107 protein-coding genes, 1 other RNA gene, 1 pseudogene and 1 riboswitch (2 of these 110 cut by a window edge) are annotated in these 111,236 nt (G+C 66.2%); of the genes and pseudogenes, 69 read left to right on the forward strand and 40 right to left on the reverse strand.

Going from position 1 to position 111,236, the window contains the following annotated elements; all coding sequences use genetic code 11:
- The 4 genes from PVZ72_RS09670 to PVZ72_RS09685 form a co-directional block, all read right to left on the reverse strand.
- Nucleotides 1–424 carry the 5' end (the start) of a peptide chain release factor 3 gene (locus PVZ72_RS09670; protein ID WP_133861275.1) on the reverse strand. 1,160 nt of this gene lie to the left of the window's left edge, so only the first 424 of its 1,584 coding nucleotides appear in the window; it begins with the start codon at nt 422–424; the stop codon falls past the left edge of the window.
- Nucleotides 425–517: 93 nt separating this feature from the next.
- Nucleotides 518–1,693, reverse strand: a complete 1,176-nt coding sequence (locus tag PVZ72_RS09675) for an acyltransferase family protein (protein WP_273861799.1) — start codon at nt 1,691–1,693, stop codon at nt 518–520.
- A gap of 297 nt (nt 1,694–1,990) precedes the next feature.
- Nucleotides 1,991–3,037, reverse strand: a complete 1,047-nt coding sequence (locus PVZ72_RS09680; protein ID WP_273861800.1) for a glycoside hydrolase family 5 protein — start codon at nt 3,035–3,037, stop codon at nt 1,991–1,993.
- Between the two features lie 300 nt (nt 3,038–3,337).
- Nucleotides 3,338–3,529: a hypothetical protein gene (locus PVZ72_RS09685; protein ID WP_158891359.1), complete on the reverse strand. Its 192-nt coding sequence runs from the start codon at nt 3,527–3,529 to the stop codon at nt 3,338–3,340.
- Nucleotides 3,530–4,250: 721 nt separating this feature from the next.
- Here PVZ72_RS09685 and PVZ72_RS09690 point away from each other — a divergent pair.
- The 4 genes from PVZ72_RS09690 to PVZ72_RS09705 are packed head-to-tail and all read left to right on the forward strand — an operon-like array spanning nt 4,251 to nt 7,701.
- A complete protein-coding gene (locus PVZ72_RS09690) occupies nt 4,251–4,961 on the forward strand; it encodes an ABC transporter permease (protein ID WP_133861272.1) in 711 nt (236 codons plus the stop codon).
- Nucleotides 4,962–4,970: 9 nt separating this feature from the next.
- Complete coding sequence (locus PVZ72_RS09695) at nt 4,971–5,873, forward strand: glycine betaine ABC transporter substrate-binding protein (RefSeq protein WP_273861801.1); 903 nt, start codon at nt 4,971–4,973, stop codon at nt 5,871–5,873.
- A 3-nt stretch (nt 5,874–5,876) separates the two neighbouring features.
- A complete protein-coding gene (locus tag PVZ72_RS09700) occupies nt 5,877–6,536 on the forward strand; it encodes an ABC transporter permease (RefSeq protein WP_273861802.1) in 660 nt (219 codons plus the stop codon).
- Nucleotides 6,537–6,546: 10 nt separating this feature from the next.
- Nucleotides 6,547–7,701, forward strand: a complete 1,155-nt coding sequence (locus PVZ72_RS09705) for an ABC transporter ATP-binding protein (protein ID WP_273861803.1) — start codon at nt 6,547–6,549, stop codon at nt 7,699–7,701.
- 238 nt (nt 7,702–7,939) lie between these two features.
- Here PVZ72_RS09705 and PVZ72_RS09710 read toward each other — a convergent pair whose 3' ends face one another.
- On the reverse strand, nt 7,940–8,413 hold the full coding sequence (locus PVZ72_RS09710; RefSeq protein ID WP_410003744.1) for a L,D-transpeptidase family protein: 474 nt from the start codon (nt 8,411–8,413) through the stop codon (nt 7,940–7,942).
- Between the two features lie 229 nt (nt 8,414–8,642).
- The gene (locus PVZ72_RS09715; RefSeq protein WP_133861267.1) at nt 8,643–9,197 is read right to left on the reverse strand and encodes an NUDIX hydrolase; all 555 of its coding nucleotides are present in this window, start codon (nt 9,195–9,197) and stop codon (nt 8,643–8,645) included.
- A 127-nt stretch (nt 9,198–9,324) separates the two neighbouring features.
- Here PVZ72_RS09715 and PVZ72_RS09720 point away from each other — a divergent pair, with 127 nt between their 5' ends.
- The 3 genes from PVZ72_RS09720 to purT all read left to right on the forward strand — a co-directional run bounded on the left by PVZ72_RS09720 (nt 9,325) and on the right by purT (nt 11,390).
- A complete protein-coding gene (locus PVZ72_RS09720) occupies nt 9,325–9,912 on the forward strand; it encodes a CoA pyrophosphatase (RefSeq protein WP_133861266.1) in 588 nt (195 codons plus the stop codon).
- A gap of 77 nt (nt 9,913–9,989) precedes the next feature.
- Nucleotides 9,990–10,187: a DUF1289 domain-containing protein gene (locus PVZ72_RS09725; protein ID WP_133861265.1), complete on the forward strand. Its 198-nt coding sequence runs from the start codon at nt 9,990–9,992 to the stop codon at nt 10,185–10,187.
- Nucleotides 10,188–10,208: 21 nt separating this feature from the next.
- A complete protein-coding gene (gene purT / locus PVZ72_RS09730) occupies nt 10,209–11,390 on the forward strand; it encodes a formate-dependent phosphoribosylglycinamide formyltransferase (protein WP_133861264.1) in 1,182 nt (393 codons plus the stop codon).
- A gap of 61 nt (nt 11,391–11,451) precedes the next feature.
- On the opposite strand, the gene PVZ72_RS09735 is transcribed toward purT, so the two are convergent.
- Nucleotides 11,452–12,756, reverse strand: a complete 1,305-nt coding sequence (locus tag PVZ72_RS09735) for an MFS transporter (protein WP_133862630.1) — start codon at nt 12,754–12,756, stop codon at nt 11,452–11,454.
- A 188-nt stretch (nt 12,757–12,944) separates the two neighbouring features.
- Entirely contained in the window at nt 12,945–13,745 is an 801-nt protein-coding gene (locus tag PVZ72_RS09740; protein WP_187980225.1) for a cytochrome C assembly family protein, read from the reverse strand.
- A gap of 157 nt (nt 13,746–13,902) precedes the next feature.
- Between PVZ72_RS09740 and PVZ72_RS24200 the strand changes: the two genes are divergently transcribed.
- The 14 genes from PVZ72_RS24200 (at nt 13,903) to PVZ72_RS09805 (ending at nt 26,580) form a co-directional block, all read left to right on the forward strand.
- Nucleotides 13,903–13,989, forward strand: coding sequence for a hypothetical protein (locus PVZ72_RS24200; RefSeq protein ID WP_108582491.1), 87 nt, complete (start codon nt 13,903–13,905; stop codon nt 13,987–13,989).
- 176 nt (nt 13,990–14,165) lie between these two features.
- A complete protein-coding gene (gene ffh / locus PVZ72_RS09745; RefSeq protein ID WP_273861804.1) occupies nt 14,166–15,545 on the forward strand; it encodes a signal recognition particle protein in 1,380 nt (459 codons plus the stop codon).
- A 250-nt stretch (nt 15,546–15,795) separates the two neighbouring features.
- A complete protein-coding gene (rpsP, locus tag PVZ72_RS09750) occupies nt 15,796–16,044 on the forward strand; it encodes a 30S ribosomal protein S16 (RefSeq protein WP_017640797.1) in 249 nt (82 codons plus the stop codon).
- A gap of 5 nt (nt 16,045–16,049) precedes the next feature.
- Nucleotides 16,050–16,586 (forward strand): ribosome maturation factor RimM, encoded by a 537-nt coding sequence (gene rimM / locus PVZ72_RS09755; RefSeq protein ID WP_064307868.1) that lies wholly within the window; start codon nt 16,050–16,052, stop codon nt 16,584–16,586.
- A gap of 3 nt (nt 16,587–16,589) precedes the next feature.
- Complete coding sequence (gene trmD / locus PVZ72_RS09760) at nt 16,590–17,327, forward strand: tRNA (guanosine(37)-N1)-methyltransferase TrmD (RefSeq protein WP_133862626.1); 738 nt, start codon at nt 16,590–16,592, stop codon at nt 17,325–17,327.
- A 42-nt stretch (nt 17,328–17,369) separates the two neighbouring features.
- Entirely contained in the window at nt 17,370–17,720 is a 351-nt protein-coding gene (rplS, locus tag PVZ72_RS09765) for a 50S ribosomal protein L19 (RefSeq protein WP_007160957.1), read from the forward strand.
- 69 nt (nt 17,721–17,789) lie between these two features.
- Entirely contained in the window at nt 17,790–18,203 is a 414-nt protein-coding gene (locus PVZ72_RS09770) for an acyl-CoA thioesterase (protein WP_133862625.1), read from the forward strand.
- The gene (gene xerD / locus PVZ72_RS09775; protein ID WP_133862624.1) at nt 18,200–19,090 is read left to right on the forward strand and encodes a site-specific tyrosine recombinase XerD; all 891 of its coding nucleotides are present in this window, start codon (nt 18,200–18,202) and stop codon (nt 19,088–19,090) included. The genes PVZ72_RS09770 and xerD overlap by 4 nt, the downstream gene beginning before the upstream one ends.
- Nucleotides 19,091–19,152: 62 nt before the next feature.
- Nucleotides 19,153–19,878, forward strand: a complete 726-nt coding sequence (locus tag PVZ72_RS09780) for a thioredoxin fold domain-containing protein (protein ID WP_007160960.1) — start codon at nt 19,153–19,155, stop codon at nt 19,876–19,878.
- 60 nt (nt 19,879–19,938) lie between these two features.
- On the forward strand, nt 19,939–21,243 hold the full coding sequence (locus tag PVZ72_RS09785; protein ID WP_027600220.1) for a homoserine dehydrogenase: 1,305 nt from the start codon (nt 19,939–19,941) through the stop codon (nt 21,241–21,243).
- Nucleotides 21,244–21,289: 46 nt separating this feature from the next.
- Complete coding sequence (thrC, locus tag PVZ72_RS09790) at nt 21,290–22,699, forward strand: threonine synthase (protein WP_187980222.1); 1,410 nt, start codon at nt 21,290–21,292, stop codon at nt 22,697–22,699.
- A gap of 220 nt (nt 22,700–22,919) precedes the next feature.
- Nucleotides 22,920–23,459 (forward strand): YaeQ family protein, encoded by a 540-nt coding sequence (locus PVZ72_RS09795; RefSeq protein ID WP_133862621.1) that lies wholly within the window; start codon nt 22,920–22,922, stop codon nt 23,457–23,459.
- Nucleotides 23,459–25,180, forward strand: coding sequence for a single-stranded-DNA-specific exonuclease RecJ (gene recJ, locus PVZ72_RS09800; RefSeq protein WP_273861805.1), 1,722 nt, complete (start codon nt 23,459–23,461; stop codon nt 25,178–25,180). The genes PVZ72_RS09795 and recJ overlap by 1 nt, the downstream gene beginning before the upstream one ends.
- A gap of 296 nt (nt 25,181–25,476) precedes the next feature.
- Complete coding sequence (locus PVZ72_RS09805) at nt 25,477–26,580, forward strand: NADH:flavin oxidoreductase/NADH oxidase (protein WP_273861806.1); 1,104 nt, start codon at nt 25,477–25,479, stop codon at nt 26,578–26,580.
- A gap of 39 nt (nt 26,581–26,619) precedes the next feature.
- Here the strand turns inward: PVZ72_RS09805 and PVZ72_RS09810 are convergent, their stop codons facing one another.
- The gene (locus tag PVZ72_RS09810) at nt 26,620–27,090 is read right to left on the reverse strand and encodes a nuclear transport factor 2 family protein (protein WP_187980219.1); all 471 of its coding nucleotides are present in this window, start codon (nt 27,088–27,090) and stop codon (nt 26,620–26,622) included.
- A gap of 191 nt (nt 27,091–27,281) precedes the next feature.
- Between PVZ72_RS09810 and PVZ72_RS09815 the strand changes: the two genes are divergently transcribed.
- The gene (locus PVZ72_RS09815; RefSeq protein WP_273861807.1) at nt 27,282–27,986 is read left to right on the forward strand and encodes a tellurite resistance TerB family protein; all 705 of its coding nucleotides are present in this window, start codon (nt 27,282–27,284) and stop codon (nt 27,984–27,986) included.
- Nucleotides 27,987–27,989: 3 nt separating this feature from the next.
- On the opposite strand, the gene PVZ72_RS09820 is transcribed toward PVZ72_RS09815, so the two are convergent.
- Nucleotides 27,990–28,892 carry a LysR family transcriptional regulator gene (locus PVZ72_RS09820; RefSeq protein ID WP_133862616.1) on the reverse strand — a complete coding sequence of 301 codons (903 nt, stop codon included), beginning with the start codon at nt 28,890–28,892 and terminating at the stop codon, nt 27,990–27,992.
- A 146-nt stretch (nt 28,893–29,038) separates the two neighbouring features.
- On the opposite strand from PVZ72_RS09820, the gene PVZ72_RS09825 reads away from it, so the two are divergent.
- From PVZ72_RS09825 to PVZ72_RS09865, 9 genes are all read left to right on the forward strand, one after another.
- Complete coding sequence (locus tag PVZ72_RS09825; protein ID WP_273861808.1) at nt 29,039–30,712, forward strand: GMC family oxidoreductase; 1,674 nt, start codon at nt 29,039–29,041, stop codon at nt 30,710–30,712.
- Between the two features lie 109 nt (nt 30,713–30,821).
- A complete protein-coding gene (locus tag PVZ72_RS09830; protein WP_187980217.1) occupies nt 30,822–32,444 on the forward strand; it encodes an MFS transporter in 1,623 nt (540 codons plus the stop codon).
- Between the two features lie 100 nt (nt 32,445–32,544).
- A protein-coding gene (gene prfB / locus PVZ72_RS09835; RefSeq protein WP_133862613.1) for a peptide chain release factor 2 occupies nt 32,545–33,640 on the forward strand; the annotation gives its coding sequence in 2 pieces (ribosomal slippage) (nt 32,545–32,616 and nt 32,618–33,640; 1,095 coding nt in all).
- A 75-nt stretch (nt 33,641–33,715) separates the two neighbouring features.
- A complete protein-coding gene (lysS, locus tag PVZ72_RS09840; protein WP_273861809.1) occupies nt 33,716–35,218 on the forward strand; it encodes a lysine--tRNA ligase in 1,503 nt (500 codons plus the stop codon).
- A gap of 258 nt (nt 35,219–35,476) precedes the next feature.
- The gene (locus tag PVZ72_RS09845) at nt 35,477–36,484 is read left to right on the forward strand and encodes a transporter (RefSeq protein WP_158891300.1); all 1,008 of its coding nucleotides are present in this window, start codon (nt 35,477–35,479) and stop codon (nt 36,482–36,484) included.
- Nucleotides 36,485–36,711: 227 nt separating this feature from the next.
- Nucleotides 36,712–37,656, forward strand: coding sequence for a curved DNA-binding protein (cbpA, locus tag PVZ72_RS09850; RefSeq protein WP_273861810.1), 945 nt, complete (start codon nt 36,712–36,714; stop codon nt 37,654–37,656).
- Entirely contained in the window at nt 37,656–37,964 is a 309-nt protein-coding gene (locus PVZ72_RS09855) for a chaperone modulator CbpM (protein ID WP_187980214.1), read from the forward strand. Before cbpA ends, PVZ72_RS09855 begins: the two co-directional genes overlap by 1 nt.
- A 381-nt stretch (nt 37,965–38,345) precedes the next feature.
- Complete coding sequence (locus tag PVZ72_RS09860) at nt 38,346–39,089, forward strand: TIGR00266 family protein (RefSeq protein WP_187980213.1); 744 nt, start codon at nt 38,346–38,348, stop codon at nt 39,087–39,089.
- Nucleotides 39,090–39,249: 160 nt separating this feature from the next.
- A complete protein-coding gene (locus tag PVZ72_RS09865) occupies nt 39,250–39,639 on the forward strand; it encodes a tautomerase family protein (RefSeq protein WP_273861811.1) in 390 nt (129 codons plus the stop codon).
- Between the two features lie 96 nt (nt 39,640–39,735).
- Here PVZ72_RS09865 and PVZ72_RS09870 read toward each other — a convergent pair whose 3' ends face one another.
- From PVZ72_RS09870 to PVZ72_RS09885, 4 genes are all read right to left on the reverse strand, one after another.
- Nucleotides 39,736–40,632 carry a metal ABC transporter ATPase gene (locus PVZ72_RS09870; RefSeq protein WP_187980211.1) on the reverse strand — a complete coding sequence of 299 codons (897 nt, stop codon included), beginning with the start codon at nt 40,630–40,632 and terminating at the stop codon, nt 39,736–39,738.
- Nucleotides 40,633–40,730: 98 nt separating this feature from the next.
- Nucleotides 40,731–41,546, reverse strand: a complete 816-nt coding sequence (locus PVZ72_RS09875; protein ID WP_273861812.1) for an aldo/keto reductase — start codon at nt 41,544–41,546, stop codon at nt 40,731–40,733.
- The gene (locus PVZ72_RS09880; protein ID WP_273861813.1) at nt 41,543–42,718 is read right to left on the reverse strand and encodes an FAD-dependent oxidoreductase; all 1,176 of its coding nucleotides are present in this window, start codon (nt 42,716–42,718) and stop codon (nt 41,543–41,545) included. Before PVZ72_RS09880 ends, PVZ72_RS09875 begins: the two co-directional genes overlap by 4 nt.
- A 62-nt stretch (nt 42,719–42,780) precedes the next feature.
- Nucleotides 42,781–43,113 (reverse strand): DMT family transporter, encoded by a 333-nt coding sequence (locus tag PVZ72_RS09885; protein ID WP_059316027.1) that lies wholly within the window; start codon nt 43,111–43,113, stop codon nt 42,781–42,783.
- 84 nt (nt 43,114–43,197) lie between these two features.
- Here PVZ72_RS09885 and PVZ72_RS09890 point away from each other — a divergent pair, with 84 nt between their 5' ends.
- Entirely contained in the window at nt 43,198–44,082 is an 885-nt protein-coding gene (locus tag PVZ72_RS09890; protein ID WP_273861814.1) for a LysR family transcriptional regulator, read from the forward strand.
- Nucleotides 44,083–44,306: 224 nt separating this feature from the next.
- Complete coding sequence (locus PVZ72_RS09895) at nt 44,307–45,593, forward strand: MFS transporter (protein ID WP_273861815.1); 1,287 nt, start codon at nt 44,307–44,309, stop codon at nt 45,591–45,593.
- On the opposite strand, the gene PVZ72_RS09900 is transcribed toward PVZ72_RS09895, so the two are convergent.
- Both PVZ72_RS09900 and PVZ72_RS09905 read right to left on the reverse strand, forming a co-directional pair.
- Nucleotides 45,590–46,954, reverse strand: coding sequence for an MFS transporter (locus PVZ72_RS09900; RefSeq protein ID WP_273861816.1), 1,365 nt, complete (start codon nt 46,952–46,954; stop codon nt 45,590–45,592). The two genes, PVZ72_RS09895 and PVZ72_RS09900, sit on opposite strands and share 4 nt — an antisense overlap.
- 166 nt (nt 46,955–47,120) lie before the next feature.
- Entirely contained in the window at nt 47,121–48,068 is a 948-nt protein-coding gene (locus PVZ72_RS09905; protein WP_273861817.1) for a LysR family transcriptional regulator, read from the reverse strand.
- A gap of 108 nt (nt 48,069–48,176) precedes the next feature.
- Here PVZ72_RS09905 and PVZ72_RS09910 point away from each other — a divergent pair, with 108 nt between their 5' ends.
- The 3 genes from PVZ72_RS09910 (at nt 48,177) to waaA (ending at nt 52,629) form a co-directional block, all read left to right on the forward strand.
- Nucleotides 48,177–49,358 (forward strand): fumarylacetoacetate hydrolase family protein, encoded by a 1,182-nt coding sequence (locus PVZ72_RS09910; protein ID WP_273861818.1) that lies wholly within the window; start codon nt 48,177–48,179, stop codon nt 49,356–49,358.
- Nucleotides 49,359–49,390: 32 nt separating this feature from the next.
- Complete coding sequence (locus PVZ72_RS09915) at nt 49,391–51,175, forward strand: IlvD/Edd family dehydratase (RefSeq protein ID WP_273861819.1); 1,785 nt, start codon at nt 49,391–49,393, stop codon at nt 51,173–51,175.
- A 188-nt stretch (nt 51,176–51,363) separates the two neighbouring features.
- Nucleotides 51,364–52,629 (forward strand): lipid IV(A) 3-deoxy-D-manno-octulosonic acid transferase, encoded by a 1,266-nt coding sequence (gene waaA / locus PVZ72_RS09920; protein WP_273861820.1) that lies wholly within the window; start codon nt 51,364–51,366, stop codon nt 52,627–52,629.
- Here the strand turns inward: waaA and PVZ72_RS09925 are convergent.
- Nucleotides 52,575–54,071, reverse strand: a complete 1,497-nt coding sequence (locus tag PVZ72_RS09925) for a TolC family outer membrane protein (protein ID WP_187980202.1) — start codon at nt 54,069–54,071, stop codon at nt 52,575–52,577. The two genes, waaA and PVZ72_RS09925, sit on opposite strands and share 55 nt — an antisense overlap.
- A gap of 109 nt (nt 54,072–54,180) precedes the next feature.
- Nucleotides 54,181–54,307: riboswitch (TPP riboswitch) on the forward strand.
- A 102-nt stretch (nt 54,308–54,409) separates the two neighbouring features.
- On the opposite strand from PVZ72_RS09925, the gene thiC reads away from it, so the two are divergent.
- Both thiC and cytX read left to right on the forward strand, forming a co-directional pair.
- Nucleotides 54,410–56,287 carry a phosphomethylpyrimidine synthase ThiC gene (gene thiC, locus PVZ72_RS09930; RefSeq protein WP_273861821.1) on the forward strand — a complete coding sequence of 626 codons (1,878 nt, stop codon included), beginning with the start codon at nt 54,410–54,412 and terminating at the stop codon, nt 56,285–56,287.
- A gap of 97 nt (nt 56,288–56,384) precedes the next feature.
- Nucleotides 56,385–57,647, forward strand: coding sequence for a putative hydroxymethylpyrimidine transporter CytX (gene cytX / locus PVZ72_RS09935; RefSeq protein ID WP_187980201.1), 1,263 nt, complete (start codon nt 56,385–56,387; stop codon nt 57,645–57,647).
- Between the two features lie 206 nt (nt 57,648–57,853).
- Here cytX and PVZ72_RS09940 read toward each other — a convergent pair whose 3' ends face one another.
- The gene (locus PVZ72_RS09940) at nt 57,854–58,603 is read right to left on the reverse strand and encodes an RsiV family protein (RefSeq protein ID WP_133862588.1); all 750 of its coding nucleotides are present in this window, start codon (nt 58,601–58,603) and stop codon (nt 57,854–57,856) included.
- Between the two features lie 186 nt (nt 58,604–58,789).
- Between PVZ72_RS09940 and PVZ72_RS09945 the strand changes: the two genes are divergently transcribed.
- The 8 genes from PVZ72_RS09945 to PVZ72_RS09980 all read left to right on the forward strand — a co-directional run bounded on the left by PVZ72_RS09945 (nt 58,790) and on the right by PVZ72_RS09980 (nt 67,276).
- The gene (locus tag PVZ72_RS09945; protein WP_133862587.1) at nt 58,790–59,410 is read left to right on the forward strand and encodes an NUDIX domain-containing protein; all 621 of its coding nucleotides are present in this window, start codon (nt 58,790–58,792) and stop codon (nt 59,408–59,410) included.
- A complete protein-coding gene (locus PVZ72_RS09950) occupies nt 59,401–59,856 on the forward strand; it encodes a DUF1249 domain-containing protein (RefSeq protein WP_132832828.1) in 456 nt (151 codons plus the stop codon). The genes PVZ72_RS09945 and PVZ72_RS09950 overlap by 10 nt, the downstream gene beginning before the upstream one ends.
- A 122-nt stretch (nt 59,857–59,978) precedes the next feature.
- Nucleotides 59,979–60,803 (forward strand): 3',5'-cyclic-AMP phosphodiesterase, encoded by an 825-nt coding sequence (gene cpdA / locus PVZ72_RS09955; RefSeq protein ID WP_178083930.1) that lies wholly within the window; start codon nt 59,979–59,981, stop codon nt 60,801–60,803.
- Nucleotides 60,804–60,896: 93 nt separating this feature from the next.
- Nucleotides 60,897–61,505: a YqiA/YcfP family alpha/beta fold hydrolase gene (locus tag PVZ72_RS09960; RefSeq protein WP_273861822.1), complete on the forward strand. Its 609-nt coding sequence runs from the start codon at nt 60,897–60,899 to the stop codon at nt 61,503–61,505.
- Nucleotides 61,506–61,512: 7 nt separating this feature from the next.
- Nucleotides 61,513–63,411, forward strand: a complete 1,899-nt coding sequence (gene parE, locus PVZ72_RS09965) for a DNA topoisomerase IV subunit B (RefSeq protein ID WP_273861823.1) — start codon at nt 61,513–61,515, stop codon at nt 63,409–63,411.
- 140 nt (nt 63,412–63,551) lie between these two features.
- The gene (gene parC / locus PVZ72_RS09970; RefSeq protein WP_187980195.1) at nt 63,552–65,804 is read left to right on the forward strand and encodes a DNA topoisomerase IV subunit A; all 2,253 of its coding nucleotides are present in this window, start codon (nt 63,552–63,554) and stop codon (nt 65,802–65,804) included.
- A 94-nt stretch (nt 65,805–65,898) separates the two neighbouring features.
- A complete protein-coding gene (locus PVZ72_RS09975) occupies nt 65,899–66,597 on the forward strand; it encodes a PqiC family protein (protein WP_273861824.1) in 699 nt (232 codons plus the stop codon).
- A gap of 88 nt (nt 66,598–66,685) precedes the next feature.
- The gene (locus PVZ72_RS09980; RefSeq protein ID WP_133862581.1) at nt 66,686–67,276 is read left to right on the forward strand and encodes an LON peptidase substrate-binding domain-containing protein; all 591 of its coding nucleotides are present in this window, start codon (nt 66,686–66,688) and stop codon (nt 67,274–67,276) included.
- Nucleotides 67,277–67,583: 307 nt separating this feature from the next.
- Here PVZ72_RS09980 and PVZ72_RS09985 read toward each other — a convergent pair whose 3' ends face one another.
- The gene (locus PVZ72_RS09985; protein WP_187980192.1) at nt 67,584–68,123 is read right to left on the reverse strand and encodes a type 1 glutamine amidotransferase domain-containing protein; all 540 of its coding nucleotides are present in this window, start codon (nt 68,121–68,123) and stop codon (nt 67,584–67,586) included.
- Nucleotides 68,124–68,343: 220 nt separating this feature from the next.
- Here PVZ72_RS09985 and PVZ72_RS09990 point away from each other — a divergent pair, with 220 nt between their 5' ends.
- Genes PVZ72_RS09990 through PVZ72_RS10000 form a run of 3 tightly spaced genes read left to right on the forward strand, consistent with a single transcriptional unit; the run spans nt 68,344 to nt 70,378 of the window.
- On the forward strand, nt 68,344–69,168 hold the full coding sequence (locus PVZ72_RS09990) for an HDOD domain-containing protein (protein WP_405046487.1): 825 nt from the start codon (nt 68,344–68,346) through the stop codon (nt 69,166–69,168).
- A 26-nt stretch (nt 69,169–69,194) separates the two neighbouring features.
- Complete coding sequence (gene mutM / locus PVZ72_RS09995; RefSeq protein WP_273861825.1) at nt 69,195–70,007, forward strand: bifunctional DNA-formamidopyrimidine glycosylase/DNA-(apurinic or apyrimidinic site) lyase; 813 nt, start codon at nt 69,195–69,197, stop codon at nt 70,005–70,007.
- Nucleotides 70,004–70,378: a c-type cytochrome gene (locus PVZ72_RS10000; RefSeq protein WP_273861826.1), complete on the forward strand. Its 375-nt coding sequence runs from the start codon at nt 70,004–70,006 to the stop codon at nt 70,376–70,378. Before mutM ends, PVZ72_RS10000 begins: the two co-directional genes overlap by 4 nt.
- Nucleotides 70,379–70,386: 8 nt before the next feature.
- Here the strand turns inward: PVZ72_RS10000 and PVZ72_RS10005 are convergent, their stop codons facing one another.
- Genes PVZ72_RS10005 through PVZ72_RS10020 form a run of 4 tightly spaced genes read right to left on the reverse strand, consistent with a single transcriptional unit; the run spans nt 70,387 to nt 75,124 of the window.
- Nucleotides 70,387–71,913: a DHA2 family efflux MFS transporter permease subunit gene (locus PVZ72_RS10005; RefSeq protein ID WP_133862577.1), complete on the reverse strand. Its 1,527-nt coding sequence runs from the start codon at nt 71,911–71,913 to the stop codon at nt 70,387–70,389.
- A gap of 54 nt (nt 71,914–71,967) precedes the next feature.
- Nucleotides 71,968–73,179 carry an efflux RND transporter periplasmic adaptor subunit gene (locus PVZ72_RS10010; RefSeq protein WP_133862576.1) on the reverse strand — a complete coding sequence of 404 codons (1,212 nt, stop codon included), beginning with the start codon at nt 73,177–73,179 and terminating at the stop codon, nt 71,968–71,970.
- 16 nt (nt 73,180–73,195) lie between these two features.
- Nucleotides 73,196–74,650 carry an efflux transporter outer membrane subunit gene (locus PVZ72_RS10015; RefSeq protein ID WP_273861827.1) on the reverse strand — a complete coding sequence of 485 codons (1,455 nt, stop codon included), beginning with the start codon at nt 74,648–74,650 and terminating at the stop codon, nt 73,196–73,198.
- 3 nt (nt 74,651–74,653) lie between these two features.
- Nucleotides 74,654–75,124, reverse strand: a complete 471-nt coding sequence (locus PVZ72_RS10020) for a MarR family transcriptional regulator (RefSeq protein ID WP_133862574.1) — start codon at nt 75,122–75,124, stop codon at nt 74,654–74,656.
- Between the two features lie 182 nt (nt 75,125–75,306).
- Between PVZ72_RS10020 and PVZ72_RS10025 the strand changes: the two genes are divergently transcribed.
- A complete protein-coding gene (locus PVZ72_RS10025) occupies nt 75,307–76,245 on the forward strand; it encodes an alpha/beta hydrolase (RefSeq protein WP_273861828.1) in 939 nt (312 codons plus the stop codon).
- Between the two features lie 6 nt (nt 76,246–76,251).
- Here PVZ72_RS10025 and PVZ72_RS10030 read toward each other — a convergent pair whose 3' ends face one another.
- Entirely contained in the window at nt 76,252–76,989 is a 738-nt protein-coding gene (locus PVZ72_RS10030; protein WP_133862572.1) for a DUF2059 domain-containing protein, read from the reverse strand.
- Nucleotides 76,990–77,167: 178 nt separating this feature from the next.
- On the opposite strand from PVZ72_RS10030, the gene PVZ72_RS10035 reads away from it, so the two are divergent.
- Together PVZ72_RS10035 and PVZ72_RS10040 are read left to right on the forward strand one after the other, a co-directional pair.
- Nucleotides 77,168–77,800 carry a 2OG-Fe(II) oxygenase gene (locus tag PVZ72_RS10035; protein WP_273861829.1) on the forward strand — a complete coding sequence of 211 codons (633 nt, stop codon included), beginning with the start codon at nt 77,168–77,170 and terminating at the stop codon, nt 77,798–77,800.
- Nucleotides 77,801–77,831: 31 nt separating this feature from the next.
- Nucleotides 77,832–78,326, forward strand: coding sequence for a DUF523 domain-containing protein (locus tag PVZ72_RS10040; protein ID WP_273861830.1), 495 nt, complete (start codon nt 77,832–77,834; stop codon nt 78,324–78,326).
- On the opposite strand, the gene PVZ72_RS10045 is transcribed toward PVZ72_RS10040, so the two are convergent.
- The 11 genes and pseudogenes from PVZ72_RS10045 to osmE all read right to left on the reverse strand — a co-directional run bounded on the left by PVZ72_RS10045 (nt 78,323) and on the right by osmE (nt 90,173).
- On the reverse strand, nt 78,323–78,523 hold the full coding sequence (locus tag PVZ72_RS10045; protein ID WP_007162082.1) for a hypothetical protein: 201 nt from the start codon (nt 78,521–78,523) through the stop codon (nt 78,323–78,325). The two genes, PVZ72_RS10040 and PVZ72_RS10045, sit on opposite strands and share 4 nt — an antisense overlap.
- Before the next feature lie 121 nt (nt 78,524–78,644).
- Complete coding sequence (locus PVZ72_RS10050) at nt 78,645–80,003, reverse strand: nucleobase:cation symporter-2 family protein (protein WP_273861831.1); 1,359 nt, start codon at nt 80,001–80,003, stop codon at nt 78,645–78,647.
- 110 nt (nt 80,004–80,113) lie between these two features.
- Complete coding sequence (locus PVZ72_RS24205) at nt 80,114–80,818, reverse strand: methyl-accepting chemotaxis protein (RefSeq protein ID WP_411566960.1); 705 nt, start codon at nt 80,816–80,818, stop codon at nt 80,114–80,116.
- Nucleotides 80,819–80,971: 153 nt separating this feature from the next.
- Nucleotides 80,972–82,000 (reverse strand): annotated as a pseudogene (locus PVZ72_RS24210) (HAMP domain-containing protein); the annotation flags it as partial.
- 165 nt (nt 82,001–82,165) lie between these two features.
- Entirely contained in the window at nt 82,166–82,933 is a 768-nt protein-coding gene (locus tag PVZ72_RS10060; protein WP_042137188.1) for an ATP-binding cassette domain-containing protein, read from the reverse strand.
- Nucleotides 82,933–84,015, reverse strand: a complete 1,083-nt coding sequence (locus PVZ72_RS10065) for an ABC transporter permease (protein ID WP_133862568.1) — start codon at nt 84,013–84,015, stop codon at nt 82,933–82,935. The genes PVZ72_RS10060 and PVZ72_RS10065 overlap by 1 nt, the downstream gene beginning before the upstream one ends.
- Nucleotides 84,016–84,121: 106 nt before the next feature.
- Nucleotides 84,122–85,150 (reverse strand): sugar ABC transporter substrate-binding protein, encoded by a 1,029-nt coding sequence (locus PVZ72_RS10070; protein ID WP_007162077.1) that lies wholly within the window; start codon nt 85,148–85,150, stop codon nt 84,122–84,124.
- Nucleotides 85,151–85,213: 63 nt separating this feature from the next.
- Nucleotides 85,214–86,407, reverse strand: coding sequence for a maltoporin (locus PVZ72_RS10075; protein ID WP_133862567.1), 1,194 nt, complete (start codon nt 86,405–86,407; stop codon nt 85,214–85,216).
- 473 nt (nt 86,408–86,880) lie between these two features.
- Nucleotides 86,881–88,716 (reverse strand): dihydroxy-acid dehydratase, encoded by a 1,836-nt coding sequence (ilvD, locus tag PVZ72_RS10080; RefSeq protein WP_133862566.1) that lies wholly within the window; start codon nt 88,714–88,716, stop codon nt 86,881–86,883.
- 404 nt (nt 88,717–89,120) lie between these two features.
- The gene (locus tag PVZ72_RS10085) at nt 89,121–89,642 is read right to left on the reverse strand and encodes a hypothetical protein (RefSeq protein WP_132832850.1); all 522 of its coding nucleotides are present in this window, start codon (nt 89,640–89,642) and stop codon (nt 89,121–89,123) included.
- Between the two features lie 192 nt (nt 89,643–89,834).
- Entirely contained in the window at nt 89,835–90,173 is a 339-nt protein-coding gene (gene osmE / locus PVZ72_RS10090) for an osmotically-inducible lipoprotein OsmE (protein WP_133862565.1), read from the reverse strand.
- A 279-nt stretch (nt 90,174–90,452) separates the two neighbouring features.
- On the opposite strand from osmE, the gene PVZ72_RS10095 reads away from it, so the two are divergent.
- Both PVZ72_RS10095 and PVZ72_RS10100 read left to right on the forward strand, forming a co-directional pair.
- A complete protein-coding gene (locus PVZ72_RS10095) occupies nt 90,453–91,673 on the forward strand; it encodes an N-acetylmuramoyl-L-alanine amidase (RefSeq protein ID WP_133862564.1) in 1,221 nt (406 codons plus the stop codon).
- A complete protein-coding gene (locus tag PVZ72_RS10100) occupies nt 91,670–92,074 on the forward strand; it encodes a hypothetical protein (RefSeq protein ID WP_133862563.1) in 405 nt (134 codons plus the stop codon). The genes PVZ72_RS10095 and PVZ72_RS10100 overlap by 4 nt, the downstream gene beginning before the upstream one ends.
- A gap of 7 nt (nt 92,075–92,081) precedes the next feature.
- Here PVZ72_RS10100 and PVZ72_RS10105 read toward each other — a convergent pair whose 3' ends face one another.
- Nucleotides 92,082–92,735: a sulfite oxidase-like oxidoreductase gene (locus PVZ72_RS10105; RefSeq protein WP_187980183.1), complete on the reverse strand. Its 654-nt coding sequence runs from the start codon at nt 92,733–92,735 to the stop codon at nt 92,082–92,084.
- Nucleotides 92,736–92,883: 148 nt separating this feature from the next.
- Here PVZ72_RS10105 and PVZ72_RS10110 point away from each other — a divergent pair, with 148 nt between their 5' ends.
- A complete protein-coding gene (locus PVZ72_RS10110; RefSeq protein WP_133862561.1) occupies nt 92,884–93,120 on the forward strand; it encodes a DUF2171 domain-containing protein in 237 nt (78 codons plus the stop codon).
- A 62-nt stretch (nt 93,121–93,182) separates the two neighbouring features.
- Here PVZ72_RS10110 and PVZ72_RS10115 read toward each other — a convergent pair whose 3' ends face one another.
- Genes PVZ72_RS10115 through PVZ72_RS10130 form a run of 4 tightly spaced genes read right to left on the reverse strand, consistent with a single transcriptional unit; the run spans nt 93,183 to nt 96,536 of the window.
- Nucleotides 93,183–93,755: a BON domain-containing protein gene (locus tag PVZ72_RS10115; RefSeq protein ID WP_133862560.1), complete on the reverse strand. Its 573-nt coding sequence runs from the start codon at nt 93,753–93,755 to the stop codon at nt 93,183–93,185.
- Nucleotides 93,752–94,345 (reverse strand): phosphoheptose isomerase, encoded by a 594-nt coding sequence (locus PVZ72_RS10120; RefSeq protein WP_007162067.1) that lies wholly within the window; start codon nt 94,343–94,345, stop codon nt 93,752–93,754. The genes PVZ72_RS10115 and PVZ72_RS10120 overlap by 4 nt, the downstream gene beginning before the upstream one ends.
- A 32-nt stretch (nt 94,346–94,377) precedes the next feature.
- Nucleotides 94,378–94,752, reverse strand: coding sequence for a YraN family protein (locus PVZ72_RS10125; RefSeq protein ID WP_183632876.1), 375 nt, complete (start codon nt 94,750–94,752; stop codon nt 94,378–94,380).
- Nucleotides 94,749–96,536 (reverse strand): penicillin-binding protein activator, encoded by a 1,788-nt coding sequence (locus PVZ72_RS10130; RefSeq protein WP_273861833.1) that lies wholly within the window; start codon nt 96,534–96,536, stop codon nt 94,749–94,751. The genes PVZ72_RS10125 and PVZ72_RS10130 overlap by 4 nt, the downstream gene beginning before the upstream one ends.
- Before the next feature lie 123 nt (nt 96,537–96,659).
- Between PVZ72_RS10130 and rsmI the strand changes: the two genes are divergently transcribed.
- The 14 genes from rsmI to PVZ72_RS10200 form a co-directional block, all read left to right on the forward strand.
- The gene (gene rsmI, locus PVZ72_RS10135) at nt 96,660–97,511 is read left to right on the forward strand and encodes a 16S rRNA (cytidine(1402)-2'-O)-methyltransferase (RefSeq protein ID WP_273861834.1); all 852 of its coding nucleotides are present in this window, start codon (nt 96,660–96,662) and stop codon (nt 97,509–97,511) included.
- Between the two features lie 66 nt (nt 97,512–97,577).
- Nucleotides 97,578–97,933, forward strand: an RNA gene (rnpB, locus tag PVZ72_RS10140) — RNase P RNA component class A.
- Between the two features lie 288 nt (nt 97,934–98,221).
- Entirely contained in the window at nt 98,222–98,677 is a 456-nt protein-coding gene (gene mraZ, locus PVZ72_RS10145) for a division/cell wall cluster transcriptional repressor MraZ (protein ID WP_007162063.1), read from the forward strand.
- A 2-nt stretch (nt 98,678–98,679) separates the two neighbouring features.
- A complete protein-coding gene (rsmH, locus tag PVZ72_RS10150; RefSeq protein WP_273861835.1) occupies nt 98,680–99,621 on the forward strand; it encodes a 16S rRNA (cytosine(1402)-N(4))-methyltransferase RsmH in 942 nt (313 codons plus the stop codon).
- On the forward strand, nt 99,618–99,911 hold the full coding sequence (gene ftsL / locus PVZ72_RS10155; RefSeq protein ID WP_059315975.1) for a cell division protein FtsL: 294 nt from the start codon (nt 99,618–99,620) through the stop codon (nt 99,909–99,911). Before rsmH ends, ftsL begins: the two co-directional genes overlap by 4 nt.
- Nucleotides 99,912–99,970: 59 nt before the next feature.
- Nucleotides 99,971–101,656, forward strand: a complete 1,686-nt coding sequence (locus PVZ72_RS10160; protein ID WP_437179444.1) for a peptidoglycan D,D-transpeptidase FtsI family protein — start codon at nt 99,971–99,973, stop codon at nt 101,654–101,656.
- Complete coding sequence (locus tag PVZ72_RS10165; protein WP_187980179.1) at nt 101,653–103,122, forward strand: UDP-N-acetylmuramoyl-L-alanyl-D-glutamate--2,6-diaminopimelate ligase; 1,470 nt, start codon at nt 101,653–101,655, stop codon at nt 103,120–103,122. The genes PVZ72_RS10160 and PVZ72_RS10165 overlap by 4 nt, the downstream gene beginning before the upstream one ends.
- Nucleotides 103,115–104,482 (forward strand): UDP-N-acetylmuramoyl-tripeptide--D-alanyl-D-alanine ligase, encoded by a 1,368-nt coding sequence (locus PVZ72_RS10170; protein WP_273861836.1) that lies wholly within the window; start codon nt 103,115–103,117, stop codon nt 104,480–104,482. Before PVZ72_RS10165 ends, PVZ72_RS10170 begins: the two co-directional genes overlap by 8 nt.
- On the forward strand, nt 104,482–105,564 hold the full coding sequence (gene mraY, locus PVZ72_RS10175; protein ID WP_007162057.1) for a phospho-N-acetylmuramoyl-pentapeptide-transferase: 1,083 nt from the start codon (nt 104,482–104,484) through the stop codon (nt 105,562–105,564). Before PVZ72_RS10170 ends, mraY begins: the two co-directional genes overlap by 1 nt.
- 5 nt (nt 105,565–105,569) lie before the next feature.
- Nucleotides 105,570–106,913, forward strand: a complete 1,344-nt coding sequence (murD, locus tag PVZ72_RS10180; RefSeq protein WP_273861837.1) for a UDP-N-acetylmuramoyl-L-alanine--D-glutamate ligase — start codon at nt 105,570–105,572, stop codon at nt 106,911–106,913.
- A complete protein-coding gene (gene ftsW, locus PVZ72_RS10185; protein WP_133862632.1) occupies nt 106,913–108,112 on the forward strand; it encodes a putative lipid II flippase FtsW in 1,200 nt (399 codons plus the stop codon). The genes murD and ftsW overlap by 1 nt, the downstream gene beginning before the upstream one ends.
- On the forward strand, nt 108,102–109,172 hold the full coding sequence (gene murG / locus PVZ72_RS10190) for an undecaprenyldiphospho-muramoylpentapeptide beta-N-acetylglucosaminyltransferase (protein ID WP_273861838.1): 1,071 nt from the start codon (nt 108,102–108,104) through the stop codon (nt 109,170–109,172). The genes ftsW and murG overlap by 11 nt, the downstream gene beginning before the upstream one ends.
- Before the next feature lie 34 nt (nt 109,173–109,206).
- Nucleotides 109,207–110,622 carry a UDP-N-acetylmuramate--L-alanine ligase gene (gene murC, locus PVZ72_RS10195; RefSeq protein ID WP_273861863.1) on the forward strand — a complete coding sequence of 472 codons (1,416 nt, stop codon included), beginning with the start codon at nt 109,207–109,209 and terminating at the stop codon, nt 110,620–110,622.
- 65 nt (nt 110,623–110,687) lie between these two features.
- On the forward strand, nt 110,688–111,236 hold the 5' portion of the coding sequence (locus PVZ72_RS10200; protein WP_133862549.1) for a cell division protein FtsQ/DivIB. It continues 306 nt past the right edge of the window; the window shows 549 of its 855 coding nt (coding positions 1–549); it begins with the start codon at nt 110,688–110,690; the stop codon falls past the right edge of the window.

Below are 111,236 nucleotides of genomic sequence, written 5' to 3' on the forward strand. Positions count from 1 at the left end.
GCTTGTTGATGAAGCTGACGATGGGGGTGTCGCGCAGGCGGCAGACGTCCATCAGGGCGATGGTGCGGGGTTCGACGCCCTTGCCACCGTCGAGCACCATCAGCGCCGAATCCACCGCGGTCAGGGTGCGGTAGGTGTCTTCGGAGAAGTCTTCGTGGCCGGGGGTGTCGAGCAGGTTGATCATGTGCTCGCGGTAGGGGAACTGCATCACCGAGGTGGTGATGGAAATGCCGCGCTGCTTTTCCATCTCCATCCAGTCGGAAGTCGCATGGCGGTCGGATTTGCGCGACTTCACCGTGCCCGCGACGGCGATGGCCTGGCCCATCAGCAGCAGCTTTTCGGTGATGGTGGTCTTGCCCGCATCGGGGTGGGAAATGATGGCGAAGGTACGGCGCTTGGCGACTTCGGCGGCCTGGGTGGTCATGGATGAACCTGGGCGGGAAGAAAAAAGAGGGGGCGGAGTATAGCAGAGGGCAGCCCCACCGGCTTGAGGTCGGTGGGGCTGCCAGGGCGCTGCTCAGCGCTGCGGCTGGATGTTGCCGTCGCAGCAGGGCGGGGTGCGTTTGCGGCGAACCAGCCGCTTGCCCAGCGCCATGCCCGGGATCTCGATGTATCTGTGGGTCAGGCAGGCGAAGGCGAAGACCACCGCCAGTTCCACCAGCACCACCAGGTTGTCCAGCACGACGCTGCCGGTGGCGATGTAGCGGATCATGAAGGGCAGCGGCGCGTCGTGGGAAGGCGCCACCACCGTGAGGTCCTGGTGCAGCAGTTTGCCCAGCACGATGAAGGCGCTCTTGACCACAAAGATCACCGCGGCGTGGCACAGGTAGATCGAATAGGACAGCACGCCCAGGCGTACGAAGAGCCCCTGGTGCAGCACGCTGGAGACCAGACCGCGTTCGAAGGCGAAGGTGAGGACGGTGACGCAGAACACCAGGGTCGCCAGCACGCCCTTCTTGGGCACCGGCAGATCGGAGGTCATCACCGCGGCACCGGCGATCAGGCAGGCCAGCTCCAGCAGGGTGCCACCGAATTGCCCCTGGTTGTGCTGCTTGATCCAGACGTAGAGGCGATAGGTGCAGGCGCCGGCGAAAAAGCACGACAGGCCGCGGAAGATCTCGGTCTTCAGCGGCAGGAAGGGAAACAGCAGCTGCACGAAGGCCAGCAGGGCGATCGCCAGGAACCACTGGCGCTGATGACCCTGGCCCTTGAGCACCAGCAGACCGAAGATCAGATAGAGGTAGAACTCGATGCTGATGCTCCAGGACGGGTAGTTGAACGAACCGGTGATGGCCTGGCCCAGCCAGGATTGCAGCAGCAGCAGATTGGGCAGGAATTGCTCGGGTGCGGTAGCGCCGCTGAAAGCCGGATCGTTGAAGCCGACCCCCAGTTTTTCCGCCAGCAGGCGACCGCATTCCAGCAGTACATAGAGCCCGAGCATGGCCAGGTGCAGCGGCAGGATCCGCGCCGAGCGACTGATGGCGAAATCGCGATAGTCGTCCAGGGTCCGCAGCCGGTTTTCGTAGGTGTGCATGAGCACGAAGCCGCTGAGCACGAAGAAGAATTCAACGAACAGGTAGGCGTTGGCGATCAGCGGATTTTCCGAGGCGGCCTGAGCGACATAGGTATGGAACAGGACGACGGCGACGGCGAGCAGGCCGCGAAAGCTATCCAAAGCGACAAATCTTTCCATGGGAAATCCCTGAGGGTGCGGCAAGAAAGGCGAACGGATGCAGCGCTGCCGTTAGGGAGAAAGAGCACAGGGGTAGTGCGGAAATACGATAGCTGACATGGCATCCTTTCTCTTGTGCGTCGCAAGCGTCTTAATAGTCGCACTATTACTTGCTGTTACATTTTGATCGCTAAACGCCAGCAAGTTCTTGCCCGACCGTCCGTGGCCAGGCGTTTTGTGATTGCAGTCACCGATTTCCGGACATGTTGTCGCATAACTGCAAGAAGGCGCCGCCTGGTTCGCCTGGCGGCGCTGCGGTCAGCGCGGGCCCAGTGCCTGGCAGTCGGCGGGCTTCACGTACTTCTGCAGCACGCTCCACTGCGGCCGGGGTTTGCCCTTGACCGGCTCGATTGCCAGTGGGTAGTCGCCCCAGTTGGGGCCGGCTGCCCAGTACATGGCCGGGATGCATTCCTGCCGCAGCCGTGCCAGCAACCTGTCCATGGCTGCCAGCCAGCGCGGATCGTTGTCCGGTATGCCGAACTCGCCGATGTGACCGCGCTTGCCGTGCTGCTTGAGCCAGGTGATGAAGGGCTCGACCCGGCGGATGCCGACATCCGGGTCGAAATCGGTCATGTCCTTTTTGAGGTATTTGCCGCCACCGTCGTTGTCGAAATAGACGTGCGCCGAATAGATCAGGTTGTCGGCCGGATCCTTGAGGCCGAGCAGCTTGGCGTTGTAGCGCGGCCAGAGATAGCTGCTGGACCAGCCGTTGCCTTCGATCAGGATCGGTCGCGCCCGATCGACGTCACGCACGGCGTCGATGCCATGCTGCGCCGCCACCGGCCACTGCTCAACCGCATCGTGGGGCTCGTTCATGATGTCGTAGGCGGCCAGGGCAGGGTGCTCGTGCCAGCGCTGGGCGATTCGCTGCAGGACATCGGCATAGGCCGGATAGGGCACCGCCGCGCTGCCGATGATCTGGCCGCGGTATCTCATGTAGTTGTGCAGATCCAGGATCACGCTCATGCGATAGCGCTTGGCATTGTCCAGGGTCTGGTCGATCAGCTTGGCGTAGGCGGGGTCCAGGGGTTGCCCCAGACGCGGCTGCAGGCGCTCCCAGATGACCGGGAAGCGGATCACCCGGATACCCTTGGCCGCCCAGCGCCGGTAATGACCGGCGTCGGGAAAGAAATAGTTGGTGCCCGGTTTGCCCGGCAGTACGTGAGGGGCGAAGCCGGCGCCGGAGAAATTCAGGCCGATCAGATCGGTGGGAAAATCCCGCGGAGTGGCCTGGGTGACCGGTGTGGCTGCCAGGCTGAGCAGGGCGAACAGGGTGGTGATAGCGGATTTCAGGCGTAGCGTCATCGGCAAGGTCCCGGACAGTGACGGAAGACGTTGGGTGATCGGGCGCAGGGGCTCGACTCGCCATCAGGCCTGAAGAGACGCCGGGAAGTTGCAGTGCAACGCTCAGAAGGTGCGCCAGACAACGTTAATGCCAGGCGAAATCAGTGGAAATGCGAGCTGGGTAGGGCTGGCGGGCAGCGCAAGGCTGGACGTTGGGGTGTCTGGCGAGGGGCGGGATGAAAGCCGCTGGAGCGGGTAATGAGCTGCCTGTGACTACTTTCCATCGGTTGATGGCGCAGGCAGATCATTCGAAAGCGGTGTTTAGCGACGCAGGCAGATTCCAGCCCACTGCTCTGCTTCGCGGCGGGCCGAAGCCTCGTCATCGAAGTCGGCGATCAGGCCGCCATGAGCATAGACCACGACCCAATTTTCCACCTTGGGTTGCAGCAGCATTACCGGGGCAGAGGATAGAACAGCAGAGTCCAACGATGCACAAGCCGTCATGTCATTCATAACGTTCCCTTTGAAGTTAGCTCGATGAATAGTCTGTTTTTATGGCGGTACCAGGAATGGCGCTTGGTGCTATCACTGGGCCACCTATTGACCTTGGTATGGCTGAATGTTCCCTCAAAGCGTCAGCCACTCGTCGGCATGATAAAGAGGTGCCAAAACCTCGTCATCGCACTGGCGCACAAAAAGATGTTTCAGTGATGACCGTACGTCAGCCAGGCTGTGTGGCGCTCCACGAAACCGAGGCTGCTCGCGACGCTATCTGCGACCGGGTTCGCGCTGGTGCTGCAAAGCAGCTAACAGTAAGTGTATTAAATTTATCGTCACATATTTGTCAGCGGCTCTAGCCCGCGCCTCTCCCTTTTGATGCGATATGAAAGCCTCTCGCCCGGGCCTTTCACTCTGTCAAGTCATGCAGTTTTCGCGATCGGATTGGCATTGAGCGAGTCTATTGGGTTAGCCTGAAAAGGAGCTGACGAACTATCGACTGCGATGGGCGTCAATCTCTTCGGTCGAGGCAAGGCGCCATGTCGTTCCCCAGGGAGCGACACCCAAGGGCTAGGCAGATCCGAGATCCGCAGTGCCCCGTTGGTCCAGCCGGCATACCCGCCATGCCCTGCTGTGTCTCGACCCTGAACCCGGACAGCCGTCCTGCGCCTCGCTCCTGTCGCGAGGTCCGCACTCGGAAGGCATGCGGCCTGTCCGCCCGTTGAAGGAGCCTGACATGGCGAAGTTCAAGACCCTCCTGCTCGGCACGGCCGTGGGAGTGGTGATTCTGGCGCTGCTGGTGCACTGGATCGGTAGGGATACCCTCGCTACCTATCGCGCGGATCTGCTGTTCTATCTCCAGGCCCATCTCTACCTGGTGGTCGTTTCCATGGTATTGGCGCTGCTGGTGGGACTCCCCGCCGGGGTCCTGCTCAGTCGACCGCGATTCGCCCGCAGCGCCGAGCGCTTCATGCAGGTGTTCAACATCGGCAATACCGTCCCCCCGCTGGCGGTGCTGGCCATTGCCCTGGGCATCGTCGGCATTGGCGACGGACCGGCGATCCTGGCGCTGTTCCTCGCCTCGCTGCTGCCCATCGTGCGCAACACCTACGAGGGGCTGAAGAACGTGCCCGCCTCGCTCAAGGAAGCGGCCACCGGCATCGGCATGACGCCTGCCCAGGTGCTGACCAAGGTGGAGCTACCGAATGCCGTGCCCATCATCATCGGCGGGGTTCGGGTTGCCCTGGCGATCAATGTCGGCACCACGCCGCTGGTATTTCTCATCGGCGCCAACAGCCTGGGCAGCCTGATCTTTCCTGCCATCGCCCTGGAGAACCAGTCACAGCTGCTGCTGGGCGCCGCCGCTACCGCACTGCTGGCGCTGCTGCTGGATGGCCTGGTGCTGCTTGCCAGTCGCCTCTGGCTGGAACGCGGCCTGGCCCGCTAAGGAGACGAGATGAAGAAGTTGCTTATCGCCCTGGGCGCCGCCTGGTTCGGATTGACACTGGCCAGTGGTGCCCAGGCCGATCCGATCCGCATCGGTGCCAAGGTCTTCACCGAGCAGGCCATCCTCGCCGAACTCACCGGGCAGTATCTGTCCAGGCACGGCTACCAGCCGGAGATCGTCGGCGGCCTGGGCAGCACCATCGCTTGGAACGGCGTGAAGAACGCCCAGCTCGACCTCACCTGGGAATACACCGGTACCTCGCTGGTGGCCTACAACCATGTCACCGAACGACTGGACAAGGACGCCTCCTACCAGCGAGTCAAGCAGCTGGACGCCAAGGTCGGTCTGGCGTGGCTGGCGCCCACCCGCTTCAACAACACCTATGCCCTGGCGCTGCCGGAGAAGGTCGCCCGGCAGCATCCCGAACTCAACAGCATCAGTGACCTGGCCGGGCTGCTCGAGGCCGAGGCGGGCAAGCGCCACCTCACCGCGCTGGACATCGAGTTCGCCAACCGCTCCGACGGCCTCGCCGGTCTGGTCAAGGCCTATGGCCTGAGCTACACCCGCGATGACATCCGCCAGATGGACCCGGGCCTGGTCTACACCGCCCTGCGCAACGGCCAGGTCTTCACCGGTCTGGTCTACACCACCGACGGCCGCCTGGACGCCTTCAAGCTCAAGGTGCTGGAAGACGACAAGGGTTACTTCCCCGACTACACCGCCGCGCCGGTGGTGAACGCCCGTTACCTGGAAAGGCATCCGGATCTCGCCACGTTGCTCAAGCCCCTGGCGGAAAGCCTGGACCAGGCCACCATGCGCCAGCTCAACGCCAAGGTGGACATCGAGCGACAGACACCGGCCCAGGTAGCTCGCGACTTCCTTGCCCAGCATCCCCTAGACGGAGGGCAGTGACCCATGGATTTCGTCACCTCCTTCAATCACATCGACTGGTTGCAGGTCCTCGAACTGACCCGCCAGCACATCACCCTGGTAGGCGTCGCCGTGACCCTGGCGATCCTGGTGGGCGTGCCCCTGGGCATCCTCATGACCCGCTACCCTGCGCTGGCCGGACCGCTGCAGGCGGTGGCCACGGTGGTCATGACGCTGCCTTCGATCGCCCTGTTCGGTCTCCTGCTGCCGTTCTACTCCAAGTTCGGCCAGGGCCTCGGTCCGCTGCCGGCGATCACCGCGGTGTTCCTCTATTCGCTGCTGCCGATCCTGAGAAACACCTATTTGGCGCTGACCAGCGTCGAACCGGGGATCCGCGAGGCGGGCGTCGGCATCGGCATGACCTTCTGGCAGCGCCTGCGGATGGTCGAGCTGCCCATCGCCCTGCCGGTGATCCTGGCCGGGGTGCGCACCGCCGTGGTCATGAACATCGGCGTCATGACCATCGCCGCCACCATCGGCGCCGGTGGCCTGGGCGTGCTCATCCTCACCGCCATCAGTCGCAGCGACATGGCCACTCTCATCGTCGGCGCCGTGCTGGTCAGCCTGCTGGCCATCGTCGCCGACCTCGTCCTGCAGTGGCTGCAACGCCGCCTCACCCCGCGCGGCCTGCGCAGCGCCTCTTAAGGAGCCCCAGATGATCGAACTCGACCGCCTGACCAAGACCTTCAAGCAGCACGGCAAGGACGTGACCGCGGTGGACGCCGTGAGCCTCACCGTGGAGGAGGGCCAGATCTGCGTCTTCCTCGGCCCCTCCGGCTGCGGCAAGACCACCACCCTGAAGATGATCAACCGCCTGATCGAACCCACCTCGGGACGGGTACTGATCAATGGCGAGGACACCACCGGCATCGACGAGGTGACCCTCAGGAGACACATCGGCTACGTGATCCAGCAGATCGGTCTGTTTCCCAACATGACCATCGAGGAAAACATCACGGTGGTGCCCAAGCTCTTGGGCTGGGACAAGAAGAGATGCCGCGAGCGCGCCACCGAGCTGATGAGCATGGTACAGCTCGAACCCAAGCAGTACCTGTCGCGCTATCCGCGCGAACTCTCCGGCGGCCAGCAGCAGCGCATCGGGGTGATTCGCGCCCTGGCGGCCGAGGCGCCGCTGCTGCTGATGGACGAACCCTTCGGTGCGGTGGACCCGATCAACCGCGACGCCATCCAGAACGAGTTCTTCCAGATGCAGCGGGCGCTGAACAAGACGGTGATCATGGTTAGCCATGACATCGACGAAGCCATCCGCCTGGGCGACAAGATCGCCGTGTTCCGTGGCGGCCGCCTGGTGCAGTTCGACCATCCGGACACCCTGCTGGCCCATCCCAAGGATGAATTCGTCAGCAACTTCGTCGGCCAGGACAGCACCCTCAAGCGCCTCTTGCTGATCCGTGCCGAGGACGCGGCCGACAATGCGCCGTCGATCCAGGCCGAGACCCTGATCGGCGACGCCGTGGAGTTGATGGAAGAGCACGACCGCCGCCATGTGGTGGTGACGGATGCCGCCAACAAGGGCCTGGGCTATGTGCGTCGGCGTGACCTGCGGGGCCAGAGCGGACCGGTGGCGCCCTTCATTACCCCGTTCAAGGCCACCGCGGCCTTCGACGAGCACCTGCGCATCCTGCTGTCACGCATGTACCAGTTCAACACCTCCTTGCTGCCGGTACTCAGCGCCGACAACGACTTCCTTGGCGAGGTCACCCAGGAATCCATCGCCGACTATCTCAGCAGCGGTCGGTCGCGTGGCAAGACCACCATCGTCTCGCCGGCGGAGCAGGTGGCGGGGTAGGACAGGGGACGCCTATCGGCGCAGAGTCTGTGCAAAGGTTCGCGAGCCAGAGCCGAACAAAGCCTGGGTGGCCCCGCGAAGACACCTGAGGAAGCGATCGGACTCGCGCTCGACCGGGCTCGCGCGCGAGTTTACGAAGGGTAGATGAGCATTGCGACGGGGCTGCCCAGGTCGGACTGGCGACCCAGGGCCTCTTCAACGCGGTTCGGCCGACGCGCAGCAGCCTTTGGATAGACGCTCAGGGGCGGATCTCGATCAGGGTGCCGTCCTTGACCAGGCCCCAGACCTCACGCATGTCCTGGTTGGTCAGCGCGACGCAGCCATTGGTCCAGTTCAGCGAGTTGAAGTACCACTCGGGGTATTCCTCGTCGATGGGCGTACCGTGCAGCATGATCATGCTGCCTGGGGGTACGCCAGCCTGATGCGCGCGGGCCAGATCCTCCCGGTTGGGATAGGAGATGTGCATGGCCAGGTTGAACTTGTCGCTGGTCTTGCGCCAGTCGATCCAGTAGAAGCCTTCCGGCGTACGCTGGTCGCCCTCGCGCAGCTTGGGGCCGCGGGGATTCTTGCCCAGCGAGATGCGATAGGACTTCATCACGGTATCGCCGCTGAGCAGCTGCAGCTGGTTGCGCGACTTGATCACCAGCACCTTGTCGATCAGCGGCGCGGCCGGCTGGCGGATCACAGTGACACTGGTGCTGGCCTGAGCCAGCTGGGGAAGCAACGAACCGCACAGCACATAGCAGAGCGCCAACAACAGGTGCAACGGACGCATGTCGGGAAGATCCTCGGAAGAGCTCAGGGCCTGTTCAAGGTCTCGCGAGCTAGAGACAAACAAGGCGAAAATGGCTGAGGAAGCGGAGTTTACAGATAGTAAATGAGCATTCCGAAGGCATTTTCAACGACGTTGGGCCGACGCGCAGCAGACTTTGAGCAGGCCCTCAGGCAGGCTTGGGTGCGACCACCATGGGCGCCATGCCCTCGTGACGCAACGGATACTCGCCGCGACGGCGATCGGCGAAAAAGCATTCTAGTGTTCGCTTGATGGTCGGAAAAGCCAGAGACGACCAGGGGATGTCGGCTTCGTCCAGAAGGCGCACATCGAGACTTTCCTCGCCGACGGCAAAGCGGCCGTCGACCAGCTCGCCGCGGAACAGCATGTAGATCTGATCGATGTGCGGCAGATCGAAGAGGGTATAGAGCTCCAGGCCCTGCACCTGCGCGCCGGCTTCCTCGAGGGTCTCGCGGGCGGCGGCTTCGGTGGTGGTCTCGCCGTTTTCCATGAAGCCCGCCGGCAGCGTCCAGTAACCCTGGCGCGGCTCGATCGCGCGCTGGCAGAGCAGCACCTTGCCCTCCCAGGTCGCCAGGCAGCCAGCCACCACCCGCGGATTCTGATAATGCACTGCGCCGCACTGGCTGCAGACCAGGCGCATCCGGTTGTCACCCGCGGGAATGCGCGCTTCCAGCAGGCCGCCACAGTGATTGCAATGCTTCATGGTTCATCCTCGTTTTGCTGCAGTGTGCCGGGACGCTCCCGGGCCTCGCAAGCGATGGCAGGACTTGGGATTGCCCGGCGGGCATGCCATGATCCAGGGGATACGATGAGCAAGGGAGAATCTTGGCGTGGATGAGTTGCTCCAGCGCCTGCGTCACTATCAGCCGCGCACCCTGAGCGGCACCGAAAGCTACCAGGAAGCGGCGGTGCTGGTGCCCATCATTCGTGGCGAGCATCCCGAGTTGCTGCTCACCCTGAGGGCCAGCAACCTGTCCACCCACGGTGGCGAGGTGGCCCTGCCGGGCGGGCGGCGTGATCCCGAGGATGCCGACCTGGTGGCCACCGCCCTGCGCGAGGCCGAGGAAGAGGTCGGGCTGCCACCGGGTCTGGTGGAAGTCATCGCGCCCCTGAGTCCGCTGGTGTCGCGCTACGGCCTGGCGGTGACCCCCGTCGTCGCGCTAATTCCGGATCAGCTCGAATACATTCCCAGCGAAGCCGAGATCGCCGCGATCTTCACCGTGCCCCTGCGGTTCTTCTGCGAGGTGCCGCCGGATTACACCTTCCGGGTCGACCACGATGGCCTGCGCTGGCAGGTGCCCAGCTATCAATATGGCGAGCACCGCATTTGGGGGCTGACCGCGGTGATCATCGTCGAACTGGTCAACCTGCTGTACGACGCCGGCATCGTGCTCAAGGCACCGCCCAAGCGGGATTGAGCGGTATCGGCAAGGTAAAGGCACATGCCAAATTTGGTATTAACGGGCACAATGCGCGGCCATTCGAGGGAAGCCGCATGACCACCGCCGATTCACCCGTGCGTTCGCCCTGCGTCCATGTCTGTGCCCTGGACGAACAGGACATCTGCATCGGTTGCCAGCGCAGCGCCGCCGAGATCACCCGCTGGATGTCCATGAGCGAGAGCGAGCGCCGCGAGGTGCTGCTGCGTTGCGGCGAGCGGGCGCGAGCGAGCGGTGCGGCCTTCCTGACCTGATATCAGCCGGAGAGATCTGTCATGCCCCGTATCGGTACCCCCCTGTCCCCCAGCGCCACCCGCGTGCTGCTCTGCGGCTCCGGCGAACTGGGCAAGGAAGTCGTCATCGAACTGCAGCGCCTGGGCGTCGAAGTCATCGCCGTGGATCGCTATGCCGATGCCCCGGCCATGCAGGTCGCCCACCGCAGTCACGTCATCGACATGCTCGACGGTGCCGCCCTGCGCGCGGTGATCGAGCGCGAGCAGCCGCACTTCATCGTGCCGGAAATCGAAGCCATCGCCACCGCTACCCTGGTGGAGCTGGAAGGCGAGGGCTACACCGTGGTGCCTACCGCCCGTGCGGCCCAGCTGACCATGAATCGCGAAGGCATCCGTCGCCTCGCCGCCGAGGAACTGGGCCTGCCCACCTCGCCCTATTACTTCGCCGACACCTACGAAGACTACGCCGCCGCCGCCGAGGCGCTGGGCTATCCCTGCGTGGTCAAGCCGATCATGAGTTCCTCGGGCAAGGGCCAGAGTCTGCTGCGCAGCGCCGACGAGCTGCAGGCCGCCTGGCAGTACGCCCAGGAAGGCGGGCGTGCCGGCAAGGGCCGGGTGATCGTCGAGGGTTTCGTCGACTTCGACTACGAGATCACCCTGCTGACCGTGCGCCACGTCGGCGGCACCTCCTTCTGCGCACCGGTCGGGCATCGCCAGGTCAAGGGCGACTACCACGAGTCCTGGCAGCCCCAGGCCATGAGCGAGCAGGCCCTGGCCGAATCCGAACGGGTCGCTCGCGCCGTCACCGAGGCCCTGGGCGGTCGCGGTCTGTTCGGCGTGGAGCTGTTCGTCAAGGGCGACCAGGTCTGGTTCAGCGAGGTTTCGCCGCGGCCCCACGACACCGGCCTGGTGACTCTGATCTCCCAGGATCTCTCCGAATTCGCCCTGCATGCCCGGGCCATCCTCGGCCTGCCGATTCCCACCATCCGCCAGTTCGGTCCCTCGGCCTCGGCGGTGATCCTGGTGGACGGCGACTCGCGCCAGACCGCCTTCGCCAACCTCGGCGCGGCCCTGGCCGAACCCGACACCGCACTGCGTCTGTTCGGCAAGCCGGAGGTGAAGGGGCAGCGGCGCATGGGCGTGGCCCTGGCCCGCGATGAAAGCATCGAGGCCGCGCGGGCCAAGGCCGTGCGTGCGTCCCAGGCGGTGAAGGTCGAGTTGTAACGTCGTCTGCGCATCACGAAAAAAGGGCCCCGCGGGGCCCTTTTTTATTGGGTAGAAAAATCTACAGCGACTGGTCGCGCGTTTCGCGCATGCACAGCACCGCCACAAGGCTGATGGCCGCCGCCGCCGAGACATAGCCACCCACCCAGCTCAGGCCACCGGCTTCCACCAGTTGCTGCGCGGCATAGGGCGCCAGGGAGGCGCCGAGGATGCCGCCCAGGTTGTAGGCCGCCGAGGCACCGGTGTAGCGCACCCGGGTCGGGAAGATCTCCGGCAGCAGGGCGCCCATGGGGCCGAAGGTCATGCCCATGAGAAACAGCTCCAGGGCCAGGAACAGGCCGACCGCCTGGCTGGAACCATGGGTCAGCAGCGGCTCCATGGCAAAGCCCGACAGCAAGGCGGCGATAGCGCTCACCGCCAGTACCGGCTTGCGGCCGAAGCGATCCGCCAGCCAGGCCGAAAGCGGCGTGGCCAGGGCCATGAACAGCACCGCCACGCAGAGCAGGCCGAGGAATTCCTGGCGGCTGTAGCCGAGGTTCTTCACTCCGTAGCTCAGCGAGAACACCGTGGAGATGTAGAAGAGGGCGTAGCACACCACCATGCTCAGAGCGCCCAGCAGCACCGCCTTGCCGTGCTTGCCAAAGGTCTCGACCATGGGCAGGCGCAACTTCTCGCGACGGGCCATGGCCTCGGCGAACACCGGCGTCTCGTGCAGCGACAACCGCACATAGAGGCCGACCACCACCAGCAGGGCGCTGAGCAGGAAGGGGATGCGCCAGCCCCAGGCGCGGAATTGCTCGTCGTCCAGCAGCAGCGCCAGGGCCAGGAACAGGCCGTTGGCCATGAGGAAGCCGATGGAAGGGCCGAGCTGGGGGAACATGCCAAACCAGGCGCGCTTGCCGGGTGGGGCATTCTCGGTGGCCAGCAGCGCCGCGCCGCCCCATTCGCCACCCAGGCCCAGGCCCTGGCCGAATCTCAGCAGGCACAGCAGGATCGGTGCCCAGACGCCGATGCTGGCATAGCCGGGCAGGAGACCGATCAGGGTGGTGGAGATGCCCATCAGCAGCAGCGAGGCCACCAGCGTGGACTTGCGGCCGATGCGATCGCCGAAATGGCCGAACAGCAGCGAACCCAGGGGGCGCGCCAGGAAGGCGATGCCAAAGGTGATGAAGGCGCTGAGGGTCTGGGCCATGCCCGCGCCCTGGGGAAAGAATACCGGGCCGATCACCAGGGCCGCGGCCGTGGCATAGACATAGAAGTCGTAGAACTCGATGGCGGTGCCAATGAAGCTGGCGGTGGCCACGCGGGTGGGGGAATTGCGCGGCACGGAGGTGGGCGCGTCGAAGGCGGCAGCGGTCGTGGACATGCAGGGTTACCGGGCAGTCGTTCTTGTAGGAGGCGTCTGCCGGAGCGGCCCGATGGGGCAGCGGCTGTCCGAGGATGGGGACGGGCGGGACGACCTGTTATGACGTGCCGGGCGCGAAGCGGCTGTTGGCCGGGTCGCGCCGAACGTGGTTCGGTCGCCTGATTATGCAGGTAGTGGAACGACGACTGTCAACGATGCAGGATGAATTCCCGCACCAGCTTGCTACCGAAGTAGGCCAGCATCAGCAGGATGAAGCCCAGCAGCGTCCAGCGGATCGCCGTATGGCCGCGCCAGCCCAGGCGATGGCGACCCCACAGCAGGATGCCGAACACCACCCAGGCGATGCAGGAGAGCACCGTCTTGTGGATCAGGTGCTGGGCGAACATATCCTCGACAAAGAACCAGCCGGAGATCAGCGCCAGTGACAGCACTACCCAGCCAGCCCAGAGAAAGCCGAACAGCAGGCTTTCCATGGTCTGTAGCGGCGGAAAGCTGCGGATCAGTCCCGAGGGGTGCTTGTTCTTGAGTTGATGGTTCTGCAACAGCACCAGGCAGGACTGCAGCACCGCCAGGGTGAAGAGACCATAGGCGATGATCGACAGCAGTACGTGCACGACGATCCTGGGCGATACGTCCAGCGGGGTCACGGTGCCCGGCGGCACGAATTCGGCCAGCAGCGCGGTGACGGCGCCGAGGGGATAGACCAGCACCAGCAAGGGTTGCAGCGGCATGCGCAGGCAACCGATCAGCATCAGGGCGATAGCGGTCGCCGAGATCAGACTCGAGGCGTCGAAGAAGTCCAGGCTCAGGGTCGGCTCGAGGATCAGCTGCAGGTAGACCGCCAGGGCGTGGGGCAGCAGGGCCAGGATGCCGGCACCCAGGACCAGGGGCTTGTTCGATGGCTGTTTGCGCAGCAGGCAACTGCCCTGGTAGAGGGTCGCGAGCAGATAGAGGGCGGCGGCCAGGAGGGTGGGCAGCAGGGCGTGCATGGTCCGGTTTCAGCAGAGCGGAAAGCAGGCGAGTGTGGCACAGACAGGGCGGTACAGAAAGTCTGAGCCGCGCCCTGGCGCCGGCTGGCCAGACTGGGCGAACCCTTGCCGCCACCGGGTGGTCCCAAGAGGTACATATCTAGAAGAGGTCGCGACCATGCTTAAATTTCTCGGCGGTACCATGGGCATCATCTTTCTGATCGGCCTGGTGGTGGTCATCGGCATCTTCTCGCTGATTTTCTGATCCCGTCCCCTCGGGCACCGGCCTGGGCGCCGGTGCCTTTCCCTCCCTTCTCAGCTGCCCGCCGAATCGGGCACTGCTGACGGATTCATGCGGTACCGGCCCCAGCGGCTATCCCTGGTCAGGCGCTCTTTCGTTATACTTGTCGGTCAGCCGCCGTTTCTGCCCTGGATGTCCGCATGTTCGAGAATCTCACAGACCGCCTGTCCCAAAGCCTGCGCCACATTACTGGCAAGGCCAAGCTCACCGAAGACAACATCAAGGACACCCTGCGCGAGGTGCGCATGGCGCTGCTCGAGGCGGATGTCGCCCTGCCGGTGGTCAAGGAGTTCGTCAACCGGGTCAAGGAGCGGGCGGTCGGCACCGAGGTGTCCAAGAGCCTGACGCCGGGACAGGCCTTCGTGAAGATCGTGCGCGCCGAACTCGAAGCCATCATGGGTGCGGCGAACGAGGATCTGGCGCTCAACGTCGCGCCGCCGGCGGTCATCCTCATGGCCGGCCTGCAGGGCGCGGGCAAGACCACCACCGCGGGCAAGCTGGCGCGCTTCCTCAAGGAGCGCAAGAAGAAGACCGTCATGGTCGTCTCCGCCGACGTCTACCGCCCGGCCGCCATCAAGCAGCTGGAGACCCTGGCCGGGGAGGTCGGGGTCACCTTCTTCCCCTCCGACATCAGCCAGAAGCCGGTGGAGATCGCCCAGGCCGCCATCCGTGAGGCCAGGCTCAAGTTCATTGACGTGGTCATCGTCGACACCGCCGGTCGCCTGCACATCGATAGCGAGATGATGGCGGAGATCCAGCAGGTCCATGTCGCCACCAGGCCGGCCGAGACCCTGTTCGTGGTCGACGCCATGACCGGTCAGGACGCCGCCAACACCGCCAAGGCCTTCAACGACGCCCTGCCGCTGACCGGCGTGATCCTGACCAAGGTCGATGGCGATGCCCGGGGCGGTGCCGCCCTGTCGGTCCGCCACATCACCGGCAAACCGATCAAATTCATCGGCATGGGCGAGAAGAGCGAAGCCCTCGACCCCTTCCACCCGGATCGCGTCGCCTCGCGCATCCTCGGCATGGGCGACGTCCTCTCGCTGATCGAGCAGGCCGAGCAGACCCTGGATCGCGAGAAGGCCGACAAACTGGCCAAGAAGCTCAAGAAGGGCAAGGGCTTCGATCTCGAAGACTTCCGCGACCAGTTGCGCCAGATGAAGAACATGGGCGGCCTGGGTTCGCTGATGGACAAGCTGCCGACCATGATGGGCGGCATGAACATCCAGCAGATGGGCAATGCCCAGGGCGCCGCGGAAAAGCATTTCAAGCAGATGGAAGCCATCATCGACTCCATGACCCCGGCCGAGCGCCGTGATCCGGAGCTGATCAGCGGCTCGCGCAAGAAGCGTATCGCCCTGGGTTCCGGTACCCAGGTGCAGGACGTCGGCCGCCTCATCAAGCAGCACAAGCAGATGCAGAAGATGATGAAGAAGGTCACCGCCAAGGGTGGCATGGCCAAGATGATGCGCGGCATGGGCAGCATGCTCCCCGGCGGCGGCATGCCCAAGATGTGATTTCCTGGTGCCGCCCGTCGCCAGATGGTCGGCACCGGCAAGGGCTCTGTGAAGGGCGTCGGCACCAGTGCTGATGCACCTTCGCGAGCGACGAGGCTCCGCTGCTGGAGTCTCCAGGCTGCCGCAATGCCGAGGGCACCGTTTAAAGCCATTGGCAAACCGGGTGACAGCCCTTAGAATATGCGGCCTTTCGGGCCATGTGGCCCAGTGTGCCCACAGCTACAAGCACCGACTACAGGAACGAAGTTCAATGGTAACCATCCGTCTAGCCCGTGGCGGCTCCAAGAAGCGCCCCTTCTACCACCTGACCGTGACCAACAGCCGCAATGCGCGTGATGGTCGTTTCGTCGAGCGCATCGGTTTCTTCAACCCGGTGGCCAGCGGCGCCGAAATCCGTCTGTCGGTGGATCAAGAGCGTGCCAGCTACTGGCTGTCGCAGGGCGCCCAGCCGTCCGAGCGCGTCGCTCAGCTGCTCAAGAGCGCTCAGGCTACCGCCTGAAGATCATGAGTACGCCGACCTCCGCCCCCGACCTGGTGGTCCTGGGCAAGATAGTTTCGGTCTTCGGCGTACGCGGTGAGCTCAAGATCTACTCCTTTACCGATCCGCTCGACAATCTGCTGGACTATCGGACCTGGACGCTCAGGCGCGAAGGCGAGACCCGGCAGGTCAAGGTGCTCGGCGGTCGGTTGCACGGCAAGGTCCTGACGGTACGTCTGCAGGGCCTGGACGATCGTGAAGAGGCCCGCCTGATGGCCGGTTTCGAGATCTGCGTGCCGCGCAGCGAATTGCCCCAGCTGGGCGCCGGTGACTACTACTGGCATCAGTTGGAAGGTCTCAAGGTGATCAATCGCGAAGGCCAGTGGCTGGGTGTGGTGGATCATCTGCTGGAGACCGGGGCCAACGACGTCATGGTGGTCATGCCCTGTGCTGGCAGCCTCGACGATCGTGAGCGTCTGTTGCCCTATCTGCCCGACCAGTACGTGCTGGCGGTGGATCTGGCCAAGGGCGAGATGCAGGTCGACTGGGACGCGGATTTCTGATCCATGCGTATCGATGTCATCAGCATCTTTCCCGAGATGTTCGAAGCCGTGAGCGCCTATGGCGTGAGCGGTCGCGCGATGAAGCAGGGGCTCCTGGAGCTGACCTGCTACAACCCGCGCAGCTATACCGAGGATCGCCACCAGACCGTGGACGACCGGCCCTTTGGCGGCGGTCCCGGCATGGTCATGAAGATCCAGCCGCTGGAGCGCGCCCTGGCCGATGCCCGGGGTGATTCGGCGGCGAAGGTGATCTACCTGTCCCCCCAGGGTCGCAAGCTCGACCAGGCGGCGGTACGGGAACTGGCGCAGGAGGAGCATCTGATCCTCATCGCCGGGCGTTACGAAGGCATCGACGAGCGTTTCATCGAGACGCACGTGGATGAAGAATGGTCGATTGGCGACTATGTGCTGTCCGGCGGTGAATTGCCGGCCATGGTGCTGATCGATGGGGTTACGCGACTGCTGCCCGGAGCCTTGGGGCATGTGGATTCCGCCGAGCAGGACTCGTTTACCGACGGCCTGCTCGATTGCCCGCACTACACCCGACCCGAGGTGTACGAGGGCCGTCGCGTACCCGACGTGTTGCTCAGTGGTAACCACGAGCATATCCGGCGCTGGCGCCTGCAGCAGTCCCTGGGACGTACTGCGGAGCGACGCGCCGATCTTCTGGATGGCCGCTCGCTTTCTGGGGAAGAGCAGAACCTGCTGGCGGAATATCTCCGTCAGCGGAACGATAGTTAGGTATCGATGGCGGGCCGCGGCCTGTCTTAGGAGCAGAGTGACATGACCAACAAAATCATTGCCCAGATCGAAGCTGAGCAGATGAACAAAGAAATCCCGGCGTTCGCCCCCGGCGACACCGTGATTGTCCAGGTTAAGGTGAAGGAAGGCGACCGTCAGCGTCTGCAGGCCTTCGAAGGCGTGGTGATCGGCAAGCGTAACCGCGGCTTGAACAGCGCCTTCACCGTACGCAAGATCTCCAACGGCGTTGGCGTCGAGCGTACCTTCCAGACCTACAGCCCGCTGGTCGACAGCCTGAGCGTCAAGCGTCGCGGTGACGTGCGCAAGGCCAAGCTGTACTACCTGCGCGAACTGTCCGGCAAGGCTGCCCGCATCAAGGAAAAGCTTTCCTGATCGCGGCGTGACCAGAAAAAAGCAGCTTCGGCTGCTTTTTTCGTTTCTGAGGTTCGAGGTATTACAGATATGAGCACCCGCGAAGCGGAAATCCAGCGGCGCACGGCGCTGTCGGAAACCCGGGTGGCCAAGGCGGTCTTCCCGCCCACCACCAATCATCACGACACCCTGTTCGGCGGCACCGCCCTGGCCTGGATGGACGAGGTGTCCTTCATTACCGCGACGCGCTTCTGCCGCAAGCCGCTGGTCACGGTCTCCACCGACCGGATCGATTTCAACCACCCCATTCCCGCCGGCTCCATCGTCGAGCTGATCGGCCGGGTGGTGAAGGTTGGCAACACCAGCATCAAGGTGCAGGTGGAGGTGTTCGTCGAAGGCATGCTGGCAGAAGGGCGCGAACGCGCCATCAACGGCGCCTTCAGCTTTGTCGCCGTCGATGACGAGGGCAAGCCGACGCCGGTGCTGCCCGGCTTCGCCGCGTGAGCGCCGAACGGCTGATCGAGGAATTCCTCGATGCCCTGTGGCTGGAAAAGGGGCTGTCGCCCCATACCCGCAGCGCCTATTGCACCGATCTGCTGGCCTTCGCCCGGTGGCTGGAGGGCAGGGGCCTGACCCTGGAGACGGTCGGCCGTGACGCCGTGCTCGATCATCTCGGCTGGCGCCTGAGCGAGGGTTACCAGGCGCGTTCCACCGCGCGCTTTCTCTCCGGCCTGCGCAGCTTCTACAAGTACGGCGTGCGCGAAGGGCGGATCGCCGAGGACCCGACGCTGCTGGTCAGCATGCCGCAGCTGGGCGCGCCGCTGCCCAAAAGTCTGTCCGAGGCGGATGTGGAGGCGCTGCTGGCGGCGCCGGATACCGACGACAGCCTCGGTCTACGCGATCGCACCATGCTCGAGGTGCTCTATGCCACCGGCCTGCGGGTGACCGAACTGATCAGCCTGACCCTGGACGAGATCAATCTGCGCGAGGGTTCGCTGCGGGTCTTCGGCAAGGGCAGCAAGGAGCGGCTGATTCCCCTGGGCGAAGAGGCCATCGCCTGGCTGGAAAGCTATCTGAAGACCGCACGTCCGCTGCTGCTGGGCGGCCAGCCCGGCGACATCCTCTTTCCCAGCCAGCGGGGCACGCCCATGACCCGGCAGACCTTCTGGCACCGCATCAAGCTGCATGCCCAGGTGGCCGGCATCCGCACCTCGCTGTCGCCACACACCCTGAGGCACGCCTTCGCCACCCATCTGCTCAACCACGGCGCGGATCTGCGCACGGTGCAGATGCTGCTCGGCCATACCAGCCTGTCCACCACCCAGATCTACACCCACGTCGCCCGCGTGCGGCTGCAGCAACTGCACGCCCAGCACCATCCGCGCGGCTAGGGCCCACCGCCGTAGCCGGCAGGTCTGTGGTAGGCTTGCCGGCGTCTCAACAGGAGTCAAACATGCGTATTTCCCAACTGTTGCTCGCCGCTTGCCTGGGGCTTGGCGTGCAACTGGCTCAGGCCGAACCTGAGCAGGCCATTCGCCAGAGCCTGACCGCGCTGCAACCCAATCTCGCCATCGAGTCCATCGCCAAGAGTCCGCTGGAAGGCCTCTACCAGGTCCAGCTCAAGGGCGGCCGCGTGCTCTATGCCAGCGGCGATGGCCAGTTCGTCATGCAGGGCTATCTCTATCAGGTCAAGGACGGCAAGGCCTCCAACCTGACCGAGAAGGCCGAGAACGTCGCCGTGGCGCGGCAGATCAATGGCCTCGATCGCAACCAGATGATCGTCTATCCCGCCCAAGGCGAGACCAAGGCGCACATCACCGTCTTCACCGACACCACCTGCCCCTATTGCCAGAAGCTGCACGCCGAGGTGCCCGAGCTGAACAAGCGCGGCATCGAGGTACGCTACCTGGCCTTCCCGCGCCAGGGCATGGGCTCGCCGGGTTCCAAGCAGCTGGAGGCGGTGTGGTGCGCCAAGGACAAGCCGGCGGCGCTGAACCAGATGTTCACCGGCCGTGAGGTCAAGTCCGAGAGCTGCCAGAATCCGGTCGCCCAGCAATTCGCGCTGGGGCAGAACATGGGCATCCAGGGCACGCCGGCGATCATTCTCGCCGATGGCCAGATGATCCCGGGCTACCAGCCGGCCGACCAGCTGGCGGAAGCGGCAATCGGCGCCCGCTAGGCGCTGCGAAAGATTTCAACGGCGCTGCGGAGCGGCGCCACCTGATAGGGGGATAAGGGTGTGAAGCCGGTCAAAGTAGGCATCTGTGGTCTGGGTACCGTGGGCAGCGGGACCTTCAACGTACTCAAGCGCAACGCCGAGGAAATCGCCCGGCGCGCCGGGCGGGGTATCGAGGTGGCGCAGATCGCCCAGCGCCGACCCAATCCCCAGTGCGATACCGGTAGCACGCCGATCACCGCCGATGTCCTGGCGGTGGCCGACAATCCCGAGATCGACGTGGTGGTGGAGCTGATCGGTGGCTACACCCTGGCCCGCGAGCTGGTGCTGCGCGCCATCGCCAACGGCAAGCACGTGGTCACCGCCAACAAGGCGCTGATCGCCGTGCACGGCAACGAGATCTTCGCCAAGGCACGCGAGCAGGGCGTGATCGTCGCCTTCGAGGCCTCGGTGGCCGGCGGCATCCCGGTGATCAAGGCGCTGCGCGAAGGCCTGGCCGCCAACCGTATCAACTGGGTGGCCGGCATCATCAACGGCACCGGCAACTTCATCCTCTCCGAGATGCGCGAGAAGGGTCGCACCTTTCCCGATGTCCTGGCCGAAGCCCAGGCGCTGGGCTATGCCGAGGCCGATCCGACCTTTGACGTCGAAGGCATCGATGCCGCCCACAAGCTGACCATCCTGGCCTCCATCGCCTTCGGCATCCCGCTGCAATTCGACAAGGCCTACACCGAGGGCATCACCCGCCTGACCACCGCCGATGTCGGCTATGCCGAGGCGCTGGGCTATCGCATCAAGCACCTGGGCGTGGCGCGCAGCACCGACCAGGGCATCGAGCTGCGGGTACACCCGACGCTGATCCCGGCCGATCGCCTGATCGCCAACGTCAATGGCGTGATGAACGCGGTGATGGTCAATGGCGACGCCGTCGGTTCGACGCTGTTCTACGGCGCCGGTGCCGGGCAGGAGCCGACCGCCTCGGCGGTGGTGGCCGACCTGGTGGACGTGGTTCGCGCGATGACCTCGGATCCCGAGAATCGCGTGCCGCACCTGGCCTTCCAGCCCGATGCACTGTCCGACCATCCGGTGCTGTCGATCGAGGCCTGCGAGAGCGCCTACTATCTGCGCATCCAGGCCAAGGATCACCCGGGCGTGCTGGCCCAGGTGGCGAGCATCCTCTCGGCGCGCGGCATCAACATCGAGTCCATCATGCAGAAGGAAGCCGAGGAACATGACGGCCTGGTGCCCATGATCCTGTTGACCCATCGCGTGACCGAGCGCCACATGGTCGAGGCCATCACCGCCCTGGAAGCCCTGGACGACGTCGTCGGCGATGTCGTCCGCATCCGCGTCGAGCACCTGAACTGAGCAGCCTGGCGGCGCCCGGCGCCGCCGTCTTTCCCGAGGTCGAGTCATGCGTTACATCAGTACCCGCGGCCAGGCGCCCGCGCTGAATTTCGAAGAAGTGCTGCTGGCGGGTCTCGCCAGCGATGGCGGTCTCTACGTTCCGGAGAACCTGCCGCGCTTTTCCCTGGAGGAGATCGCCTCCTGGGCCGGTCTGCCCTATCACGAGCTGGCCTTCCGGGTGATGAAGCCCTTCGTCGCCGGCTCCATCGCCGATGCCGAATTCAAGGCCATCCTGGAAGAGACCTACGCCGGTTTCGCCCATGGCTCGATTGCGCCGCTGCGCCAGCTGGATGCCAACGAATGGGTACTGGAGCTGTTCCACGGCCCGACCCTGGCCTTCAAGGACTTCGCCCTGCAACTGCTGGGGCGGCTGCTCGACCATGTGCTGGCCAAGCGCGGCGAGCGCGTGGTGATCATGGGCGCCACCTCCGGCGACACCGGCTCGGCGGCCATCGAAGGCTGCAAGCGCTGCGAGAACGTCGACATCTTCATCCTCCATCCGCACCAGCGGGTGTCGGAAGTGCAGCGCCGGCAGATGACCACGCTGCTGGGCGAAAACATCCACAACATCGCCATCGAAGGCAACTTCGACGACTGCCAGGAGATGGTCAAGGCCAGCTTCGCCGACCAGGGCTTCCTCAAGGGCACCCCGCTGGTGGCGGTCAACTCGATCAACTGGGCGCGGATCATGGCCCAGATCGTCTACTACTTCCATGCGGCCCTGCAGCTGGGCGCCCCGGCGCGCTCCATCGCCTTCTCGGTGCCCACCGGCAACTTCGGCGACATCTTCGCCGGGTACCTGGCGCGCAACATGGGGCTGCCGGTGAGCCAGCTGGTGGTGGCCACCAACCGCAACGACATCCTGCACCGCTTCATGTCCGGCAATCGCTACGACAAGCAGCAGCTGGAAGCCACGCTGTCGCCGTCCATGGACATCATGGTCTCGTCCAACTTCGAGCGCCTGCTGTTCGACCTGCACGGTCGCGATGGCCTGGCCCTGGCCGAGCTGATGGCGAACTTCCGCAGCAGCGGCACCCTGACGGTGGCGGACGATCGCTGGACCGAAGCGCGCAAGCTGTTCGACTCCCTCGCCGTGAGCGATGAAGAGACCTGCGCCACCATCGCCGAGGTGTATGCCACCACCGGCGAGGTGCTGGATCCGCACACCGCCATCGGCGTGCGCGCCGCTCGCGAATGCCGGCGTAGCCTGGCCACCCCGATGGTGGTGCTGGGTACCGCCCACCCGGTGAAATTCCCCGAGGCGGTGGAAAAGGCCGGCATCGGCGCTACCCTCAGCCTACCGACCCACCTGGCCGATCTGCTGCAGCGTGAAGAGCGTTGCACCGTGCTGCCCAACGACCTCGCCGCCGTCCAGGCCTTCGTCAGCCGCCACGGCAAGCGTGGTCAGCCGCTGTAGGGCGGTAGCACACCCGTGTTGGGCTTCGCGGCGCTCAACCCAACCTACGCGGGCCTGTAGGTTGGGTTGAGACGGCTCCATCGTCGAAGCCCAACGAGGCGGACCCGAACCTTCTAGCGTTGGGCTTCGCTGCTCTCAGCCCAACCTACGGATCCGCGGTCCCAAGGTCCCCTGCCTTTTTTCCGGTACAATGCCCGGCTTTCCCTGCCGGTGACCCGCCATGGCTCTGCAAGCCACGCCCTACAAAGTCGAACTCAACCTCACCGATCTGGATCGCGGGGTCTACGAGAATCTGCGTCTGACCGTGGCGCGGCATCCCTCCGAGACCGAGGAGCGCATGGCGGTGCGGTTGCTGGCTTACGTGCTCTGGTACAACGAGCAGCTCGCCTTCGGCCGCGGCCTGTCCGACGTCGACGAGCCGGCGCTGTGGGAAAAGAGTCTCGATGGCCGGGTGCTGCACTGGATCGAAGTCGGCCAACCCGATGCCGACCGCCTGACTTGGTGCAGCCGTCGCACCGAGCGGACCAGCCTGCTGGCCTACGGCAACCTGCGTGTCTGGCAGACCAAGGTGGTGGACGCGGTCAGGACGCTGAAGAATCTGCATATCGCCGCGGTCCCCGCCGAGCCCCTGGCCGAGCTGGCCCGCGATCTGCCGCGCAGCATTTCCTGGCAGGTGATGATCAGCGAAGGCACCCTGTTCGTCACCGACGACCGCGGTCAGCACGAATTGCAGCTGGAATGGCTGCTGGGCGAACGTTGATGCGCCTGGAGCCCCGTCCGCTGCCGGCGGTGTTGCCTGATCTGGGCGATCTGCCGCCGCTGCTTACCCGGCTCTATGCCGCGCGCGGCGTGACCCTGCCGGAAGAACTGGACAAGGGGCTGGCGCGGCTGGTGCCCTATCACCAGCTCAAGGGCATCGAGGCGGCGGTGGAGCTGCTGGCACGTGCCCTGGAAGAGCGTCGGCGCATCCTCATCGTCGGCGACTTCGATGCCGATGGCGCCACCGCCAGTGCCGTGGGCGTGCTGGCCCTGCGTCGCCTGGGCGCGGCCTGGGTCGACTACCTGGTGCCCAATCGCTTCGAATACGGCTACGGCCTGACACCCGAGATCGTCGCCGTGGCCCTGCAGCGTGAACCCGAGGTGCTGCTCACCGTCGACAACGGCATCTCCAGCCTGGACGGCGTGGCTGCGGCCAAGGCGGCCGGGCTGCAGGTGGTCATCACCGACCACCACCTGCCGGGCGCCGAATTGCCCGCCGCCGATGCCATCGTCAATCCGAATCAGCCGGCCTGCGCCTTTCCCAGCAAATGCATCGCCGGGGTCGGAGTGATCTTCTATGTGATGCTGGCCCTGCGCAGTCGCCTGCGCGAGAACGGCTGGTTCTCCCGTCAGGGCCTGGCCGAGCCCAATCTGGCCGAGTTGCTGGATCTGGTCGCCCTCGGCAGCGTCGCCGACGTCGTGCCGCTGGACGCCAACAACCGCATCCTGGTGCACCAGGGGCTGATGCGGATCCGCGCCGGTCGGGCACGACCGGGGCTCAAGGCGCTGCTGGAAGTGGCCGGGCGCCAGCCGGGCAAGGTGGCCTCCAGCGACCTCGGTTTCATTCTCGGTCCGCGGCTCAATGCGGCGGGGCGCCTGGACGACATGTCCATCGGCATCGAATTGCTGCTCTGCGAAGACCCGCAGCTGGCGCAGGAATATGCCCAGCAGCTGGACGACTTCAACAAGGATCGCAAGAGCATCGAGCAGGGCATGCAGCGCGAGGCGCTCAAGCAGCTCAAGGAGTTGCCGGAAGACAATCTGCCCTTCGGTCTCTGCCTGTTCGACCCCGAGTGGCACCAGGGCGTGATCGGCATCCTCGCCTCGCGCCTCAAGGAAAAATATCACCGCCCGGCGCTGGCCTTCGCCGACGACGGCAGTGGCAACGGCATGCTCAAGGGCTCGGCGCGCTCGGTACCCGGGCTGCATATCCGCGATGCCCTGGATGCCGTGGCGACCCGTCATCCGGGGCTCATCACCAAGTTCGGCGGTCACGCCATGGCCGCCGGCCTCAGCCTGCCCCAGGCGCACTACGAGACCTTTGCCGCCGCCTTCGATGCCGAGGTGCGGCGTCACCTGCAGGCCGAGGATCTCAGCGGTCGCCTGCAGACCGATGGCTGCCTGGCCCCGACCGAATTCCAGCTCGGCCTGGCCCAGGCCCTGCGCCAGGCCGGTCCCTGGGGGCAGCAGTTTCCCGAGCCGCTGTTCCACGGCACCTTCGAGATCCTCTCCCAGCGTCTGCTCAAGGAGCGGCACCTCAAGCTGACCCTGCGCAGCGAGCAGGGCGGCCCGGAGCTGGATGGCATCGCCTTCAACATCGACCGCGACACCTGGCCCGATCCCAACATTCGCTGGGCCGAGCTGGCCTATCGGCTGGACGCGAACGAATTCCGTGGCAACGAGAACGTACAGTTGCTGGTGGTGCACCTGGCACCGCGTTAGGGCTCGTTTGAAAAGTGCCTGCGCTTGGCGATGCGTTAAAAATCAGCTGTTTCGCCAGCCCGATCGGAATGCTCATTTACCCCTCGTAAACTCGAGCGCGAGTCCGATCCGCTTCCCCGCTGATTTGATTCGCTGGCGCTCACCCTCCGGGCCAGCCGTTGGCTGTTACTCCCGTTGGTCGTTGCGCCTTGCCTGACCTTCGCTCGGCGACTTTTCAGACGAGTCCTGTCGGATCGGCGATCTATTCTGGTTGGTAGCACTCCAATACCGTGCATCCCGACTAGACGAGGTCCGCCATGAGTCTCCTGTTCCAACCCCTGACCCTGCGTCAGCTGACCCTGCCCAATCGCGTGGTGGTCTCCCCGATGTGCCAGTACTCCAGCGAAGACGGCTTCGCCAACGACTGGCACCTGGTCCATCTCGGCAGTCGCGCCACCGGTGGCGCTGGTCTGGTGATCTTCGAGGCCACCGCGGTTACCGCCGATGGGCGCATCACGCCCCAGGACCTGGGGCTGTGGAAGGACGAGCAGATCGAGCCCTTGCGGCGGATCACCCAGTTCATCGAGGGCCAGGGCAGTGTCGCCGGCATCCAGCTGGCCCATGCCGGCCGCAAGGCCAGCACCTGGCAACCCTGGCTCGGCAAGCACGGCAGCGTGCCCATCGCCGAAGGCGGCTGGGTGCCGGTGGCGCCCTCGGCCATCGCCTTCGATCCCCAGCACACCCGGCCCACGGCGGTAGATCGCGACGATATCGCCAGCATCCGTCGGGCTTTCGTGGAAACCGCCGAGCGGGCCCTGGCGGCCGGCTTCAAGGTGGCCGAGATCCATGCCGCCCACGGCTACCTGCTGCACCAGTTCCTCTCGCCGCTCTCCAACCGTCGAGAGGACGACTACGGCGGCAATTTCGAAAATCGCATTCGCTTGCTGCTGGAAGTGACCGCCGATGTGCGGGCGGTCTGGCCGGAAGAGTTGCCGCTGTTCGTGCGGGTCTCGGCCACCGACTGGGTGGAAGACGGCTGGGACGTCGACGAGACGGTGGAGCTGGCGCGGCGACTGAAGACCCTGGGCGTCGACCTGATCGACGTCTCTTCCGGCGGTACCGCGGCCCAGGCCGACATTCCCACCGGGCCCGGCTACCAGACCCAGTTCGCCGAGCGGGTGCGCAAGGAGGCCGGGATTCCCAGTGGCGCGGTGGGCATGATCACCGACGCTGCCCAGGCCGAGCACGTGCTGCGCACCGGTCAGGCCGACCTGGTGCTGCTGGCCCGCGAACTGCTGCGCGATCCCTACTGGCCGCTGAATGCCGCCGAGGCCCTGCGCGAAAAGGTCTCCTGGCCGCCGCAGTACGTGCGCGCCGCGCACCGGGATACGCCGCTGCGCAAGCCGTTCGGGGAAGAATAGGGCGCGGGACGGAGCCATCCGCGCGGATGGCTCCCCGGTTCAGGACTTGGCCGGGCGCAGCATCGCCTCCAGGGCGTCGCTGTCGTAGTAGTCGCCCAGGTACCAGATGCGGCCGTCGCGGATCTTCATGATGCTGGCGCCGCGGATCTTGACCGGTTGCTTGCCGGTGGCGGTGACGCGGTTGCCGGTCAGTTCCCATTCGAAGGCAATGCTGCGTGGGCCGATGACCGGCTTGTGCACCATCTTCACCTGCAGATCCGGGACGGCCTTGAGGGTGACCTTGACGATCCGGTCGCGGGCCTGGGTGCGGCTGGTCTCGGTGGTGGCGGCGCCACTGTCGAAATACTGCACCTTGGGATCGAGCAGGGCGCTGGCGGCCTCGGCATCGTGATCGTTCCAGGCATCGAGGTAGCGATTGGCGATGAGGCGTGCGTCCTCGGCGGCGGCCTGAACCTGGCCGGCGGTGAGGGCGAGCGAAAGCGCGAACAGCACAGCCAGACGCGAGCGCATGGGGTGTCTCCGGCAACTGCAGGGGGAAGGCGCAAGAGTAGCGCCGTGGGCGGTCCGCGGTCAGCAATATTTTGTATCGACCGGCTGGTCGCGACGGCGACCCCGGCAACATCCGGTAAGCAGGTGGCGGGAGCCAGACGGCGTGGCCAGTGGTCCTAAAGGGCTGAATCCTGACTCTGTGGAGGTCATCCATGAACACCCGCGGTTTGCTTGATCAATTGCTCAAGGCGGGCCAGCAGGCGCTGGCCAAGAAGACCGGTCACTCGGCCCCCCGACCCGGCACGGCGTCCACCGGCAAGGATTCCCTGGGCGGTCTGCTCTCCGGGCTGGGCAACAGCGGCCTCGCGGCCGGGGCCCTGACCGCGCTGCTGGGCAGCAAGCGTGGGCGCGCCATGGGTGGCAAGGCGGTCGGCTATGGCGGTCTGGCGGCCCTCGGCATGGTGGCCTACAAGGCCTATCAGTCCTGGCAGGCCAATCAGGCCAATCAGGCCCAGGGGACGGCGGCCGTCGAGCCGCGTACCGTGGATCGGGTACCCGAGCACGAAGCCGAGGCCCATGGCCGGGCGGTGCTGATCGCCCTGATCGCGGCCGCCAAGGCCGATGGTCATGTCGATGACCAGGAGCGCCAGGCGATCGAGGCCGAGATGGCCAAGCTGGACAACGATCCCGAGTTGCGCAGCTGGCTGCAGCGCGAACTGGAGCAGCCGCTGGATCCGGCCAAGGTCGCCGCCGCCGCGGAAACGCCCGAGATGGCCGCCGAGATGTACCTGGCCAGCCTGATGCTGATCGACGATCAGCAATACATGGAAAAGGCCTACCTGGACGAGCTGGCGCGCCAGCTGCGCCTGGAACCCGGCTTGCGCGCCGAGCTGGAACGCGAGGCCGCGGCGGTCTGACGGCTAGGCGAGCGGGCGTTCCTCGCCCAGCAGGACGCTCCGCTCCGCCGCACAGAGCTGCAGCAGGAAATCCCAGACCACGCGCAGACGCGCTGAGCGGTGCAGCTCCCGGTGGGTCGAGATCCAGTACTCGCGGGTGAAGGACCGCTCCGGGAGCACGCCTTCCAAGGGGGTGTTCTGGCCCACCAGGTAACAGGGCAACACCGCGATGCCGATGCCGGCGCAGGCCGCTTCGCGCTGGGCGATGACGCTGGTGCTGCGAAAGACGATGCGCGGCTCGGGGCAGAGGCCCTGGATGAATTGCAGTTCGCGGGTGTACAGCAGGTCATCGACGTAGCCGATGAAGGTCTGCTCGCCGAGGTCGGCCTGGGCGTCCAGCGCGGGTGCCCGATCCAGGTAGGCGCGACTGGCATAGAACCTCAGGCGATAGGGCGTCAGCCGCCGGCCGATCAGGCCTTCGGCGGTGGGTCTTTCCAGGGTGATGGCGATGTCCGCCTCGCGGTTGGTGACGCTGACGAAGCGTGGCACCGACACCAGCTCCACTTCCAGCCCGGGATAGTCGCGCAGCAGCGCCCCCAGGCGCTGGGCGAGAAAGCCGGTGCCCAGGCCCTCGGTCACTCCGACCCGCACCTGGCCCAGCGGATTGAGGCGCTGGGTTACCGCCTCCTGGGCCAGCAGCGCGGCTTCTTCCATCGCCTGGGCATGCGCGAGCAGCGCCTGACCGGCCGGGGTGAGCTGATAGCCGCTGGCCTGTTGCACCAGCAGCTGGCTGCCCAGGGCGCGCTCCAGGGCCTCCAGGTGGCGGGCGACGGTCGCATGACTGACGCCCAGACTGCGAGCGGCGGTGAGCAGGCGCCCATGGCGCTGGACCTCCAGAAAAACCCGCAGATCGTTCCAGTCGAACATCCCTTTTCCTCGTCTAGGCCTGTCTGCCGGGCCGCTTGCTGGTCATTGTTCAGAAATGCACAGCCGTTGCCCGTTTTCTGCGACTGTTGTTCGCGGATGACGACACTAGGATAGGGACCACAACAACAAAAAAGCGAGGGAACGTCATGCCCGGTCCTGCTGCGGAATATGACTTCATCATCGTCGGCGCCGGTCCGGCCGGCTGCCTGCTGGCCAATCGGCTGTCCGCCGATCCCAGTCATCGTGTGCTGCTGCTGGAAGCCGGCGGCCGTGACAACCATCCCTGGATCCACATCCCCGTCGGCTATCTGTTCTGCATCGGCAATCCACGCACCGACTGGTGCTTCAAGACCGAGGTGGAAGCGGGTCTGGGTGGCCGCGCGCTCAACTATCCTCGCGGGCGAGTGCTGGGCGGCTGCTCCTCCATCAACGGCATGATCTACATGCGCGGCCAGGCCCGCGACTATGACGGCTGGGCCGCCGCCGGCAATCCCGGCTGGGGCTGGCAGGACGTGCTGCCGCTGTTCAAGCGCATGGAAGATCATTGCGATGGCGCCTCGGCCTTTCATGGTGCCGGGGGCGAATGGCGGGTCGAGCGGCAGCGTCTGCACTGGACGCTGCTCGACGCCTTTCGCAGTGCCGCGGGCGAAACCGGTATCGCGCCGGTGGAAGACTTCAACACCGGCGACAACGAAGGCTGCGGCTACTTCCAGGTCAATCAGCGCAATGGCGTGCGTTGGAATGCCTCCAAGGCCTTTCTCAAACCCATCCGTCAGCGCGCCAACCTGCAGGTGCTGACGGGTGTGCAGGTGGAGCGGGTGCTGCTGGAGGAGGGCAGGGCACGGGCGGTGCTGGCGCGGTTGCCGGGCCAGGCCGAACCCCTTCGCCTGGTGGCGCGGCGGGAGATCGTGCTCTGCGCCGGCGCCATCGGCTCGCCGACCCTGTTGCAGCGCTCCGGCATCGGTCCGCGCGGTCTGCTCGAAGGCCTGGGTATCGGTGTCCGGCACCGGCTGGAAGGGGTGGGCGGCAATCTGCAGGATCACCTGCAACTGCGGCTGATCTATCGGGTGCACGGCGTGCCGACCCTCAATGCCCTGGCCGGCAGTCTCTGGGGCAAGCTGGGCATGGGCCTGGAATACCTCTGGAAGCGCAGTGGCCCCCTGGCCATGGCGCCGAGTCAGCTGGGCGCCTTCGCCCGCTCCGACCCGGCGCAACCCTCGGCCAATCTGCAATACCACGTACAGCCGCTGTCGCTGGAGCGCTTCGGTGAGCCGCTACACGGCTTTCCCGCCTTTACCGCCTCGGTGTGCAACCTGCGCCCGGCCAGTCGTGGCCAGGTGAGCATCCGCAGCGCCGACCCGCTGGCCGCGCCGCTGATCCAGCCGCGCTATCTCAGCGCGCCGGAGGATCTCAGGGTGGCCGCCGATGCCATCCGCCTGACCCGGCGCCTCGTCGCCGCCCCGGCCCTGGCCGCCTATCGGCCCGAGGAATATCTGCCGGGACCGGCCTACCAGAGCGAAGCGGAGTTGCAGCAGGCCGCAGGGGCCATAGGCACCACCATCTTCCATCCGTCCGGCACCTGCCGCATGGGTCAGGACGCCGACGCCGTGGTCGATGCGCGCCTGCGGGTACATGGCATCCCGGGGCTGCGGGTGGCCGACGCCTCCATCATGCCGACCCTGGTCTCGGGCAACAGCTGCTCGCCGACCCTGATGATCGCCGAGCAGGCGGCCACCTTCATGCTGGCCGAGGCCCGCGAACAGGGCCGCCACGAGTTGCCCGCCGCGATCGCCAGGGCCAGCGCGGTCTCCGCTGCCTAGATGCGTCCATCCGGTTTCACCGACGGCGGGGCCTCCCGCCGTTTCCACCGTAGTAGCTGTCGCCCATAACAACAATCAGCCCGGCGATCCCGGGTCAGGAGAACGTGCGATGTCCGACTATGCCCAACCCCGGGTACAACCCAGCGCAGCCAGCAGTCGCCGCGAAGAGCGCAAGGTGATCTTCGCCTCGTCCCTGGGGACCGTCTTCGAGTGGTATGACTTCTTTCTCTATGGCGCCCTGGCGGCGGTGATTAGCAAGCAGTTCTTTGCCGGCGTCAACGACACCACCGCCTTCATCTTCGCCCTCCTGGCCTTTGCCGCCGGCTTCGTGGTGCGACCCTTCGGCGCCCTGCTGTTCGGACGCCTGGGCGACCTGGTCGGCCGCAAGTACACCTTTCTCGCCACCATCATCCTCATGGGCATCGCCACCTTTGGCGTCGGTCTGTTGCCCACTTACGCCAGCATCGGCGTGGCCGCGCCCATCATCCTGGTGGTGCTGCGCCTGCTGCAGGGCCTGGCTCTGGGTGGGGAATACGGCGGTGCCGCCACCTACATCGCCGAGCATGCGCCACCCGGCAAGCGCGGCGCCCACACCAGCTGGCTGCAATCCACCGCGACCCTGGGGCTGTTGCTGTCGCTGGTGGTGATCCTGGTCTGCCGCTACCTGACCGGCGACCAGTTCGAGGTCTGGGGCTGGCGCCTGCCGTTCCTGCTGTCGATCTTCCTGCTGGCCATCTCCACCTGGATCCGCATGTCCATGCACGAGTCGCCGGCCTTCCTGCGCATGAAGGCCGAGGGCAAGCAGAGCAAGGCACCGATCCGCGATTCCTTCACCAACTGGAGCAATCTCAAGGTGGTGCTGATCGCGCTGTTCAGCATCAACGGCGGCCAGGCGGTGACCTTCTACCTGTCGCAGTTCTACGTGATGTTCTTTCTCACCCAGACCCTCAAGCTCGACCCGGTGCTGGCCAACAACCTGCTGATCATCAGCGTGATCCTGGGCGCCCCCTTCTTCGTCATCGCCGGCTGGCTGTCGGACAAGGTCGGGCGCAAGCCGATCCTGATGCTGGGGCTGCTGCTGGCCACGGTGCTCTACTTCCCGCTGTTCAAGGCCCTGACCCACTACGCCAATCCGCAGATCTACCAGGCCAGCCAGCAGGCGCCCATCGTGGTGACCGCCGACCCGGCCACCTGCACCTTCCAGTTCGACCCGGTGGGCAAGGCGCGCTTCGACAGTCCCTGCGATAGGGTCAAGACGCTGCTGGCCAAGAGCGGGCTGCCCTACCGCAGCGTGGCGGCGGCACCGGGGGACGCGGTGCAGGTCAACGTCGGTGACAAGGTCATCGTCGGCTTCGACGAACCGGCCCTGCGCGCGGCGGTACAGGCCGCCGGCTATCCGGCCAAGGCCGATGCGGCCCAGGTCAACAAGCCCATGGTGGTGGCGGTGATCTTCGCCCTGATCCTGATCGCCACCCTCTGCTACGGACCCCTGGCGGCGCTGATGGTGGAGCTGTTCCCCACGCGCATCCGCTACACCTCCATGTCGCTGCCGTACCACATCGGCAACGGCTGGTTCGGCGGCTTCCTGCCGACGGTGTCCTTTGCCCTGGTGGTCTATACCGGCGACATCTTCTACGGCCTCTGGTACCCGGTGCTGGTGACCGGTGTCAGCCTGGTGGTGGGGCTGCTGTGCCTGCCGGAAACCCGCCACCGCGATCTCGACGCCGATTGAGCTCCCGCCGGCGGCGAATCCCTGTCGCACTCTGAGTTTCGCCGCCGATTGGGTTATACTCGCGAGCTTTTCCACAGCTTTTCTCGCGAGTGTTTCCCCCATGGAAATCAACCCGATCGTCACCAGCATCAAGGACCTCTCCAGCCGCACCGAGACCATTCGGGGGTATCTTTGACTACGATCTGAAGAAGGATCGTCTGGTCGAAGTCGAGCGCGAGCTCGAAGACCCCGCTGTCTGGAACAAGCCCGAGTACGCCCAGAATCTTGGCCGCGAGCGCGCCCTGCTGGCCCAGGTGGTCGGTACCCTGGACGAGCTGAACGGCGGCCTGGCCGATGCCACCGACCTGCTGGAAATGGCTGCCGAAGAGGAAGACCAGGGCGCCGTCGATGACGTGGCGGCCGAGGTGGAGCGCCTGCGCGGCATCCTCGAGAAGCTGGAATTCCGCCGCATGTTCAGCGGCGAGATGGACCCGAACAACTGCTACCTGGACATCCAGGCCGGCTCCGGCGGCACCGAGGCCCAGGATTGGGCCAACATGCTGCTGCGCATGTACCTGCGCTGGGCCGACCAGCACGGCTTCAGCGCCGAGATCGTCGAATTGTCCGAAGGCGAGGTCGCCGGCATCAAGGGCGCCACCGTGCACATCAAGGGCGAATACGCCTTCGGCTGGCTGCGCACCGAGATCGGCGTGCACCGCCTGGTGCGCAAGAGTCCCTTCGACTCGGGCAACCGTCGCCACACCTCCTTTACCGCGGTGTTCGTCTCGCCCGAAATCGATGACAACATCGACATCGAGATCAACCCCTCGGATCTGCGCGTCGACACCTACCGCTCCTCGGGCGCCGGCGGTCAGCACGTGAACACCACCGACTCAGCGGTGCGGATCACCCACGTGCCCACCAACACCGTGGTGGCCTGCCAGAACGAACGCTCCCAGCACGCCAACAAGGACACCGCCATGAAGATGCTGCGGGCCAAGTTGTACGAGCTGGAGATGCAGAAGCGCAACGCCGCGTCCCAGGCCCTGGAGGATTCCAAGTCCGATATCGGCTGGGGCCACCAGATCCGTTCCTATGTGCTCGACGCCTCGCGGATCAAGGATCTGCGCACCGGCGTGGAACGCAGCGACTGCGACAAGGTGCTCGACGGCGATCTGGACGAATACCTCGAAGCCAGCCTCAAGCAGGGCGTTTAATCCATCATTTCCTGTAGGNGCTCTATCGCGGCTATGAGCCGCTCCTACGGTCAGCACCCCAGGTAAACAGCAGACATGAGCGAACAACCCCTAGATCCCCAAGCCCAGGAACAGGAAGACAACAAGCTGATCGCCCAGCGCAAGGAAAAGCTTTCCGAGCTGCGCGACCAGCAGGCCATTCCCTTCCCCAACGACTTCCGCCGCGACAGCCTGGCCGGTGACCTGCAGCAGCAGTACGTCGACAAGACCAAGGAAGAGCTGGAAGCCGCAGGCATCAAGGTCAAGGTGGCCGGGCGCATCATGCTCAACCGCGGCGCCTTCATGGTGCTGCAGGACACCAGCGGGCGCATCCAGGTCTACGTCGACCGCAAGACCCTGCCGGCGGCAACCCTGGAAGCGGTCAAGAGCTGGGACCTGGGCGACATCATCGCCACCGAAGGCACCCTGGCCCGTTCCGGCAAGGGCGATCTCTACGTCAACATGAGCGACGTGCGCCTGCTGACCAAGTCGCTGCGCCCGCTGCCCGACAAGCACCATGGCCTGACCGACACCGAGCTGCGCTATCGCCAGCGCTATGTCGATCTGATCGTCAACGAGGAGGTCCGCCAGACCTTCCGCGTACGCTCCCAGGTCATCGCCCACATCCGCCGCTTCCTCATGGAGCGGGGTTTCCTCGAAGTCGAAACCCCCATGCTGCAGACCATTCCCGGCGGCGCGGCGGCCAAGCCCTTCGAGACCCACCACAACGCCCTGGACCTGGCCATGTTCCTGCGCATCGCGCCGGAGCTGTACCTCAAGCGCCTGGTGGTCGGTGGCTTCGAGAAGGTCTTCGAGATCAACCGCAACTTCCGCAACGAAGGCGTCTCCACCCGGCACAACCCCGAGTTCACCATGCTCGAGTTCTACCAGGCCTACGCCGACTACCACGACAACATGGACCTCACCGAGGAACTGTTCCGCGAACTGGCCATGGCCGTGCTCGGCAGCACCGACGTGCCCTATGGCGACAAGGTCTTCCACTTCGGCGAGCCCTTCGTGCGCCTGTCGGTGTACGACTCCATCCTCAAGTACAACCCGGACATTACCGCGGCAGACCTGCAGGACGTCGAGAAGGCCCGCGCCATCGCCAAGAAGGCCGGCGCCAAGGTGCTGGGTCACGAAGGCCTGGGCAAGCTGCAGGTGATGATTTTCGAGGAACTGGTGGAGAGCAAGCTGGAGCAGCCGCACTTCATCACCGAGTATCCCTTCGAGGTCTCGCCGCTGGCGCGTCGCAACGACGACAACCCCAGCGTCACCGACCGCTTCGAGCTGTTCATCGGCGGCCGCGAGATCGCCAATGCCTACTCGGAGCTCAACGACGCCGAAGACCAGGCCGAGCGCTTCATGCTGCAGGTCCAGGAAAAGGACGCCGGTGACGACGAGGCCATGCACTACGACGCCGACTTCATCAACGCCCTGGAATACGGCATGCCGCCCACCGCCGGCGAAGGCATCGGCATCGACCGCCTGGTGATGCTGCTGACCAACTCGCCGTCGATCCGCGACGTCATCCTCTTCCCGCACATGCGTCCGCAATAAGGGTGGCGCCCCGTTCGGGGCGTCACTCCGGCTGCCGCCGACCGGGGCTCTGTCATCAAAGGTTCATCCGGACCTGCTAAGAGGCTGTTCAGAGTCTAGCGAGCTAGAGCCAAACAAGGCGAAAAGGGCTGAGGAAGCGGAATTTACGAAGGGTAAATGAGCATTCCGAGGGCGTTTTCAACGCTGTTTGGCCGACGCGCAGCAGACTTTGAACAGGCTCTTAAAGAGCCCTGATGTCGCGTCCCTTTGCAGGTAGCCATGACCAATACGTTGATCCCCTTGCATCCGGCCGCTGAACGGCTGGGGCTGCTCTACGCCTACCATTTCACCTCGGGCCAGCCGGGCCGGGCCCTGACCATGGCGCCGGAAGATCCCTGGGAGGCGGAAGAGGGCGGTTTTCGCTGGCTGCACTTCAACCTGGCCCACGCCGCCGCCGAGCGCTGGATGCGCGAGCACCTGGGGTTGCCCGAGGAGTTCTTCGAATCCCTGCACGCCGGTTCCCATTCGACCCGGCTGGAACCGGCCGACGACACCCTGCTCGGGGTGGTGAACGACGTGACCCTCGCCTACGGCCAGGTCTCGGTGGACGTCGCCACCCTCTGGGCCTGCGCCCGCCCGGGACTGCTGGTGACCGCCCGCGCCCAGCCACTGCGCTCGGTGGATCGCCTGCGCCATGCGGTGCGTCGCGGCGAGGGCTTCGGCTCCACCCTGGAGCTGCTGGTGCACCTTCTGCGCGATCAGGCCGATGTGCTCACCGGCATCATCCGCGACACCACGGTCAAGGTGGATGCCATCGAGGATCGCCTGCTGTCCCAGCGGCTCTCCGCCAGTCGCGCCGAACTGGGCGGCCTGAGACGCGCCCTGGTGCGGCTACAACGGCTGCTGGCCCTGGAGCCGGGCTCCTTGCTGCGACTGCTCAACCGTCCGCCGGCCTGGCTGCGGCGCGACGACATCCAGACCCTGCGCGAGGCGACCGAGGAATTCGACCGGGTGCTGGACGACCTCGCCGCCCTGGTGGAGCGGCTCAAGCTGCTGCAGGAAGAGATCGCCGCCGCCTCCGCCGAGCAGACCAATCGCACCCTGTTCACCCTGACCCTGGTCACGGTGCTGGCCCTGCCGATCAACATCATCGCCGGCTTCTTCGGCATGAACGTCGGCGGCATCCCGCTCTCCGACTCGCCCCACGGTTTCTGGATCCTGGTGGCGCTGGTGGCGACCTTCACGGTGCTGGCCGGCAGCCTGGCCTTTCGCAAGCGCGGTGACTGACCGGCTGCGTGCAACCCCCGGGCGTGCGTCGCGGTCTTTAGTGCGGTGCTTCAGAAGTTGACTGCACAATTTTGGCGGCGCTTTTTGCTCCTGGACGTCGTTGCCACTCCTCGCCATAGCCCTGCTATGACTCGTCGCGGCGCCTAGCCCAAGAGGAAAAATCACTTGCCAACTCTTGCGCGAACCGCTGTAGCACCACACTAGGCAGCCTCCCACTGGAGACCACGATGGACTTCAAGGACTACTACGAGGTGCTCGGCGTCGCTCCCGACGTCGACGACAAGACCCTCAAGACCGCCTATCGCAAGCTGGCGCGCAAGTACCACCCCGATGTGAGCAAGGAGGCCGAGGCCGAGGCCCGCTTCAAGGAGGTGGCCGAGGCCTATGATGTCCTGCGCGATCCGCACAAGCGGGCGGAATACGACCAGATACGCCTCTACCAGCAGCAGGGCGAGCGCTTCCAGGTGCCGCCGGACTGGCAGCCGGGCTCCGGTGCCGACTACAGCGATCCCCATGCCGGTTTCGGCGAGGACTATTCCGACTTCTTCGAGTCCCTGTTCGGCGCCGCCGGGCGTTCCCCGCACGGCGGCTTCGCCCGCCGGGGCCGTGACATCGAACTGGAGCTGCCGCTGTTTCTCGAAGAGAGCCAGGCCGGTAGCACCAAGCCGCTGAGTTTCAGCCTGCCGCAGCGGGATGAACTGGGTCGCCGCGTGGGCGAGAGCACCAAGACGCTCAACGTCAAGATTCCCACCGGCAGCGGCGATGGTGAACGCATCCGCCTGAAAGGTCAGGGCGAGCCGGGGCTCGGCGGTGCCGAGGCGGGAGACCTCTATCTGGTCATCCGCCTGGTGCCCCACCCGCTGTTCGACGTGGATGGCCAGGATCTGGTGGTCAGCGTACCGCTCGCCCCCTGGGAAGCCGCGTTGGGCGCCAGGGTGCAGGTGCCGACGCTGGATGGGCAGATCATGCTCAGTATCCCGCCCGGCAGCCAGAATGGTGCGCGGTTGCGGGTGCGCGGCAAGGGCCTGGCCGGCAAGGCCGGGCAGGGCGATCTGCATGCCCTGCTCAAAGTGGTGATGCCGCCTCGAGGCGACGAAGAAACCCAGGCGCTGTGGCGCCAACTGGCCGAGCGGGCGGCCTTCGATCCCCGCCGCGACTGGAGGAGAGTCTGATGAGCAGTCTGATCGTCCTGCAGGAATTCTGCGTGCTCTGCGAGGTAAGCGAGCCGGTGGTGGTGGAGATCGTCGAGCACGGCATCCTGGCGCCACAGCGGGGCAAGCGCCCGTCCGAGTGGCACTTCGATACCGGCGCGCTGCACCGCGCCCGTCGCGCCGTGCGCCTGCGCCACGAACTGGACCTGGACTGGTCCGCGACGGCCCTGGCCCTGCACCTGCTGGACGAGGTGGAAGAGCTGCGCCGCGAGAACCGGCGCCTGCGGCGGCGCCTGGAGCGCTTCGCCGGCGAGCTGCGGGACATCTGACCGGCCGCGTAGGCTGGTTGAGGCGGCTGCATCGTCGACGCCCAGCGGTCTCTGGTTGAACCTGGCCATGTTGGGCTTCGCTGCGCTCAGCCCAGCCTGCACGAATGCCCCCTCTCCCTCTGGGAGAGGGCTGGGGTGAGGGAAGCTGGCGCACGAAGTTCGGTTCCAGCCGCGGCCAGCTTGGTCCTGCCCGTAGGAGCGGCCCATGGCCGCGATCTCCTGGAGGTTCAACCCCAGGGTGAAGACCAGGCCAGCATCCCAAGTGAACCTTCTACCCCATTTGTCACGTTACCCAAGCCACCGCTGGTACCGGGCCTAGCACGCCAACCCCTGCCATCGCTGCTAGGCTGGGAACCTCCAACAGCGGTACAGGAAACCCTCATGCCCAGCCATATCCTCGACCACCGCATTCTCGGCGAATCCCTGCAGGCGGTGGAGATCGGTCTCGATCCCGGCGAGACGGTGATCGCCGAGGCCGGTGCCATGACCTACATGGAGGCCGACATCGACTTCACCGCGCGCATGGGCGACGGCTCCGCTGGCTTGCTCGGCAAGCTCTGGGGCGCCGGCAAGCGCATGCTCGGCGGCGAGTCGCTGTTCATGACCCATTTCACCAACGAAGGGCGCGAGAAGCGCCACGTCGCCTTCGCCGCGCCCTATCCGGGACAGGTGATTCCGCTGGACCTCGCCGCCTTGGGCGGCACCCTGTTCTGCCAACGCGATTCCTTTCTCTGCGCCGCCAGGGGCACCCGCATCGGCGTGGCCTTCACCAGGCGTCTGGGCGCCGGCTTCTTCGGTGGCGAGGGCTTCATCCTGCAGCGGCTGGAGGGGGATGGCATGGCCTTCGTGCATGCTGGCGGCACGGTGATCCGCAAGGACCTCAGGGGCGAGACCCTGCGCCTGGACACCGGTTGCCTGGTGGGTTTCACCAGCGGCATCGACTACAACATCAAGCTGGCGGGTGGCCTGCGCAGCATGCTGTTCGGTGGCGAAGGCCTGGTGCTGGCGACCCTGAGCGGCCACGGCACCGTGTGGATCCAGACCTTGCCCTTTTCCCGGCTAGCCGGCCGGGTCCAGGCCGCGGCCGGCGGCGTCACCGGTGAACGCCGCGCCGGGGGTGATTAGTTTCTGCAGGGAAAATGGCAGCTTTCGGTAACTCCGCGACGAAGGTCCAGAGCACCCGCCCGGCGGTGATGCGCGATTGCCTATCGCAATGAACAAATCGACGAAATGTGCCTCGAAAGCCTTGGCCTAGAGCCTGCCGATTCCATTGCCGAGGTGTTACATGCCGCTTCTTCGTATCGATGTCCTGGAAGGTCATAACGACGACTATCTGCAAAACCTGCTCGATGGGGTTCACCACGCCGTGGTGGAGGCCTTCGACGTCCCTGTGCGGGATCGCTACCAGGTTCTGACCGAACACAAGCCTGGCCGATTCATCATGCAGGACACCGGATTGGACATTCCGAGAACCCACAGACAGACCTTGATCAGTATTACGAGTCGGCTTCGAGACCAGGCGGCCAAGACCCGCTTTTACGCAAAGGTCTGTCATGAACTGCACGCACGGTGTGGCATCGAGGCAAACGACGTGATGGTTTCGATCGTGGTGAATGGCGATGAGGATTGGAGCTTTGGTCAGGGCAGGGCCCAATTCCTGACAGGCGAGCTATAAGCCGGATTCGAACAGGCCACTCCCGTGGCTGCGACGGGAATGGCCGGTCTTGCCTGGCATTTCCAGGTAGAGGCGAAACGGCTAGCCCCCGCTCACCTAGGCCCGCTGCAGGGCGCTCTGGGGCGCCATGCGCTCCAGCCAGTCGCGCCAGCGCACCCGGCTGTCGTGGACCAGCCAGCCGTCCTGGCGGGCGAAGCTTTCCGACAGCCAGAGGCCGCGGGTCGACACCGGCAGGCGCTGGCCGGCGGACAGGGTGTAGAGCTCGCCGGTGGGCTTGCCGTCGTCTAGGGCGACCAGATAGAGGTCCGGGCGCTGGCGCGCCAGGCGCGCCAGCAACTGGCCGTTCTCGATCTTCTCGTCGACGTGGAACAGACTCGGCGCCTTGCATTCCTTGGGCAGTTCCAGCAGCAGGTCATAGACCAGTTGCAGCGAGGCGGTGGGGGTGTGCACATAGGCGCGGGGACGCTCCAGCAGCGCCAGGCTGCCGCAGCGCACCGGCCGCGCCGCGCCCGAGCGCGGGGTCAGGCGAAAGGCCACGTCCTCGCGGTAGGGCAGGGCCGGGGCATAGGGCGTCGGCAGCCAGGTGTCGGCGAAGCGTCCGGCCAGCCAGCCGCGCGGCGTCTCGATCAGGCACTCCTCGGCCACCTCCTGCACGGCGGTGAGCAGCGGCAGGGCCAGTTCGTGGGTCGGGATGTAACCGGAGATCAGCTTGAGCACCACGTCGCCCCGGTCGGGCCGGCGCTGGCGCACCAGCAGCCAGTGGTCCTGGCCCTGCCAGTTCAGCGTCAGGCGCACCGAGACGCCCAGGTTGGCGAGCTTCGCACTGAAGTGCTGGGCATCCTCGATCTCGATCGGCTTGCGCCGCTCCAGCATCTCGCTGAAATTCAGCGGTTGGCCGAGCGCCTGGTAGGTGAGGCCGTCATGATTGGCCTCGACCGAAAGGGGCAGGGTCTTGAACGCCTTGGGATTGTGGCGGGCGATGAGCTGGGGCATGGCCGACTCCTGTTGTAGTGTGCCGCGGACGCGCCGTCCCGGGCGACCGGGCAGGACGTCCAGCGGACGAAGGCAAGGGTTCAGCGAAACGCTCTGGATCAGGGCCGAGCGGTGATCACTTCGGCCAGGGTACGGACATTATGTGACAGGTGCAGGGGATCGATAGTGCCGACTATCGCACCGTTCACCCCGGGCTCGCCGAATACCCGGGCGAAGCTCGCGCGCACCGGATCCTGGCCGGTACCGAGCACCGCGTGGCCGCTGGCCAGGGCCTTCTTGATCAGGATGCCCTTGCCCTGGGCGGCGGCGGCTCGGATCACCGGGATCTCGGCGTCTTCGTTGAGGTTGAAGGTGACCATGGCGCAATCGCCGGTCTCCAGCGCCTTGAGACCGCCCGCGACGGTCTTGCCGGAAAAGCCGAAGGCGCGGATCAGGCCTTCGCGCTTGAGCTCGGCCAGGGTCTCGTAGCAGCCGCTGTCCTGGAGGATGGCCAGGTCGTTGCCATCGGAATGCACCAGCACCAGGTCCAGCCAGTCGGTCTCCAGCCGGCGCAGGCTGCGTTCCACCGAGCGGCGGGTATGGGCCGCGCTGAAGTCGAAGCTGGACAGGCCATCGGTGAATTCCTCGCCGACCTTGCTGGCGATCACCCAGTGCTGGCGCTGGCCACGCAGCAGTGGACCCAGGCGTTCTTCGCTGCGGCCGTAGGCGGGCGCGGTGTCCAGCAGGTTGATGCCCAGCTCGCGGGCCAGGCTGAGCAGATCGGCGGCGCTGCGGTCGTCGGGGATGGTGAAACCGTTGGGGTACTTCACGCCCTGGTCGCGGCCGAACTTGACCGTGCCCAGGCCCAGTGGGGAAATCTCGAGACCGGTGCTGCCCAGCGGACGCTGCAGACCATGCAGGGTGCGCAGGCTCATGGCAGCAGCTCCTCCCAGAAGGGCGCGGCCACCGGCGGTTGCGGATGGGCGGGCAGGGCGGGGTGCTGTCCTGGCGCGATGCCGTCGCGGTCGAGATTGGCCAGGACCCGGTCGGCCAGGTCCGGCGACAGCGCCAGCTTGGTCGGCCAGCCCACCAGCAGGCGCCCTTCCTCGGCGAGAAAGGCGTTGTCCGGACGCACCAGTCCGGATTGCGCCGGCTCGGCGCGATCCACGCGCAGGGTTGCCCAGCGGGCGCCGTCGAAGTCGATCCAGGGCAGCAGGCGCTGCAATTCCTCGCGCGCCGTGGCGATCTGCGCCGCTGGCTCACGGGTCACGCCCTCGGCCTCGGCCAGGTCGCCGCCCAGGTACCACAGCCACTGGCCGTCGGCGGTGGGGTGGCTGGTGATGGTCACCCGCGGCTTGGGGCCGCCACCCAGGCAGTGCGCATAGAGGGGTTTGAGCATGGGACCCTTGACCACCACCATGTGCAGCGGGCGGCGCTGCATGGCCGGCTGTTCGAGGTGGAGCGCCTGGAGCAGATCGGCCATGCCGGCGCCGGCGGTGAGCACGATGCGGCGGGCGCGGATGGCCTGGCCGTCCACCACCAGACCAGTCAGCTCGCCGTCCTCGCGCAGGGGCTGGAGGTCATGCCCGGCCAGCAGGCTGTCGCCGGCCAGTTCGGCCAGGCGTGCGACCAGGCTGGGTACGTCCAGCACCAGCTCGGCCAGGCGGTAGACCTTGCCCTTGAAGGCGCGGTCACGCAGGGCCGGTGGCAGTTCGTCGCCCTTGACCGCATCCACCCGGCCGCGCACCGCCTTGCTGGCGAAGAAGCTGGTGAGGTTGCCGGCCAGGCTGCCCGGCGACCAGAGGTAGTGGGCCTCGGAGAGCAGGCGTACACCGGAAAGATCCAGCTCGCCGCTGCCGGCCAGGCTTTCGCGCCAGCGCCGCGGCATGTCGGCGATGGCCTCGGAAGCCCCGGTGAGCATCCCGGTCAGGGCATATTTGGTGCCGCCATGGATGATGCCCTGGGACTTGCCGCTCTGGCCGCCGCCCAGGGCGCCGGTCTCCACCAGCACGGTGGCGTAGCCGGCGCGTCTGAGACGGGCGTTGAGCCAGAGGCCGGCGACGCCGCCGCCGACGATGAGGATATCGGTGGACCAGGGTTGGGACATGAACGGCCTGCTCGGATAATCGGCAAAGGAGTGATTTTACACGCTCCTCGCCGCCGCTGGTCTCAATGCCCGGTGCTGCCGGAAAACAGCTGGATCACCACCACCCCGGCGACGATCAGCCCCATGCCCAGCATGGCCGGCAGGTCCAGCTTCTGATCGTAGAGCACCGCCGCGGCGATGCTGACCAGCACGATGCCCAGCCCGGCCCAGATGGCGTAGGCGACGCCCACGGGAATGCTGCGCACCACCAGGGTCAGCATCCAGAAGGCCAGGCCGTAGCCAGTAATGACCAGAAACAGTGGCAGTGGCTTGCTGAAGCCACTGATGGCCTTCATAGAGGTGGTGGCGACGACCTCGGCAGCGATGGCAATGGCCAGGTAGATGTATCCGCTCATGATGATTCCTCCTGTCGAAGGCCCCCATTGTGCCTTTCCGGACGATAGGTGAAAGTTGATACCTATCTGTCAGGGAGATGGGTCGTGCAGTGGAATCTGGAGCAACTGGAGATCTTCGTCGGCATCGCCGAGGGTGCGAGTTTCTCGGCCATGGCGCGGCGTCTGGGGCGGGCGCAATCGGCGGTGAGCGCCGCCATCGCCCTGCTGGAGACTGACCTGGGCGTCGTGCTGTTCACGCGCAGCAACGGTCGCACGCCAGTCATCACTGCGGCCGGGCTGGCGCTGCTGGAGGAGGCGCGTGAGGTGCTCCGCCAGTGCCAGCGCCTGGACAGCCGCGCCCAGGCGCTCTGTGCCGGTCAGGAACCGCTGTTGCGCCTGGCACTGGACGAGGCCATGCCCTACCAGCCGGTGCTCGATGCCCTGGACGCCCTGGCGGCGGCCTTCCCGCATCTGGAAGTCCAGCTCACCAGCGGCGCCCAGGGCGATGTGGCGCGCAAGCTGCTGACTGATCAGGCCGACCTCGGCCTGCTGTTTCGCCATGAGCACATGCCCGAGGCCCTGGAGCGCCAGGCGCTGGGCGATGTCGCCCAGGTCACCGCCTGTGGCGCCCAGCATCCCCTGGCCAGCCAGCGTGGGGTAGGGCGACGCGAACTGGCCCGCCATCGCCAGCTGCTGATCGCGCCACTGGAGCATCCCTATCCCGGCGGCGAGCAGATCGCCCCCCAGGTCTGGCGCGCCGACAGCTTCTACCTGCTCGCCGAATTGCTGATGCGCGGCCTGGGCTGGGGGTGGCTGCCGCGGCACGTGGCGCGCTATCCCTCCTACCAGGGCCTGCTGGCCGAGCTGGATTGCGACTGGGTGCCGCCGGCCCTGGTGGTGGAGCTGGCCTGGCGCCGCAACGCCGCACCGGGGCCGGCCGCGCGCTGGCTGGCGCAGCGACTGGCGGAAGAATTGCGGGCGATTGGTTGAGCGTGGCGTGTTGGGCTTCGCTTTCGCTCAACCCAACCTACCCGGATCGCCCGTAGGTTGGTGCTGAGCGCAGCGAAGCCCAACAAGACGGACCTTCAGCACTCGCCCACGACCCATGCCAACGAAAGTCCCATTCTGGCCAGATCCGTGGGGCAGCTTGACCAGCGCCAGGTCGCCAGGACTGCAATACTCGACTCATCCCTTCCCCGCCCGTGACGATCGCCATGACCCCACTTCACGCCCTCGGCCAGCGCTATGTCTTCGTCGTCCTGGCACTGATCTTTCTCGCCCTGCTGGTCTCGGCCGGGGTGAGGTCCACCCCGGGCGTACTGCTCTTGCCGTTGCAGGAGACCTTTGGCTGGAGTCGCGAGACGGTCTCGCTTTCCGCCGCCATCGGCATCTTTCTCTATGGCCTGGTCGGGCCCTTCGCCGCCGCCCTGATGCAGACCCTGGGCATCCGCCGGACCCTGCTCGGCGGCCTGACCCTGATCAGCCTGGCCACCGCCCTGAGCACCCTGATGCGCGAACCCTGGCACCTGGTGGCCACCTGGGGCGTGCTCAGCGGCCTGGGTACCGGTTGCGTGGCCATGGTGCTGGGGGCCGCCATCGTCAATCGCTGGTTCGTCGCCCGCCGGGGCCTGATGATGGGCCTGCTGGCGGCCAGCACCGCCACCGGCAACCTGGTGTTCCTGCCGTTGCTGGCCCATCTCGCCAGTCAGGAAGGCTGGCAGACCGTGGTGCTGACCGTGGCGATGGCCAGCGCCGCCCTGATCCCGCTGGTGGCCTGGCTGCTGCCGGAGCGTCCGGCGGACGTCGGCCTGCGGCCCCATGGCGCCCCAACGGACTACCAGGCGCCAGCGGCCTCCGCACCGGGCAACCTGTTTCGCGTGACCCTCGGCACCCTGGCCATGGCCAGCCGGCGGCGCGATTTCTGGCTGCTGTTCCTGACCTTCTTCGTCTGCGGCTTCACCACCAATGGCCTGATCGGCACCCACTTCATCGCCATGGGCCACGATCATGGGCTGTCCCAGGTGCAGGCCGCCGGCATCCTCGCGCTGATGGGCATCTTCGACCTGGTGGGCACCACCGCCTCCGGTTGGCTGACCGACAGATACGATCCGCGCCGGCTGCTGTTCGTCTACTACAGCCTGCGCGGCCTCTCGCTGATCTACCTGCCGTTCTCCGGCTTCGCCCCCGAGCAACTGTTGCTGTTCGGCATCTTCTACGGGCTGGACTGGATCGCCACCGTGCCGCCCACGGTCAAGCTGACCAACCAGAGCTTTGGTGAAAGGAGCGCGCCGGTGGTGTTCGGCTGGGTATTCTGCGGGCACATGCTCGGCGCCGCCTGCGCGGCCTTTCTCGCCGGGGCCCTGCGCGAGCACTTCGGCTCCTACCAGGAGGCCCTGGTGCTGGCCGGCCTGACCGGTCTGCTGGCGGCGCTGATGGCGCTGTGGATCGGCCGGCCGAGCGCCGCAGGTGCCGGGCGCTCGGCCGTGCCCGAGGCGGGCTAGGCGGGCTTGAGGTCCAGCGGCACGGCGGTCGGCGTGCGCTGCAGCATCGAGGCCGGGATCGCCAGGATCAGCAGGCCGCTGACGAACAGGCAGGCGCCGAGCACATAGGTGCCGTTGTTGATGTCGCCGGTGAGGGTTTCCATGGTCGCGGTGATCATCGAGCCGGTGAAGCCGGAGAGGTTGCCGATGGCGTTGATCATGCCGATACCCGCCGCCGCGGCGACGCCGGAAAGCAGGGTGCCGGGCAGCGACCAGAAGATCGGCATCAGCGCCAGCAGGCCCGAGGCGGCCACGGTGAGGAAGAAGATCGACAGCACGATGTTGTGGATGAACCAGGCGCTCAGTACCAGGCCCAGGGCGCCGACGAAGGCCGGCACCGCCGCATGCATCCGCTGCTCGCCGGTGCGTGCCGAGTGGCGGGCGTTGAGCAGCATGACCACCAGGGCGACGCTGTAGGGGATGGCGGTGAGCAGGCCGATCTGCAGGCTGCCGCTGACCCCGGCGTTCTTGATGATCGAGGGCATCCAGAAGGCCAGGCCATAGAAGCCGGTGTTGAAGGTCAGCAGGATGAACACCAGCAGCCAGACCCGCGGATTGAAGAACACCTCGCTGAGGCGCGACGCCTTGCCGGCGTTCTGCTGCTCCAGGTTGCGCTTGAGCAGGGCCTTTTCCCGGGCGTCCAGCCAGGGCGCCTGGTCGATGTTGTCGCTCAGGCAGCAGAACACCACCACCGCCATGATGATCGAGGGCACCCCTTCCACCAGCAGCATCCACTGCCAGCCGGCCAGGCCGTGCCAGTTGTGCAGGCTGCTCATCAGCCAGCCGGAAAGCACGCCGCCAAAGCTCAGACTGAAGGGCAGGGCGATGAGAAAGCCCGACATCACCCGACTCTGCCGGCGGGTCGGAAACCAGTAGTTGAGATAGAGGATCACCCCGGGAAAGAAGCCCGCCTCGCAGACGCCCAGCAGGAAGCGCAGCACATAGAAGAGGGTGCTCGACTGCAGACCGAAGAAGTGCGCCAGCGGCTGGGTGAAGGCCACCGCCATGGAGATGATCGCCCAGGTCAGCATGATGCGGGCGATCCAGAAGCGCGCGCCGTAGCGATGCAGCAGCAGGTTGCTGGGGACCTCGAAGAGGAAGTAGCCCCAGAAGAACATGCTGGCGCCGAGGGCATAGACGGTGTTGCTGAAGCCCAGGTCATCGAGCATGTCCAGCTTGGCGAAGCCGACGTTGACCCGGTCGAGGTAGGCGGCGATGTAGCACAGCAGCAGGATCGGCAGGATACGCAGCACCACCTTGCGGTAGGTGCGTTCTTCGAAGGCGTCGCCAGCGGCGCCCTGGGGAGCGGTGGTCTCGAACATGGGAATGACCTTCGGGGCCTTGGGGCCCGTTGTTGTTATTGAGGAGGTCGAAGGCGGCCGGGGATGCGGGGTGGCCGTCTGAATCGCCTGGCCACTCTAGGAGCGGGAGCGATTCTTTCCCAATGGCATTTGCAGATCATTCGATAACGGCGCGTTATCGAGCTGTCTAGGCTGCGGACTCCTCGCGACCGGCATGGCTCAGCAGGATGGCGGCGAATTCCCGGGCCGCCTCGCCGAGGGGTTCGCCCTTGCGGGTGAGGATGCCGTAGTCCTGCGCCGGCAGGTGCAGCGGCAGCTCCAGGGCACTGAGTGCGCCGCTGGCGAGATAGGGCTCGACCATGGCCTCCGGCAGCATGCCGATCATGGGGCCGGCGCGCAGCACCTGGAGAAAGGTCTGCATGGAGATGGTATCGATGGTGTTGCTCGGCACCGGCAGGCCGGCGGCGGCGAAGGCCCGCTCCATGCGCCCGCGGATGGGCGTGCCCTTGGGATAGAGGATCCAGGGCCAGGCCAGCACCTGATCGAGGCCCACGGGCCCGCTGCCCACCAGCGGGTGATCGGCGTTGACCACGAAGCGGAAGGGCTCCGGCGCCAGAGGCTGGAAGTCGAAGCGCTGGGCCTGGGCATCGTCGGTGAAGCGCGCCACCGCCAGGTGCAGCAGCTTGTCGTCGAGCATCTCCATCAGGTGATCGCTGGTCTGCTCCACCACCTCGATGGCCAGCAGCGGCCAGCGCTGCTTGATCGCGACGATGGCTTGCGGCAGCGCCACCGCCGTGGCGGCGAAGATGCCGCCGACCTTGAGCTGGCCGTGGCCGCCGCGTCTCAGGCTGTCGATCTGCTCGGCGAAGTCGCGGGCATCGTTGAGCGCCACCCGGGCATAGCGCAGCACGTGCTCGCCCAGCGCCGTGGGCGGCATGCTGCGCGGCTGGCGCTCGAACAGGGCGAAGCCCAGCAGGTGCTCGAGCTCCTTGAGCATCTTGCTGATGGCCGGCTGGCTGAGGTTCATCTGCTGCGCCGCCAGGTGCATGTTGCGGGTGCGCCCCAGGGTGTCGATCAGCAGCAGGTGGCGAAACTTGAGCCAGTGGCTGATCTGGCTGAAAGACGGCTCGGACACGCATGCCTCCCAGGCGATAAGTGCAGGTTATCGAATGATGAAATAAGCCCATTTGAGTTTATCAGTCCGGCTGCCTAGCGTGGACCCATCAGCCCTGGAGTCCTGCCCATGCCCCTTCGTCTCTCGCCTGCCAACACCCTTCCCACCGATGGCCTGGCCGGCACCCTGGTCGGTCGTGCCTGGGTGCCCGGTCCGCTGGCCGGTCCCTCGCCCGTGGTGCTGCGCGAGGACGGCGTCTTCGATGTCTCGGCACGCTTCGCCACCCTGAGCGCCCTGTTCGAGGAAGAGACGCCGCTGCAGGCCCTGCGCGATACCCCCGGGCGCTACCTCGGCAGCCTGGAGGAACTGCTGGCCAACAGCGGCGAACAGGCCGATCCGGGCCGCCTGCACCTGCTGCCGCCGGCCGATCTGCAGGTGATCAAGGCCGCCGGGGTGACCTTTGCCGCCAGCATGCTGGAACGGGTGATCGAAGAGCAGGCCGGCGGCGATGCCGGGCGCGCCGTGGCCATCCGCGAGCAGGTGCAGGCGGTGATCGGCGCGGACCTGCAGGGCCTGGAGCCGGGCAGTCCGCGCGCCCAGGCGCTCAAGGCGCTGCTGATCGAGAAGGGCATGTGGTCGCAGTACCTGGAGGTGGGCATTGGCCCGGACGCCGAGATCTTCACCAAGGCGCCGGTGCTGGCCGCGGTCGGCAGCGGCAGCGCCATCGGCATCCACCCCGTGTCCCAGTGGAACAATCCCGAACCCGAGGTGGTGCTGGTGGCGGACAGCCGCGGCCGCCTGCATGGCGCGACCCTGGGCAATGACGTCAACCTGCGCGACATCGAGGGCCGCAGCGCCCTGCTGCTGAGCAAGGCCAAGGACAACAACGCCTCCTGCGCCCTGGGGCCCTTCATCCGCCTGTTCGACGAGACCTTCGATCTCGACCAGGTCCGCCAGTGCGTGGTGACCCTGGAAGTCCAGGGCGAAGACGGCTTTCACCTCAATGGCAGCAGCTCCATGGCGCAGATCAGCCGTGATCCCACCGATCTCGCCGCCCAGACCCTCAATGCCAATCACCAGTATCCCGACGGCTTCGTGCTGTTTCTCGGCACCCTGTTCGCCCCGACCCAGGACCGTGACGCCCCGGGCGGCGGCTTCACCCACAAGGTGGGTGACGTGGTGAGCATTGCCAGCCCGCTGCTGGGAACCCTGCACAATAGGGTGACCACCAGCGACCAGGCCCCGGCCTGGCGCTTCGGCCTCGGTGCCCTGATGCACAACCTGGCCGCTCGCGGCCTGCTGGGCCGCTAAGCGCTCTTTCCTAATAACAACCAGAGACCATCATGACTTCCGCCAAACGCCCGCTGCGCAGCCAGCAATGGTTCGATGATCCTGCCCACGCCGACATGACCGCGCTCTATGTCGAGCGCTACATGAACTACGGCCTGACCCGCGACGAACTCCAGTCCGGTCGCCCCATCATCGGCATCGCCCAGACTGGCAGCGACCTCACGCCCTGCAATCGTCATCACCTGGAGCTGGCCCAGCGGGTCAAGGCCGGTATCCGCGACGCGGGCGGCATCCCCATGGAGTTCCCGGTGCACCCCATCGCCGAGCAGAGTCGCCGCCCCACCGCGGCCCTGGATCGCAACCTGGCCTATCTCGGCCTGGTGGAGATCCTCCACGGCTTTCCCCTGGACGGCGTGGTGCTCACCACCGGCTGCGACAAGACCACCCCGGCCTGCCTGATGGCCGCGGCCACCACCGACCTGCCGGCCATCGTGCTGTCCGGTGGGCCCATGCTGGACGGGCATTTCAAGGGCGAGCTGATCGGCTCCGGCACGGTGCTCTGGCACGCGCGCAACCTGCTGGCGACCGGCGAGATCGACTACGAGGGCTTCATGGCCCTGACCACCGCCGCCTCGCCCTCGGTGGGCCACTGCAACACCATGGGCACGGCCCTGTCGATGAATGCCCTGGCCGAGACCCTGGGCATGTCGCTGCCCGGCTGTGCCAGCATCCCCGCGCCCTATCGCGAGCGCGGCCAGATGGCCTATGCCACCGGCAAGCGCATCTGCCAGCTGGTGCTGGACGACGTCCGCCCCTCGCAGATCATGACCCGCGAGGCCTTCGAGAACGCCATCGTGGTGGCTTCGGCCCTGGGTGCTTCCAGCAACTGCCCGCCGCACCTGATCGCCATCGCCCGCCACATGGGCGTGGAACTGTCGCTGGACGACTGGCAGCGCCTGGGCGAGGACATCCCGCTGCTGGCCAACTGCATGCCGGCCGGCAAGTACCTGGGCGAGGGCTTCCACCGCGCCGGCGGGGTGCCGGCGGTGCTCCACGAACTGCTCAAGGCGGGACGCCTGCACGGCGACTGTATGACGGTATCCGGGCGCACCATCGGTGCCATCGCCGAAGGTGCGGCCAGCACAGATCCCGCCGTGATCCAGCCCTACGAAGCGCCGCTCAAGCACCGCGCCGGCTTCATCGTGCTCAGCGGCAATTTCTTCGACAGTGCCATCATGAAGATGTCGGTGGTGGGCGAGGCCTTTCGCCAGACCTATCTGGCGGAACCGGGCAAGGAAAACAGCTTCGAGGCGCGAGCCATCGTCTTCGAGGGTCCGGAGGACTATCACGCGCGCATCGACGACCCGGCCCTGGACATCGACGAGCGCTGCATCCTGGTGATCCGCGGCGCCGGGCCGGTGGGTTATCCGGGCAGCGCCGAGGTGGTCAACATGGCCCCGCCGGCGGCGCTGATCAAGAAGGGCATCGACTCCCTGCCGTGCCTGGGCGACGGTCGTCAGAGCGGTACCTCGGCCAGTCCATCGATCCTCAACATGTCGCCGGAAGCGGCGGTGGGCGGTGGCCTGGCACTGCTCAAGACCAACGACCGTTTGCGTGTGGACCTCAATGCCCGCAGCGTCGATGTGCTGCTGGATGATGCCGAACTGGAACGCCGTCGCGCTGAATGGACGCCCAACCTGCCGCCGGCCCAGACCCCCTGGCAGGAGCTCTATCGGCAACTGGTGGGCCAGCTTTCCACCGGCGGCTGCCTGGAACCGGCCACCCTGCACCTCAAGGTGATCGCCCGCGAAGGCGGGGTGCCGCGGCATTCGCACTAAGGCTTGTCTGAAAAGTCGGCGAGCGAAGGTCAGGCAAGGCAAAAGTCCGTGAGGGAGCGGAGTTTACGAGTGGTAAATGAGCATCCCGAACGGATTTTTAACGCCGCCTGACCGAGTGCAGGCACTTTTCAGACAAAGCCTTGGAACGGGCTCGCACTGGCGGCCTTGCTTCATTAAGCTCTGCCGCCATGAACCGTACCCTCTATAGCCTGATCTTCACCCTGGCCTTGCCCTTCATCCTGCTGCGCCTGCTCTGGCGCGGGCGCAAGGCTCCCGCCTATCGGCAACGCATCGGCGAGCGCCTGGCGCTGGGCTTGCCAGGGATGCCGCCCGGCGGCATCTGGGTGCATGCGGTGTCGGTGGGGGAGAGCATTGCCGCCGCGCCGGTGATCCGTGCGCTGCGCCAGCGCCATCCGCAGCTGCCGATCACCGTGACCTGCATGACGCCCACCGGCTCGGAGCGCATTCGCGCCCTGTTCGGCAGCGACGTCCACCACTGCTATCTGCCCTACGACCTGCCGGGGCTGGCCGGGCGTTTCCTCGACCGGCTGCGGCCCAGCCTGGGGGTGGTGATGGAAACCGAACTCTGGCCCAACCTCATCCACCAGGCGGCGCGCCGTGACATTCCCATCGCCCTGGCCAATGGCCGGCTGTCCGAGCGCTCCGCCCGGGGCTACGGAAAACTGGGCGGGGTGACCGCGCCGATGCTGGCGGAGCTGGCCTGGCTGGCGGTGCAGACGCCGGTGGAAGCCGAGCGCTTCCGCGCCCTCGGTGCCCGTGCCGAGCGGGTCACGGTGACCGGCTCCATCAAGTTCGACCTGCGCATCGACCCCGAGCTGCCGGCGCGCGCGGCTGCGCTGCGCCAGGGCTGGGGCAGTCGCCCGGTGTGGATCGCCGCCAGCACCCATGCCGGTGAAGACGAGATCCTGCTCCAGGCCCAGCGCCAACTGCTGGCCACCCGTCCCGATGCCCTGCTGATCCTGGTGCCGCGTCATCCCGAACGCTTTCCCGAGGTGCTGGGCGAGGTGCGGGGTGAAGGCTTCAGCGTGATCCAGCGCTCGACGGGGGAGGCGGTGCAACCGCAGACCCAGGTCCTGCTGGGCGACACCATGGGCGAGCTGCTGTTTCTCTACGCCCTGGCCGACGTCGCCTTCGTCGGTGGCAGCCTGATCGAGCGCGGCGGGCACAACCCGCTCGAGCCGGCCGCTCTCGGCGTGCCGGTGCTCAGCGGACCGCACGTATTCAACTTCCTCGACATCGTCGCCCAGTTGCGCGACGCCGGCGCTTTGGAAACAGTAGCGGAAGCCTCGGCCATCGCTGCCGCCGTGGCCCGGCTCTGGGCTGAACCGGCGGAAGCCGCGCGGCGCCGGCAGGCGGGCCTGGCGGTATTGGCCGCCAATCAGGGCGCGCTGGAGCGCCTGCTCTCCGGGCTCGACGGACTGCTCAAGCCCTGAGCGGAACGTGCCGGCAGGACGTCGGCGCGGGTCTTGGCCAGGTCCGGCGGCAGGAAGTCGCGATCCGGGTCGTAGTGGGGATCGAGATAGCCCGACAGCGCCAGCAGGTCGTTGGGCGCCAGGGTGCCGGCCGCCTGCTTGAGTCTCAGAGTGTCCAGGATGTAGTTGTAGCGGGCGTCGTTGTACTGGCGCACGGCGTTGTACAGCAGCCGCTGGGCGTCGAGCACGTCGACGATGGTACGGCTGCCCACCTGGTAGGCGATCTCGGTGGCTCTCAGGGCGCGCTGGCTGGAGGCGATGGACAGCCGTCGGGCGCGCACCTGCTCGATGTCGGTGTTGATCGCCCGATGGGCGTTGCGGGTGTTCTGCACCACCTGGCGGCGCAGGCTTTCCTGCTGCTGCTCACTGCGGTCCAGCTGCTGGTAGGCCTGACGCGCCTGGGAGCTGGTGGCGCCGCCGCTGTACAGCGGCACCTCGACCTGGATACCGATGCTGCGGCTGTTGACCGGGCTGCCGAACAGGGACAGCTGCTCGGCGTTGGGCAGATTCACCGCATCGTTGTCGCTGTGGCTGTAGCGCGCCACCGCATCCACCGTCGGCAGGTGCCCGGCGCGACGCTGGCGCAGGGTTTCCTGGGCCGCATTGACGCCCTGGCCGGCAGCCAGCAATTGCAGATTCTGGCGCATGGCGGTGTCCACCCACTGGCGGGCATCGTTGGGTTGTGGCGGCAGGATCGGCAGGTCGTGGCGGATGCCGGCGATGCTGCCATAATCGCGATCGGTCAGCCGGGTCAGGGCCTGGAAGGCGTCGGCCACCTGCTGCTCGCTCTGGGAGCGGTTGGCCTGGGCATTGTCGAAGCTGGCCTGGGCCTGGAGCACGTCGGTGTCGTCGGTCAGGCCGACCTTGTAGCGCTCGCGGGACTGGTCCAGCTGACGGTACAGCGCCTTTTCCTCGGCACGGGCGGTGGCCAGGGCGTCCTGGGCGCGCAGGGCGCTGAAATAGCCCTCGGCGGTCTGCAGGATGAGCTGCTGCTGGGCGGCGGAAAACTGCAGCTCGGCCTGCTCGGTGGCGGCCTTGGCCGCCTTGAGCTGGAACCAGCGATCGGCGCGGAACAGTGGCTGGCTGAGGGTCGCCTGGATCAGCTGGCTGCTGCGATCGCTGCTGTAGCGGCCACCCTGGACGCCCAGCGCCGGATTGTCCTTGAGCTGCAGGCTGGTATGGGTGTCGTTGAACTGGGCACCGAGCCCGATCTGCGGCAGCAGGCCGGCGCGCGCCTGGGGCACCGCCTCGCGCTGGGCGCCAAGCCCGGCGCGTTCGGCGGCGAGGTCGGCATTGTTGTCCAGCGCTTCGCGGTAGACGTCGAGCAGGCCATTGCCGGCGACCTGGGCCTGGGCCAGCCCGGCCGTGCTGCAGAGCGCCGCGAGCAGCAGGAATCTTCGCATTCTTGGAGCCTTCCTTGAGGGACCGCGCCAGTGTAGTGGCTTCGTCCGAATCCGCCATAGGAGAGGAAATAGCGGTCGAAGTTTCTGCCGCTCTGGGTTTACACTGGCCACGTTCTTGTCGGGGTGCGCTACGAGGCGCTGAGATCGGGTAGTCCCGGATCCCGTTGAACCTGATCAGGCTAGGCGCGCCGCATGGCGGTGCGTCAACCTGCGTAGGGAACAAGAGGGCGTCCGCCGTCTCCATCCGTGGTCGCCATCCGTCCGGGCTTGCCTCTTCCTGCGTGCCCACCCTTCGTCCAGGTTCTTCCCTCGGCAACGCGCCCACCAGGAGAGCCTCGATGAACAAGCAGAACAACGTCACCGACTTCACCCGCGTCGACCGTCAGTCCACCCAGCCGTTGCCCAATTCGCGCAAGGTCTATCTGACCGGTTCGCGTCCCGACATTCACGTGCCGGTGCGGGAAATCTCCCTCGCCGATACTCCCACCGCGTTCGGCGGTGAAAAGAACGCCCCGGTGTGCGTCTACGACACCTCCGGTCCCTATACCGACCCGGCCGCCCGTATCGACCTGCGCAAGGGCTTGCCGGACGTGCGTTCGCGCTGGATCGAAGAGCGCGGCGACACCGAGCTGCTGGCCGGGCTGTCTTCCGAGTTCGGCCAGGCGCGCCTCGCCGATCCGAGCCTGGCCGCCCTGAGATTCGACCTGGCGCGCCAGCCGCGCCGGGCCAAGGCGGGGCGCAACGTTTCCCAGATGCACTATGCCCGCCAGGGCATCGTCACCCCGGAGATGGAATACATCGCCATCCGCGAGAACATGAAGCTGCAGGAAGCCCGCGCCGCCGGCCTGCTCGGCAATCAGCACCGCGGCCAGAGTTTCGGCGCCAGCATTCCCCAGGAGATCACCCCCGAGTTCGTCCGCGACGAGGTGGCCCGCGGCCGCGCCATCATCCCGGCCAACATCAACCACCTGGAGCTGGAGCCGATGATCATCGGCCGCAACTTCCTGGTGAAGATCAACGGCAACATCGGCAACAGCGCCCTGGGCTCTTCCATCGAGGAAGAGGTCGAGAAGCTGACCTGGGGCATCCGCTGGGGCGCCGACACCGTGATGGACCTGTCCACCGGCAAGCACATCCACGAGACCCGCGAGTGGATCATCCGCAATTCGCCGGTCCCCATCGGCACCGTGCCCATCTACCAAGCCCTGGAAAAGGTCGATGGTGTCGCCGAAGAACTGACCTGGGAGCTGTTCCGCGACACGCTCATCGAGCAGGCGGAGCAGGGCGTGGACTACTTCACCATCCATGCCGGGGTGCGTCTGCACTACGTGCCCCTGACCGCCAAGCGCGTCACCGGCATCGTCTCCCGCGGCGGCTCCATCATGGCCAAGTGGTGCCTGGCGCATCACAAGGAAAACTTCCTCTATACCCACTTCGAAGACATCTGCGAGATCATGCAGGCCTACGACGTGAGCTTTTCCCTGGGTGACGGCCTGCGCCCGGGCTCCATCGCCGATGCCAACGACGCCGCCCAGTTCGGCGAGCTGGAAACCCTCGGCGAGCTGACCAAGATCGCCTGGAAGCATGACGTCCAGACCATGATCGAAGGTCCGGGCCATGTGCCCATGCAACTGATCAAGGAAAACATGGACAAGCAGCTGGAGTGCTGCGACGAGGCGCCGTTCTACACCCTCGGTCCGCTGACCACCGATATCGCCCCCGGCTACGACCACATCACCAGCGGCATCGGCGCCGCCATGATCGGCTGGTTCGGCTGCGCCATGCTCTGCTACGTGACGCCCAAGGAGCACCTCGGCCTGCCCAACAAGGACGACGTCAAGACCGGCATCATCACCTACAAGATCGCCGCCCATGCCGCCGACCTGGCCAAGGGGCACCCTGGCGCCCAGATCCGCGACAACGCCCTGTCCAAGGCGCGCTTCGAATTCCGCTGGGAAGACCAGTTCAACCTGGGCCTGGACCCGGACACGGCGCGCGCCTTCCACGACGAGACCCTGCCCAAGGACTCGGCCAAGGTGGCGCACTTCTGCTCCATGTGCGGGCCCAAGTTCTGCTCCATGAAGATCACCCAGGAAGTCCGCGACTACGCCAAGGAAAACGGCCTGACCGACGAGCAGAAGGCCATCGAGGCCGGCTTCCAGGAACAGGCGGCGCGCTTCAAGGACGAAGGCGGGGTGATCTACAAGCAGGTCTGACGACCGTAGGTTGGCGCTGAGCGCAGCGAAGCCCAACAATGCCCGGCGTCACCCCACGACGTCGGGCGTCCTCAACCCCTTGCTCACGAGACCCATCATGGCCCAGGCCCCCGGCCTCTATACCCCCACCATCCCCGTTCCGGCGGACCGCCGCATCCTTGGCGGGCGCGATCTCTTCACCCTCTGGTTCTCCCTGGGCATCGGTCTCATGGTGGCCCAGGCCGGCGCGTTGCTGGCACCCGGCCTCGGCCTGGCCGATGGCCTGCTGGTGCTGGTGCTCGGCACCGGGGTCGGGGTGCTGCTGCTGGCGGCCGCCGGCCTGGTGGGCAGCGATACCGGCCTGGCCGGCATGAGCGCCCTGGGCCAGAGCCTCGGCCAGCGCGGCGCGCTGTTGCCGGCGGTGCTTAACATCACCCAGCTGATCGGCTGGGGCGCCTTCGAACTGGTGGTGATGCGCGAGGCTGCCAGTGTGCTGCTGGGCAGCTGGGGCCTGCAGAGCTGGGCCTCGCCGGTGCTCTGGACCCTGGTCTTCGGCGCCCTGGCCACGGCCCTGGCGGTGGCCGGTCCGCTGACCTTCGTGCGCCGTTTCCTCAGCCGCTGGGGCATCTGGCTGCTGCTCGGGGCCTGCACCTGGCTGACCCTGGACCTCTTCCTGCGCGCCGACTTGGCCGCGCTCTGGCAGCGTTCGGGCGACGGCTCCCTGACCCAGGCCCTGGGCTTCGACCTGGTGGTGGCCATGCCGCTGTCGTGGCTACCGGTGATCGCCGACTACACCCGCTTCGCCCGCACCGGGCGTAGCGCCGGGCGCGGCGTCATGCTGGGCTATTTCTGTGGCAACCTCTGGCTGATGGGCCTGGGCTTCGCCTACACCCTGGCTTTCGCCAGCGGCGGTGAAGCCGACGCCCTGCTGCGCGCCCTGGCCGTGGCCGGCCTGGGCCTGCCGCTGCTGCTGATCCTGCTGGACGAATCGGAAAACGCCTTTGCCGCCTATCACTCGGCGGCGGTGGCGACGGGTTTCCTGGCCCAGGTGAAGATCTGGCAGCTGACCCTGGCTATCGGCATCCTCTGCACCCTGCTGGCGCTGCTGGTGCCCCTGGCCCAGTACGAACACTTCCTGCTGCTGATCGGCTCGGTGTTCGCCCCGCTGTTCGGCGTGGTGCTGGTGGATCACTTCCTGCTGCGCCGCCGCAAGGCTCCGCAGCGGGTACGGGCGTTGCGCCTGGAATCCCTGATCGCCTGGGCCCTGGGCGTGGCCGTCTACCACCTGCTGCCGACCCTGCTCCCCGCCTGGGGCGCGACCCTGCCAGCCATCGTGGTGGCTGGCGCCGCGCAGGCGCTGCTCGGATTGAAGCGGGTTTAGGGGCCGGCCTGTTGGGCTTCGCTGCGCTCAACCCAACCTACGCCTAACTGCCCCCTCTCCCGCGTGCGGGGGAGGGTTGGGGTGGGGGTATCGCGGCCATGGATCCGGTGATGCGGCCGCTCCTACAGAAGATTGAGTCCGCTGTAGGAGCGGCCCATGGCCGCGATCAAACCCGCTTGCAGCAGATGATTTCGGTTGACCAGGTCCTACGGCTGCCGCGCCTTGCCCCGCCCCGGGAAATACTCGCCCTTGAGGATGCCATTGAGCTTGGGATAAGGGATCTTCAGCTCCGGATGGCCCATGGCGTAGGGGGCGATGCTGCCGATGTCGTACTTAAGCGTCAGGGCGCCGAAGTCCAGGGCCACGTTGTTGGTCTTGAGGAAGGGCCACTGCTGGCGGAAGTCGGCATCGCCGACGTTGTTGCTGACCATCCAGGCCTCGCGCGACAGCTGCGCCAGCCGCCAGAACTCGGCTTCCTGCCCCGGCACCAGCATGTCGCCCAGGGTGATCTGCCGGTCGAGATGGCGATCCCAGGTGACGAAGTCACGGCCGGCCAGACCATGGGCACCGCCATTGGCCAGGTAGCTGGAGAACTCGATGATCACCAGGCCGTCATGCTGTTCACGCACCTTGGCCTGCAGATAGCTGCTCCAGCGTGGCTGCGCCTTGGCGAGGAAGTCCCGCTCGTAGCTCTCCAGCGAAGCCGGGATGGGCGCACCCGGCTCGGCGCGGGCCAGGCCCAGCAGGTGCCGCTGCACCAGGGCGTCCAGCGCCGGGTCGCCGAATTCCACGTAGTCGATGTTGATCAGCGGGCAGTCTTCGCCCTGGCAACCGGCCGGGCGGTGCTCCCAGGCCTGATGGCGAGGCGTGAGGGGTTTGTCGAGGTTGGGGCCGAAGACGCTTTGGCAACCACCGAGCAGCAGGCCGGCGAGCAGGAGGAGTGGGCGGATACGCATGGGATTCCTTGTCATGGAAACAGAGAATGACGGCTTTCGAACCCGTCTGGCTCGATAAGTTTGCCAGGGGCGGCCGGAGGTTTCCCGGCTTGTTGTCCCTTTCGCGACTTGGCGCGCCAGGGGCTGCACGAGCGCGGGGGGCACGCTAGGATGAGCTGATCACCTTCATTCAGCGCTGGAGCGCCCATGACCGAAGCCAACGAATCCCAGGCGCCCGCCGTTGAAATCCTGAGCCGCGAGATCTGCTTCCAGGGCTTCTACCGCATGGCCCGCTTCCGGCTGCGCCACCGCCAGTTCTCCGGTGCCCTGGGGCCGGAACTGGAACGCGAGGTCTTCGTGCGTCCCGATGCGGTCTGCGTGCTGCCCTACGACGCCGCGCGCGACGAGGTGGTGCTTATCGAGCAGTTTCGCGTCGGCGTCATGGAAAAGACCGCTCATCCCTGGCTGCTTGAGCCGGTGGCGGGCTTGGTGGACAAGCAGGGCGAGGCCGTCGAGGCGGTCGCTCATCGGGAAGCCGAGGAAGAAGCCGGGCTGACCTTGCAATCGCTCTGGCCCATCTCCACCTACTTCCCCTCGCCTGGCGGCAGCGACGAACAGGTCTATCTCTACCTGGGTCGCTGCAGCACCGCGGATGCCGGTGGCGTCCATGGCCTGGAAGAGGAGGGCGAGGACATTCGCGTCCATGTCTGGTCGCTGGACGAGGCACTGGCCGGGGTTCGCGACGGTCGAATCAATAACGCAGCGGCTATCATCGCCCTGCAATGGTTGGCGCTCAATCGCGCCGAGGTACGGGGGTTATGGGGCTGAAACTGCGAGATCGCTATCGAGTTGACCTGCCGGGCCTGCAGGCCACGTGCGAGGCCAACTACGTGCGGCTGATGCGGCTTCTGCCCAAGATGCGCGAAGCCGTGGTGTCGCGCCGCGTCATGTTGTCGCAAGGCGAGCGCCCACTGGGCGTGCTCGCCCTGGAAGTCACCGAGGCCTGTCCCTATACGACGGTCTTGCGGGTGCGTCAGGAACTGGGACTGCCCTGGTTGCCGGTGCCCGAACTGGAAGTGCGCGTCTATCACGATGCGCGGATGGCGGAAGTGGTGTCGGCCGGGGCCTCCCGGCACCTGCTTGGACGCTATCCCTATCCCAATCAGGCCATGTATCAGCCTGACGAAAAGAGTCAGCTCAATCTGTTTCTCGGTGAGTGGCTGAGTCACTGCCTGGCCTGTGGCCACGAAGCTGAACCTATCCTGCAGCGATGAGCACTGGGGCGCAACGCTGACAGCCGTAGCTTCCCTCGCGCGGTGCAAGCTGCGAAAATGTGAAGCATGCACGCAAGTTCCCGGGAACTTTTCTGCACCCTGCCTGCGCTCGTTGTCCCCTTATGCCCCAGGAGGCTTTGGTGAGTTTGCCGGATAGTGTCAACGCTCCCCTCGTCGTCCAATTGACCGATAGTCATCTGTTCGCGCGCGCCAACGGTCGGTTGTTGGGTATCGATACGGCAGCCAGCCTGCAACAGGTGGTGGCCCAGGTGGTCCGGGAGCAGCCACGCATCGATCTGCTGCTGGCCAGCGGTGATCTCTCCCAGGACGGCTCCGTGGCGTCCTATCAACGCTTCTGCGAGCTGACCGAACCCCTGGCTGCGCCCATGCGCTGGCTGGCTGGCAATCATGACGAGAACGTGCCCATGGCCAAGGCCTGTGGCAATCGCGATTTCCTGGAAACCGTCACCGACCTGGGCGCCTGGCGCTTGATTCTGCTCGACAGCACCGTGCGCGGCTGCGTCTTCGGCGAGCTGGAGCAGGCGCAGCTGGTGACCCTAGACGAGGCCCTGAGTGCCGCGCCCGAGCGTCCGGCACTGATCTGCCTGCACCATCATCCGGTACCCGTGGGGTGTGGCTGGATGGAGCCCCTGGGCCTGCACCGGGCGGACGAGCTGTTTGCCGTGCTGGATCGCCATCCCCAGGTCAAGGTGGTGCTCTGGGGGCACATCCACCAGGAGTTCGATCAGCTGCGCAACGGCGTGCGCCTGCTGGCCTCGCCGTCCACCGGACTGCAATTCGAGCCGGGCAGCCAGGACTTCAAGGCAGGCGATCAGGCCCCGGGCTATCGCTGGTTGCGCCTGTTGCCCGACGGCAATCTGGAGACCGGTGTCTCGCGTCTGCAACAGCATGCCTTCACCGTGGATCACAGCGCCGCGGGCTACTAGGGTCGCCCGGGCTGACGCCGGTCGGCTGTCTTGGTCGCGAGGGTCGAAACGGGTTACTCTTTGCCTGTTTATTTATCCAGTAGGAGCGGCCCGATGCCGTCGATCCTCTATATCCATGGTTTCAACAGCTCACCCGCGTCCCTGAAGGCGTGGCAACTCACTGCCTGCATGACCCGCCTCGGCCTGGCGGACCGCCTGCGCGCGCCGGCGCTGCCCAATGATGCCGACGCTGCCTTCGCTTTGCTGGAGCGCGAACTGGCCGAGCTGGGCGCCCCCTTGCTGGTCGGCAGCTCCCTGGGCGGCTACTATGCCACCGTCCTGGCCGAGCGCCATGGGCTCAAGGCCGTACTGATCAATCCGGCGGTCCGGCCCTGGCGCTTCATGGAGCACTACCTGGGCCCCCAGCGCAATCACCATACCGGCGAGAGCTGGACCCTCACCGAGGCCCACGTCGAGGCCATGCGTGCGCTGGAAGTCGCGGCGCCGGCGGATCCCGAGCGTTTCCACGTCTGGCTGCAGACCGGCGACGAGACCCTCGACTACCGCGACGCCGAACGTTACTACGGCGGCTGTACCCTGCGCATCGAGCAGGGTGGCGACCACGGCTTCCAGGGCTTCCATCGCCAGCTGCCGCTGCTGCTGGAGCTGGCCGGCTTCGACCCGGCGCTCTGGCGCGAGCTGGATTTCAACACCTTCGAATAGAGACCCCATGGCCACGCAGAACGCCTATAACGCCGACGCCATCGAAGTCCTCTCCGGACTCGATCCGGTGCGCAAGCGCCCTGGCATGTACACCGACACCTCGCGGCCCAACCACCTGGCCCAGGAAGTCATCGACAACAGCGTGGACGAGGCCCTGGCCGGTCATGCGCGCCAGGTGCAGGTGATCCTGCACGCCGACAACTCCCTCGAAGTCATCGATGACGGCCGCGGCATGCCGGTGGACATCCATCCGGAAGAGGGCGTCTCCGGCGTCGAGCTGATCCTTACCAAGCTGCACGCCGGTGGCAAGTTCTCCAACAAGAACTACCAGTTCTCCGGCGGTCTGCACGGCGTGGGCATCTCGGTAGTGAACGCCCTGTCGACCCGGGTCGAGGTACGCGTCAAGCGCGAGGGCAACGAATACGGCATGGCCTTCGCCGATGGCTTCAAGGCCAGCGAACTGGCCGTGGTCGGCAGCGTTGGCAAGCGCAATACCGGCACCAGCGTGCACTTCTGGCCGGACCCCAAGTACTTCGATGCGCCCAAGTTTTCCATCAGCCGCCTGAAGCACGTGCTCAAGGCCAAGGCGGTGCTCTGCCCGGGCCTGGCGGTGAGCTTCCTCGACGAAGCCAGTGGCGAGCGCAGCGAATGGCATTACGAAGACGGGCTGAGATCCTATCTGATCGACACCGTGGGCGACGCCCTGCGGCTGCCCGAGGCACCCTTCCACGGCACCCTGGCCTCGGCCCGGGAAGCGGTGGACTGGGCGCTGTTCTGGCTGCCCGAAGGCGGCGAGTCGGTGCAGGAAAGTTACGTCAATTTGATTCCCACCGCCCAGGGCGGCACCCATGTGAACGGCCTGCGCCAGGGCCTGCTGGACGCCATCCGCGAATTCTGCGAATTCCGCAACCTCCTGCCGCGCGGCCTCAAGCTGGCCCCGGAAGACGTCTGGGAGCGCATCGCCTTTGTCCTCTCGATGAAGATGCAGGAGCCGCAATTCTCCGGCCAGACCAAGGAGCGCCTGTCCTCCCGCGAGGCCGCGGCCTTCGTTTCCGGGGTGGTCAAGGACGCCTTCAGCCTCTGGCTCAACGCCCATCCGGAGCTGGGTCAGCAGATCGCCGAACTGGCGATCAACAATGCCGGCCGCCGCCTCAAGGCGGGCAAGAAGGTCGAGCGCAAGAAGATCACCCAGGGCCCGGCGCTGCCCGGCAAGCTGGCCGATTGCGCCGGTCAGGATCCGATGCGTTCCGAGCTGTTCCTGGTGGAGGGCGACTCTGCGGGCGGCAGCGCCAAGCAGGCGCGCAGCAAGGAATTCCAGGCCATCATGCCGCTGCGCGGCAAGATCCTGAATACCTGGGAAGTGGACGGCAGCGAGGTGCTGGGCAGCCAGGAGGTGCACGACATCGCCGTGGCCATCGGTATCGACCCGGGCAGCGCCGACCTGAGCGGCCTCAGATACGGCAAGATCTGCATCCTCGCCGACGCCGATTCCGACGGCCTGCACATCGCCACCTTGCTGTGCGCGCTGTTCGTGCAGCACTTCCGGCCGCTGGTGGATGCCGGCCACGTCTATGTGGCCATGCCGCCGCTGTACCGCATCGACCTCGGCAAGGAGGTGCACTATGCGCTCGATCCCGCCGAGCGGGATGGCATCCTCGATCGCCTGGCGGCGGAGAAGAAGCGCGGCAAGCCCCAGGTGACCCGCTTCAAGGGCCTGGGCGAAATGAATCCGCTGCAACTGCGCGAGACCACCATGGACCCCAATACCCGGCGCCTGGTGCAGCTGACCCTCGACGACGTGCCCGCCACCCTCGAGATGATGGACATGCTGCTGGCCAAGAAGAGATCCGGCGACCGCAAGAGCTGGCTGGAATCCAAGGGCGATCGCGCGGAAGTGCTGCTCTAAATATGTTGGCTGCGCTTATTGCGGCCATGGCGGTTCGCCGCAGCGACCGCTCCTACAGGTGTATCGAGCGCCTGTAGGAGCGGTCCATGACCGCGATGGACCGGGCCCCCCGATCAAAGACGTAACACCAAAGGACCCCCATGAGTGCACCCCTCGACCTGAGCCTGGATGGCGTCGAACGCCGATCGATGGCCGACTTCACCGAGAAGGCGTATCTGGATTACTCCATGTACGTCATCATGGATCGCGCCCTGCCGCACATCGGCGACGGCCTCAAGCCGGTCCAGCGCCGCATCATCTACGCCATGAGCGAACTGGGCCTGGATGCCGACGCCAAGCACAAGAAATCCGCCCGTACCGTGGGTGACGTGCTTGGTAAGTACCACCCCCATGGCGACTCGGCCTGCTACGAAGCCATGGTGCTCATGGCGCAGCCGTTCTCCTATCGCTATCCGCTGGTGGATGGCCAGGGCAACTGGGGTGCGCCGGACGATCCCAAGTCCTTCGCCGCCATGCGCTACACCGAGGCGCGGCTGTCGCGCTATTCCGAGGTGCTGCTCAACGAACTGGGGCAGGGCACCGTGGACTGGGTGCCCAACTTCGACGGCACCCTGAACGAGCCGGCGGTGCTGCCGGCGCGGCTGCCCAACCTGCTGCTCAATGGCACCACCGGCATCGCCGTGGGCATGGCCACCGACATCCCGCCGCACAACCTGCGCGAGGTGGCGGCCGCCTGCATACGCCTGCTGGACGATCCCATCGCCGGGATTCCCGAACTGCTCGAACACGTGCCGGGCCCGGACTTCCCCACCGAAGCCGAGATCATCACGCCCCGCGCCGATCTGCGCAAAATCTACGAGACTGGTCGCGGTTCGGTGCGCATGCGCGCCGTCTACCGCCGCGAAGACGGCGACGTGGTCATCACCGCGCTGCCGCACCAGGTCTCAGGTTCCAAGGTGCTGGAGCAGATCGCCGCCCAGATGCAGGCCAAGAAGCTGCCCATGGTGGCCGACCTGCGCGACGAGTCGGACCACGAGAATCCGACCCGCATCGTCATCGTGCCGCGCTCCAACCGCATCGATGCCGACGAACTGATGCAGCACCTGTTCGCCACCACCGATCTGGAGTCCAGCTACCGGGTCAACCTCAACGTCATCGGCCTGGACGGCAAGCCCCAGGTCAAGGACCTCCGGCAGATCCTCCAGGAGTGGCTGATCTACCGCATCGGCACAGTGCGCCGTCGCCTGCAGTTCCGTCTGGACAAGGTCGAGCGCCGCCTGCACCTGCTGGATGGCCTGCTGGTCGCCTTCCTCAACCTGGATGAAGTCATCCACATCATCCGCACCGAAGAGCATCCGAGGCAGGCGCTGATGGCCCGCTTCGAACTCTCCGAGGACCAGGCCGACTACATCCTCGAGACCCGCCTGCGCCAGCTGGCGCGCCTGGAAGAGATGAAGATCCGCGGCGAGCAGGCCGAACTGCTCAAGGAGCAGAAGCGCCTGCAGACCCTGCTGGGCAGTGACAAGAAGCTGCGCAACCTGGTCCGTGACGAACTGATCAAGGATGCCGAGACCTATGGCGACGCCCGCCGCTCGCCCATCGTCGCCCGGGCCGAGGCCAAGGCGCTGTCCGAAACCGAGCTCATGCCGACCGAGCCGGTGACCGTGGTGCTTTCCGAGAAGGGCTGGGTGCGTCAGGCCAAGGGCCATGACGTCGATCCTACCGGGCTGTCCTACAAGGCCGGCGACGGCTTCAAGGCAGCGGCCCAGGGCCGCTCCAATCAGTTCGCCGTCTTCATCGATTCCAGCGGCCGCAGCTATTCCGTCGCCGCCCATTCACTGCCGTCGGCGCGTGGCCAGGGCGAACCCCTGACCGGACGCCTGACGCCGCCGCCGGGCGCCAGCTTCGAGTGTCTGCTGCTGCCGGACGACAGCAGCCTCTATGTCCTGGCCTCGGACGCCGGCTACGGCTTCGTGGTCAGGGGCGAGGACCTGCAGGCCAAGAACAAGGCCGGCAAGGCGCTGATCAGTCTGCCCAATGGGGCCAAGGTGCTGCCGCCCAAGCCGGTCGCCTCCCTGGAAGACACCTCCCTCGCGGTGGTCACCAACGAGGGACGGCTGCTGGTGTTCGCCATCACCGAGCTGCCGCAGCTGGCCAAGGGCAAGGGCAACAAGCTGATCTCCATTCCCGGCGAACGGGTCGCCAAGCGCGAGGAATACGTGGTCGATCTGGCCGTGGTGCCGGCCGGCGCTTCCCTCACGCTGCAGGCCGGCAAACGCCCCTATACCCTCAAGGGCAGCGACCTGGAGCACTATCGTGCCGAGCGCGGCCGGCGGGGCAACAAGCTGCCACGGGGCTTCCAGCGGGTGGACTCGCTGCAGGTGGAAACTTGAGCCGCCCGCGGTCAGCCGCTAGCATAGCCCGGATTTTCTCGACCAGGACTCGCCGGGCCTCGCTGCCCGTCGAGAGAGAGCCTCGATGAAACGGATGTGTCTTGTCAGGCTGGCGCTCGTTGGCCTGCTGGCCGGCCTGGGTGGCTGTGCCAGCCTCGGCCCCAGCCACTACTACCAGCTCGATGGCGGCAATGCGCGTGCGCCGGCGAGCAGTGAGCGCGGCCTTGCGGTGTGGATCGAAAGCCTGCAACTGGCCGACTACCTGCAGCGCGACGTGCTGCTGGAGCGCCAGCCCGACGGCAGTCTCAAGACCACCCGCGACCACTGGGCCGGACCGCTGGACGCCAACGTGCGTCAATTGCTGCAGCGCCAACTCGCCGCCCGCCTTAATAGCGGTCGGGTGGTGGTGGGGGAGCAACCCGCAGGCTTCGATCCGCAGTACCGGGTGGAGCTGGTGGTGACCCGGCTCGATGCCGGTGACCAGGCGCCTGCCACCCTCGATGCCAGCTGGCAGTTGCGCGACGGCCAGGGCCGGCTGCTGGATACCGAGGTGATCCACCTGCAGACCCGGCACGCGGGCGATCGCGCGGCCCAGGTGCGGGCCCAGGGCGAATTGCTGCAACAACTGTCGGTGCGGCTGGCCACCGATCTCACCAAGGTCGCCCAGCGCGGCCGCCGCGAGACCGAGATGGCGCGCAAGGAGCCGAAGAAACTTGTCGAAGAGGCCCAGGCTCGGCCGACGCTGCCGGCCGTGGTGCCCATCCGCACCGGCGCCGAGGTCTATCGCTTCTGACCCGACCAGGCCCCGCGCGTCGCCGCGCGGGAGCCTTCGGCGGCGCTCGATGCTCTATCCAGCAGGACCCTCAAGCCCCGGAGGTTTCATGACGCTGCCCCTGTTTCCGCTCAATACCACCCTGTTCCCCGGCTGCCGCCTTGATCTGCAGCTGTTCGAAGCCCGCTATCTGGACATGCTCGGTCGCTGCCTCAAGCAGGGCAGCAGCTTTGGCGTGGTGACCATCCTCGAAGGCCGCGAGACCGGTGGCGCGCCGAATCGCCTGGGTGCCTACGGTTGCGAGGCGCTGATCCGCGACTGGCAGCAGCAGAGCAACGGCCTGCTGGGTATCCGCATCGAAGGCGGACGGCGCTTTCGCCTGCTGAGCCAGGAAGAGCAACCCGATCACCTGGTGGTGGGTGAGGTGGAGTGGCTCCCGGAAACCGATCCCCAGCCGCTACGCGATGGCGACGCCGACCTGATGGCGCTGCTGGCGGCCCTGGCCCAGCATCCGATGGTGGCCAGCCTGGACATGGGCGGCGAGGTTGTCGACCGCCAGGCCCTGGGCTGCCAGCTGGCCTATCTGCTGCCGTTCGAGGCGCACCTCAAGCTGGATTGGCTGGGCATGAGCGATCAGGGCCAGCGCCTGGCCGACATCGAGCGCCATCTGGTGGATCTGCAAGGTGATTTCCAGGCCTGAAGCCTGTTCATAATCGGCTGCGTGTCGGCCAGACGGCATTGCAAGCACCCTGGAAGGCCGACCCCGTCGTCTACCCTGTGTAAACACCAAGCGCGGGTCCGATCCGCTGCCTCAGGCGTTTTTGCGGGGCCGCCCGAGCCTTGTTTGGCTCTAGCTCGCAAGATTCTGAAAAGGCTCCAGCCAAACGCCGGGCAAAAGAAAGCCCGCCGGGCAGGGCGGGCTAAAAGTGCTTTGGGGGCACTCGATAAGACTCTGGCACTTTGCCATAAGTTCAGTCTTATGAGATCAAAGTGCCAGTCTTGATGACTCAGCCTGCCAGCAGCTTGATGAACTCGCGATTGAAGGCCGGAATGTCGTCTGGCTTGCGGCTGCTCACCAGTTGACCGTCGACGATGACTTCCTGGTCCTGCCAGGTGGCGCCAGCGTTCCTGAGGTCGTCGGTCAGCGAGGGCCAACTGGTCAGGGTCTTGCCCTGCACGAGGCCGGCGGAGATCAGCAGCCAGGCACCGTGGCAGATGACGGCGACCGGCTTGCCGGCGTCGGCGATCTGCTTGGTCAGCTGCTGGGCCTGCTCGTCGATGCGGATGGTGTCGGCGTTGACCACGCCGCCGGGCAGCAGCACGGCGTCATAGTCGCCGGCATTGGCTGCGGCGAAGGTGAGGTCCACCGGAAAGCTGTCGGCCGGCTCGGTGCCGTCCCAGCCGCGCACCTCACCGTTCTCGGCGGAGATGATGTGGGTCTGGGCGCCCGCCTGTTCCAGGGCCTGCTTGGGGCCGGTGAGTTCGGCCTGCTCGAAGCCGTCGGTGACCAGGATGGCGATTTTCTTGCCGTTCAGGGATGTAGCCATGGTTGCGGATACCTCGATTGGAATTCGGTCGGGCTAGCCTTTTGCCAGCGCTCCTAAATCCGTCTCGCTTTACCCCTCTGAAGTTCCTTCGTCGCGCCCGATGGCATAGCTGAGCGGTGCGGAGTAGATTTGCGACATCCATCGCAGAGTAGTCCCCATGTCCCAAGCGTCCCCTCAGCTGTCCGAGGAGCAGATCCGTCAGGCTCTGCAAGGCATCAGCATTCCGCCGCAGCCGCAGATCATGGTGGATCTGCAACTCGAACAACTCATGCCCAGCCCCGATCTCAAGGTCATCTCCCGCCTGATCGGCCAGGACCCGGGGCTCTCGGGCGCCCTGCTCAAGCTGGTGAACTCGCCGTACTTCGGTCTCAGCAATCGCATCACCTCGATCCAGCGGGCGGTCAATCTGCTGGGCAGCCAGTCGGTCATCAACCTGATCAACGCCCAGTCGATCAAGGGCGAGCTCACCGACGAGACCATCGTCATCCTCAACCGCTTCTGGGACACCGCCCAGGACGTCGCCGAGACCTGCCTGAGCCTGGCCAAGAAGACCGGCTATCCGACCCCGGACGAGGCCTATGCCCTGGGTCTGTTCCACAACTGCGGCATCCCGCTGATGCTCAAGCGCTTCCCCAACTACATGGCGGTGCTGGAAGAGGCCTATGCCAGCGTCAACGAGCAGGTGCGGGTGGTGGACGTGGAGAACCGCATCTTCAGCACCAATCACGCCGTGGTGGGCTATTTCATCTCCCGCTCCTGGCGCCTGCCGGAACACGTCGGCCAGGCCATCGCCAATCACCACAACGCCCAGTCGGTCTTCGACGAGGACTCGTCCACCGATATCCAGATCAAGAATCTGCTGGCGCTGCTGAAGATGGCCGAGCACATCTGCCGCTGCTATCGCGCCCTGGGTGGCCAGGACGAGGATCACGAGTGGCAGGCCATCGCGCCGCGGGTGCTGGATCACGTCGGCCTGTCCGAATACGACTTCGAGTCGCTCAAGGAAACCATCCTTGAAATGGGCAGCGGTCGGATCAATTACTAAGGCGTCCGCAATCCTTCTGGATCCTCATGCCCGAACTACCTGAAGTCGAAACCACTCGCCGGGGCATCGAGCCCCATGTCGTCGGTCAGCGCGTGCGCCGGGTCATCGTCCGCGATGGCCGGCTGCGCTGGCCGGTACCCGAGGACCTGGATGTGCGCCTCTCCGGGCAGCGCATCGAGGCCGTCGAGCGACGGGCCAAGTACCTGCTGATCCGCGCCGAGAGCGGCACCCTGATCGGTCACCTGGGCATGTCCGGCAGCCTGCGCCTGGTGCCCGCCGACCAGCCGCCGGTCAAGCACGAGCACGTCGACATCGAGCTGGAATCCGGGCTGTCGTTGCGCTACACCGATCCGCGCCGCTTCGGTGCGCTGCTCTGGACCCAGGATCCCCATGCCCATGTGCTGCTGAGCAAGCTGGGGCCCGAACCGCTGACCGAGGCCTTCGACGGCGGTCGGCTGTTCGAGCTGTCGCGCGGGCGCAGCATGGCGGTCAAACCCTTCATCATGGACAACGCCGTGGTGGTGGGGGTGGGCAACATCTACGCCGCCGAGGCGCTGTTCGCCGCCGGCATCGATCCCCGCCGGGCCGCTGGCAGCGTTTCCCGGGCGCGCTACGAGCGCCTGGCCGTCGAGATCAAGAAGGTCCTGGCGCGCTCCATCGAAAGCGGCGGCACCACCCTGCGCGACTTCATCGGTGGTGATGGGGCGCCGGGCTATTTCAAGCAGGAGCTGTTCGTCTACGGGCGCAAGGGCGAATTCTGCAAGGTCTGCGGGACTGGCCTGCAGGAGATCCGCCTGGGCCAGCGCGCCAGCGTCTATTGCCGGAAGTGCCAGCGATGAAGGGCCTGGCTGGGCTGGCCGTGCTGGCATTGCTCGGCGGTGAACTGGCCTGGGCCGATGCCGACAATGGCCGCAATCTCTTCCTGCGCCGCTGCCACAACTGCCATTCGGTGGGACCGGGCGCCCAGTCCGGTTTCGGCCCCCAGCTCAACGACCTCTTCGGTCGCCAGGCCGGGAGCCTGGCCGGCTATAACTATTCCGACGCCATGCGCCAGGCCGGCTTCGCCTGGGATCGCGAGGCCCTGGCGGCCTTTCTGCGCGATCCCGAGCGGAAGGTGCCGGGCACCAAGATGAGATTCTGGGGCATCGGCGACGCCGAGGACCTGCGCGACATCGCCGACTACCTGGAGACCCAGCCCGGCACTCCCTGAATGCCGGGCTAGTGGTCGCCGCCACCGGCCCCCGGCTTGGCCGCGAAGGGCGGCTTGGCCAGCCAGATGATCAGGAACAGGCCCATGAAGATCCAGCCGAGCAGGGTGAAGTAGTCCACCGTGGAGAGCATGTAGGCCTGGCTCTCCACCACCTTGTCCAGCTGCGCATAGGCCTGCTGCGACGGCCCGCCGAGGGCGTCCAGGTAATGCTGGGTGGCCGGGCTGTAGACGGTGACGTCCTCGGTCAGCTGGGCATGGTGATGGATGGCGCGGCGCTGCCACAGCCAGGTGGTCAGGGAGGAGGCGAAGCTGCCGCCCAGCACCCGCAGGAAGGTCGCCAGACCGCCACCATCCGCCAGCTCCGACGGCTTGAGGCTGGACAGCAGGATGCTGGTGGTCGGCATGAAGAACAGCGCCACACCCAGGCCCATGAAGGTCTGTACCTCGGCGATGTGGCGATAGTCCACCTCGTTGTTGAAGGTGGCGCGCATGAAGCAGGACGCCCCTATCACCAGGAAGGAGCCGCCGGCCAGCAGGCGCAGGTCGGTCTTGTGCGCGAACTTGCCCACCAGCGGCGAGAGGATCACCGGCAGGATGCCGATGGGCGCCGCGGCCAGACCCGCCCACACCGGGGTGTAGCCGAGCTGGGTCTGCAGCCACTGGGGCAGCAGCAGGTTGATGCCGAAGAAGCCCGAATAGCCCAGCACCAGCGCCAGGGTGCCGAAGCTGAAGTTGCGATAGCGGAACAGCCGCAGGTTGACGATGGGATGCTTGTCGGTCAGCTCCCAGATCACCAGGGCGGTGAGGGCCACGGCGGAAAAGGCCGCGCCCAGGCAGATCAGGTTGGATTCGAACCAGTCCAGGTCGTTGCCCTTGTCCAGCACCACCTGCAATACGCCCACACCCAGCACCAGGAGGATCAGCCCGACATAGTCGATGGGCTGGTGCACCAGCTTTTCCGGCTTCTTGCCCAGCTGGCTCCAGACCACCAGGGTGGCGAAGATGCCGATGGGAATGTTGATGAAGAAGATCCACGGCCAGCTGTAGTTGTCGGTGATCCAGCCGCCGGCGATGGGGCCGATGATGGGCGCCACCACCGTCACCATGGCCAATAGTGCCAGGGCCATGCCGCGCTTGGCCGCCGGAAAGATCGCCAGCAGCAGGGTCTGGGCCATGGGATAGAGCGGGCCGGCGACGAAGCCCTGCATGGCGCGGAAGATCACCAGTTCCGGCATGGAGGTGGCGATGCCGCAGAGAAAGGAGGTGATGACGAAGAGCACCACGGCGGCCATGAACAGCTTGACCTCGCCGAAGCGCCGCGCCATCCAGCCGGTCAGCGGCAGGGCGATGGCGTTGCTCACGGCAAAGGCGGTGATGACCCAGGTGCCTTGTTCCGAACTCACCCCGAGGTTGCCGGAAATGGTGGTCAGGGCGACGTTGGCGATGGTGGTGTCGAGCACCTGCATGAAGGTGGCCAGGGACAGGCCCACCGTGGCGAGCACCAGGCTCGCCGGGCGAAAGGCGTTATCGCTCATGACGGATTACCAGAAGGGATGGACGGGGAGGCTCGCAGGGAGCCTCCTTGGCTGTCAGCGCTTGGCGACGCCCGCGGCACGCGCCGCCGGACCGTTGTTGTGGACGATCTGCTGGATCAGCTGGTCGGCATCGGCCAGCTGATGGTCGTAGACGTCGGTGCTGTAGCGCGGCTGCTGCGGTGTGGTGGTGGGCAGGCGGGCGCCGTCCTGGTCGTGCAGGTCGACGTCGACCACGGTCGACAGGCCGATGCGCAGCGGATGCTTGTCCAGGTTGTCGCCTTCCAGGCGGATCCGCACGGGCAGGCGCTGGACGATCTTGATCCAGTTGCCGGTGGCGTTCTGCGCCGGCAGCAGCGAGAAGGCGCTGCCGGTACCCACGCCCAGGCTTTCCACCACGCCGCGATAGCGTACGTCGTCGCCATAGAGGTCGGAATGGATTTCCACCGGCTGGCCGATACGCATCTCGGCGAGCTGGGTTTCCTTGAAGTTGGCGTCGATCCAGATCTGGTCCAGAGGCACCACGGCCATCAGCGCCGCGCCGGGCTGCACGCGACTGCCGACCTGCACCGAGCGCTTGGCGACATAGCCGCTGACCGGCGCCACCAGGGTGCTGCGGGCATGGTTCAGATAGGCCTGGCGCAGCTGGGCAGCGGCGGCCTTGACGTCCGGGTGCGAGGCGATCTCGGTGTCGTCCACCAGTGCCTGGTTGGTGTCCAGTTGCTGCTGGGCGGAGGTCAGGGAGCTCTGCGCCGCGACCAGGGTGTCCCGGGCATGGGCCAGTTCTTCCTTGGAGATTGCGCCGCCCTTGGCCAGTTGCTGGCGGCGGGCGTAGTCGGCGCGGGCCCGTTCGACCTCGACGCGCCGGGCGGCCACCTGGGCCTTGTAGCTGTCGACGTTGCTGTACAGACCGCGCACCTGGCGCACGGTCTTGGCCAGGTTGGCCTCGGCGCTCTGCTGGGACACGGCGGTGTCGCTGGGATCGAATTCCACCAGCGGCTGGCCCTGGCGGACGAAGTCGCCATCGTCCACGGCGATGCGGGTCACGGTGCCGACGACCTGGGGCGTGATCTGCACCAGGTTGCCGTTGACGTAGGCGTCGTCGGTGCTGGCATGGAAGCGGCCATAGAACAGGTGGTAGCAGTAGACGCCCACGCCGGCCAGGATCACCACCAGCAGCAGGAGCAGCAGGAGGACTTTGCGTTTGCCGGAGCGCTGCGGTTTCTGCTCCTGGGCATTGTCATTGGGGGTTGCGGCGGAATCGGCCATGGTCGGGCTCTCGGTATCAGTGTGTGGCCGCGGCGGCGGGCGCCGGCGGCAGTTTGGACGGTTGGAAGCCGCCACCCAGGGCCTGCATCAGCAGCACGCCGCTGTCGACGCGATCGGCCTGGAGGCTGGCCAGCTGGCGCTCGGCCTGCAGCAGCTGCTGCTCGACGGTCAGGGCGTCGAGGTAGTTGCCGATGCCGGCGCCATAGCGCTGCATGGCGATGTCGAAGGAGCTCTTGGCGATGTCGCGGGCCCGTTGCTGCTGGACGATCTGCTGATCCAGCGAACGCTGGCGGGTGATGGCGTCGGCGATGTCGCCCAACGCCTGCACCAGGGTCTGGTTGTACTGGGCTACGGCCAGGTCGTAGTCGGCGTCCCGGCTGGCGAGATCGGAACGACGGCGACCGCCGTCGAAGATCGGCAGCGACAACGCCGGACCCACGTTGAAGAAGCGCGCCGGACCGCCGAACAGGGCATCGCCGAGGATGGCCTTGCTGCCGGCCGCCACCGTGAGGTTGAGGTTGGGATAGAAGTTGGTCTTGCTGGCGACGATGTCCTTGCTCGCGGCCTCCACCCGCCAGCGGGCGGCGATCAGGTCCGGGCGGCGACCGGCCAATTCGGCGGGCAGCTGGCCGGGCAGGTTTACCGCGGCGGGAGCAATCAGCTTCGGTCTTGGAATCTCGGCGCCACGGTCTGGCCCCTTGCCCAGCAGCACGGCGAGGCGGATCTGGGCCGTACGCACCTGCTGCTCGGCGGCGGTGTGGGCCGCGGCCGAGCTGGCTTCCAGGCTCTGGGTCTGCTGCAGCTGGTAGTCGCTGTCGAGACCGGCGTTGACCCGGCGCTGGGCCAGGTCGAGCATGCCGCGCGTACGCTCCAGGTCCTGCTGGGCCACGTCCATGTTGGCGTAGGCCAGGCCAAGTTGGTTGTAGGCGCGGCTGACGTTGGCCGCCAGGGTCAGGCGCGCGGCCTGGCGATCCACCTCGCCGGCGCGAGCACGGCCGAGAGCGGCTTCCCAGGCGGCGCGCTGGCCACCCCAGAGGTCGAAGCTGTAGCTGCCGCTCACATCGAACTGGCGCAGCGTGCTGTAGCGTTCGCCCTGGCCGACGGGATCGTCCGGCCGTGCGAGGCGCGAGCGGGTGATGCCGCCATTGGCGTCGATCTGCGGATAGCGGTCGGCATCGGCAGCGAGTACCGCAGCATCGGCCTGGCGGCTGCGCGCATCGGCTTCCTGCAGCGAGGGGCTGTCACGCAAGGCCTCGCGGATCAGGTTATCGAGTTGCGGATCGCCCAGCCGGGTCCACCAGTCGGCGCTCGGCCACTGGGCGGGGGAGAGGCGATCGTTGGCAAAGGTGGCTTCGCCCTTGAGCGTCGCCGGATCCACAGCGCGCCCCTGGGTATGCAACCCCTCGGACGACACGCAGCCGGCCAGCAGCAGGGCGGCGCAGAGGGCGGTCAATGGCAGGCGAAAGGTCATGGGTCAGAGGTCTCCAGAGGTCTCCGGCAACAGGCCGGAGGGGCTGAGCAGGCGGCGGAGCAGGCGTTCAAGGTCGTCCAGCTCCTGGCGATCCAGGCACTGGGTGAGGTCGTTGAGGGCGTCGACGCCGATTTGCATGAGTTCACTGCTCAGGGCCTTGCCCTGTTCGGTCAGTTCCAGGCGCACCTGGCGGCGGTCGCTCAGACTGCGCACGCGGCGCAGCAGCTCCTTGGCTTCCAGACGATCGAGCATGCGGGTCATGGCGCCGCTGTCCAGCGACAGGCAGCGGCTGAGTTCAGCCGGGGTGTCGGTCAGGTCGCGGGCGAGCAGCAGCAGCACCTTGAACTGGGCAGCAGTGATGTCGTAGGGCACCAGGTGACTGTCCAGCAGGCGATCCTTGTACTGATTCGCCAGGTGGATCAGATGGCCTACGGAATAGCGCAGGGGAAAGTTGCTACGGTCGAAATGTGACATTGCAGTATCTGCCCAGGCAATGAAGCGGATCCAGAATACTGCCTAGGCAGTGAAATATTCAGACACCTTTGCGCAGGGAAGAGTTGCGCATTTTGAAACAATTGGAAAAGTCCTTTGGCGAACCCTTGTCCTGTGGCGGCCCAGGCGCCGATCATGGGGGCCACTTCGCCGTGAACCGAGCCATGACGCCTCCCTTCGATCTAGACCGCCTCCGCCAGGCCCTGGTGCCCTTGCATCGCGACCTGCCGGCGGATCTCGACCACCAGGCCTATCGCCGCCATTACCGCCTGGCAGACAGCCTCGCGCGACCGGAGGTGACGGTGGCCCTGGGCGCACTTACCGCCGGCGGCTACCAGCTCGCCGTGCAAGGCTGGTGGCCGCGCGAGCCGCGGGGCAGCCTGCTGCTGCTGCACGGCTACTACGACCATATGGGCCTCTATGGTCACGTGGTGGACTGGGCCCTGTCACGGCAGTGGGCGGTGCTGGCCTGCGACCTGCCCGGGCATGGCCTGTCGAGCGGGGCCCGCGCCAGCATCAACGACTTCGCCGAATACCAGACCGCCCTGACGGCCCTGGTCGCCGAAGCCCGCCGCCTGGACCTGCCACGGCCCTGGCACCTGCTCGGCCAGAGCACTGGCGGCGCCATTCTGCTGGACTATCTGCTGCGCGGTGAGCCCGCCCCCGAACTGGGCGAGACGATCCTGCTGGCGCCCCTGGTCAGGCCCCACGCCTGGCGCCAGGGCCTGTGGACCTATCGCCTGGTGAAGCCCTTCGCGCGTGCCCTGCCGCGGCGCTTCTCGGTGAATTCCGGGGATCCGGCCTTTCTCGACTTCCTACAGCAGGACAGTCTGCAGCCACGCGAGTTGCCGGCGCAGTGGGTTGGCGCCCTGGCGCGCTGGATTCCGCAACTGGAGAGGGCGCCGGCTAGTAACCGTAGCTTGCTGGTGATCCAGGGCGAGCAGGATTTCACCGTCGACTGGCGGCACAACCTGGGAGTGCTGGAGGCCAAGTTCGCTCGGCCCGAGGTGCTGCGCCTGCCAGAGGCGCGGCACCATCTGGTCAACGAGACCGAAGCCCTGCGCCAGCGCTATTTCCGCTGGCTGGACGACCGTCTCGCCTGAGCCGTCTTACTGACCGCCGCCACCCAGGCCGGCGCGCAGGGCCGCCACGGCGGCACGGTAGTAGGCGCTGCCATTGGGCGAGCTGGCAAAGTCGGCGAACTGGCCGAGTTCGCTGTCGTTCAGGGGGCGATAGACATAGAGCAGGGTGTTTTCCAGGTCACCGGCATTCATCTGCTGGATGAATCGCTGGCGCTGCTGCTCGATCATGCCGCCGGATTGCTGCTGGCCCAGCAGGCCCGGCAGCATCGAACTCAGGCTGTCGGCGGCGAGGCCCGCCAGGGCCACGCTGACCTCGGCCCCGGCTTCGCGCACGGGCAGGGCAGTGGCCAGGCGCTTGGCCTGGGCACGCCGGGCCGGGCTGGCCTGCATCTGGGGTACGCCATTGGCGTTCTTGGCCAGTTGATCGCTGCGCGTGGCGGCGATTTCCGCGGCGACCACCTTGCGTCCCACCGGCGACTGGAAGAACTGCAGGGCGGGGCCGTCGGCCGGCAGGCTCTGGCGCAAGGCGGCCAGGGCGCGCTGATCGATGGCCGCGGCGGTGTAGCGCTTGTTGCTGTTGTCCACCAGGCTCTGGTAGAGCGCCGGCGGCAGGCTGTTCTGGTAGCGCTGCTGGGCAGCCTGCAGGGCGTCACGGAAGTGTCCGCGCTGCTCGGGCCAACCTGCGGCCTGATAGAGACTGACCGTATCGTCGGCCAGGGCGGGCAGGCTGATGGCGAAAAGCAGGGAAGCGAACAAAACGCGCATGGACACCTCGGGCAGCGGCGCAGAGCCGGAAAGTCCGCCATTGTCGGCAACCCCAGGCTGGCTGTCGAGGCGCTCATCCCGGGCATTCGTCGCCTGGTCAAGGCAGGCGCGCAGCCGTGGCCGACTTCTCTTACACTCGGCATCCCGCCGGCCTGGCCCGGTTCTGACGGTTTCCGCGATGGCTCTGCACCCCGAGCATCCCCTGCTGCAACGTATCGTCGACGATCTCGCCGAGCACGGCTGGTCGCGGCAGAGCATCTTCCTGCCCCTGGACCTCACTGCCGAGCTGGCCGCCGAGTGCCGGTTGCGCCACGCCCGCGGTGAGCTGGAGCGCGCCGGCATCGGTCGTGGCGAAAGCCCGCTGATCCGCGAAGGGGTACGAGGCGACCATATCGCCTGGCTGGAGCCGGACGATGCCCATCCCGGCGTGCAGCGTTATTTGCAACTCATGGACACCCTGCGCGAGGCCTTCAACCGCTCCCTGTTCCTGGGGCTGGAAGACTACGAGAGCCACTTCGCCCTCTATCCGCCCGGCGCCTTCTATGCACGGCACCTGGATCGCTTCCGCGACGATGACCGCCGCATGGTCTCCCTGGTGCTCTATCTCAACGATGCCTGGTTGCCGGAGCAGGGCGGCGAGCTGCGGCTCTATCTGGACGAGCTGCGCCAGCAGGATGTCCTGCCCCTGGGCGGCAGCCTGGTGTGCTTTCTCTCCGGCCAGTTGCCCCACGAGGTGCTGCCGGCCACCCGCGAGCGGCTGTCGCTGACCGGCTGGTTCCGCCGGCGTGGCGACAATCCGCTGCAGGCCTAGGGCGTAGACTGGCGGCGGACCGGGAGGCTGCATGGAAAAGATACTGGTGAGTCGCTGCCTGCTGGGGCATCGGGTGCGCTATGACGGCGGTGCCCACGGCCCCTTCGACCTGCTGGCGGTCTGGCAGGCCCAGGGCCGCATCGTGCCGCTCTGTCCGGAAGTGGCCGGTGGCCTGCCGACGCCCCGTCCGCCGGCGGAAATTCCCGGCGGCCAGGGTGGCGCAGTGCTGGACGGTCGGCTGCCGGTGGTGACCGATAGCGGAGAGGACGTGACCCGGGCCTTCGTCGCCGGGGCCGCGGCCGCGCTCGAACTGATCGCGCGCCATGGCATCCGCCTGGCGGTGCTCAAGGCGCGCAGTCCGTCCTGCGGCAATGTGGAAAACTACGACGGCAGCTTCAGCGGCACCCGGGTGGCGGGCGAGGGCGTCACGGCGGCGGCGCTGAAGCGCGCGGGCGTCGCCGTCTTCAACGATACCGAACTGCAAGAGGCGCAGCGCCTGCTCGCGGCGCTGGAAGGCAACGCCTAGAGGGTCTCCGGCTGGCGGCCCAGCAGGCTCTGGAAATGCGCCTTCTGCACGAAGCAGCCCTTGGGAAAGCGCCAGCCGACCAGTTCGCCCGGCTGCTTTTCGAGGTTCTGGGCAAAGACGGTGGCGCCCATGGCACGCGCCAGGACGGCATATTCGCGCAGCGGGACCTTAACGACAGGAACATCCGGGCTGATCATGGGCGCTCTGCTGGGTGGGTCGCCCACGGTCGAAACGACGACCGTGGCGAGTCCACAGGTGACTTGCCCAGGCTATCGGCACCCCCGCGTGGAACTTCAGTCCGCGGATGAAAAAGGGCGTCTAGCCGGCGGTCTTGGGCGTTTCCGGCAGGAACCAGTTCATCAGCAGGGCGCACAGGCCGCCGGTGGCGACGCCGGATTCCAGCACCGCTCTCAGGCCGGCCGGCATATGGGCGAGAAATTCCGGTACCTGGGAAATGCCCAGGCCCAGCGCCAGGGACACGGCGATGATCAGCAGTGCGCGTCGGTCCAGCTCGACACTGGCGAGGATGTTGATCCCCGAGGCGGCGACCGCGCCGAACATCACCATGGCCGCGCCGCCGAGCACCGGCTCGGGCACTGCCTGGATCACCCCGGCCACCGCCGGGAACAGCCCCAGCAGGACCAGGATGGCGGCGATCCACAGGCCGACATGGCGACTGGCGATGCCGGTCAGCTGGATCACCCCGTTGTTCTGGGCGAACACCGAACTGGGAAAGGTGTTGAACAGCCCGGCCAGCAGCGAGTTGGCGCCGTTGACCAGCACCCCGCCCTTGATCCGCTGCATCCACAGCGGACCTTCCACCGGTTCGCGAGAGACCTTGCTGGTGGCGGTGATGTCGCCGATGGCCTCTAGCGAGGTCACCAGGTAGATCACCAGCAGGGGCACGAACAGCGACCAGGAAAAGCCCAGGCCGAAGTGCAGCGGCAGGGGGATCTGCACCCAGGCGGCCTCGTGCATGCCGGTGAAATTCAGCCGGCCCAGCCAGGCCGCGAGGGTGTAGCCCAGCAGCAGGGCGACGACGATGGCGCTGCTGCGCAGACCGCGCAATGGAAGGCGATTGAGTACCACGATGGTGGCCAGTACGGTGCCCGACAGCAGCAGGTTCTCGCCATTGGCGAAGGTGCCATTGCCCAGCGCCGCGAAGCCGCCGCCCATGCTGATCAGGCCGACCTTGATCAGCGTCAGGCCAATCATCAGCACCACGATGCCGGTCACCAGCGGGGTGATGAGGCGCTTGACGAAGGGCAGCACCCGCGACACCCCCATCTCGACGAAGGAACCGGCCATGACCACGCCGAAGATGGCCGCCATCACGGCTTCCACCGGGGTGCCATTCTTGACCATCAGGGCGCCACCGGCGATCAGCGGACCGACGAAGTTGAAGCTGGTGCCCTGGACGATCAGCAAGCCGGCGCCGAAGGGCCCGAAGCGGCGACACTGGACGAAGGTGGCGATGCCGGAGATCACCAGCGACATGGACACGATCAGGTTGGTGTCGCGCGGCGAGACGCCCAGGGCCTGGCAGATCAGCAGACCGGGGGTGACGATGGGCACGATGATCGCCAGCAGGTGCTGGATGGCCGCGAGCAGGGCGATCAGCGGGCGCGGTCGGTCCTGGGGACCATAGAGCAGTTCGGAGCGGGAAGGCTGGGACATGGCGGAGTCGTCGCGGAAAAAGCGCCGATCTTACCGGATGCCCGCCCCGTGGCGCAGGGTCTTCGGCCAGGACGCAGCCGCCGGCCCGAGGGGCGGCTGCGCCTGAGGGGTTACAGGATGAAGCGGGCCACGTCGCGATTGAGATCGGCGGCGTGATGCTGCAGGGAGCGCGACTGGCGTTCCGAATCCTCGGCGCCGCTGGCCAGGGTGTCGCCGAGGCCCTTGATGGTGATGACGTTGCGGGTGATCTCCTCGGTGACCGAGGTCTGCTCCTCGGCTGCCGTGGCGATCTGCAGGGACATCTCGGAGATGACGCCGGCACTCTGGGCGATTTCTTCCAGGGCGCTGGAGGCGCGTTCCACGTCGGCGACGCTGCGCTCGGCGATGGCCATGCTGCTGTCCATGCGCTGCACCGCCTGGCGGGTCATCTGCTGCAGGGTGCCGATGGTCTCGTTGATCTCCCGGGTCGAGGCCTGGGTTCGCTGCGACAGCGTCCGCACCTCGTCGGCGACCACCGCAAAGCCCCGGCCGTGCTCACCGGCGCGGGCTGCTTCGATGGCCGCGTTGAGCGCCAGCAGGTTGGTCTGCTCGGCGATGCTCTGGATGCTGTCCAGCACCTTGGCGATGGCCTGGGAGTGATGGTCCAGTTCGCCAATGACCCGGGTGGCGTCGTCCACTTCCCGCGCCAGGCTGTTGATGGATTCCTTGCTGGTCTGCACCAGGGTCAGGCCCTGGGCGGTGCTGTCGGAGGACTGGCGGATGGCCTCGGCGGTCTGCTCGGCATTGCGGGCGATCTCCTGGGTGGCGGACGCCATTTCCGTAACGGCCGTGGCCACCAGGGTGATCTCCTGCTGCAGGCGACCCAGCTCCTGGGTGGCCGCGGCGCTGCGCTGCAGGACCTTCTGCGATTCGGCGTCGACGCTCTGGGCATGCTGGCGCACGCCACCGATCAGGCCGTGCAGGCTGGCCACGAACTGGTTGAAGTGGCCGGCCAGACCGCCGACCTCATCGGTGCTCTGCACGGCGATGCGGCGGGTCAGATCGCCCTGGCCCTCGGCGATCACCTGCAGGCCGCTCGAGACCACGCCCAGGGGCCGGAGCAGATAGCTGCACAGCAGGTTGATGAGCAGCAGCGAGCCACCCAGCACCACGGTCAGGATGGCGAGACTGATCCACAGCTGGCGTTGCAGCGGCGCCATGAGCACGCCGCTGTCGACGATCATCACCAGAGTCTCGCCATTGTGATTCATGGGCGCGGCATAGAGGCGCTGGCCGGCGGCGGTTTCGACATGGCGCTCGCCGGGCGACTGGGCCAGGCGCTGGAGGGTGTCCGCGTCGAGCTGGGGAAAGAGCTCGGTGATCGGCTTGGCCAGCAGGGCGGGGTCCTCGTGGCCCAGGACGATATTCTGGCCGTTGACCAGCACGGCGCTGCCGGCGCCTGGTAGTTGCACGCGCTTGAGCTGGTCGAGGATGTCGCTGATGCTGACGTCCGCGCCAAGGATCGCCGTGGTCTTGCCCGCCGACTGCAGCGCCCAGCCCAGCGACAGCACGTTCTGCTTGGTCGCCGCCGCCACGGTGGGAATGGAAAAGAACACCTTGCCGGGATTCTGCTGCGCCTGCTGGTACCACAGCCACTTGCGCGGATCGTTGTTGTCCGGCGGCAGCTGGACGCCATTGGCATTGACCTGGCTGCCATCAGGCCGGGCATAGAAGACGTTGTCGAAGCCGCCGGAGTTCTTGACCTGATTGAGCCCGGCCGGGAGGTTCGCCTCCTGGGTGTCGGCGGCCAGGGCGCCCAGCGCCGCGGCCTTGCCGTCCAGCCACTGGCGCACCCCGCCGTTGAAGACGAAGCTGACCGTCTTCAGCTGCTCGACCGTGGAGGCTTCCAGCGCCGTGCGGGTATTGAAGAAGTTGATGGCGGTCAGACCCACCCCCACGACCAGGACGGCCGCGGTGGCAGACAGCGAGAGTTTCTGTTTCAACGACAAGGCAGGCACGGCGAGGCAACTCCGACAGTTATTTGTCAGACTTTATCGGTGCCTGCCGGAGATAACTTGAGCGGCCAGTCAGGTTTTTCCTGTCGGGCCGGATCATGGGCGATCAGGCAGGCCCCGGGTCTCCCGCTCAGCCGTGGGCTGGGAAACCCTGGGCCTGGCCTGTGCCTAGGCGGCCACCGTCTGGGCGCCGGTCATCAGCGCCACGGCGTCGGCCATGGAGTGCTGGCGCGGATCGATCACCGTCAGCCGGCGACCCAGGCGATGGATGTGGATGCGATCGGCGATCTCGAACACATGGGGCATGTTGTGGGAGATCAGCACGATGGCGATGCCGCGGGCGCGCACATCGAGGATCAGCTCCAGCACCTTGCGCGACTCCTTCACCCCCAGCGCCGCGGTGGGTTCGTCGAGGATGATCACCTTGGAGCCGAAGGCCGCCGCCCGGGCCACGGCCACACCCTGGCGCTGGCCACCGGACAGGGTTTCCACCGCCTGGTTGATGTTCTGGATGGTCATCAAGCCCAGTTCGGAGAGCTTTTCCCGGGCGATGCGCTCCATTTCCTTGCGGTCCAGGGTGCGGCAGAGGGTGCCCAGCAGTCCCGGCTTGCGCAATTCGCGACCGAGGAAGAGGTTGTCGGCGATGGACAGCGCCGGCGACAGTGCCAGATTCTGGTAGACCGTCTCGATGCCGGCCCGCCGCGCCGCGATGGGCGAGGCGAACTGCACGGGCTGGCCCTCGAAGCGGATCTCGCCCTCATCGGGCCGCAGGGCACCGGAGATGGCCTTGATCAGCGAGGACTTGCCGGCGCCGTTGTCGCCGATCACGGCGAGGATCTCGCCGGGCAGCAGGTCGAAGTCGGCATGGTCGAGGGCGGTGACGCGGCCGTAGCGCTTCACCAGGCCACGGGCCATGAGCAGGGGTTCGGTAGTCATCAGCTGGCCGCCTTTCTGATCCATTGGTCGATAGCCACGGCCGCAATGATGAGCGTGCCGATCAGCAGATAGGTCCATTGCACATCGGTGCCCAGCAGCCGCAGGCCGAGGGCGAAGACGCCGACGATCAGGGCGCCGAACAGCATGCCGAGGATGGAGCCGCGGCCGCCGAACAGCGAGATGCCGCCGATCACCACGGCGGTGATGGACTCGATGTTGGCGAATTGGCCAGCGGTGGGCGAGACCGAGCCGATGCGGCCGATCAGCACCCAGCCGGCGAAGGCGCAGATGAGCCCCGACAGCCCGTACACGGTGATCAGCATGCGGCGGACGTTGACCCCGGCCAGCGCCGCGGCCTCGGGATCGTCGCCCACGGCATAGAGGTGCCGACCCCAGGCGGTGTGGTTGAGCACGTACCAGAGCAGGGCGACCAGCACCACCAGGGCGATCACGCCATAGGTGAAGACCGCGCCCCCCAGGCGAAAATTGTCGCCGAACACCTGCAGCAGCGGCGCGGTCGCGCCAATTTCCTGGGCGCGGATGGTCTCGTTGCGCGAATAGAGGAAGTTGGCCGCGAGCACGATCTGCCACATGCCCAGGGTGACGATGAAGGGCGGCAGCTTGATGCGGGCGATCAGCCAGCCGTTGGCCATGCCGCACAGGGTGCCCACCGCCAGGCCGCACAGGATCGACAGCTCCACCGGCAGGCCGTAGCGGAAGGTGAACTGGCCCATGACCACCGAGGACAGCACCATGATGGCGCCCACCGAGAGGTCGATGCCGGCGGTGATCACTACCAGGGTCTGGGCCGCGCCGACGATGCCGGTGATGGCGACCTGCTGCAGGATCAGGGTGAGGGCGAAGGCGGAAAAGAATTTGCCGCCCAGCAGGGCACCGAAGATGGACAGCGACAGCAGCAGCACCAGCAACGAGACCGCCGAGGGGCGCGAATGCAGGAAGTGACGGAATTTGACCAGCGGGCTGCGCTCGTCACGGGCGAAGGAGGCGACCTCCGTGGCACTGTGCTTGAGCACCTGTTCGAAGGGCTGGCCGGACGGAGAGGGCGAGGTCGGATCGCTCATGGCAATCTCCTGAGAGCGGGAAAGCGGCCGAGAGTCGATCGCCCGCGCCGGCGCGGCAGGCGCTCAGGCGGGGCGATTGATCTGCTCTAGCCTGGACGAGAGGTCATCAGCCCCAGCATTTCTGCAGGGCGGTCTTGCTGTCGATGGACTGGATGCCGGGGACCGGCTTGTCCGTCACCAGCTTCACGCCGGTGTCGACGAAGCTCTTGCCTTCGGTGGGCGTCGGCTTCTTGCCGGTGTCGGCAAAGGTCTTGATCGCCTCGATGCCCAGTGCCGCCATCTGCAGCGGGTACTGCTGGGAGGTGGCGCCGATGACGCCGTCGGCGACGTTGTGCACGCCCGGGCAGCCGCCGTCGATGGAGACGATCAGCACGTCCTTCTCGCGACCCACGGCCTTGAGCGCCTCGTAGGCACCCGCGGCGGCCGGTTCGTTGATGGTGTGCACCACGTTGATGGTCGGGTCCTTCTGCAGCAGATTCTCCATCGCTGCGCGACCGCCTTCTTCGTTGCCGTTGGTCACGTCGTGGCCGACGATGCGCGGATCGGTCTCGTCGCCGATACGGCTCTGGTCCTTGGGATCGATGCCGAAGCCGAGCATGAAGCCCTGGTCGCGCAGGACGTCCACCGAGGGCTGGGAGGCGTTCAGGTCGAGAAAGGCCACCCGGGCGTCCTTGGCCTTGTCACCCAGGGTTTCCCGCGCCCACTGGCCGATCAGCTTGCCAGCCAGCAGGTTGTCCGTGGCGAAGGTCATGTCGGCGGCGCTCACCGGGTCCAGCGGGGTGTCCAGGGCGATCACCAGCAGGCCGGCTTCGCGCGCCTTCTGCAGGTTGGGCACGATGCCCTTGGTGTCCGAGGCGGTGATGAGGATGCCCTTGGCGCCGTCGGCGATGCAGGTCTCGATGGCGGCCACCTGGCTTTCGCTGTCGCCGTCGATCTTGCCGGCGTAGGCCTTGAGCGTCACCCCCAGCTCCTTGGCCTTGGCGGTGGCGCCTTCCTTCATCTTGACGAAGAAGGGATTGGTATCGGTCTTGGTGATGAGACAGGCGGAAACGGGGGCTGCCTGGGCGGTGCCGCTGGCGAGGGCGGCAGCCAACAGGCAACCGGCGAAGGACGCGAGGGAGACGGTTCTTTTCATTGTTGTGCGCTCAGGTTCGGAGACAGGAACGCGACCGGCAGAACGCCGGTCGCGGTGGAGCTGTTACCACCACTGCTCGACTTGGAAGCCGATGTTGGAGCCGTGCAGATCGTTGCCGAAGTTGCCGGTGCTCGACAGCGTGGAGCCGGCGTCGAAATCATCGGCTGCCTGCTGGGCTGCCCGGTTCCAGGCGGCGTAGGTGTAGAACAGACGGAATTCGGGACGGGTCTTGAATTCCGGACCCTTGGGCGACCAGGTCGGTGCCAGGGTCAGCTTGGTCAGCTTGCGGGTGCCGCCGGGAGCCTGCACCTGGTCATGACCCAGCTCGGTGGAGAACTTGAACTGGTCGCTGATGCCGTACACCAGACGGCCACCCAGCGAGGTCCAGCGCAGGTCGTTGCCATTGGGACGTTCGTCCTTCTGGTAGACCGCGGCGACCTGGCCACCCCAGTAGCGGCTGATCTGCCAGTCGAAGAAGTCCACCACGCGGTAGGAGACGTCCGAACTGCTCAGGGTCGGATCGCCGGTGCTGCCCAGAGCGGTGCCTGGGCCCTGGCCGCGCTGCACGGCAAAGGTGTTCACGCCACCCCAGCCCATGAAGTTGGCCTGCTTGTGCTGCAGCGTCACCGCGATGCCGCTGTTGGCATTGGGCTGGTTGGTGGGCTTGTCCAGGTAGCTGACGCCGATTTCCAGCGAGCCGTTCGGATTGGTGTTGAAGCCGGCGACGTTGAAGTCGAAGCGGTTCTGGAAGTCCTTCTGGTTCTGGTTGTCCTTGCGCGAGAAGGCCACGCTGTATTTCAGGCCGCCGATGTTGACGTCCTCGATACCGCCGCCGGTGGCGCTCTGGTTCCAGTAGAAGAAGTCGGAGATGTGGATGTCGTTCCGCTTGTAGTAGCGGCGACCGGCCCAGACGTTACCGCCGTTGAGGGCAGCGACATTGTTCCAGTAGGCATAGGCCTGGGGCAGGCGAATCTGGCCGTTGTCACCATTGAAGGTCGGCGTGCGATCGTACTGGTTGTAGAGGCTGGCCATGCCGAAGACGCCCACGGCGGAGCCGTCGTCCAGGGTCAGGAAGTCCTGCTTGGCGGCAAATTCACCGTACTGTTCGCATTCGTTACCCAGACGATACTTGGACTGGGCGCCCTGCAGCTTGAAGCAGCGCATCGAATTGGAACCGGAGGAGTCTCCCAGGCCGGCGCGGAAATAACCGGTGGTTTCGAAGGCGTGTGCTGCGGGGATCAGGAGCAGGGTGCTCATCAAGGACGCGACCGAAACCCTGGCCAAGGGGATAGCCTTTTTCTTATTCATTTATGTTCCCTGTTTATTGTTGTTGTGTAACTCAGTGCCTGGCCAGCACCTGATCCGCCGTGCTCGAGCGGAAGATCGGTATAGGTGTGACCATTGGAAACCAACCTGACTACAAACTTATCGCTGAATCAATTCAGCGGCAGACGGAGGGTAGCCTTTGATCACTCAACGGCCTAGCGGGTCGATTACAGCGAGGTGTGAGCTGAATCACAGGCTGTGCTTCTGCAAAAATAGCAAGCCAAGCAACTGTGGAACCCCTCTGGAATGGGGTCATGGCGAGCGCTGCTCCAGGTGAAGGAGCGGTAGGCGAAGCGCAGAGGAAAGGACGCGAGCGGAAGGGCGAAATAGAGCGGAGAAAGCCGGCGGGAAGGTGGGGCGGAGCGTCCGAGGGACGGCGGATGCCGTCCCTCGGAACCTGCGAATCAGCCCAGCAGGGCCTTGTCGCGCACGCCGCCCTTGTCGGCACTGGTGGCCAGCAGGGCGTAGGCCTTGAGCGCGGTGGTCACGCGGCGGGCACGGGGTTGTGCCGGCTTCCAGCCCAGCTTGTCCTGCTCGATGCGGCGGTGGGACAGCTCTTCGTCACTCACCAGCAGGTTGATGCTGCGCTGGGGAATGTCGATCAGCACCTTGTCGCCATCCCGCACCAGGCCGATGGCACCGCCCGCCGCGGCTTCCGGCGAGGCATGGCCGATGGACAGGCCCGAGGTGCCGCCGGAGAAGCGACCGTCGGTGAGCAGGGCGCACTGCTTGCCCAGGCCCTTGGACTTCAGGTAGCTGGTGGGGTAGAGCATCTCCTGCATGCCCGGGCCGCCCTTGGGCCCTTCGTAGCGGATGATGACGATGTCGCCGGCCTTGACCTCGTCGGCGAGGATGCCGCGCACCGCCGCGTCCTGGCTTTCGAAGACCTTGGCATTGCCCTCGAACACATGGATGGATTCATCCACGCCGGCGGTCTTCACCACGCAGCCGTCCAGGGCGATGTTGCCGTAGAGCACGGCCAGACCGCCTTCCTGGGAATAGGCATGCGCGACACTGCGGATGCAGCCCTCGGCGCGGTCGTCGTCCAGGGTGTCATAGCGAGTCGCCTGGCTGAAGGCTTCCTGGGTCGGGATGCCGGCGGGACCGGCACGGAAGAAGGTCTTCACCGCCTCGTCCTGGGTCAGGGTGATGTCCCACCGCTCGATGGCTTCGCCCAGGGTCCGGCTGTGCACGGTGGGCAGATCGGCATGCAGGAGACCGCCGCGGGCCAGTTCGCCGAGGATGCTGAAGATGCCCCCGGCGCGGTGCACGTCTTCCATGTGGTACTTCTGGATGTTCGGCGCCACCTTGCACAGCTGCGGCACCTTGCGCGACAGGGCATCGATGTCGCGCAGATCGAAGTCCACCTCCGCCTCCTGGGCGGCGGCCAGCAGGTGCAGGATGGTGTTGGTCGAGCCGCCCATGGCGATGTCCAGGGTCATGGCGTTCTCGAAGGCCGCATGGCAGGCAATGTTGCGCGGCAGCGCCGACTCGTCGTTTTCCTGGTAGTAGCGACGGCACAGCTCGACGATGGTGCGGCCGGCCTGCAGGAACAGCTCCTTGCGGTCGGCGTGGGTGGCCAGGGTCGAGCCGTTGCCGGGCAGGGCCAGGCCGAGGGCCTCGACCAGGCAGTTCATGGAGTTGGCGGTGAACATGCCCGAGCAGCTGCCACAGGTGGGGCAGGCGCTGCGTTCGTATTCGGCGACCTTCTCGTCGCTGGCCGAGCTGTCGGCGGCGATGACCATGGCGTCCACCAGGTCCAGGCCATGGCTGGCCAGCTTGGTCTTGCCGGCTTCCATGGGGCCACCGGAGACGAACACCACCGGGATGTTCAGGCGCAGGGCGGCCATCAGCATGCCGGGGGTGATCTTGTCGCAGTTGGAAATGCACACCAGGGCATCGGCGCAGTGGGCATTGACCATGTATTCCACGGCGTCGGCGATGATCTCGCGACTCGGCAGCGAATAGAGCATGCCGTCGTGGCCCATGGCGATGCCGTCGTCCACGGCGATGGTGTTGAATTCCTTGGCCACGCCGCCAGCCTTCTCGATCTCCCGGGCGACCAGCTGGCCGAGGTCCTTGAGATGGACATGGCCCGGCACGAACTGGGTAAAGGAGTTGGCGATGGCGATGATGGGCTTCTTGAAGTCTTCGTCCTTCATCCCGGTGGCGCGCCAGAGCGCCCGGGCGCCGGCCATGTTGCGGCCCTGGGTGGAGGTTTTCGAGCGATAGTCAGGCATGAAGCGTCTCTCCGAGGCGGCTTTCTAGATCACGGTTCTGGTCATCGTGAGCGCAGACGAGGCACGGTGCAAACGCGGAGTGACGGTTGCCGGGCCGGAGGGCGGCCACGCCATGCGGGATCTCCACAGGGGCTGCCAGGGCTCACGAACCCGCCGGAGGATGCTGGCGGAGGGGAATTCGGATCATACACCCGGGCGCCAGCACTGCACAGCAGGCCGGCGTCCAAGGGGTAGGACTTGCCTGAAAGTCGCCGAGCGATGGTCAGGCAAGGCAAAAATCCGTGAGGAAGCGGATCGGACTCGCGCTCGATTTCACGAAGGGTAAATGAGCATTCCGATCGGACTGGCGACCCAGCGGATTTTTAACGCCGCATGACCGAGCGCAGGCACTTTTCAGGCAATGCCTAGGGCGCTTCCTGTTCGCCGTCGGGGGCGTCTTCCAGATATTCGTCCATGGGCTCCTGGCCGGCCAGGGTCTTGAGACTCAGGTCCACGGCTTCGGGCAGGGTGATGTCGACGCGCTGCTTGTCGCTGCCTTCCAGCGAGGACTCGTAGCTCAGCGCATGGCGCAGGTGGCCGTTCTCGAGGATGGCGCCGACACTGGCCAGCTGGGCGGCAGCTGGAGCCAGGCGCTCGAGGGCGGCCTTGGGCCAGGTGGCCTCGACGGTCGCGTTGCAGGTATAGAAGCCTGCTTCGCCGCTGTCCGAGGGTTCTTCCTGGGTCTTGATGTCGACCAGCGACACCTGGCCGGCTTCCAGCGCAGGCTGGCCGGCGGCGATGTCGTCCGCATAGATCTCGTTGATGGTCTGGGCGTATTGCTGACGGACCAGCTCGGCGGTCTTGGCCGCATCGCAACTGTAGTCATAGCCACCGCAGCCAGTCAGGGAAAGCACCGCAGCTGTGAGTATGAGGTGACGTCTGGACATGCCTGAATTCCTTGGAACGATGGGTAGAACCTGGCGGCGCTGGCCGCGCCTGCGTCGATCCACAGTGCAGGAGGTTGGCGCAGCGATCGGGAATGGCGAGGGCCCATGGTGCTGCCGCTCGCCCATCCTGTCCATCAGACGCCGCCAGCGTCCTTCAGGACACCCGGCCTGGCCGGCCGGTCAGCTCCCGGCTCAGGCGCGATCGGCGCTTTCGCAGGTCTCGAAGTCCTTGCTGTCGACGCGGTTCATGCTATCGAAGCCGATCGAATAGACCTGCTCCTTGCCATCCTTGTTGAGCACATAGTTGTTGCAGGTGCCGGGACGGAATTTGCGGGTATAGGTGCTCGACGGGGTGCCACCGAGGCGCAGCACGTCAGCCTTGCTCATGCCCTTGTCCACCTGCTTCACCAGCGGTTGCTCGCGAAATTCGACACGGCCCACGGTGTAGTCGGCGGTGTTCTTCACCGAGGAGCAGCCCGCCAGCACGGTGCCAGCCAGCAGCGCGGTCGCGACAGCAATCTTCTTGTTCATGGTGTGATTCCTTCAAAGGCGGAAGTGCCTGACACTTCGACGATGGCGGCGCCGATAAATTCGCTCTCCGTCGCACTTCTCGCGGTTTGTCACTTTGACGGACCGGCTGCTGGCCTCGGCAAGTGACTGTATCTAAAGCTGATTCTGCAAACGAACGCTATGCCCCCGTTTTCTAAGGATTATTTTGTCCGAATGGCAGTTGACAGAGACCAGGCGGCAAGCGATCTTTAGCGTTATGTTGTAACTTCCCAGCCGTTTCTCGTTTCTCGCGAGGACCTCATGAATCGCCGTCGTCTGCTCAATCTGATCCTGGCTGGCATGACCTTGCCCGTCGGGTTGCCGGCGTTTGCCGCCCGGCAGCAACTCAAGGGTGCCCGGGCCTGGCAGGATGCCGAGAAGCTCCGCCTGGTCTTCGATCTCACCGGACCGGTGCGCTACAAGACCTTCACCCTGGTCGCGCCGGATCGCATCATTCTCGATCTCGCCGATACCCAGGCCCCCGCGGTGCTCAATCACCTCGCCCTGCAGGGATCGCCGGTGCGCGCCGTGCGCAGCGCTCACTATGGCGCCCAGGACACCCGGGTGGTGCTGGAGCTGGCCCATCCGGTAGAGGTGGAAAGCTTCATCCTTGGTCCGGGCGAAGGCGCGGCCAATCGTCTGGTGCTCGATCTCAAGCGCGCCGGAGCGCCGGTGGTGGCTGCCCGCAAGCCGGCCGACGCCGAGCCGCCACTGGAGGTCAAGCGCGGCAAGGGCCTGGCCACGGGTCGCGACATCATGGTGGTGGTCGATGCCGGTCACGGCGGCAAGGACCCGGGTGCGCTGAGCGCCCGGGGCGATCGGGAAAAGGACATCGCCCTGATCGTGGCGCAGAATCTGGCACGCCGCATCAACCTGCAGAAGGGCTTCAAGGCCAAGCTGGTGCGCAACGACGACTTCTTCGTGCCGCTGCGCAAGCGCGTCGAGGTCGCCCGCAGCTACAACGCCGACATGTTCGTCTCGGTGCATGCCGATGCCGCGCCGCGGCGTACCGCCTACGGCGCCTCGGTCTATGCCCTGTCCGAGGGTGGCGCGACTTCCACCACAGCGCGCTTCCTGGCCGACAGCGAGAACAACGTCGACCTGATCGGCGCCAACGAGATTCTCAAGGGACGCGATCCCATGCTCGCCGGCGTGCTGCTGGACATGTCGATGAACGCCACCATCTCGTCGAGCCTGGACCTGGGCCACAAGGTGCTGGGGCAATTGTCGAGCATCACCAACCTGCACCAGAAACGAGTGGAGCAGGCGGGCTTCGCTGTGCTCAAATCGCCGGATATCCCCTCGATCCTGGTCGAGACGGGCTTCATTTCCAATGATCGCGACTGCCGACGCCTGCTCGACAGTCGTCACCAGAAGCAGCTGGCCGATTCGATCTTTGCCGGTCTGCATGGCTATTTCCAGGAGCGCCCCCCGCTGGGCACCTACCTGGCCAGCCTCAAGAACACCCAAGGAGTGACATGAGTTTGCAAGACAAGGCGCGTCGTTACTGGCGCGTGGTGGTGCTGGTGATAGGTGCGCTCTGTATCGTGGCCGGACTGATCGGCTACGGTCAGGGCGGGCGCGACAAGCAGGGCAGTGCCCAAGAAGGCTTCGTCAACAAGGTCTGGCAGATCAAGACCAGCAACAGCATCGAGCCGGGGATGCTCTACGTCTTCCTCAGCGACGGCACCCTGGTGATGGCGTCGCCGAGCAGCCAGCCCTCCCTGGGCCGCTGGACGCGCACCGAGAAGGGCCTGAACATGATCGAGGAAGGCATCACCTATCCCACGGAAATCCTCAGCCTCAGCCGCGACGAATTCCGTATCCGCAGCCTCAATCCCGGCGATCCGGTAGAGCTGCAGCTGGCCCCGGCGGCGCACTGAGGCGCCTTCAGGCGTCCTCGGAATAGCGCTGCTCCTGCCAGGGATCGCCGCGGTCGTGATAGCCGCGCATTTCCCAGAAGCCAGGCGTGTCGCCGACCCGGAAGTCGATGCGCCTGAGCCACTTGGCGCTTTTCCACAGATAGAGATGCGGGATCAGGGCCCGTACCGGCCCCCCGTGCTCGGCCGTCAGCGGCTGGCCTTCCCAGCTGTGCACCAGCATGGCGCCCGGCGCGGCGAAATCGGCCAGCGGCAGATTGGTGATGTAACCGTCATGGCTGTGCAGGAGCACATGGGTCGCCTCGTCCCGCGGCTGCACCTCGTCGAGCAATTCTGCTATCGGCAGACCGATCCAGCGATTGTCATAGCGTGACCAGGTGGTGACGCAATGCATGTCGCTGACCGTCTCGGTAGTCGCCCGCGCGGCGAAGGTCTCCCAGTTCCAGCGCAGCGTCTTGCGGACCGCGCCGGTCACCGCCAGTTGCCAACGCTCCCGGCTGACCTCCGGGCGGATGCCCAGATCCAGGACCGGCCAGTTGCTGACGCGGTGCTGGCCAGGTGGCAGACGCTCGCTTTCCGCACGCGCACCCTGGCCGGTGAGGAAACGTCCCTCCTGGGCCCAGCGCTCCTTGGAACGGGTCAGCTTGCTCGGCTCGTCGCTCATCGATGGATCCTCTTCACAGGTCGCGGGCTTCTGACCGTCATGATGGCCTTTCGTCGGCATGGGCCGAACCCAGACGACGTCTTGCGCCTCCTATCCTGCAGGCACTCAGAGAGGCGCCTCCTTTTTCTTAACCTGCCGGAGAACCACCATGGTAGATGCAACCCAGATCAAAGAGCATGCGGAAGTTGTCGGTTCGGACGGCCAGCACGTGGGCACCGTCGACCATATGGAAGGCGCCGATCGCATCAAGCTGACCAAGCGCGATCAGGATGCCGATGGCAAGCATCACTACATTCCGCTGAGCTGGGTCCAGTCGGTGGATGGCAGTCAGGTACGCCTGTCCAAGACCCGTGACGAGGCCGAAAGCGAGTGGCAGGCTGCCTGAGGCACGCCGCCCAATAAAAAGCCCCGTTGATGCGGGGCTTTTTATTGGGCGGCGAATAGGGATCAGTTGATGTATTCGAACAGCTTGACGATGCGCTGCACGCCCGAGACGCTCTGGATCAGTTGCACGGCATGGGCGCCTTCCTGCTGGGTCACCAGGCCCAGCAGATAGACGATGCCGTTCTCCGTGACCACCTTGATGCGCGAACCGGGGATGTCTTCATCGGCGAACATCTGGGTCTTGATGCGGGTGGTCAGCCAGGAGTCGTTGCTGCGTGCCAGCAGCGAGGAGTTGCCGGTCACCTGCAGTTCGTTGTGCACCGTCTTGACCCGCTGCACGCTGCGCACGGCCTGTTCGGCCTGGGCCTTGAGATCGGCGCGCGGCGTCTGGCCGGCGATCAGCACCACGCCGTTGTAGCTCACCACCACGATGTGCGAACTGGCCAGATCGGGGTTGGCCTTGGAGATGTTGACCGAGGCCTTGGTCTCGATCAGGGCGTCGTCCACGGTACTGCCCAGGGTGCGGGTGCCGCGGTTGTCGTCGATGGGCTTGTCGCGGCTGGCGGTGACCACGTTGCTGCAGCCGGCGACCGCAAAGGACAGCGCCAGGATGGCGAGCAGGGGAGCCTTCTTCATTCTTCGCTTCCAAACAGTTGCTGATCGATCTGGTCGCACAGGCAGTGGATCACCAGCAGGTGCACTTCCTGGATGCGGGCGGTGACCTTGGCAGGCACGCGAATCTCGACGTCTTCGGGCAGCAGCAGGGAGGCCATGCCGCCGCCGTCGCGGCCGGTAAGGGCAACGACGGTCATCTCGCGGTCGTGGGCAGCCTGGATCGCCTGGATCACGTTGGCCGAATTGCCGCTGGTGGAGATGGCCAGGAGGATGTCGCCCGGCTGACCCAAGGCGCGGATCTGCTTGGAGAACACCTCGTTGTAGCTGTAGTCGTTGGCGATGGAGGTCAGCGTCGAGGTGTCGGTGGTCAAGGCCAGGGCCGGCAGGCTGGGCCGCTCGCGCTCGAAGCGATTCAGCAGCTCCGAAGAGAAGTGCTGGGCGTCGCCGGCGGAGCCGCCATTGCCGCAGGTGAGGATCTTGCCTTCGTTGAGCAGAGCCGCAACCATGACCTGGCTGGCCAGATCGATATGCGGAATCAGGACTTCCATGGCCTGACGCTTGGTTTCGATGCTGTCCCGGAAGAGTTTCTGGATGCGGGCGTGGGTGTCCATCGCGATATCTTTGACCTGTGCTGTGGAGGGCCTCAGGCGTCGAAGGCCTGTTTGATCCATTCGAGTGCCTGAGGGGACGCGTCGGCCCCGGGGCCGATCGCGATCACGTCGAAACGACAGGGCCGCTTGGCCCAGCGCGCTTCGGATTGCAGAAAGAGGGCGGCGCTGTTGACCAGTCGCTGCCGCTTGCGGGCATCTATGCTTTCCGCGGCGCCGCCCCAGGCGGTGTGCCTGCGGGCGCGTACCTCGACGAATACTACTGTATCGCCGTCGAGCATGACCAGATCGAGCTCGCCACCCTGCCAGCGCCAGTTGCGGGCGATCAGCCGCAGGCCGCGCGTCTGCAGGAACTGCAGGGCGCGATCCTCGGCTTGCCTGCCGCGCTGGAGATGCGGCGCCTGCTTCACGGGGTGCTGAGCGAAGCCGGCACGCTGGTGGTGGGCAGCGGTGCATTGTTGGCCGGCAGCGGCTGGGCCACGCCGTTGCGGAATTCCGCCCAGGGCAGGTGACGCACCACGCGCTGGTCGGGCGCCACGCTCAGATTGCCGGACAGGCCCGGCAGTTCGGAGTTGGGCAGGGCCTTGAGCTGCTGCAGGTGCAGCGCCAGCAGGTAGGCATCGGCGCCCATGGCATAGAGCCGACCGATGCTGGTGCCGGCCTGCGGCCATTGGGCGGTGATCTTGGCGCGCAGCGGATTGCTCGGGTCGAGCAGCCAGGGGGTTTCGCAGAACAGGATGCCGTTGAGATCCTGGTTCACGCCGGGTTCGTTGACGCCACTGTTGAGGTTGGAGGTGGCATATACCGGAAGATCACGGGCGTTCTGGTAGACCAGGATTGGCTTGATCTGGCGGGCCTGGGCCGGGGTCGAGGCGAGGAAGATGAAGTCCATGCCCTGGCGCATCTGCAACAGGCTGGTGATGCGATTGGCGATCTCGACCGGTTGGCCGATGCGCTCGGCGGCCACCAGGCGACCGCCCAACTGCTGCCACTCGTTCTGGAAGGCGGCCAGCACGCGGGTACCCCAGTCACCCTGGGGCACCATGGCGCCGGCACTGCGCTTGCCGTCGGCCCAGGCCCGGCGCGCGGCTTCGCGGGCCTCGTCCTCGGCGGCCAGGCCGAACTGGAAGAGTTGCGGCGGCTGGGCGCCCTGGCTGTCGCCATAGTTCAGCGCCAGGGTATTGATCGGCAGTTGCGGGCGATCGCCCAGCTGCTTGACGAAGTTCTTCTCCAGCGGGCCGACCACCAGCTGGATGCCGGCGGCCTGGGCCTGGCGGTAGAAGGCGTCCAGCGAACCCATCTGGGTGCTGTCGTAGACGGTCACCGCCGGGGCGCTCTGGCCGGCGGCCAGGGCTTCGTAGCGGGCGGCCATGAAGCCGTCCTGCAACGCGCGCGAGACGCCGGCGAGCTGGCCCTGCAGGGGCAGCAGCAGGGCGACGCGATTGAGCGGTTCCCGCGCCAGGGTCTTCAGGCGCTCCAGGTCATCGGGCAGATTGCGCGCGGCGGGATGGCCGGGGTTCTGCTTCTGCCATTCCTCGATGGCGGCGAGCTGCTGATCCAGCGCCAGGTTACCGCGGGTGATGGCGGCCAGCGCCAGCCAGCCATTGAGGTCGGCGTCCTTCACGCTCTGGCGCAACTGCGCGTCCGGCAGGCTGGTCACCAGCTGCCAGATCTGCTCGCGGTTGTCATGGGCGGCATCGCCGTCCAGCAGCGGACCTAGGAAGATGCGTTCCTGGGCGGCGGCGAGCGGCTGGCCGTTGGCGGCCTGGGCCGCGGCCTTGGTCAGGCCGCTGCGGATCTGCTGCTGGGCCGGCAGTTCGCCCAGTTGGGCGAAGCTCGGGTGGTCGAAACGCTTGAGCGCCTGGGCCGGCTGCTTGTCGAGCAGGTCGAGCTGGGCCAGCAGCGTCTGGGCGAACATCTGCTGTGCCGGCTTGAGGCCTTCGATATTGATGGAGCCGAGGATCTGCCGCGCTTCGCGGGAATTCTGCTGGGCATAGGCCTTGTCGGCGGCGGTCAGGCGCAGCAGATTGGCCTGCTCGGACTGACTGGAGCCAGCCTGATTCAGCAGCTGCTCGATGCTCGCCTGGCTGGACTGGGGCAGGTCGCCGAGGGCGTTGTTGACGGGCGAGCTGCTGCAGGCGGCGAGCAGGGCGAAGGCGGTGGCGCAGAGCAGCGGACGCAGGCGGAACTTCATGCTGTGGTTCCTGAGCAAAAGTCTGGAAAGGGGGCGATTGTCTCACAGCACCCAAGCGTTGCGAACGCCGAGGGCGAGAGCGGCGTACACTGTTGGGCTATTTCCAGTCCGTCAGGTTTCATCATGATTTCGCCGGGTACTCTTTATGTGGTTGCCACGCCCATCGGCAACCTGGACGACATCACCGCCCGCGCGCTCAAGGTCCTGCGCGAAGTGGCCCTGATCGCCGCCGAAGACACCCGTCATTCGGCGCGGCTGCTGCGCCATTTCGGCATCGAGACGCCACTCGCGGCCTGTCACGACCACAACGAACGCGATGCCGGCGGCCGCTTCATCGCTCGGCTGCTGGCAGGGGAAGACGTCGCCCTGATCTCCGATGCGGGCACGCCGCTGATTTCCGATCCGGGCTTTCACCTGGTACGGGCGGCGCGCGCCCAAGGTCTCCGGGTCTCGCCGATTCCCGGCGCCTGCGCCCTGGTCGCGGCGCTGTCGGCGGCCGGTCTGCCCTCGGATCGCTTCAGCTTCGAAGGCTTCCTGCCGGCCAAGGCGGTAGGCCGGCAGGGACGCCTGGCGGCACTGCGCGAAGACCCGCGCACGCTCATCTTCTACGAGGCGCCCCACCGGCTCGAGGATTGCGTGGCCGACATGGTGGGCACCTTCGGGCCTGAGCGGCACATCGTCCTCGGGCGCGAATTGACCAAGACCTTCGAGACCCTGCGCGGCCTGCCCGCCGGCGAGCTGTTGGCCTGGATTCGCGCGGATCTGGATCAGCAGCGCGGCGAGTGCGTGCTGCTGGTGGGTGGCTGGGCGGCGCCGGAGGACGCGGAGGTCGATGCCGAGACCCTGCGCATCCTCGATCTGCTGCTGGCCGAGCTGCCGATCAAGCGCGCCGCTGCCCTGGCCGCCCAGATCACCGGCGCGCGCAAGAACCAGCTCTATCAGCTGGCCCTGGAGCGCAAGGGCGAGCCGGGCTGAGTCAGGGTGAATTAGTGGGCATCTTTCCTTGTTATCCGCCCCCAGTCTCTATACCCTTGCGCCGCGAGAGCCGACCGGGCAGTCGCTGTCGTGATCCGCAAGGGTTGCGAGGGAGGAAAGTCCGGGCTCCATAGGGCGAGGTGCCAGGTAACGCCTGGGAGGCGTGAGCCTACGGAAAGTGCCACAGAAAATAACCGCCTAAGCGCGCAAGCGCCGGTAAGGGTGAAAAGGTGCGGTAAGAGCGCACCGCACGGCTGGCAACAGTTCGTGGCTAGGTAAACCCCACCTGGAGCAAGACCAAATAGGAATCCATAGGCGTGGCCCGCGCTGGATTCGGGTAGGTCGCTAGAGGCAATCAGCGATGGTTGTCCCAGAGGAATGACTGTCCTCGACAGAACCCGGCTTACAGGTCGGCTCTCGCACCCCTCCCTCCTGGGCCTCTGCGCCCGGGGTCTGAGACCTCTTCTTAAGACATCACTTTAATCAATTGAGCCAATCAATTGACTTCATTTCCGTTTGTCGGAAATCGATGTCGTTCGTCCTGGTCGTGAACTCGTGCAATTTGCTCGAAATCCCCGTCCCACGCGGCCTGGCTACCCCCTCGCTTACCTTGACTGAAAGCGGCCCTCCTCAATATAGTGGCGGCCGGTGGTACGAAGTGGGGCGAAGTGGGATTTAATGGCAAGGACAGCCTATTAGAGGACGCGAAATTGTTCCGGGGAGCGAACGCCATCAGTCTCGACGCCAAGGGGCGCGCCGCGATGCCGAGCCGGTATCGTGACGAGCTGCTGGAGCGTTGTGCCGGCCAGCTCATCGTGACGATCGATGCCGTCGACCCCTGCCTTTGCGTCTATCCACTCCCGGAATGGGAAATCATCGAAAGCAAGCTGCGGCAGTTGCCCTCGCTGCGTGAGGAGACTCGCCGCCTGCAGCGCTTGCTGATCGGCAATGCGGTGGATCTGGAACTCGACGGCAGTGGCCGTTTCCTGGTTCCGCCGCGCCTGCGTGAATACGCCAAGCTGGACCGGCGCGTGATGCTGGTCGGTCAGCTCAACAAGTTCCAGTTATGGGATGAGGACGCCTGGAGTGCCGTGTGCGACGCGGATCTCCTGGCGATTAAGGAACCCGGCGGTATGCCGGATGAAATGCGCGATTTGATCCTGTGACCATGAACCCAGTCTTCCACCACGTCTCCGTTCTCCTGGACGAGGCCGTACAGGCATTGGCCATCCAGCCTGCCGGCCGTTATCTGGACGGCACCTTCGGTCGCGGCGGACACAGCCGGGCCGTGCTGCGCCTGCTGGGTGGAGAAGGGCGGCTGCTGGGCTTCGACAAGGATCCCCAGGCGATCGCCGCCGGCCAGGCCCTGGCCGCGGAAGATCCCCGCTTCGAGATCGTCCAGCGCAGTTTCGCCGAACTGGGCGATGAACTCGTCAGCCGTGGCTGGTCCGGCCAGGTCGATGGCGTGCTGCTGGATCTGGGCGTGTCCTCGCCCCAGCTCGACGATCCCGAGCGCGGTTTCAGCTTCATGCAGGACGGCCCCCTGGACATGCGCATGGATCCGAGTCGGGGGCAGAGTGCCGCCGCCTGGATCGCCACGGCGCCCGAGGCCGACATCGCCCAGGTATTCAAGGAATTCGGCGAAGAGCGTTTTGCCAAGCGCATGGCGCGCGCCGTGGTGCAGCGCCGTGAAGTCCAGCCCTTCGAACGTACCGGCGACCTGGCCAAGGTGCTTACCGAGGCCAATCCGGCCTGGGAAAAGGGCAAGCATCCTGCTACCCGTGCCTTCCAGGGGCTGCGTATCTACATCAATCGCGAACTGAGCGATCTGGAGCAGGGCCTGCAGGCGGCCTACGAGCAACTGGCCGTGGGTGGCCGGCTGGTAGTGATCAGCTTCCACTCGCTGGAAGACCGCATCGTCAAACAATTCATGCGCCGATTGGCCAAGGGCGAGGCCGACCAGCTGCCGCGCGACCTGCCGATCCGCGCCACGGTCCTCGAGCCCTCGCTGCGCCTGCTGGGCAAGCCGGCCTATGCCAGCGAAGCCGAACTGGCCGCCAATCCCCGCGCCCGCAGCGCCGTGATGCGCGTTGCCGAGAAGCTGAAATGAGCCGGCTCTTCGTCAAGAAACTGCCCTTGGGCAGCAGCGTCATGCTGGTGCTGTTCGTCGGTGTACTGCTGTCGGCGGTAGCCGTGGCCTATAGCGCCCACTGGAATCGCCAGCTGCTCAACACCCTCTATGGCGAGATGGCCATCCGCGACAAGGCCCAGGCCGAATACGGTCGGCTGCTGCTGGAGCAGAGCACCTGGACCGCCCACAGTCGCGTCGAGGCCCTGGCCAGCGGCCAATTGCAGATGCGCATTCCCGATCCGACCGAAATCCGGATGGTCAATCCGTGAAAGGCCTGATCGCGCGCCTGCCATGGCGCTTCAGCCTCATTATCGGGCTGTTGCTGGTCATGGTCGGCACCATCATCTGGCGCATCGTCGATCTGCACGTGATCGACCGGGCCTTTCTGAAGGGGCAGGGCGATGCGCGCAGCGTGCGCACCATCCCCATTCCCGCACACCGTGGCCTGATCACCGATCGCAACGGCGAGCCCCTGGCCGTGAGCACGCCGGTCACCACCCTGTGGATCAATCCCAAGGAACTGCTGGGCGCCGAGGATCGCTGGGCGACCCTGGCCGATGCCGTCGGCCAGCCACGTGCGGAATTGGCCAAGCGCATCGAGCAGAACGCCAGCAAGGAATTCCTCTACCTGGCCCGTGGCCTGACGCCCGAGCAGGGCGAGGCGGTGATGAGCCAGGTCAAGGCGCACAAGATTCCCGGTGTCTACGACATCGAGGAATTTCGGCGTTTCTATCCGGCGGGTGAGGTGGCGGCCCATGTGGTCGGCTTCACCGATATCGACGATCACGGCCGCGAAGGCATCGAACTGGCCTTCAACGAGTGGCTGTCCGGCGTGCCGGGTCGTCGCCAGGTGGTCAAGGATCGCCGCGGTCGGCTGATCCGCGATGTCCAGGTCGCCAAGAACGCCAAGCCGGGCAATACCCTGGCGCTGTCCATCGACCTGCGGCTGCAGTATCTCGCCGCGCGCGAACTGCGCAATGCCCTGACCCAGTTCGAAGCCGAGGCCGGCAGCCTGACCATCGTCGACGTCAAGACCGGCGAGGTCCTGGCGATGGTCAACATGCCCACCTACAACCCCAACAATCGCCGCAGTCTCGAACCGGCCGCCATGCGCAACCGGGCGATGATCGACGTCATGGAGCCCGGCTCGGTGATGAAGCCGATCTCCATGACCGCGGCGCTCGCCAGCGGTCGCTGGAAGCCCACCGACAAGGTCAACGTCTATCCCGGTTCGCTGCAGATCGGTCGCTACACCATCAAGGACGTCTCCCACAGCGACGGCGCCCTGGACCTGACCGGCATCCTCATCAAGTCCAGCAACGTCGGCATGAGCAAGATCGCCTTCGACGTCGGTGGCGAGAACATCTACAACGCCATGCGCGCCGTGGGCCTCGGCCAGGACACCGGTCTGGGCTTTCCCGGCGAGCGGGTCGGCAATTTGCCCAACCATCGCACCTGGCGTCCGGCCGAGACCGCGACCCTGTCCTATGGCTATGGCCTGGCGGTAACCGCCGTGCAACTAGCCCATGCCTATTCGGTGCTGGCCAACGACGGTCGCTCGGTGCCGCTGTCCATGGTGCGCCTGGACAAGGCCCCGGCCAGCGATCAGGCGGTGGAAGAACGCGTTGCCAAGACCCTGCAGGGCATGCTGCAGCAGGTCGTGGAAGCTCCGGGCGGGGCCTTCCGCGCTCAGGTACCGGGCTACCACGTCGCTGGCAAGAGCGGTACCGCGCGCAAGACCAGCACCGGCACCCGTGGCTATGCCGAGAATTCCTATCGCTCGCTGTTCGCCGGCTTCGGTCCGACCAGCAATCCGCGCCTGGCCGCGGTGGTGGTGATCGATCGTCCGAGCAAGGGCGGCTACTACGGTGGCGTGGTCTCGGCACCGGTGTTCAGCCGCGTGATGTCCGGCGCCCTGCGCCTGATGAACATCCAGCCGGATAACCTCCAGCCGCTGCCGGTGCAGCAGGCCCAGGCCGGCAAGCCGCTGCTGGTCGGGGAGCGTGATCGATGAGCCGCCTGCTGACCGACCTCCTGCCTGAAGCTGCCACTGCCGTCGACATCGGCGGTCTGGCACTGGACAGCCGCGAGGTCCGCCCGGGCTCGCTGTTCCTGGCCATTCCCGGTCTGCACAGCGACGGCCGTGCCCATATCGCCAGCGCTGCCGAACGCGGCGCCGCGGCCATCGCCTATGAGGCGAAGGACGCTCCCGCACTGCCGGCCCTGGACATTCCCCTGGTTGCCGTCGAGGGCCTGGCCGCGCGGCTGTCCGCCATCGCCGGTCGTTTCCATGGCGAGCCGAGCCGGCGCCTGGCGCTGGTCGGCATCACCGGTACCAATGGCAAGACCAGTGTCAGCCAGTTGATCGCCCAGGCCTGCGACCTGCTCGGTCAGCGTTGCGGCATCGTCGGCACCCTGGGTAGCGGCTTTCATGGCGCCCTCGCCGAAGGCCGTCACACCACCCCGGATGCCCTCAAGCTCCAGGCGACCCTGGCCGAACTGGCCGAGGACGGCGCCACTACCGTCGCCATGGAAGTCTCTTCCCATGGCCTGGCCCAGGGTCGGGTGGCGGCGCTGGCCTTCAAGGTCGCGGTCTTCACCAACCTGTCTCGCGATCACCTCGATTATCACGGGACCATGGCCGCCTATGGCGAAGCCAAGGCCCAACTGTTCGCCTGGCCGGGGCTCGGTACCCGCGTCCTCAATCTGGACGATGCCTTTGGCCGCGAGCTGGCGGCTCGCCCCAGTCCGGCCGCGACCCTGACCTACAGCCTGAGCGATCCGGCCGCCAGCCTCCATTGCCAGGCCATCCAGTTCGACGACCACGGCGTGCGCGCCCGGCTGGTCACCGCCCAGGGTACCGGTGAGCTGCGCAGCCAGCTGATCGGACGCTTCAACCTGAGCAACCTGCTGGCCGCCATCGGTGCCCTGCTGGGGCTCGGTCATGCGCTGGCCGACATCCTCGCCATCCTCCCGCAGCTGCAGGGCCCGGCCGGACGCATGCAGCGCCTGGGCGGCGCCGGGCGACCGCTGGTGGTGGTGGACTACGCCCACACCCCCGATGCCCTGGACAAGGTGCTCACCGCCCTGCGGCCCCATGTCGGTGCCCTGGGTCGCCTGGTCTGCGTGTTCGGCTGTGGTGGCGATCGCGATCGCGGCAAGCGGCCGGAGATGGCCGCGGTGGCTGAGCGCCTGGCCGATCAGGTGGTGGTGACCGACGACAACCCCCGTACCGAGGATCCGGCCGCCATCGTTGCCGACATCCGCGCCGGCTTCGCGCATCCCGAGCAGGTGAGCTTCGCCGGCCGGCGTGAAGCGGCCATCGCCCAGGCCGTGGCCGCGGCGACCGCCCAAGACATCGTGGTGCTGGCCGGCAAGGGCCATGAGCCCTACCAGGAAATCGCCGGTGTCCGTCATCCCTTTTCCGATCTCGACCAGGCCGAGCGGGCCCTGACCGCCTGGGAGCGACAGCATGCTTAGAACCTTCACCCTCACCGAAGTGGCCGAGGCCCTGACCGGCAACCTGCTGGGCGCCGATGCCCTGTTCGACGGCGTCGGCACCGACAGCCGCAAGGCCGTGGCCGGACAGCTCTTTGTCGCCCTGAGCGGGCCGCGTTTCGATGGTCATGCCTATCTGGCCGACGTGGCCGCCCAGGGCGCTACCGCAGCCCTGGTGGAGCGGGCCGTGCCCGAGGTCCAGCTGCCCCAGCTGGTGGTCGCCGATACCCGCCTGGCGCTGGGTCGCCTCGGCGCCTTCAATCGTGATCTGTTCCAGGGCAAGCTCGCTGCCGTGACCGGCTCCAGTGGCAAGACCACGGTCAAGGAGCTGCTCGCCGCCATCCTGCGTCAGCAGGGCGCCACCCTGGCCACCCAGGGTAATCTGAACAACGACCTCGGCGCGCCCCTGACCCTGCTGCAACTGGCCGCCGAGCACGCCTATGGCGTCATCGAGCTGGGCGCTTCCCACGTCGGTGACATCGCCTATACCGTGAGCCTGACACGCCCGGATGTCGTTATCATTACCAACGCCGGCCAGGCCCATGTGGGCGAATTCGGCGGTGTCGATCGTATCGTCGAGGCCAAGGGCGAGATCATCGAAGGCGTGGGCGAGGCGGGCACCGTGGTGCTCAACCGCGACGACGCCGCCTTCGAGACCTGGCAGCGCCGCGCTGCCGGTCGCAGCGTCGTCGCCTTCGGCCTGGACGCCCGCGCCGATGTCCGCGCCAGCGAGGTGACCCTGGATGCCCAGGGCCGCCCGAGCTTCCTCTTGCACACTGCCCAGGGCCAGGCGCCGGTCACCCTGCAGCTGCTGGGTGCCCACAACGTCGGCAATGCCCTGGCCGCCGCGGCCGCCGCGCTCAGCCTGGGGCTGGAGCTAGCCACCATCGCCCGTGGTCTCGCCGCCGCGGCACCGGTCCAGGGCCGCACCCTGACCCGCACCAGCCAGCGCGGCGCCCAGGTCATCGACGACAGCTACAACGCCAACCCCGCGTCGGTTAAGGCCGGGATCGACCTGCTGGCTGCCCTGCCGGGCCGTCGGGTGGCGGTCCTGGCCGACATCGCCGAGCTGGGCGAGTGGACCGAACAGGGCCATCGCGAGGTGGGCGAGCACGCCCGCGGCAAGGTGGATGCCTTCTACAGCGTCGGTCCCTCGATGGCCCATGCGGCCCGCGCCTATGGCGCCGAGGCCCGGCATTTCGCCGATCGCGAACAACTGATCGAGGCCCTGGCGGACGAGGACCGGGCCGGAACCACCCTGCTGATCAAGGGATCCCGCAGCGCCGCGATGGACAAGGTCGTCGCCGCGCTCTGCGCTATCAACACCGAGGAGAAACACTGATGCTGCTGCTGTTGGCGGAGTTCCTGCAACAGTTCTACAAGGGCTTCGCCGTCTTCCAATACCTCAGCCTGCGCGGCATTCTGGGCGTTCTGACCGCCCTGTTGCTGTCGTTGTGGCTCGGCCCCTGGATGATCCGCACCCTGCAGATCCGCCAGATCGGCCAGGCCGTGCGCAACGATGGCCCCCAGTCGCACCTGTCCAAATCCGGCACCCCCACCATGGGCGGCGCCCTGATCCTGACCACCATCGGCATCAGCACCCTGCTGTGGGCCGATCTGCACAACCGTTACGTCTGGACCGTGCTGGCGGTGACCTTCCTGTTCGGCGCCATCGGCTGGGTCGACGACTATCGCAAGGTGATCGAGAAGAATTCCCGCGGTCTGCCCAGTCGCTGGAAGTACTTCTGGCAATCGGTATTCGGCCTGGGGGCGGCGATCTTCCTCTATGTCACGGCCAAGGCGCCGATCGAAACCACGCTGATCCTGCCCCTGCTGAAGAACATCGAGATCCCGCTGGGGATTTTCTTCGTTGTGCTGACCTACTTCGTTATCGTCGGCTCCAGCAACGCGGTCAACCTCACCGATGGCCTCGACGGCCTGGCGATCATGCCCACCGTGATGGTCGGCGGCGCCCTGGGCATCTTCTGCTACCTGTCGGGCAACGTGAAATTCGCCGACTACCTGCTGATTCCCTATGTGGAAGGCTCCGGCGAACTGATCGTCTTCTGCGGCGCCCTGATCGGGGCGGGCCTGGGCTTTCTCTGGTTCAACACCTATCCGGCCATGGTGTTCATGGGTGACGTCGGCGCCCTGGCGCTGGGCGCCGCCCTGGGCACCATCGCCGTGATCGTCCGCCAGGAAGTGGTGCTGTTCATCATGGGTGGCGTCTTCGTCATGGAGACCCTCTCGGTGGTCATCCAGGTTGCCTCCTTCAAGCTGACCGGCAAGCGCGTCTTCCGCATGGCGCCGATCCACCACCATTTCGAATTGAAGGGCTGGCCCGAACCGCGGGTCATCGTGCGCTTCTGGATCATCACCGTGATCCTGGTGCTGTTCGGTCTCGCCACCCTGAAACTGAGGTAATCGCAGTGCTCATCGCTTCCGACCAGTTCCGTATCGTCGTCGGCCTCGGCAAGAGTGGCATGTCGCTGGTGCGCTTTCTCGCGCGCCGGGGCGTGCCCTTCGCCGTGGCCGACACGCGGGAACAGCCGCCGGAACTGGAGGCCCTGAGAACCCAGTATCCTCAGGTCGAGGTGCGCTGCGGCGAGCTGGATGTCGACTTCCTCGCCCGCGCGGCCGAGCTCTATGTGAGTCCCGGCCTGGCCCTGGAAACGCCGGCGCTGCAGGAAGCCGCCGCCCGCGGCGTGCGGCTGTCCGGCGATATCGAGCTGTTCGCGCGCCAGGCCCGGGCACCCATCGTCGCCATCACCGGTTCCAACGCCAAGAGCACCGTCACCACCCTGGTGGGTGACATGGCGCTGCGCGCCGGCAAGCGGGTGGCCGTGGGGGGCAACCTCGGTACCCCGGCGCTGGACCTGCTGGCCGATGACGTCGAACTCTATGTGCTGGAGCTATCGAGCTTCCAACTGGAGACCTGTGAGCGACTCAATGCCGAGGTGGCCACGGTGCTCAACCTCAGCGAAGACCACATGGATCGCTACACCGGCATGCCGGCCTATCACCAGGCCAAGCACCGCATCTTCCGTGGCGCCCGCCAGGTGGTGGTCAATCGCGACGATGCCCTGTCGCGGCCGCTGATCGGCGATGACGTGCCGCGCCTGACCTTCGGCCTGGGACGGCCCGATTTCCGTGCCTTCGGCATTCGCGAGGAGGAGGGCCGTCGCTATCTGGCGCTGGCCTTCGACAACCTGCTGGATGTCGAGGAACTCAAGATCCGCGGTACCCACAACCACAGCAATGCCCTGGCCGCACTGGCCCTGGGCCAGGCCGCCGGTCTGCCGCTGGCACCCATGCTGGAGGCCCTGCGCGCCTTCCCGGGTCTGGAGCATCGCTGCCAGTGGGTCGGCGAGGTCGCGGGCGTCAGCTACTACAATGATTCCAAGGCGACCAACGTCGGCGCTGCCCTGGCTGCGGTCGAAGGCCTGGGTGATGACATCGCCGGCCAGTTGGTGCTGATCGCTGGTGGCGACGGCAAGGGCGCCGATTTCAGTGCCCTGCGCGAACCCATCGCGCGTCACTGTCGCGCCGTGGTGCTGCTGGGGCGCGATGCGGCACGGATCGCCGAGATCCTGCCGGCCACCGTGCAACAGGTGCATGTCACCACCCTAGAAGAAGCCGTGGCCGAGAGTCGCGGGCTGGCCCAGCCAGGCGACGCCGTGCTGCTGTCGCCGGCCTGCGCCAGTCTCGACATGTTCCGCAATTTCGAAGAACGCGGACGGCTGTTCGCCCAGGCCGTGGGAGCTCTGGCATGATCCTCAGCCTGCTGCGCCCCTATCCCTCGCCGCTGGCCAGCCGCCACGGCATCGACCTGGACTTCCCGCTGCTGGCGGGTTGCCTGCTGCTGCTCGGCCTCGGTCTGGTGATGGTGACCTCGGCTTCCTCCGAAGTGGCCGCCGCCCAGTCGGGCAATCCGCTGTACTTCATGTACCGCCACCTGGTCTACCTGGCGATCGGCTTCGTCTCCTGCGGCGTGGTGATGCTGATCCCCATGGCCACCTGGCAGCGCTTCGGCTTTCCGTTGCTGATCATCGCCTTCCTCCTGCTGGTGGCGGTACTGGTGCCTGGCATCGGCCGCGAGGTGAACGGCTCCCTGCGCTGGATCGGCTTCGGCATCTTCAACGTGCAGCCCTCGGAGATCGCCAAGGTCTTCGTGGTGCTCTATCTGGCTGGTTACCTGGTTCGTCGTCAGCATGAGGTGCGCCACACCTGGGCCGGCTTCTTCAAGCCCTTCATCGTGCTCCTGCCGATGGCCATGCTGCTGCTGCGCGAACCCGACTTCGGTGCCACCGTAGTGATGATGGGCGCCGCCGGTGCCATGCTGTTCCTTGGCGGCGTCGGTCTGTTCCGCTTCCTGATGATGGTCGCCCTGGCCGTGCTGGCGGTGTTCGTGCTGGTGCAGACCCAGTCCTACCGGATGCAGCGCCTGATCACTTTCACCGATCCCTGGGCTGACCAGTTCGGCTCCGGCTATCAGCTGACCCAGGCGCTGATCGCCTTCGGTCGTGGCGGCTGGACCGGTCTCGGCCTCGGCAACAGCATCCAAAAGCAGTTCTATCTGCCCGAAGCCCATACCGACTTCCTCTTCGCCGTGCTGGCCGAAGAACTCGGCCTGATCGGGGCCATGGCCACCGTCGGCCTGTTCCTCTTCGTCTGCGTGCGCGGGCTGTTCATCGGTCACTGGGCCGAGCAGTCCAAGCAGTTCTTTTCGGCCTATGTGGCCTACGGCCTGTCGATGCTCTGGATCGGCCAGTTCCTGATCAACATCGGCGTGAACGTCGGCCTGCTGCCGACCAAGGGCCTGACCCTGCCGTTCCTCAGCTACGGCGGCAGCTCCCTGGTGATCTGCTGCGTGAGCATGGGCCTGCTGCTGCGCATCGAGTGGGAGAGACGCACCCTGGTGGATACCGAGGATGTGGAATTCACCGAAGAGGATTTCGCCGATGTCCGCTAACGTCCTCATCATGGCCGGCGGTACCGGCGGGCACGTCTTTCCGGCCCTGGCCTGCGCCCGTGAATTCGAAGCCCGCGGCTATACCGTGCACTGGCTGGGTACCCCGCGCGGCATCGAGAACGACGTGGTGCCCAAAGCCGGCATCACCCTGCACCACATCCCGGTCACCGGCCTGAGAGGCAAGGGCGTGCGCTCCCTGGTGAAGGCGCCGCTGCAACTCAGCGGGGCGCTCATGCAGGCCATGGGGCTCATGCGCCGGCTCAAGCCGGTCTGCGTGCTGGGGCTGGGTGGCTTCGTCACCGGTCCTGGTGGCCTGGCCGCCAGGCTGTGCAACATCCCGCTGGTGATCCACGAACAGAATGCCCATGCCGGCACCGCCAACCGTCTGCTGGTGCCCATGGCCGCACGGGTCTGCGAAGGCTTCGCCGACACCTTCCCGGCGTCCGCCAAGCGTCTGTCCACCGGCAATCCGGTACGCGCCGAGCTCTTCGCCCCGGTGACCCGCGCGCCGCTGGAAGAGCGCGCCGCCAATCTGCTGGTACTGGGCGGCAGCCTGGGCGCCGAGCCGCTCAACAAGCTGCTGCCCGACGCCCTGGCCCAGCTGCCCGCGGGCCTGCGACCCAATGTGCGCCACCAGGCCGGTCGCCAGCATGCCGAGGTGACCGCCGAGCGCTATGCCAACGTCGCCGTGGAGGCCGATGTCCAGCCCTTCATCGCCGGCATGGCCGCCGCCTACGCCTGGGCCGATCTGGTGATCTGCCGGGCCGGTGCCCTGACCGTCGCCGAGCTGACCGCCACCGGTCTGCCGGCGCTGCTGATCCCCCTGCCGCACGCCATCGACGACCACCAGACCAGCAATGCGCGCTTCCTGGAGCGCGCCGGTGCCGGTGTGGTGCTGCCGCAACATTCCACCCGCCCGGCGGATCTCGCCGCGCAGCTTACCGAGGTCCTGATGCATCCCGAACGTCTTGCCGGCATGGCCGCTCGCAGCCGTGCCCTGGCCAAACCCGATGCCACCCGTGCAGTCGTCGACGCCTGTCTGGAGGTAGCCCGTGGTTAAGTCGCAAAGTGCCATCCAGGCCGAAGTTCGGCGCATGCGCAGCATCCGGCGCATCCATTTCGTCGGTATCGGCGGCGTCGGCATGTGCGGCATCGCCGAGGTGCTGCTGAACCTGGGTTACGAAGTCTCGGGTTCGGACCTCAAGGAATCCGCGGTGACCGCGCGCCTGCAGCAATTCGGCGCGCGCATCTACATCGGCCACCGCGCCGAGAACCTGGATCAGGTCGACGTGCTGGTGGTGTCCAGTGCCATCAACAGATCCAATCCGGAAGTCTCCGCCGCCCTCGAGCAGCGCATTCCCGTGGTGCCCCGCGCCGAGATGCTCTCCGAGCTGATGCGCTATCGCCATGGCATCGCCGTGGCCGGTACCCATGGCAAGACCACCACCACCAGCCTGATCGCTTCGGTGTTCGCAGCCGAAGGCCTGGACCCGACCTTCGTCATCGGCGGCCGCCTCAATGCCGCCGGTACCAATGCCCAGCTCGGCACCAGCCGCTACCTGATCGCCGAGGCCGACGAGAGCGACGCCAGCTTTCTGCACCTGCAGCCCATGGTTGCCGTGGTCACCAATATCGACGCCGACCACATGAGCACCTACGAAGGTGACTTCAATCGGCTCAAGCGCACCTTCGTCGATTTCCTGCACAACCTGCCGTTCTATGGCCTGGCCGTGCTCTGCGTCGACGATCCGGTGGTGCGTGAGATCATTCCCCAGGTCGCCCGGCCCACCGTCACCTACGGTACCGCCGAGGATGCCGACGTCCGTGCCGTGGATATCCGCCAGGAAGGCATGCGCACCTATTTCACCGTGCTACGCGAGGGCCGCGCACCGCTGGCGGTCTCGGTCAACATGCCGGGCGTGCACAACGTGCTCAATGCCCTGGCGACCATCGCCATCGCCACCGACGAAGGCGTCAGCGACGAGGCCATCCTCAATGGCCTGTCCGGCTTCCAGGGGGTGGGGCGGCGCTTCCAGGTCTATGGCGAGCTGCCGGTCGCCAATGGCAGCGTCATGCTGGTGGACGACTACGGTCACCATCCCCGTGAAGTCGCCGCGGTGATCAAGGCCGTGCGCGGCGGCTGGCCCGAGCGCCGGCTGGTGATGGTCTATCAGCCGCACCGCTTCAGTCGCACCCGCGATCTCTACGAAGACTTCGTCCAGGTGCTGGCCGATGCCAACGTGCTGTTGCTGATGGAAGTCTATCCGGCTGGCGAAGAACCCATTCCCGGCGCCGACAGCCGCCAGCTCTGCCACAGCATCCGCCAGCGCGGTCAGCTCGATCCCATCTACGTCGAGCGCGGCAGCAACATCGCGCCGCTGGTCAAGCCACTGCTGCGCCCGGGCGACATCCTGCTCTGCCAGGGCGCGGGCGACATCGGCGCACTGGCGCCGCAACTGCTCAGCCATCCGCTGTTCGCCACTGCCGCGACCACCGGGAGTTCGGCATGAGCCGCCATCCGTACAACCCCTTGCCGGCAACCGCTGTTGCCGGCGCGCACGTGGAGGGCTGAACCTTGGTCGCCACCCTACGTCACAACCAGCCCGGCTTCGGTCGGTCGCGCAACGTCGAACAACGGGGCGCCAGTCGCCTGGTCGCCGAAGAGCCGCTGTCGACACGCCTGCCACGCCCCAGCCTGGGCCTGCTCAAGCGCATCCTCTGGCCGTTCCTGCTGCTGGGCCTGGGCTTCGGCACCTACGAGGGCGCCCAGAAATTGCTGCCCTATGCCGACCGGCCGATCGCCAAGGTCAGCGTCAAGGGCGATCTCTCCTACATCAGCCAGGCCGCGGTGCAGCAGCGGATCGCGCCCTTTGTCGGCACCACCTTCTTCCAGGTCGACCTGGCCGACATGCGCCACGAACTGGAAACCATGCCGTGGATCGCCCACGCCGAGGTGCGCCGGGTCTGGCCGGACGAGATCAGCATCCGCTTGGAAGAGCAGATGCCCATCGCCCGTTGGGGCGACGAGGCGCTGCTGAACAACCAGGGTGAGGCTTTTGCCCCGCAGGATCTGGCCAACTATGACAATCTACCGCGGTTGTACGGTCCCAAGCGGGCCCAGCAG

The organism is Pseudomonas sp. LA5 (assembly GCF_028640825.1).
GTDB classification, from domain to species: Bacteria; Pseudomonadota; Gammaproteobacteria; order Pseudomonadales; family Pseudomonadaceae; genus Chryseomonas; species Chryseomonas aestiva.

Excerpts from the sequence above, each read along its gene's own strand:
- PVZ72_RS09855 (WP_187980214.1), top strand. The coding sequence starts at position 37,656 with ATGAGCAGTCTGATCGTCCTGCAGGAATTCTGCGTGCTCTGCGAGGTA.
- PVZ72_RS09895 (WP_273861815.1), top strand. The coding sequence starts at position 44,307 with ATGACCCCACTTCACGCCCTCGGCCAGCGCTATGTCTTCGTCGTCCTG.
- PVZ72_RS09810 (WP_187980219.1), bottom strand. The coding sequence starts at position 27,090 with ATGCGCTCGCGTCTGGCTGTGCTGTTCGCGCTTTCGCTCGCCCTCACC.
- PVZ72_RS09925 (WP_187980202.1), bottom strand. The coding sequence starts at position 54,071 with ATGCGAAGATTCCTGCTGCTCGCGGCGCTCTGCAGCACGGCCGGGCTG.
- PVZ72_RS09865 (WP_273861811.1), top strand. The coding sequence starts at position 39,250 with ATGCCGCTTCTTCGTATCGATGTCCTGGAAGGTCATAACGACGACTAT.
- rsmI (WP_273861834.1), top strand. The coding sequence starts at position 96,660 with ATGATTTCGCCGGGTACTCTTTATGTGGTTGCCACGCCCATCGGCAAC.
- PVZ72_RS10060 (WP_042137188.1), bottom strand. The coding sequence starts at position 82,933 with ATGACTACCGAACCCCTGCTCATGGCCCGTGGCCTGGTGAAGCGCTAC.
- recJ (WP_273861805.1), top strand. The coding sequence starts at position 23,459 with ATGCGCCTGGAGCCCCGTCCGCTGCCGGCGGTGTTGCCTGATCTGGGC.
- PVZ72_RS10065 (WP_133862568.1), bottom strand. The coding sequence starts at position 84,015 with ATGAGCGATCCGACCTCGCCCTCTCCGTCCGGCCAGCCCTTCGAACAG.
- PVZ72_RS09830 (WP_187980217.1), top strand. The coding sequence starts at position 30,822 with ATGTCCGACTATGCCCAACCCCGGGTACAACCCAGCGCAGCCAGCAGT.
- PVZ72_RS09805 (WP_273861806.1), top strand. The coding sequence starts at position 25,477 with ATGAGTCTCCTGTTCCAACCCCTGACCCTGCGTCAGCTGACCCTGCCC.
- PVZ72_RS09860 (WP_187980213.1), top strand. The coding sequence starts at position 38,346 with ATGCCCAGCCATATCCTCGACCACCGCATTCTCGGCGAATCCCTGCAG.
- PVZ72_RS09910 (WP_273861818.1), top strand. The coding sequence starts at position 48,177 with ATGCCCCTTCGTCTCTCGCCTGCCAACACCCTTCCCACCGATGGCCTG.
- PVZ72_RS09740 (WP_187980225.1), bottom strand. The coding sequence starts at position 13,745 with ATGCACGCCCTGCTGCCCACCCTCCTGGCCGCCGCCCTCTATCTGCTC.
- PVZ72_RS09985 (WP_187980192.1), bottom strand. The coding sequence starts at position 68,123 with ATGGCTACATCCCTGAACGGCAAGAAAATCGCCATCCTGGTCACCGAC.
- PVZ72_RS24205 (WP_411566960.1), bottom strand. The coding sequence starts at position 80,818 with ATGGCGTCCGCCACCCAGGAGATCGCCCGCAATGCCGAGCAGACCGCC.
- PVZ72_RS09975 (WP_273861824.1), top strand. The coding sequence starts at position 65,899 with ATGTGTCTTGTCAGGCTGGCGCTCGTTGGCCTGCTGGCCGGCCTGGGT.
- thrC (WP_187980222.1), top strand. The coding sequence starts at position 21,290 with ATGCGTTACATCAGTACCCGCGGCCAGGCGCCCGCGCTGAATTTCGAA.
- PVZ72_RS10040 (WP_273861830.1), top strand. The coding sequence starts at position 77,832 with ATGGAAAAGATACTGGTGAGTCGCTGCCTGCTGGGGCATCGGGTGCGC.
- PVZ72_RS10130 (WP_273861833.1), bottom strand. The coding sequence starts at position 96,536 with ATGAAGTTCCGCCTGCGTCCGCTGCTCTGCGCCACCGCCTTCGCCCTG.
- ftsL (WP_059315975.1), top strand. The coding sequence starts at position 99,618 with ATGAGCCGGCTCTTCGTCAAGAAACTGCCCTTGGGCAGCAGCGTCATG.
- PVZ72_RS09845 (WP_158891300.1), top strand. The coding sequence starts at position 35,477 with ATGACCAATACGTTGATCCCCTTGCATCCGGCCGCTGAACGGCTGGGG.
- PVZ72_RS10070 (WP_007162077.1), bottom strand. The coding sequence starts at position 85,150 with ATGAAAAGAACCGTCTCCCTCGCGTCCTTCGCCGGTTGCCTGTTGGCT.
- PVZ72_RS10035 (WP_273861829.1), top strand. The coding sequence starts at position 77,168 with ATGGCTCTGCACCCCGAGCATCCCCTGCTGCAACGTATCGTCGACGAT.
- PVZ72_RS09690 (WP_133861272.1), top strand. The coding sequence starts at position 4,251 with ATGGCGAAGTTCAAGACCCTCCTGCTCGGCACGGCCGTGGGAGTGGTG.
- PVZ72_RS09705 (WP_273861803.1), top strand. The coding sequence starts at position 6,547 with ATGATCGAACTCGACCGCCTGACCAAGACCTTCAAGCAGCACGGCAAG.
- PVZ72_RS09815 (WP_273861807.1), top strand. The coding sequence starts at position 27,282 with ATGAACACCCGCGGTTTGCTTGATCAATTGCTCAAGGCGGGCCAGCAG.
- PVZ72_RS09915 (WP_273861819.1), top strand. The coding sequence starts at position 49,391 with ATGACTTCCGCCAAACGCCCGCTGCGCAGCCAGCAATGGTTCGATGAT.
- PVZ72_RS10170 (WP_273861836.1), top strand. The coding sequence starts at position 103,115 with ATGCTTAGAACCTTCACCCTCACCGAAGTGGCCGAGGCCCTGACCGGC.
- ffh (WP_273861804.1), top strand. The coding sequence starts at position 14,166 with ATGTTCGAGAATCTCACAGACCGCCTGTCCCAAAGCCTGCGCCACATT.
- rimM (WP_064307868.1), top strand. The coding sequence starts at position 16,050 with ATGAGTACGCCGACCTCCGCCCCCGACCTGGTGGTCCTGGGCAAGATA.
- PVZ72_RS09870 (WP_187980211.1), bottom strand. The coding sequence starts at position 40,632 with ATGCCCCAGCTCATCGCCCGCCACAATCCCAAGGCGTTCAAGACCCTG.
- trmD (WP_133862626.1), top strand. The coding sequence starts at position 16,590 with ATGCGTATCGATGTCATCAGCATCTTTCCCGAGATGTTCGAAGCCGTG.
- PVZ72_RS10000 (WP_273861826.1), top strand. The coding sequence starts at position 70,004 with ATGAAGGGCCTGGCTGGGCTGGCCGTGCTGGCATTGCTCGGCGGTGAA.
- PVZ72_RS09900 (WP_273861816.1), bottom strand. The coding sequence starts at position 46,954 with ATGTTCGAGACCACCGCTCCCCAGGGCGCCGCTGGCGACGCCTTCGAA.
- PVZ72_RS10105 (WP_187980183.1), bottom strand. The coding sequence starts at position 92,735 with ATGAGCGACGAGCCGAGCAAGCTGACCCGTTCCAAGGAGCGCTGGGCC.
- PVZ72_RS09880 (WP_273861813.1), bottom strand. The coding sequence starts at position 42,718 with ATGTCCCAACCCTGGTCCACCGATATCCTCATCGTCGGCGGCGGCGTC.
- ilvD (WP_133862566.1), bottom strand. The coding sequence starts at position 88,716 with ATGCCTGACTATCGCTCGAAAACCTCCACCCAGGGCCGCAACATGGCC.
- PVZ72_RS10100 (WP_133862563.1), top strand. The coding sequence starts at position 91,670 with ATGAGTTTGCAAGACAAGGCGCGTCGTTACTGGCGCGTGGTGGTGCTG.
- PVZ72_RS24200 (WP_108582491.1), top strand. The coding sequence starts at position 13,903 with ATGCTTAAATTTCTCGGCGGTACCATGGGCATCATCTTTCTGATCGGC.
- PVZ72_RS09825 (WP_273861808.1), top strand. The coding sequence starts at position 29,039 with ATGCCCGGTCCTGCTGCGGAATATGACTTCATCATCGTCGGCGCCGGT.
- cbpA (WP_273861810.1), top strand. The coding sequence starts at position 36,712 with ATGGACTTCAAGGACTACTACGAGGTGCTCGGCGTCGCTCCCGACGTC.
- PVZ72_RS10160 (WP_437179444.1), top strand. The coding sequence starts at position 99,971 with ATGGTCGGCACCATCATCTGGCGCATCGTCGATCTGCACGTGATCGAC.
- PVZ72_RS09725 (WP_133861265.1), top strand. The coding sequence starts at position 9,990 with ATGACCACCGCCGATTCACCCGTGCGTTCGCCCTGCGTCCATGTCTGT.
- PVZ72_RS10075 (WP_133862567.1), bottom strand. The coding sequence starts at position 86,407 with ATGAGCACCCTGCTCCTGATCCCCGCAGCACACGCCTTCGAAACCACC.
- PVZ72_RS09770 (WP_133862625.1), top strand. The coding sequence starts at position 17,790 with ATGAGCACCCGCGAAGCGGAAATCCAGCGGCGCACGGCGCTGTCGGAA.
- PVZ72_RS09700 (WP_273861802.1), top strand. The coding sequence starts at position 5,877 with ATGGATTTCGTCACCTCCTTCAATCACATCGACTGGTTGCAGGTCCTC.
- PVZ72_RS09980 (WP_133862581.1), top strand. The coding sequence starts at position 66,686 with ATGACGCTGCCCCTGTTTCCGCTCAATACCACCCTGTTCCCCGGCTGC.
- PVZ72_RS09675 (WP_273861799.1), bottom strand. The coding sequence starts at position 1,693 with ATGGAAAGATTTGTCGCTTTGGATAGCTTTCGCGGCCTGCTCGCCGTC.
- waaA (WP_273861820.1), top strand. The coding sequence starts at position 51,364 with ATGAACCGTACCCTCTATAGCCTGATCTTCACCCTGGCCTTGCCCTTC.
- PVZ72_RS10025 (WP_273861828.1), top strand. The coding sequence starts at position 75,307 with ATGACGCCTCCCTTCGATCTAGACCGCCTCCGCCAGGCCCTGGTGCCC.
- PVZ72_RS10005 (WP_133862577.1), bottom strand. The coding sequence starts at position 71,913 with ATGAGCGATAACGCCTTTCGCCCGGCGAGCCTGGTGCTCGCCACGGTG.
- cytX (WP_187980201.1), top strand. The coding sequence starts at position 56,385 with ATGGCCCAGGCCCCCGGCCTCTATACCCCCACCATCCCCGTTCCGGCG.
- PVZ72_RS10120 (WP_007162067.1), bottom strand. The coding sequence starts at position 94,345 with ATGGACACCCACGCCCGCATCCAGAAACTCTTCCGGGACAGCATCGAA.
- PVZ72_RS10050 (WP_273861831.1), bottom strand. The coding sequence starts at position 80,003 with ATGTCCCAGCCTTCCCGCTCCGAACTGCTCTATGGTCCCCAGGACCGA.
- PVZ72_RS09715 (WP_133861267.1), bottom strand. The coding sequence starts at position 9,197 with ATGAAGCATTGCAATCACTGTGGCGGCCTGCTGGAAGCGCGCATTCCC.
- PVZ72_RS10110 (WP_133862561.1), top strand. The coding sequence starts at position 92,884 with ATGGTAGATGCAACCCAGATCAAAGAGCATGCGGAAGTTGTCGGTTCG.
- rsmH (WP_273861835.1), top strand. The coding sequence starts at position 98,680 with ATGAACCCAGTCTTCCACCACGTCTCCGTTCTCCTGGACGAGGCCGTA.
- PVZ72_RS09945 (WP_133862587.1), top strand. The coding sequence starts at position 58,790 with ATGACCGAAGCCAACGAATCCCAGGCGCCCGCCGTTGAAATCCTGAGC.
- purT (WP_133861264.1), top strand. The coding sequence starts at position 10,209 with ATGCCCCGTATCGGTACCCCCCTGTCCCCCAGCGCCACCCGCGTGCTG.
- murG (WP_273861838.1), top strand. The coding sequence starts at position 108,102 with ATGTCCGCTAACGTCCTCATCATGGCCGGCGGTACCGGCGGGCACGTC.
- osmE (WP_133862565.1), bottom strand. The coding sequence starts at position 90,173 with ATGAACAAGAAGATTGCTGTCGCGACCGCGCTGCTGGCTGGCACCGTG.
- PVZ72_RS09695 (WP_273861801.1), top strand. The coding sequence starts at position 4,971 with ATGAAGAAGTTGCTTATCGCCCTGGGCGCCGCCTGGTTCGGATTGACA.
- PVZ72_RS09885 (WP_059316027.1), bottom strand. The coding sequence starts at position 43,113 with ATGAGCGGATACATCTACCTGGCCATTGCCATCGCTGCCGAGGTCGTC.
- PVZ72_RS09820 (WP_133862616.1), bottom strand. The coding sequence starts at position 28,892 with ATGTTCGACTGGAACGATCTGCGGGTTTTTCTGGAGGTCCAGCGCCAT.
- PVZ72_RS10115 (WP_133862560.1), bottom strand. The coding sequence starts at position 93,755 with ATGAAGAAGGCTCCCCTGCTCGCCATCCTGGCGCTGTCCTTTGCGGTC.
- PVZ72_RS10010 (WP_133862576.1), bottom strand. The coding sequence starts at position 73,179 with ATGGCCGATTCCGCCGCAACCCCCAATGACAATGCCCAGGAGCAGAAA.
- cpdA (WP_178083930.1), top strand. The coding sequence starts at position 59,979 with ATGCCCCAGGAGGCTTTGGTGAGTTTGCCGGATAGTGTCAACGCTCCC.
- PVZ72_RS10045 (WP_007162082.1), bottom strand. The coding sequence starts at position 78,523 with ATGATCAGCCCGGATGTTCCTGTCGTTAAGGTCCCGCTGCGCGAATAT.
- thiC (WP_273861821.1), top strand. The coding sequence starts at position 54,410 with ATGAACAAGCAGAACAACGTCACCGACTTCACCCGCGTCGACCGTCAG.
- parC (WP_187980195.1), top strand. The coding sequence starts at position 63,552 with ATGAGTGCACCCCTCGACCTGAGCCTGGATGGCGTCGAACGCCGATCG.
- mraY (WP_007162057.1), top strand. The coding sequence starts at position 104,482 with ATGCTGCTGCTGTTGGCGGAGTTCCTGCAACAGTTCTACAAGGGCTTC.
- PVZ72_RS09685 (WP_158891359.1), bottom strand. The coding sequence starts at position 3,529 with ATGAATGACATGACGGCTTGTGCATCGTTGGACTCTGCTGTTCTATCC.
- PVZ72_RS09875 (WP_273861812.1), bottom strand. The coding sequence starts at position 41,546 with ATGAGCCTGCGCACCCTGCATGGTCTGCAGCGTCCGCTGGGCAGCACC.
- PVZ72_RS10015 (WP_273861827.1), bottom strand. The coding sequence starts at position 74,650 with ATGACCTTTCGCCTGCCATTGACCGCCCTCTGCGCCGCCCTGCTGCTG.
- PVZ72_RS09940 (WP_133862588.1), bottom strand. The coding sequence starts at position 58,603 with ATGCGTATCCGCCCACTCCTCCTGCTCGCCGGCCTGCTGCTCGGTGGT.
- parE (WP_273861823.1), top strand. The coding sequence starts at position 61,513 with ATGGCCACGCAGAACGCCTATAACGCCGACGCCATCGAAGTCCTCTCC.
- PVZ72_RS09960 (WP_273861822.1), top strand. The coding sequence starts at position 60,897 with ATGCCGTCGATCCTCTATATCCATGGTTTCAACAGCTCACCCGCGTCC.
- mutM (WP_273861825.1), top strand. The coding sequence starts at position 69,195 with ATGCCCGAACTACCTGAAGTCGAAACCACTCGCCGGGGCATCGAGCCC.
- PVZ72_RS10030 (WP_133862572.1), bottom strand. The coding sequence starts at position 76,989 with ATGCGCGTTTTGTTCGCTTCCCTGCTTTTCGCCATCAGCCTGCCCGCC.
- PVZ72_RS09950 (WP_132832828.1), top strand. The coding sequence starts at position 59,401 with ATGGGGCTGAAACTGCGAGATCGCTATCGAGTTGACCTGCCGGGCCTG.
- rplS (WP_007160957.1), top strand. The coding sequence starts at position 17,370 with ATGACCAACAAAATCATTGCCCAGATCGAAGCTGAGCAGATGAACAAA.
- PVZ72_RS09795 (WP_133862621.1), top strand. The coding sequence starts at position 22,920 with ATGGCTCTGCAAGCCACGCCCTACAAAGTCGAACTCAACCTCACCGAT.
- PVZ72_RS10020 (WP_133862574.1), bottom strand. The coding sequence starts at position 75,124 with ATGTCACATTTCGACCGTAGCAACTTTCCCCTGCGCTATTCCGTAGGC.
- PVZ72_RS09780 (WP_007160960.1), top strand. The coding sequence starts at position 19,153 with ATGCGTATTTCCCAACTGTTGCTCGCCGCTTGCCTGGGGCTTGGCGTG.
- PVZ72_RS09735 (WP_133862630.1), bottom strand. The coding sequence starts at position 12,756 with ATGTCCACGACCGCTGCCGCCTTCGACGCGCCCACCTCCGTGCCGCGC.
- PVZ72_RS10165 (WP_187980179.1), top strand. The coding sequence starts at position 101,653 with ATGAGCCGCCTGCTGACCGACCTCCTGCCTGAAGCTGCCACTGCCGTC.
- lysS (WP_273861809.1), top strand. The coding sequence starts at position 33,716 with ATGAGCGAACAACCCCTAGATCCCCAAGCCCAGGAACAGGAAGACAAC.
- PVZ72_RS10095 (WP_133862564.1), top strand. The coding sequence starts at position 90,453 with ATGAATCGCCGTCGTCTGCTCAATCTGATCCTGGCTGGCATGACCTTG.
- PVZ72_RS09680 (WP_273861800.1), bottom strand. The coding sequence starts at position 3,037 with ATGACGCTACGCCTGAAATCCGCTATCACCACCCTGTTCGCCCTGCTC.
- rpsP (WP_017640797.1), top strand. The coding sequence starts at position 15,796 with ATGGTAACCATCCGTCTAGCCCGTGGCGGCTCCAAGAAGCGCCCCTTC.
- PVZ72_RS10085 (WP_132832850.1), bottom strand. The coding sequence starts at position 89,642 with ATGTCCAGACGTCACCTCATACTCACAGCTGCGGTGCTTTCCCTGACT.
- murC (WP_273861863.1), top strand. The coding sequence starts at position 109,207 with ATGCGCAGCATCCGGCGCATCCATTTCGTCGGTATCGGCGGCGTCGGC.